Origin of the sequence: Streptomyces sp. NPDC051214 (genome assembly GCF_040682375.1) — a bacterium.
GTDB lineage: Bacteria > Actinomycetota > Actinomycetes > Streptomycetales > Streptomycetaceae > Streptomyces.
The window spans coordinates 169,813-283,883 of record NZ_JBFBAT010000009.1 but is presented as its reverse complement, the minus strand read 5'-3'; the positions used below and the strand labels follow the sequence as shown (position 1 = coordinate 283,883).

The window sequence follows — 114,071 nt, the reverse complement described above, 5'->3', positions numbered from 1 at the left end:
CGAGCCAGAGCGGGTCGTCGGCCCGTACGGAGCCGATGTTCTGTACGAACTGGTAGCCCCAGGACTGGTTCTGCGTGAACTGGAGCAGGGCGGTGAGGCAGACCGCGGCAAGCGTCATGGGCGCCGCCCGCCACCCCCGCTCGGCGATGCCGTCGCGCACGGCGGCGTACAGCGGACCCCATTCGGTGCGCGCAGGACGGGTCGGGCGGGTCGGACGTCCGGCGGCCGGGGAACTCATCGTCGTGACTCCAAATGCTTGCGGTGCAACCGCCCCCAAGTTCTCGGCTTCGCTCGAACAGAGGGGACCCCCATCGGCAGGCCCGGCGCCTCCAGGAAGCCCTCCGCGCGGGCCGACGCGAGGCCGATGCGCGGCAGGTCTCCGCTCTTCTCGAAGAGAAGGAAGCGGGGCTCCCAGATCGGGCGGTACTTCGCGTTGGCGCGGTACAGCGACTCGATTTGCCACCACCGCGAGAAGAAGGTGAGCAGGGAGCGCCACAGCCGCAGGACCGGGCCCGCGCCGAGCCGCGAGCCACGTTCGAAGACCGACCTGAACATCGCGAAGTTGAGGGAGACCTGAGTGATCTTGATCTCGGCGGCGCGTTGGAGCAGCTCGATGACCATGAACTCCATCAGGCCGTTCTCGGAGTCGCGGTCACGCCGCATCAGGTCGAGCGAGAGCCCGTTCGGCCCCCACGGCACGAAGGAGAGGACGGCCCGCAACGCGCCGTCGCCATCGGTGCATTCGAGCATCACGCACCGCCCGTCCGCGGGGTCACCGAGCCGTCCGAGCGCCATCGAGAAGCCCCGCTCGGTGGCCCCGTCGCGCCAGTCGTCGGCCCGCTTGACCAGGTACGTCATCTCGTCGGCCGGGATGTCCTCGTGGCGCCGGATCCGCACCTCGTAACCAGCCCTCTTGACCCGGTTGTAGGCCTGGCGGACCGTCCGCATGGCCCGCCCCTGGAGGGTGAACTCGGCAGTCTCGACGATGGCTTCGTCGCCCAGTTCGAGCGCGTCCAGACCGTGCCGGGCGTAGATCGTGCCGGCCTCCTCGCTCGCGCCCATCACAGCCGGGATCCAGCCGTGTTCGCGGGCGTCGGCGAGCCAGGGTTCGATGGCGCCCGGCCAGGCCTCCGGGTCCCCGATGGGGTCACCGGAGGCCAGGGACACACCGCCGACGACCCGGTAGGCGACCGCGGCCTTGCCGCTCGGCGACCACACGACGCTCTTCTCGCGGCGCAGCGCGAAGTAGCCGAGCGAGTCGCGTTCGCCGTACTTGTCGAGCAGTTCGTGCAGCCCCCGCTCGTCGTCCGCGGTGAGCGGGTCGACCGCCTTGCGCGAGCGGAACGCGGCGTACAGGACGGCCAGGAGGAGAAGCGTGCTGAGCACGTTGATGGTGACGTTGACCCAGCCGGGCGTGGCGATGCCCTCGAACCGGCGGTCGTCGGCGGCCAGCGAGACCAGGCGCATCGTGCCGTAGCGCCAGCGGTCGAGGAAGGTCGAACGGCCTTCGTCGTGCGCGTGGTTGGTGACGGTGACCAGGAGCGCGGCGATCAGCGAGGTCACGAGCAGTCCGCCGACGGCGACGGCCGCGGCGAGCTTCGGGTTGGAGCGGTCGCCCTTGGCGTAGAACGCGCGCCGCCCGACGATCAGCGAGGCGACGAAAGCGGCGGTCAGGACGAGGGAGATCCAGTTCTGCGCGTGCCGGCGGATCTCCGGGAAGACCATCGCGAACGCGAAGAGGAGCAGAAAGAGCCCGCTGAGAACGAGGTTGAGAATCCAGGCAGCACGTTTGCGGCGGCGCATCGTGATCGCCAGGAACATCGTGAACGCACCGGAGGCGAAGCCCGCGGTGAGCAGATAGGGCGTGAAGTAGTTCTCGGTGTTGTGCCGCCGCAGATCCTGCCCGAGGGAGACCCAGACCGCGCTCAGGAAGTTGATGAAGGTGACGGCGCGGAGGTACCAGACGCTGAAGGCCGCGGCGAGGCGCTGACGGCGCCCGGCAGCAGATTGCTCATCTCCCATGAAAAGGGATCATATGGGTCATGCCGGGCCGTCATCGGCTGCGCGCGGACGCGCCGCTCACTCCGCTCACTCCGCTCATCCGGCTTCGGACGCGCCGCCTACTCCGCTGCGGGGTCCCCGGCCCTGGGCGGCACCTGGGAGGCGGCACCGGTGCGAGGCTCGGGGGCATCCTCGGGCTCGGCCTCCGGCTCCGGCTCGGGCTTGTGCTCGGGCAGCTCGGCGGAGAGTGCCGCAGCGGCCCGTACAAGCGGCAGTGCGAGCAGCGCGCCCACACCCTCGCCGACCTGTACGCCCTGCTCGAGGACGGGGTCGAGCGCCATCCGGTCCAGGGCCTTGGCCTGCGCGGGCTCCCCGCTGTTGTGCCCCGCGAGCCACCAGTCGGGCGCCCGGAAGGCGACCCGCTGGGCCACGAGCGCCGCGGCCGACGCGACCACCCCGTCCAGGACGACCGGCGTGCGCCGTACCGCGCACTGCAGCAGGAACCCGGTCATCGCGGCGATGTCCGCACCGCCCACCGTCGCGAGCAGCTCGAGCTGATCCCCGAGCACGGGCCGCGCCCGCCGCAGGGAGTCCCGTACCGCCGCGCACTTGCGCATCCACGCGAGGTCGTCGATCGGCGAGCCGCCCCGCCCGGTGACCACGGAGGCGTCGGTTCCGCACAGCGCGGCGACCAGCGTGGCCGCGGGTGTCGTGCCGCCGACGCTCACGTCGCCGAGCACGACCAGGTCCGTCCCGGAGTCCGCCTCCTCGTCGGCGACGGCCATCCCGGCCCGCACCGCGGCCTCGGCCTCCTCCGTCGTCAGCGCGTCCTCGATGTCGACGCGGCCCGAGCCGCGCCGTACCCGGTGTCCCGCGACCTCCGCCGGAAGCTCGGCCGGGTCGCAGTCCAGGGCCATGTCGACGACCCGGACGGGCACATCGAGACGGCGCGCGAGGATGGAGACGGGGCTGGCGCCGGAGAGCACGGCGCGCACGAGTTCGGCCGCGCTGCCCGCGGGCCTCGCGGACACGTCGAGGCCCGCGACCCCGTGGTCACCGGCGAAGAGGATCACGCGCGGTCGCTCGATCGGCTTGACCGGCACCGACGACTGGGCCGCGGAGAGCCACTCGGCCAGCTCGTCCAGGCGGCCGAGCGCTCCGGGCGGCACGCTCTGCCGTTCCCTGCGCTCCTCGGCGTCGCGGCGGATCCCGCCGTCGGGCCGCTCGATCAGGTCGGTGAAGTCGTCGAGATTCAGCGAGCTCATTCGCCGAACAGTACCGGCAGGCCCCGGGCCCGGCTCGAACGGCCCGGCAGCAGGCGTCCCCCCGCGCGCGAGGCCGACGGGACGGACCGCCTCCACGGTGTCGTTGCACCGGCGCCAATGATCCTTTACGTACCGTTTGGGGCAGGTTGTCGCATGGAAAGCACGCGCACCGCCCGACAGAGGAGCCCGCCACGACCATGGACGCCGCCCAGGCCGCCGCCGCTCAGGCCGAGAAGATCTTCGCCGTCCCGAGTTCCGTCCGTCGCCACCGGGCACGGGCGCGCGCGATGGGCCGGTTCATCGAGCCAGAGAGCTGGCTGGACGTCGAGACCGGGCTCGGGCACTTCCCCGCCGTCGCTCAAGAAGTGCATCCGTACACCTCCTTCGACGGCCTCGACCTCACCGCGCGCGTGGAGGAGGGCCGCAGGGCGGGCCGTGTGGAGGAGGCCCACCGCGGGCTGCTCGCCGACCTGGCGCCCAAGCTCGCGGGGCGCTACGACGCGCTGAGCATGTTCCACTACCTGGAACGAAGCGCCGACCCGCGCATCGAACTCATCGCCGCCCGCACGGTGTTGCGGCCCGGCGGCCATCTGATGATCGAGGTCCCGGTGCCGCGCAGCCGGTACGCCAGGATTCTCGACACGGGATGGATCAGGCCCCAGCCCTACCACCGCATCCCGCCCGCGGCCCTGCACGCCGAGCTGGAGAGCCTCGGCTACACCGTGGTGGCCACCGACCGGCGCGAGCCGCACATCCCCTTCGACCTGACCGCACGGCTCGCCGTCACCCTCGGCCGCATCCGTGCCGCGGCCCGCATCGCGGTGCCGCTCCTGGCCGCTGCGGCCCTGGCCGACCGCATCCTCGCCCCCGTGGTGAGCCGCACCCGCTTCTCCAACGCCTACCGGATCATCGCCCGCCGCAACCCCACCACGTGAGCGGCCCGTTCAGCCGCGCAGGGTGAGCGCCTGACCCGCCACGACCATCAGCACGTGCTCGCACTCCGAGGCGAACGCCGCGTTCAGCCGGCCCAGTTCATCGCGGTAGCGGCGGCCCGACGCGGTCGCGGGGACGATGCCGGAGCCGACCTCGTTCGACACGGCGACGACCGTGCGCCGGGTCGCCCGCACCGCGTCCGTGAGCTCGGCGACCCGCTTGCGCAGCGCCCGCTCGCCGCCGCCCGCCCACTCGTCGTCGTCCCACGCGTTCACCTCGTCCATGGCGTACGTCAGCCACAGCGACAGGCAGTCGATGAGCAGGGGAGGGCCGCTCTTCGCGAGCAGCGGCACGAGGTCGCAGGTCTCGGCCGTGCTCCACGACCCGGGCCGCCGTTCCCGGTGGGCGCTCACCCGGTCCGCCCACTCGGAGTCGCCGTTCCTGGTGCCGCCCGTGGCCACGTACAGCACCTCGGGGAAGGCCTCCAGGCGGCGCTCGGCCTCCACCGACTTCCCCGACCGGGCGCCGCCGAGCACGAGGGTGCGGCGCGGCACGTCCGGTACGTCCTCATAGGCGCCGACCACCAGCGTCGCCCCGTCCGGCACCGCCCGCGCACCGGCGGCGGCCAGCCTGCGTGGTAGTTCCGCGCCCGGCGGCACCTCGTGGCCCAGGTGGACGGCGACGACGTCCGTGGTCGGCCCGATCGCCCCGGTGGCCCGCAGCCGCGCGAGCGCGTCGGGGCGCCCGACCACATCGGCGAGGACCATCTCGTACGCGGGCTGCTCCTCCGGCAGCCCGGCAGGCGCACCGCCCGGCGGTAGATACAGCAGCCGCTCCCCGTCGGGACCCACGACCTCGTACCCCGTGCCCGGGTGGTCCATCGCCACGGCGCGCACCCGGTGCCCGGTGAGCAGCGCGAGCTCCCGCCCGTCCGGCACCCGGCCCGGCTGCGGCAGGCCCGCGGGCACTTCCACCGAGGGCCCGTCGTGCGGATGGGAGAGCAGAACCTGGCGTACGCCGCCGAGCGAGTGCCCGGAGCGGGCGGCCGCGAAGGCGGCGCCAGGAGTGAGGTCGAGCAGCAGGACGCCGTCCACCAGAAGCGCGGTGGCGGCGCGCGCCGCGCTGCCGAGCGCGGTCGCGCAGGCCGCGCAGGGGCAGCCGGGGCGGGGCAGGCCTTCGGGGGCGCCGGTGCCGAGCAGAGTCAGTTCCACAGGAAGATCCTCCCGCGTCACCGCGAGCGGCGCTCGCCCGGCTAGGCTGCGAAGGGCTTCACACAGCTGTCGGACCATCGGGAGGCTGGCATGGCGGCATGGACGTGGCGGTTCGAGAAGGCGGACGGGACGGAGGTCCAGCCCGCTCTGACACCCGAGGAGTTCACGACTCAGGGGGACGCGGAGTCGTGGCTCGGCGAGTTCTGGAAGGAGCTCGCGGAAGGCGGCGCCGACCAGGTGTCGCTCTTCGAGGACGCGAACAAGATCTATGGGCCGATGAGCCTGCACGCGGAGGATGCGGCGCAGGGATGAGTGACGCCTGACCAGGAAGGGGCGCCCGCTTCGAGCGGGCGCCCCTTCCTGCGTACTGCGTCTTCCCGCGTTCTGCGTCGCGCGCCCCTACATCTCGCCCAGCGTGACGTCGGCCGTCTTCTCGGACCCGTCCCGTACGTACGTCACCTGCGCCTTGTCACCCGGCTTCTCCCCGGCGAGTGCCTCGGAGAGCGAGGTGATCGTGGTGATCTCGGAGCCGCCGAGCTTGGTGATGATGTCGCCGCCCTGCAGACCGGCCTTGGCCGCGCCACCGTCCTTCTGCGCGTCGACGACCGCGACGCCCGCGGGCTTGTAGTCGTCGCCGAGGACCGTGCGCCCGGTGATGCCGAGCGCCGCCCGGCCCGAATCGGTGACCTTGCCGTCCTTGATGATCTGGTCGGCGATGGTCTTCACCATCGAGGACGGGATCGCGAACCCGATCCCCGGCGCGGCGCTGTCGCCCATCTGCGGGTCGGTCGCGGCGAGCGTCGGGATGCCGATGACCTCGCTGTCGAGGGTGACCAGGGCGCCGCCGCTGTTGCCCGGGTTGATCGCGGCGGACGTCTGCACCATGTTCGCGATGGTGGCCCCGGCCGCGCCCTCCGTACGGGGCTCGCTGACGGTCCGTCCGGTGGCGGAGATGATGCCCTGCGTGACGCTGGACGACAGGCCCAGCGGCGAGCCCATGGCGAGCACGATCTGCCCGACCTTCGCCTTCGTCGAGTCCGCGAACTTCGCGGGCTCCAGCTTGCTCGGCGGGTTGTCGAGCTTGATGACGGCGAGATCCTGCTCGGGATAGGCGGCGACGAGCTTCGCGGTGAGGGCCTGCTCACCGGTGGCCGTCGTGACCTTGAAGGTCTCCTCCTTGCCCACGACATGGGCGTTGGTCACGACGTGGCCCTTGTCGTCGTAGACGACGCCGGAGCCGAGGCTGTCGGAGGCGTCGATCTGGACGACCGACGGCAGGACGTCCCCGATCACCTGCTGGTAGGCATCCTGCAGATCGCTCTCCGCCATGGGCGCGGCCTGAGTGGTGGACTCACCGGAGTCTCCGGAACCGGTTCCGGAGCAGCCGCTCACGAGAAGCCCGGAGGCGACGGCAACGGCGGCGGTGACGGTACGGATACGCGAGACAGTCATGCCCCGAGTGTCCCGTTCGTACCCGTATGTCGCCCTGGCTGCGGGGCAATCGGGTGGGTGGGCGGGAAACATCCGCCGCGAAGCGGCGGCTCAGTCAGCCCCGCATCAGTCCCGCACGCCGCAGACGTGCAGCAAGGCGGCCACCCGCCGATAGGGATCCGTACGCCCGGCCCGCTCCTCGGCAGCAAGCAACGCCGCCAACTCCGCATCCTCCGAAGGCGGAACCACATCATCCGCCGCGCCATCGGTGAAGACCCGCACCCCGTACCAGGCATGCAGCGGCGCCGCGATCCCCGCGAGCGAGGCCGAGACGGCGTCGAGCCGGTCGGCCCGCGCCTCGATGCCGAGCCGATTGCGGTACACGGTGGAGTCGAAGGCCGCCGTCGCCCCCGCCCAGTCCCCGGCGAGCCCCGGCCGCATGGCCAGCGCGTCCGCGTTCCGTACGAGAAGGGAGAGCAGGCCGCCGTGCGCCAGCATCCGGGCCAGGCCCGCCAGCAGCGCGTCCGGCTCCTCGACGTACATCAGGACGCCGTGGCACAGCACGACGTCGAAGCTGCCCGGCAGGAAATGCACCCCGGTCTCGCGCCCGTCGCCCTCGACGATGCGCACCCGGCCCTGGATTCCCTCGGGCTCGGCGGCGAGCGCCGCGCGCGCGGCGGCCACCATGGCCGCGTCCTGCTCGACGCCGGTCACCTTGTGGCCCGCGCGGGCGAGCCGCAGGGCCTGCGTGCCCTGGCCCATGCCCACGTCGAGCACCCGCAGCCGCTGCCCCACGGGGAAGCGCCCGGCTATCTGCTCGTCGAGCTGCCGGGTCACCAGCTCCTGGCGTACGGCGTTACGAAGGCCGCCCAGCTTCTCCAGCCACGCGGCGGCCCCGCCGGCGAATCCGCTCAGGGCCGCTCTCCACGCTTGACCTGCGGCTTCGGCAGACGCAGACGGCGCATCTGGAGCGTACGCATCAAGGCGTAGGCGACCGCGCCCTTCTTGCTCTCGCTCGGGAAGCGCTCGTTCAGGCGCTTCTTCAGGCGCACCGCCGTCGTCACCGAGTCCACGATGATCAGGACGATCACGAAGAGCCAGAGAAGCAGCGCGATGTTCTGCAGCTGCGGGACGCGGACCATGCTCAGCACGAGGATGATCACCGCGAGCGGCAGGAAGAACTCCGCGATGCAGAAGCGCGAGTCGACGAAGTCGCGCGCGAACTTGCGCACGGGCCCCTTGTCGCGGGCGGGCAGATAGCGCTCGTCACCGCTGGCGAGCGCCTGACGCTGCTTGTCCATCTGGACGCGGCGTTCATTGCGCTGCCGCTTGGCCGCCTCCTTGCGCGTCACAGGCGTGTTGGCCACGCTGCGGCGCTGGGTCTGGGCCTCACTGCGCTTGGGCGTGGGGCGGCCCTTGGGGGCCTGCGGGTCACGGGGCTGCTGGGAGTCGGTCACCGGGGCCTTGGCTACCGGGGCCTTCTCGTCCTTGGATCGGCTACGGAACACAAAACCCAAGGGTACGGGGTGCGGACGTGTGGACCCCAGCCCCACGGGGAACGATCCGGCAACACCGGGCGTCTTGATTGTGTGGCTAAGGGGACGTTCCGTGTGGTTTACAAGCGGTTTTCGGGCGGTTCCCGGGGGTGCACCTACTCCCTACGCCTGAGCCCGGCCGGACACAGTCGTCCTTGGGGATGAGCGCATCCGCACGCGAACAGTGCGGTAATGGATGCAGGGCCCGTACTGTGGGTTCTGAGCAGTACCTGGAGCTGGAAGTCCGTCAGAAGGGGGCGCGCGAAGCCCATGAGCGGTGTCATGAAGCGTATGGGGATGATCTTCCGCGCGAAGGCGAACAAGGCCCTTGACCGGGCCGAGGACCCGCGCGAAACCCTCGATTACTCGTATCAGAAGCAGCTCGAGCTGCTGCAGAAGGTGCGCCGTGGTGTCGCCGACGTGGCGACCTCGCGCAAGCGCCTGGAGCTGCAGCTCAGCCAGCTCCAGAAGCAGTCCTCCACTCTTGAGGACCAGGGCCGCAAGGCCCTCGCCCTCGGCCGTGAGGACCTGGCCCGCGAGGCGCTCTCGCGCCGCGCGGCCCTGCAGCAGCAGGTGACCGACCTGGAGACGCAGCACCAGACGCTCCAGGGCGAGGAGGAGAAGCTCACCCTCGCGGCCCAGCGCCTGCAGGCCAAGGTCGACGCCTTCCGTACGAAGAAGGAGACGATCAAGGCCACGTACACCGCCGCCCAGGCGCAGACCCGGATCGGCGAGGCCTTCTCCGGCATCTCCGAGGAGATGGGCGACGTCGGCATGGCCATCCAGCGCGCCGAGGACAAGACCGCGCAGCTCCAGGCGCGGGCGGGCGCGATCGACGAGCTCCTGGCCTCCGGTGCTCTCGACGACTCCTCCGGGCTCGCCAAGGACGACATCCAGTCCGAGCTGGATCGCCTCTCCGGTGGTACTGATGTAGAGCTGGAACTGCAGCGGATGAAGGCCGAACTGGCCGGAGGCTCGACGTCGAAGCAGGCCATCGAGCCGGGCCAGGGCCAGACCCAGGCCCAGCAGCCGCAGGACACCCCGCGCTTCGACAAGCAGTAGTTCCACCGCTCACGAGTTTCACCGCTCACGTCCGAGGAGGGCGACATGATCGTACGGATCATGGGGGAGGGGCAGGTGAAGCTGGCCGACGGCCACTTCACCGAACTGAACAAGCTGGACGACGAGTTGCTCGAGGAGATCGAGAGCGGCGACGAGTCCGGCTTCCGCCGGACGCTGGGCGCGTTGCTGGACAAGGTCCGGGAGCTGGGCGACCCCCTCCCGGACGACGCTCTCGAGCCCTCGGAACTGATCCTCCCCGGCCCGGACGCAACCCTGGACGAGGTCCGGGACATGCTGAGCGACGACGGCTTGATCCCTGGTTAGACACTGGATGCGGGGCAATCGGGTGGGTGGGCGGGAAAGATCCGGCGCCAAGCGGCGGGCCAGGACGCCCAGAGAGTCGGAGCCCAGCCATGACAAAGGGCAAGGCAAGGCGTGACCACTCTCGTGCGAGGCCGCTGCTGGGCCAAGGCGCACCCCCTGGCCGTGGACGGAACCCTCGCGGCAGCCGTCCTCGTATGCATGGTCATCGGCTCCTTCGTCGAGCCGTACGGCCATGACGGCGGCCCCTCCTGGGGCACCCGCACCCCGGGCACCCTCAGCCTCGTCCTGATGCTGCTCGGCGCCTCCGCGCTGATCTTCCGCCGCCGGGCCCCCTGGATCGTGCTCGCGGCGACCTGCACGTTCACCGTCGTCGACCTGATCACCGGCGAATTCCGCGGAAGCGTCGTCATGAGCGCGGTCATCGCCCTGTTCACTGTCGCGGCCCGCACCAACCGCCCCACCACCTGGCGCATCGGCCTGGTCACCATGACCGGGCTCACCGCGGTCGCGATGCTCGCGGGCCCCCTGCCCTGGTACGCGCAGGAGAACCTCGGCATCTTCGCCTGGACCGGCATGGCCGCGGCCGCCGGTGACGCCGTCCGCAGCCGCCGCGCCTTCGTGGACGCCATACGCGAACGCGCCGAACGCGCCGAACGCACCCGCGAGGAGGAGGCCCGGCGCCGCGTCGCCGAGGAACGGCTGCGCATCGCCCGCGACCTGCACGACGTGGTCGCCCACCACATCGCCCTCGTCAACGTCCAGGCGGGAGTCGCCGCCCACGTCATGGACAAGCGGCCCGACCAGGCCAAGGAAGCCCTCTCGCACGTACGCGACGCCAGCCGCTCCGCGCTCAACGAACTGCGCGCCACCGTCGGTCTGTTGCGGCAGACCGGCGACCCGGAGGCCCCCACCGAGCCGGCCCCGGGCCTGGCCCGCCTCGACGACCTCGTCGAGACCTTCCGTCACGCCGGCCTCCCCGTCGAGGTGACCTGCGACGACACCGTGGCGGACCTGCCCGCCGGAGTCGACCTGGCCGCCTATCGCATCATCCAGGAAGCCCTCACGAACGTGCAGAAGCACGCGGGAGCGGGCGCCAAGGCCGAGGTCAGCGTCATCCGCGTGGGGCCGAACGCCGAGGTCACGATCCTGGACGACGGCGGGGGCGAGAAGAAGGAACCGGCCGGCGAGAGCGACGGCGGCGGGCACGGCCTCCTCGGCATGCGCGAGCGCGTCAGCGCCCTGAACGGCCGCTGCACCGCCGGGCCCCGCTACGGCGGCGGCTTCCGCGTCCATGCGATCCTGCCGGTCACGGCAACGCCGGTCACCCCGGCAGAGGGAGGGACCGCGTGACGATCCGGGTGCTGCTCGCCGACGACCAGGCCTTGCTGCGCAGCGCGTTCAAGGTGCTTGTCGACTCCGAGCCCGACATGGAGGTCGTCGCCGAGGCGTCGGACGGCGCGGAGGCCGTGGAGCTCGCCAGGTCCGCGGCCGCGGACGTCGTCCTGATGGACATCCGCATGCCCGGCACGGACGGCCTCGCCGCCACCCGGCTGATCAGCGCGGATCCCGATCTCGCCCACGTACGCGTGGTCATGCTGACGACCTTCGAGGTCGACGAGTACGTGGTGCAGTCGCTGCGCGCCGGTGCCTCCGGTTTCCTCGGGAAGGGCGCGGAGCCGGACGAGCTGCTCGGCGCCATCCGGATCGCGGCCGCCGGTGACGCCCTGCTCTCCCCGGTGGCGACGAAGGGCCTGATCGCCAAGTTCCTCGCGCAGGGCGACAGTTCGGACGAGGACGGCGGGGTGCGCGGCGAGCGGCTCGACGCGCTGACCGGGCGTGAGCGTGAGGTGCTCGTCCAGGTCGCGGGCGGCCATTCGAACGACGAGATCGCCGAGCGTCTTGAGGTCAGCCCGCTCACCGTGAAGACGCACGTGAACCGTGCGATGGCGAAGCTGGGTGCACGCGACCGGGCACAACTCGTCGTGATCGCCTACGAATCGGGCCTGGTACGTCCAAGGGTGGAGTGATTGCGGGCGCGATGTACTGCACTCGCAGTATGCGCCGCGTCAGAACGGGTCCTCGGAGTGACGATTCCTGCTCTGGACATGGCAGATCGTGTAGGGGGCACCGGCCCTGCCGGTGCCGTTCCTGCGCAGTACGCCACAGAGAGAGACCACCATGTCCTGGCTGTCCCGGTTCAGCCTCGCCCAACGGGCCCTTGTCGGGCTGATATCGATCATCGCGCTCGTTTTCGGCGTCATCGCGATCCCTCAGCTCAAGCAGCAGCTGCTGCCCTCCATCGAACTGCCGATGGTGTCCGTCCTGGCCCCGTATCAGGGCGCGTCCCCCGATGTGGTGGAAAAGCAGGTCGTCGAACCCCTCGAGTCCTCGATCGACGCGGTCGACGGCATCACCGGCATCACCTCCACGGCGAGCGAGGGCAACGCCGTGATCATGGCCCAGTTCGACTACGGCAGCGGCTCCAAGCAGCTCGTCGCCGACGTCCAGCAGGCCGTGAACCGCGCCGGGGCCCAGCTCCCCGACGACGTGGACCCGCAGGTCATCGCGGGCTCCACGGACGACATCCCGACCGTGGTCCTCTCCGTCACCTCCGACAAGGACCAGCAGGCGCTCTCCGACCAGCTCGACCGGACCGTCGTGCCCTCCCTCAAGGACATCGACGGCGTCGCCCAGGTCACCGTCGACGGCGTGCGTGACCTCCAGGTCGACGTCACCCCGGACGACAAGAAGCTGGCGAAGGCGGGCCTGACCCCGGCCGCGCTCGGCCAGGCACTCCAGGCCGGCGGCGCCACGCTCCCCGCGGGCTCCTTCGACGAGGACGGCAAGAACCGCACCGTCCAGGTCGGCGGCGGCTACACCTCCCTGCAGCAGATCCAGGACCTGATGGTCGCCCCCGAGGCCAAGCCGGGGCAGCGCCCCGCCAAGCCGGTGCGCCTCGGTGCCGTCGCCACGGTGAAGCAGGCGCCCTCCGAGGCCACGTCCATCACGCGCACCAACGGCAAGCCGAGCCTCGCCCTCGCGATCACGATGGACCAGGACGGCAGCGCCGTCGCCATCTCCGACGCGGTCAAGGACAAGCTCCCCGACCTGCGCAAGGACCTGGGTGAGGGCTCCGACCTGACGGTCGCCAGCGACCAGGGCCCGGCCGTCTCCAAGTCCATCGACGGCCTCACCACCGAGGGCGCGCTCGGCCTGGTCTTCGCGGTTCTCGTCATCCTGGTCTTCCTGGCGTCGATCCGCTCGACGCTGGTCACCGCGGTCTCCATCCCGCTCTCGGTCGTGCTCGCCCTGATCGTGCTGTGGACGCGGGACCTCTCCCTCAACATGCTCACGCTCGGCGCGCTGACCATCGCCATCGGCCGCGTCGTCGACGACTCGATCGTGGTCCTGGAGAACATCAAGCGTCACCTCGGGTACGGCGAGGAGCGCGAGGCCGCGATCATCACCGCGGTCAAGGAGGTCGCGGGCGCGGTCACGTCCTCGACCCTGACGACCGTTGCGGTGTTCCTGCCGATCGGCCTGGTCGGCGGCATGGTGGGCGAGCTCTTCGGCTCCTTCTCGCTGACGGTCACGGCGGCGCTGCTTGCCTCCCTGCTCGTCTCGCTGACGGTCGTGCCCGTCCTGTCGTACTGGTTCTTGCGTCCCCCCAAGGACGTCCGCGGCGCCGACCCGGAGGAGGCCCGCCGCAAGTTCGAGGAGAAGGAGGCGAAGAGCAGGCTCCAGCGCTTCTACGTCCCGGTGCTCCGCTTCGCGACCCGGCGCCGCTTCACCAGCCTCGTCATCGCGGTCGTGGTCCTCGTGGGCACGTTCGGCATGGCACCGCTCCTGAAGACCAACTTCTTCGACCAGGGCGAGCAGGAAGTCCTGACCATCAAGCAGGAGCTGAAGCCGGGCACCAGCCTGGCGGCGTCCGACGCCTCGGCCAAGAAGGTCGAGAAGATGCTGGACGGTCTCGACGAGATCAAGGACTACCAGGTCACGGTCGGCTCCTCCGGTTTCATGGCGGCCTTCGGCGGCTCCACGGACACCAACCAGGCCTCGTACACCCTGACGCTCAAGGACAAGTCCTCGTACGACACGACGCAGGACAAGGTCGAGGAGGAGCTCGGCAAGCTCTCCGGCATCGGCCAGACGTCCATCGCGGCCGGTGACGGCTTCGGCAGCCAGGACCTGAGCGTGGTCGTCAAGGCCGCCGACGGCGACGTGCTGCGCAAGGCGTCCGACGAGGTGCGTGACGAGGTCGCGAAGCTCGACGACGTCACGGACGTGCAGAGCGACCTGTCGCAGAGCATCCCGCGGATCTCGGTCAAGGCGAACGCCAAGGCCGCCGCGGCCGGGTTCAACGACACCACCCTCGGCCAGGCCGTCGCCCAGGCGGTCCGCGGCACCGAGAGCGGCAAGGCGATCCTGGACGACACCGAGCGCGACGTCGTGGTGAAGTCGAAGCAGCCGGCCAAGACCCTCGCGGAGCTGCGGAAGCTGAACCTCGGCGCCGTCAAGCTCGGTGAGATCGCGGACGTCAAGCTGGTCGACGGACCCGTTTCCATGACCCGCATCGACGGCGCCCGCGCCGCGACGATCACCGCGAAGCCGACCGGCGAGAACACCGGCGCGGTCAGCGCCGACCTCACCAAGAAGCTCGACGCGCTGAAGCTGCCGGACGGCGCCACGGCCTCCATCGGCGGTGTCTCCGAGGACCAGGACGAGGCGTTCGCCTCGCTCGGCCTCGCGATGCTCGCCGCGATCGCGATCGTCTTCATGCTGCTCGTGGCGACGTTCCGCTCGCTCGTGCAGCCGCTGATCCTGCTGGTCTCGATCCCGTTCGCGGCCACGGGCGCCATCGGCCTGCTGATCGCCACCGACACCCCGATGGGCGTCCCGGCGATGATCGGCATGCTGATGCTGATCGGCATCGTGGTGACGAACGCGATCGTCCTGATCGACCTGATCAATCAGTACCGCGGGCAGGGTCACGGCGTGGTCGACGCGGTCATCGAGGGCGGCCGGCACCGTCTCCGCCCGATCCTGATGACGGCCCTCGCGACCATCTTCGCCCTGCTCCCGATGGCCCTCGGCATCACGGGCGAGGGCGGCTTCATCGCCCAGCCGCTCGCCGTGGTCGTCATCGGCGGCCTGATCACCTCGACGCTCCTCACCCTCCTCCTCGTCCCGACGCTGTACGCGATGGTGGAGCTCCGCAAGGAGAAGAGGCGCGCGAAGCGCGAGGCGAAGCGGGCCAAGAGGGCGGGGGGCTCGCCGCAGGCGGGTTCCGCGTCGGACGATCCGGAACCGGCCCAGGTCTGACCCTGCGGGCCGGTGGGGGCTGATCGCGCAGTTCCCCGCGCCCCTGACGGGGCGCCCCTCACACAGAGGGGCGCCCCGTCCACGTACGGCCTACGGCAGGGCCAGCATCCGCTCGAGCGCCAGCTTCGCGAACTGCTCGGTCTCGCGGTCGACCTCGATCTGGTTGACCAGCTTGCCCTCGGCAAGCGACTCCAGGGCCCAGACCAGGTGCGGCAGGTCGATCCGGTTCATGGTCGAGCAGAAACAGACCGTCTTGTCGAGGAAGACGATCTCCTTGTCCTCGGCGGCGAAACGGTTCGCCAGGCGGCGTACGAGGTTCAGCTCGGTCCCGATCGCCCACTTGGAACCGGCGGGGGCCGCCTCAAGGGTCTGGATGATGTGCTCCGTGGAGCCCACGTAGTCCGCCGCGGCCACGACCTCGTGCTTGCACTCGGGGTGCACCAGGACGTTCACGCCGGGAATCCGCGCGCGCACGTCCTCCACGGACTCCAGCGAGAAGCGCCCGTGCACCGAGCAGTGCCCGCGCCACAGGATCATCTTCGCGTCACGCAGCTGCTCGGCGGTCAGGCCGCCGTTCGGCTTGTGCGGGTTGTAGAGCACGCAGTCGTCGAGCGAGAGGCCCATGTCGCGGACCGCGGTGTTCCGGCCGAGGTGCTGGTCGGGCAGGAAGAGGACCTTCTCGCCCTGCTCGAAGGCCCACTCCAGGGCCCGTTTGGCGTTGGACGAGGTGCAGATCGTCCCGCCGTGCTTGCCGGTGAAGGCCTTGATGTCGGCCGACGAGTTCATGTACGAGACGGGCACGACCTGCTCGGATATCCCGGCCTCGGCAAGGACGTCCCAGCACTCCGCGACCTGCTCGGCGGTGGCCATGTCGGCCATCGAGCAGCCGGCGGCCAGGTCGGGCAGGACGACCTTCTGGTCGTCGGTGGTCAGGATGTCCGCGGACTCGGCCATAAAGTGCACGCCGCAGAAGACGATGTACTCCGCCTCCGGCCTGGCGGCCGCGTCCTTGGCCAGCTTGAAGGAGTCGCCGGTGACATCCGCGAACTGGATGACCTCGTCGCGCTGGTAGTGGTGGCCGAGCACGAAGACCTTGTCGCCGAGCTTCTCCTTGGCGGCACGGGCGCGTTCCACCAGGTCGGGGTCGGAGGGCGACGGCAGATCGCCGGGGCACTCCACGCCGCGCTCGCTCTTGGGGTCGGCCTCGCGGCCGAGCAGCAGCAGAGCGAGCGGTGTGGGCTGAACATCGAGTTCCACAAGGTCCACGGGGGACTGGGCGGTGGTCACGACACGCACCCTTTCTGAATGTGATGAGCGCGGCGGCAGCCGCTCCGGTGGAGCCGGTGCTTGCACCGGGGAGCCTTTTCGTCTAATTGACGTTATCTATCATAACCGCTTCACGTCAGTTTGACGATGGCCATAGTGTCGATGTGACGCGTTCGCCTCCGACGGGTCGATGCCCCGCCGGGCGGCATGTGCGAGCATGAAGGGACAGACAGCCGAGAGACAGTCGACAGACAGCCGGGAGACACCGCACTCGGCCCGGAATGAATCCGCGGCCCCGACGGTTGCAACCGTCGGCAAGCAGTCTCCGTACAACCCGGGAGAGAAGCAGATGTCCGTATCGGACGAGACCACCACCGTGAGCGACGGCATCCTCCTGTCCGACGCCGCCGCGGCCAAGGTCAAGGGCCTTCTGGAGCAGGAGGGCCGCGACGACCTGGCGCTGCGCGTCGCCGTTCAGCCCGGCGGCTGCTCAGGCCTTCGCTACCAGCTGTTCTTCGACGAGCGCTCGCTCGACGGCGACGTCATCAAGGACTTCGACGGCGTGAAGGTCGTCACCGACCGGATGAGCGCCCCGTACCTGGGCGGCGCCTCCATCGACTTCGTCGACACCATCGAGAAGCAGGGCTTCACGATCGACAACCCGAACGCCACGGGCTCCTGCGCCTGCGGCGACTCGTTCAGCTAGACCGGCACGGACCCCACCGGGTCCGTCCGCACGAAGGCGGCCCCCGAAGCACTTCGGGGGCCGCCTTCGTGTGTGTCCGCGGTGTTCTGCTTGCGCGCACGGCTACTTGCGCGGCACCGTCCCGCCGCCCTTCGCGTCCACGACCTTGCGGTCGCCGAGCGGCTGGTCCAGGGTCACGGTCTTGGTGAACTCCTTGGCCATCATCACGCAGACCTCGCCCTTCTTGTGGGTCTCGGTCACCTCCACGCGCACGCTGCTCCTGCTCTCGTCGGCCGAAGCCGAGTAGTCGCTGCAGACGCCGCCCCAGAAGTGCACCGTCAGGGACTTGCCGTCCGCGCGGTAGGACTCGACGCGCGCGGTCTCCTGCGTGCCCTTGCCCGGCTTCTCGGTGGGCGTCGGCTCGGCGGACGGCGTGCTCGGCGACGTGAGGAACTTCGGCTCCACGGCCGTGTGCGTCACCGTGAAGGTGTCCTGCGCGCCCTGCGGCTGCACGTCGAACAGCCAGGAGGGCACGAGCGCCTGGCGCCCGTCCACGAACTGCACGGCGAGCCCGAAGGTGGCCCCCTTCACCGTGACCGGCTGCGGCTTCGGAGGCGCGGAGGACGGCTCCTCGCACGGCGCCTTCGTCCCCTCCTCGACCGCGGGGCCCTGCCCCTCCGAGCTGTCCGCGGTGTCGCCCGCGGGGTTCGGCACCGCCGACGCGCAGCCGCCGATGCCGACCCGGCCGCCGGCGTCGCCGGACGCGTTGAGCTGCTCCAGGGTCTTCGCGGCGCTGATCACCGGGTAGGTGGCGCCCTTCTCCGGCGCCTTCAACTGGCCGCTCCCGCCGACCACTTGGCCGTCCGAGCCGACCTGGATGCCGGTCGACCAGCCGTACGTCGGCAGGCCGCCCACCTTCGGGTCGGCGTTCACCACCCGTACGCCGCCCATGAGTTGGCCCGCGTCCAGCTTCGCGTCGTCCTGGCCCACGGCCTTCAGGACGGGTGCCGCCGCCTTCTTCGCCGCGCTCTCGCCGACCGCGTCACCCTCGCCGTTCGGTGCTGCGGACGTCCCCGAATCCCCCGAACAGGGCTTGCCCTTCTGGCAGTTGTCGCTGCCGCCGGTCTCGTACTTCGTGAACGTCCAGGTGCCGGGCGCCTGCTTGCTCACCTGGAGCGAGGGCCCGGAACCGTCCTTCGTGGGGCCGATCTTCCAGGCGCCGTCCTGCGACGTGGGCTTGCCGGAGACACCGAGGGCCTTGGCCAGCTCGATGACCTGGTCCTGGCTGACGGTGCCCCGCGCGTGGTACACGGGCGCCTCGTCGGGGCCGCCGGGCAGCTTGCCCTCGGCACGATAGGTGGCGCCGCTCGGGTCGGGCTCTCCGGGGGCGATGCCGTTCGTGCTGCCGGTGCCGCCTTCCTGCCGGTCGCCGTCCGTGTGGCCGTCGAGGGCAAGGGGCGGGGGCGTGCCGCCGTCGGCGGCGGGAGAACTGCCGTTGCCGTCGCTGCCGCCTGAGGCGGTGGCGGCGAAGTACGCGCCGCCGCCACCGACGAGCAGCACCGTGGCCGCCACCGACGCGACGGCAAGGCGGGAACGCCGCCGGTGCTGCTCGGCCGCGTCATGGTCGGATCGCTCGGTGCTCACCGCATCGCTCCTTCGACTGCACTGCTGTCCCTGGAGGCCCAGGGGCGGGCCTCGTTCGTATCTCGCGTCCCCTTTACGGGGGACAGCGATGGGACGCAGCGGGGGAGCGCGCGGTTCCCTCGGCGCGCGCCGACGCCCCTGGCTCAGTCGCCGTACTCGGACATGCCGTCGATCAGCCGCGCGGAGGCGGACGGAACGCTGACGCCATGGATCAGCGCGGGCGACACCGGGGCGGTCGCGGCGGCCGCGGGGGTCACCCAGTGCGGGGCCATGCGGGCGCAGTCGCCGCGCAGGGTCTCCAGGGACTCGGTGGGCAGCTCGACGGGACGGGCGTTCACGACATGATTCGAGATAACGGCCATAACCGCACCGTACGCATCGCACACCTCGCGAAAAAAGACCTACTAACGGGTAGTTTGGCCTCTTCAGCGAGGGTGTACCGACCCGGTAGCGTGAAGTGTCAACCCCTCGCCTCTCCTCCACAGGAGCATGCCGTCGTGCGTATCGCAGTCACCGGCTCCATCGCCACCGACCACCTGATGACCTTCCCCGGCCGCTTCGCCGACCAACTGGTCGCGGATCAGCTGCACACGGTTTCTCTCTCTTTCCTGGTCGACGCCCTCGACGTACGCAGGGGAGGAGTGGCCGCCAACATCTGCTTCGGCATGGGCCAGCTCGGCACGAGCCCGATCCTGGCCGGCGCCGCGGGCTCGGACTTCGGCGAGTACCGCGCCTGGCTCGACCGGCACGGCGTCGACACGGCATCGGTCCGCATCTCCGAGACGCTGCACACCGCCCGCTTCGTGTGCACCACGGACGCCGACCACAACCAGATCGGCTCGTTCTACACGGGCGCGATGAGCGAGGCCCGCCTCATCGAACTGAAGACCGTGGCCGACCGCGTGGGCGGCCTCGACCTGGTCCTCATCGGTGCGGACGACCCCGAGGCGATGATGCGCCACACCGAGGAGTGCCGGACGCGCAAGATCCCCTTCGCGGCCGACTTCTCCCAGCAGATCGCGCGCATGGAGGGCGAGGAGATCCGGACCCTCCTCGACGGCGCCACGTACCTCTTCTCGAACGAGTACGAGAAGGGGCTCATCGAGTCCAAGACCGGCTGGACCGACGCGGAGATCCTCTCCAAGGTCGGCCACCGCGTGACGACCCTCGGCTCGCGCGGCGTGCGCATCGAGGCGACGGGCCAGGACCCGATCGAGGTCGGCGTCCCCGAGGAGGAGGCGAAGGTCGAGCCGACCGGCGTCGGCGACGCCTTCCGCGCGGGCTTCCTCTCGGGTCTCGCCTGGGGCGTCTCCCACGAGCGCGCGGCGCAGGTCGGCTGCATGCTCGCCACCCTGGTCATCGAGACCGTCGGCACCCAGGAGTACGAGCTGCAGCGCAGCAACTTCATGGACCGCTTCACCAAGGCGTACGGCCATGAGGCGGCGTCCGAGGTCCAGACCCACCTGGCGTAGTCAGGAACTCCGGCGGACCACATAGGCGACGCCGTGGTCCGCCGGCTCCTCGCCCACGTACTCCTGCCCCCGCATCTCGCACCAGGCAGGGATGTCCAGCCGCGCCGCCTCGTCGTCGGCGAGGACCGTCACCGTGCCGCCCACCGGCACGTCCCCGATGACCTTCGCGAGCTCGATGACGGGGAGCGGGCAGCGCTTGCCGAGCGCGTCCACCACCAGCGAGCCGGACTCCGCACGCGGGGCGACCGGGGTCACCGGTGCGCCCAGCTGCTCCCGTACGCCGGCCACCACGCCCGGCAGAACCTCCAGAAAACGCTCGACGTCAGCTTCCTGGGTCCCCCGTGGGAGTGACACCCGGACGTTGCCCTCGCTCAGTACGCCCATCGCCTTCAGGACGTGGCTCGGGGTCAGCGTCGAGCTGGTGCAGGACGAGCCGGACGAGACCGAGAAGCCCGCCCGGTCCAGCTCGTGCAGCACCGTCTCCCCGTCGACATAGAGACACGAGAACGTCACCAGGTGGGGGAGCCGCCGCTCCGGATCGCCCACCACCTCCACGTCCGGCACCAGACCCGGCACCCGCGCCCTGATCCGCTGCGTCAACTCCCGCAGCCGGGCGCCCTCCTCGGCGGCCTCGGCCTGCACGGCACGCAGCGAGGCCGCGGCGGCGACCACCGCCGGGATGTTCTCGAAGCCAGGGGCGCGCCCCGACTCGCGCTCGTCGGCCGGGCCTTGCGGGGCGAACCGCACCCCCTTGCGCACCACGAGCAGCCCCACACCCGCGGGCCCGCCCCACTTGTGGGCACTGGCGGCGAGCAGCGACCACTCCCCGCCCACAGGGCCCCACGGCAGCGACTGCGCGGCGTCCACCAGGAGCGGCACCCCGGCGGCCCGACACGCCGAAGCGACATCGGCCACCGGCTGCTCCGTGCCCACCTCGTGGTTGGCGGACTGAAGGCAGGCGAGCGCCGTGTCGGGGCGCAGTCCCGCGGTGTACGCGGCCGTGGACACCGCCCCCGACCGTTCCACCGGGATCTCCGTCACCGACCCGCCGTCGGCTTCGAGTGCCGCCGCCGCATGGAGCACCGAAGAGTGTTCGACCGCCGACACCACCAGATGGCGCCCGACACGCCGACGCCCCGCGAGGGCCCCGGCCATCCCGGAGTGCACCGCCCGCGTCCCCGAAGGGGCGAAGGAGAGCTCGTCGGGGCGGCACCCCACGGCCTCCGCGGCGGCCTCGCGCGCCGCGTCGAGCAGCAACCTGGCCCGCCGCCCCTCGCGATAGAGCCGCGCGGGATCGGCCCACCCTTCATCGAGCGAGGCCTGCAACGCCTGCCGGGCCACGGGATGCAGGGGAGCGGAGGACGCAACATCAAAGTAGGACACGCCCTAACGCTAGAACGTGCGCCCGAGGAACCACCCCAGGAGCGCCCGAAGGGGCGCGGGGCTGTGACATTTGCGGCTCCGCCGCGTGGGCGCGAGCAACCACGACACACCCGCAGTCGCGGACCGAGGAATTCCACCGCCCCGGTGGGCGCCCCGAAGCTCCGTCAGAAAGCGGCCAGCGGCGGCGCGCCCACCCTCCCGGGTGACCCGCGGCGCGTTAGGCACCCTCCCCGCGCGACCCCAAATAGCGTCCAGTAAGGTTTGGCCCGCATAAACATCCAAACCCCTGCCCGCCGCAGGGCGGCGACCGACGACCGAGAAGGCCGCACCCGACCGCGCGGGCCGAGACTCTCGGGAAGGCGCTACGTGAGTCCCAACGGCTCCGACCGCTCGTCGCGGCGCCCGATGCGGCGGAAGCTGCCGCAGGTGCTGACTGCGGGCCTGATCTTGGCAACCGCGACCGGTTGCACATACAAGGACTTTCCCCGCCTTGGTATGCCCACCCCCGTAACGGAGGAGGCTCCCCGGATCCTCTCCCTCTGGCAGGGCTCGTGGGCGGCAGCGCTCGCCACGGGCGTGCTGGTCTGGGGTCTGATCCTGTGGAGTGTCATCTTCCACCGGCGCAGCCGCACCAAGGTCGAGGTACCTCCGCAGACGCGTTACAACATGCCCATCGAGGCGCTCTACACGGTGGTGCCTCTCATCATCGTCTCGGTGCTCTTCTACTTCACGGCACGTGATGAGACGAAGCTCCTCGCTCTGGAGGACAAGCCCGCCCACACGGTCAACGTGGTCGGCTACCAGTGGAGCTGGGGCTTCAACTACATCGAGGACGTGCCGGGTTCCGACAAGGGAGACGCCAAGTCTGCCAAGGAGCTCGAAGCCATCCCGGACAAGTTCCGCAAGGCGTTCCCGTCCAACGCCGGAGGCGTCTACGACGTCGGTACGCCCGGCCAGCGGAACCCGCAGAACGGCAACCCCGGCCCGACCCTCTGGCTCCCCAAGGGCGAGAAGGTCCGGTTCGTACTGACTTCGCGTGACGTCATCCACTCCTTCTGGGTGGTGCCGTTCCTCATGAAGCAGGACGTCATCCCGGGCCACACGAACGCCTTCGAGGTGACTCCGAACAAGGAGGGCACCTTCATGGGCAAGTGCGCCGAGCTCTGCGGTGTCGACCACTCCCGGATGCTCTTCAACGTCAAGGTCGTTTCCCCCGAGCGCTACCAGAAGCACCTCGAGGACCTGGCGAAGAAGAACCAGACCGGTTACATCCCGGCCGGCATCGAGCAGACGAAGCACGAGAAGAACCGGGAGACGAACAACCTGTGAGCATCCTCAACGAACCTCAGGGTGCCGCGGCAGCAGAAGACTCGTACGAGGACGAGCTGCCGGTACGGCGCAAGCAGCCGGGCAATGTGGTGATCAAGTGGTTGACGACCACCGACCACAAGACCATCGGCACGCTCTACCTGGTCACGTCGTTCGCGTTCTTCTGCATCGGCGGCGTCATGGCGCTCTTCATGCGCGCCGAACTCGCTCGTCCCGGCTCGCAGCTCATGTCGAACGAGCAGTTCAACCAGGCGTTCACGATGCACGGCACGATCATGCTGCTGATGTTCGCGACGCCGCTGTTCGCCGGATTCGCGAACTGGATCATGCCGCTGCAGATCGGCGCGCCCGACGTGGCGTTCCCCCGGCTGAACATGTTCGCGTACTGGCTGTACCTCTTCGGCTCGCTCATCGCGGTGGCCGGCTTCCTCACCCCGCAGGGTGCGGCCGACTTCGGCTGGTTCGCCTACTCCCCGCTGTCGGACGCCGTCCGCTCGCCGGGCATCGGCGCCGACATGTGGATCATGGGTCTGGCCTTCTCCGGCTTCGGCACGATCCTCGGCTCGGTCAACTTCATCACCACGATCATCTGCATGCGTGCACCCGGCATGACGATGTTCCGGATGCCGATCTTCGTGTGGAACGTCCTGCTGACCGCGGTTCTGGTCTTGCTGGCCTTCCCGGTGCTCGCCGCCGCGCTGTTCGCCCTGGAGGCGGACCGTAAATTCGGCGCGCACATCTTCGACGCGTCCAATGGCGGTGCGTTGCTGTGGCAACACCTCTTCTGGTTCTTCGGCCATCCAGAGGTGTACATCATCGCGTTGCCATTCTTCGGAATCATTTCCGAGGTCATCCCGGTCTTCTCCCGTAAGCCGATGTTCGGCTACATGGGTCTGATCGGCGCGACGATCGCCATCGCGGGTCTCTCCGTGACCGTGTGGGCGCACCACATGTACGTCACCGGTGGCGTGCTCCTACCGTTCTTCTCCTTCATGACGTTCTTGATCGCCGTGCCAACCGGCGTGAAGTTCTTCAACTGGATCGGAACGATGTGGAAGGGCTCACTGAGTTTCGAGACACCGATGCTCTGGGCCGTCGGCTTCCTGATCACCTTCACCTTCGGTGGTCTGACCGGCGTCATCCTGGCCTCGCCGCCGATGGACTTCCACGTCTCCGACTCGTACTTCGTGGTCGCGCACTTCCACTACGTCGTCTTCGGCACCGTGGTCTTCGCGATGTTCTCCGGCTTCCACTTCTGGTGGCCGAAGTTCACCGGCAAGATGCTGGACGAGCGGCTCGGCAAGATCACCTTCTGGACGCTGTTCATCGGCTTCCACGGCACGTTCCTGGTGCAGCACTGGCTGGGTGCCGAGGGCATGCCGCGGCGTTACGCGGACTACCTCGCCGCCGACGGTTTCACCGCGCTGAACACGATCTCGACGATCTCCTCGTTCCTGCTCGGCCTGTCGATCCTGCCGTTCTTCTACAACATCTGGAAGACGGCCAAGTACGGCAAGAAGATCGAGGTCGACGACCCGTGGGGCTACGGCCGTTCGCTCGAGTGGGCGACGTCCTGCCCGCCGCCGCGGCACAACTTCCTCACCCTGCCGAGGATCCGTTCCGAATCCCCGGCGTTCGACCTGCATCACCCTGAGATCGCGGCTCTCGACCAGCTCGAGAACAGCGGCCACGGTGACAAGGCGCTCGCGGGCGGCAAGGAGGCCGGCAAGTGAAGGTCCAAGGCAAGATGTTCATCTGGCTGAGCGTCTTCGTGCTCGTCATGGCGATCGTCTACGGCTGGTGGTCCAAGGAGCCGGCGGGTACGACCGCGCTGTTCCTGGCCTTCGGCCTGTGCATCATGATCGGCTACTACCTGGCCTTCACGGCCCGGCGTGTCGACGCGGCCGCGCAGGACAACAAGGAGGCCGACGTAGCGGACGAGGCCGGCGAGGTGGGCTTCTTCAGCCCGCACAGCTGGCAGCCGCTCTCGCTGGCCATCGGTGGCGCGCTCGCCTTCATGGGTGTCGTCTTCGGCTGGTGGCTGCTGTACTTCTCGGCCCCCATCCTGATGATCGGCCTCTTCGGCTGGGTCTTCGAGTACTACCGGGGCGAGAACCAGACTCAGTGAGTCGGTGACTTCCCGCTCCACCGAAGGGCCCGGACACTCCGTCAGGAGAGTCCGGGCCCTTCGGCGTGTCGCGCTTGACACTCGTACGGGTCACTCGGCGCGCCGGAGCCGAGGAACGTCCATACCGTGTGTTCATGAGCCACTCACCGCGAATCCGCACGGTACTGAGCTGCACCATGCTGGTGGCCGCCCTCGGGGTGGGAACCACGGCGTGCGGCAGCTCCGACGGCCATCCGCTCTCGGCGAAGCCGTACGACGCGGCGGGCCAGATCGCCTTCAACGGCCCCGTGGGCAGTCAGAAGGCGGATCCGGACAAGCCCCTGGAGGTCACCGCACAGGGCGAGGACGGGCGCATCACCGATGTGACGGCCACCGACGCGCAGGGACGGTACGTGGCGGGTGAACTCGCCGCCGACGGCGCCCGTTGGCACAGCACGGAGCCCCTCGCGGCGGGCGCGCACTACACGGTGCGGGTCAGCACGGAGGACGAGGAGGGCTCACCGGGCCGCAAGGTCCTGACCTTCGACACCAACGAGGCGGCCAAGAAGAAGCGGCTCGACGTCACCTTCGGCCCCGAATCGGGCAAGTACGGGGTCGGGCAGCCGGTCACGGCCAAGCTCAGCGCCAAGGTGAAGGACAAGAAGGCCAGGGCCATCGTGGAGCGCGCCCTGAAGGTCGAGACGCAGCCCGCCACGAAGGGCGTGTGGCACTGGGTGGACAGCACGACGCTGCACTACCGCCCCAAGGACTACTGGCCCGTGGGCGCCACCGTCAACGTCCGCAGCAACCTCGCGGGCATCAAGGTCCGCGACAAGCTCTGGGGCGGCGAGGCCAAGCCGCTGCGGATGACCATCGGCGACCGCATCGAGGCCGTCACGGACGCCGGGTCGCACTGGATGACGGTCTACCGCAACGGCGAGGAGATCAACTCCATCCCGGTGACGACGGGCAAGCCCGGCTACTCCACGCGCAACGGCGTCAAGGTGGTGCTGGGCAAGGAGTACTCCGTACGAATGACCAGTGCCAGCATCGGCGCATCGGACTTCTACGACAAGATGGTCTACTACGCGACGCGGGTCACCGATTCCGGTGAGTACGTGCACGCGGCCCCCTGGTCGGTCGGCTCGCAGGGGAACGCGAACACCAGCCACGGCTGCACGGGCATGAGCACCGGCAACGCCGCCTGGTTCTACGAGACCGTCCGGCAGGGCGACATCGTGCGGGTCGTCAACAGCTACGGCGCGGACATGGACCCGTTCGGCAACGGCTTCGGCGACTGGAACGTCGACTGGAAGAACTGGCGGGACGGCAGCGCGCTCCTCGGCGGCGCCAAGGACGGCCCCACGGCGCTCGACGCGGCCCGGCTGCGGCCGCAGGTCTAGCAGCTCCGCAGAACAGCACAGAAGGCCCCGCGCCGAGGCGCGGGGCCTTCTGGCGTGGCGTCAGGCCTGGACGGCCAGCTTCTCGCGCAGGAGAGAGGCCAGGGAGTTCGCGAACTCGACCGGATCGACCGGAAGGGTCACCGCGGCCTCCGCGCGGCTCCAGGTGGCCAGCCAGGCGTCCTGCGGGCGCCCCATGAGCAGGAGCACGGGCGGGCAGCGGAAGATCTCGTCCTTGAGCTGGCGGCAGACCCCCATGCCGCCGACGGGGGTGGCCTCGCCGTCCAGGACGCAGACGTCGACGCCGCCCCGGTCGAGTTCCTTCAGCACGGCGGGCAGCGTCGCGCACTCGATGAACTCGACCGCGGGAACGTCCGCCGCCGGCCTGCGTCCGGTGGCCAACCGGACCTGCTCGCGGGTGCTCGCGTTGTCGCTGTAGACCAGCACCGTGGCGGTCGGCTGCATGGTTCCTCCGCTTCGTTGAGGGGCTCTCGGCCGGGGACCGATGCGCGGATGCTACCTCTCCGGACACCCCGTCAACAGCGGTTCGGACAGCCCTTCGATGGGCCATACGGGCAGGACACACCCCGCAGACACTCCGAACGGCACCCCCCGGGGTGAGGGCGGGATAAGCGACCGACATAATGTCGGTCGTGGCGACAGCAACGACAGTAGATACCGGGCACGCGCACCCGCCGGTCAATCGGCCGAACCTCACCAGCGTCGGAACCATCATTTGGCTGAGTTCCGAGCTGATGTTCTTCGCGGCCCTCTTCGCGATGTACTTCACCCTGCGATCGGTGACAGGACCTGAGCACTGGAAGGAAATGGCGTCCGCGCTGAACTTCCCGTTCTCGGCGACGAACACCACGATCCTGGTGCTCTCCTCTCTCACGTGTCAGCTAGGCGTGTTCGCCGCTGAGCGTGGTGACGTGAAGAAGCTCCGGATGTGGTTCATCGTCACCTTCATCATGGGTGCGGTCTTCATCGGCGGTCAGGTCTTCGAGTACACCGAGCTGGTCAAGCACGAGGGTCTCTCGCTCTCGTCCGACCCGTACGGATCGGTGTTCTACCTGACCACCGGCTTCCATGGCATGCATGTGACAGGCGGTCTCATCGCCTTCCTGCTGGTCCTCGGCAGGACGTACGCGGCCAAGAGGTTCACCCATGAGCAGGCGACCGCAGCCATCGTCGTGTCCTACTACTGGCACTTCGTCGATGTTGTCTGGATCGGTCTCTTTGCCACGATCTACATGATCAAGTAAACGGGGCCGGGCCCAGCAGGGCCCGACGTTCCGACTCATTCCAGAAGCATCGACGCAGAAGATCCTGACACCGGGGTAATCCGTGAAAAAGCTCTCCGCACGACGACGCCACCCGCTGGCGGCGGTCGTCGTCCTACTCCTCGCGCTGGCGGCCACCGGGGGGCTGTACGCCGCGTTCGCACCCGCGGACAAGGCGCAGGCCGACGACACCGCCCAGTCCCTCGCCATCGACGAGGGCAAGAAGTTGTACTCCGTGGGCTGCTCCAGCTGCCACGGAACCGGCGGTCAGGGGTCCTCCGACGGTCCTAGCCTGGTGGGCGTCGGCGCAGCCGCCGTCGACTTCCAGGTCAGCACCGGCCGTATGCCGCTGCAGCAGCCGGGCGCCCAGGCGCCGAAGAAGAAGGCCATCTACAACCAGGCCCAGATCGACCAGCTCGCGGCGTACATCGCCTCGCTGGGCGCGGGCCCGACCGTCCCCACCGAGAAGCAGTACAGCCCGGACGGGGCGGACATCGCCAAGGGTGGCGAGCTGTTCCGCACCAACTGTGCGCAGTGCCACAACTTCACCGGTGAGGGCGGCGCGTTGACGAAGGGCAAGTTCGCCCCTTCGTTGGAGGATGTCTCCCCCAAGCACATCTACGAGGCCATGCAGACCGGCCCGCAGAACATGCCGTCCTTCCCCGACACCGTGATGCCGGAGAAGAACAAGAAGGACATCATCGCGTACCTCGACGCGGTCAACGGCGAACAGACCGAGAGCCCTGGCGGTCTCAAGCTGGGCGGCCTGGGTCCGGTCAGTGAAGGCCTGTTCGGCTGGATCTTCGGTCTCGGCACGCTGATCGCGGTCGCCGTGTGGGTCGCCGCTCGGACCGCAAAGGCCAAGAAGTCATGAGTAGCCAAGAGAAATCAGAAGAGAACCTGCCCAGCGTGCAGGAGACCGAGCACGGCTCGGTGGCGGTCGCGGACGAGAACCCGTTCGCCGACCCGGGCCTTCCGCCCCATGAGCACCGTGTCCAGGACATCGACGAGCGGGCCGCCAAGCGGTCCGAGCGTGCGGTCGCCTTCCTGTTCACGTTGTCGATGCTGGCCACGATCGGCTTCATCGCCTCCTACGTGGCGTTCCCGGTCGACAAGCGCATCTACGTCTTCCCGATCGGCCACATCAGCGCGCTGAACTTCTCCCTGGGCATGACCCTGGGCGTGGCGCTCTTCTGCATCGGCGCGGGCGCGGTCCACTGGGCCCGCACCCTGATGTCCGACGTGGAGGTCGCCGACGAGCGCCACCCGATCGAGGCCGAGCCCGAGGTCAAGGCCAAGGTCATGGCCGACTTCAAGGCCGGTGCCGCGGAGTCGCAGTTCGGCCGGCGCAAGCTGATCCGCAACACGATGTTCGGTGCGCTCGCCATGGTGCCGCTCTCCGGCGTCGTCCTGCTGCGCGACCTCGGTCCGCTGCCGGAGGACAAGCTGCGGCACACCCTGTGGGCCAAGGGCAAGCTGCTCGTGAACATGAACACGAACGAGCCGCTGCGCCCGTCGGACGTCCAGGTCGGCTCGCTGACCTTCGCCAAGCCCGAGGGCCTGGAGGAGCACGATCACGACTTCCAGAAGGAGATCGCCAAGGCGGCCCTGATGATCGTCCGGATTCAGCCGGACAACATCAAGGACAAGCAGGAGCTCGAGTGGTCGCACGACGGTGTCGTCGCGTACTCGAAGATCTGCACCCACGTCGGCTGCCCGATCTCCCTGTACGAGCAGCAGACGCACCACGTCCTCTGCCCGTGCCACCAGTCCACCTTCGACCTCTCCGACGGTGCCCGAGTGATCTTCGGCCCGGCCGGTCACGCGCTGCCGCAGCTGCGCATCGGCGTGAACGAAGAGGGCTACCTCGAGGCGCTCGGCGACTTCGCTGAGCCCGTCGGTCCTGCTTTCTGGGAGCGCGGATGAGCACTTCGGCGAACGAAAACCGTAAGAAGGAGGCGCCCGCCGGAGAGCGGGTGGCCGACTGGGCCGACGGACGTCTGGGGATCTACTCCCTGGCCAAGGCCAACATGCGCAAGATCTTCCCGGACCACTGGTCCTTCATGCTCGGTGAGATCTGCCTCTACAGCTTCATCATCATCATCCTCACGGGTGTGTACCTGACCCTGTTCTTCCACCCGTCGATGAACGAGGTGGAGTACCACGGCAGCTACATCCCGCTGCAGGGCCAGCTGATGTCCGAGGCGTTCAACTCGACCATGCACATCAGCTTCGATGTGCGCGGTGGTCTGCTGATCCGGCAGATCCACCACTGGGCGGCGCTGATCTTCCTCGCGGCGATGTTCGTGCACATGATGCGCGTCTTCTTCACGGGTGCCTTCCGCAAGCCCCGCGAGGTCAACTGGGTCTTCGGGTTCCTGCTGTTCGTCCTGGGCATGTTCACCGGCTTCACCGGTTACTCGCTCCCCGACGACCTGCTCTCCGGTACCGGTGTGCGCTTCATGCAGGGCGCCGTCCTGTCCGTGCCGATCGTGGGCACGTACCTGGCGATGTTCCTGTTCGGCGGGGAGTTCCCCGGCGGCGACTTCGTGGCCCGGTTCTACTCGGTGCACATCCTGCTGCTGCCGGGCATCATGCTCGGGCTCGTGGTGGCGCACCTGATCCTGGTCTTCTACCACAAGCACACCCAGTTCGCGGGTCCCGGCAAGACGAACAAGAACGTCGTCGGCATGCCGCTGCTTCCCGTGTACATGGCGAAGGCCGGAGGCTTCTTCTTCCTGGTCTTCGGTGTGATCGCGGCCATCTCGGCGATCGCCACGATCAACCCGATCTGGGCGCTCGGTCCCTACCGTCCGGACCAGGTCTCCACCGGAGCACAGCCCGACTGGTACATGGGCTTCTCCGAAGGCCTGATCCGTGTCATGCCGGGCTGGGAGATCAACGCCTGGGGTCACACGCTCGTCCTGGGCGTGTTCATCCCGCTGGTGATCTTCCCGCTGGTCCTGGTCGCGATCGCGGTCTACCCGTTCATCGAGTCCTGGGTCACCGGCGACAAGCGCGAGCACCACATCCTGGACCGACCGCGCAACGTCCCGACCCGTACGGGCTTCGGCGTCGCGTGGATCACCTGGTACATGGTGCTGCTCATCGGTGGTGGAAACGACCTCTGGGCCACGCACTTCCACCTGTCGATCAACGCGATCACCTGGTTCGTGCGCATCGCCTTCTTCGTGGCACCGGTCCTCGCCTTCATCATCACCAAGCGGATCTGCCTGGGTCTGCAGCGGCGTGACCGGGACAAGGTCCTGCACGGCCGCGAGTCGGGCATCATCAAGCGGCTGCCGCACGGTGAGTTCATCGAGGTCCACGAGCCGCTCAACCAGGAGCAGCTGCACACGCTCACCGCGCACGAGCAGTACGCGCCGCTCGAGATCGGCCCCGCGGTCGACGAGAACGGCGTCGAGCGCAAGGTGACCGGTTCGCAGAAGCTCCGGGCCAAGCTCAGCAAGGGCTACTACGGGGAGGACAACCAGATCCCCAAGCCCACCACCGAGGAGTACAAGGAGATCACCAGCGGCCACGGCCACCACTGATCACCTGAGACTCTGACCAGGTCGCCACGGCGAGAGCCCTGTCCATGCGTTCCACTGCATGGACGGGGCTCTTTGCCGTCCCCCGGGCTGGATAAGGTGTTCCTGTCCCGTGTCTAGACGAACCCAGGAGCGGCAGATGAGCGCTGTGACCCCCGCAGGAGGCAACACCGCGGCGGCCCGTTCCTGGCCGGGTGTGCTGAACGGACTGCTCGAAGGACGTGACCAGAGCACCGAGGACACGGCCTGGGCCATGGACCGCATCATGCGGGGCGAGGCGACCGACGCGCAGATCGCGGGCTTCGTCGTCGCCCTGCGGGCCAAGGGCGAGACCGTGGAGGAGATCTCCGGCCTCGTCCGCACGATGTACGAGCACGCCAACGTGATCGAGGTGCCGGGGCAGACCGTCGACATCGTCGGCACCGGCGGTGACGGCGCCAAGACCGTCAACATCTCCACGATGTCCGCGATCGTGGCCGCGGGCGCGGGCGCGAAGGTCGTCAAGCACGGCAACCGCGCGGCCTCCAGCGCCTCCGGGGCCTCCGACGTCCTGGAGAAGCTCGGGGTGAACCTGGAGCTGCCGCTGAACCGGGTCGTCGAGGTGGCCGAGGAAGCCGGGATCACCTTCTGCTTCGCCGTGAAGTTCCACCCGGCGCTGCGGCACGCGGGAGCGGCGCGCAGCCAGTTGGGCATCCGGACCGTCTTCAACGCCCTCGGTCCGCTCACCAACCCGGCCAGGGTGCGCGCCCAGGCGGTCGGCGTCGCCGACCCGAGGATGGCGCCGATCGTGGCCGGAGTCTTCGCCGAGCGCGGCAACTCCTCCCTGGTCTTCCGCGGCGACGACGGTCTCGACGAGCTGACGACCACGGCGACGTCCCGGGTGTGGGTGGTGCGGGACGGGGCCGTGCGCGAGGAGGCCTTCGACCCGCGGGACGTGGGCATCGACCTCGTCCCCGTCGAGGCGCTGCGGGGCGCCGACGCCTCGTACAACGCCGAGGTGGCGCTGCGCCTCCTGGACGGCGAGAAGGGCCCTGTGCGGGACGCCGTCCTGCTCAACACGGCGGCGGCCCTGGTGGCCCTCTCGCCGGGCGAGGGGACCCTGGTGGAGCAGATCGGCGCCGGCATCGCGAAGGCGGCGGAGTCGATCGACTCCGGGTCGGCGAAGAAGGCCCTGGAGCTGTGGGTGGCGGCCAGCAACCGGTGAGTGTGGTGCCCACCGCGGTCCGGATGCCGGACTGCGGTGGGCACCGAGAAGATCGTGTGGCAAGATGCTGCGCAGGTCATGAGTGACAGCGATTAGGCCCCGGCTCGCTGTCCGGCAACCCTCCGTCCGTGGCGGGGTGCCCCGGGTGAAGACCAGGCCGTGGACAGCAAGGTCCATGGCAAGCGCGGACCCCTGCGAACAACCCTGGGGTCCTGGTCCTCAAGGGAGCAGTCTCGTGAGCAAGCGAATGCGATAGGGCTTTCCGGCCCCTTTTCCGCACCCCCTTTTTTCTTCGTCACTGCGGCGCCGTACGCGCGCTCTCGCAGTGAACTCGCCTGCCTTCCCACGGGAGTTCGCCATGTCTGTCACCACCGCTGCCGCCGACCAGATCGTCTGTGCCGCCCCGCTGCCCGTCCTCGGCCGTGACGTCACCGTGCCGCTCGTCACCGGCGGCGAGGTGACCTACGCGGCGCTCGACTACGCGGCCAGCGCCCCGGCCCTGCAGCGGGTGTGGGACGACGTGGCCGCCTACGCGCCGTACTACGGCAGCGTGCACCGCGGTGCCGGGTACCTCTCGCAGCTCTCCACCGACCTCTTCGAGAACAGCCGGGTCACCGTCGCGGAGTTCCTCGGCTGCCGCGAGGACGACCAGGTCGTCTTCACCCGATCGACCACCGACTCGCTCAACCTGCTCGCCGCCGCGCTGCCCGCCGACTGCCAGGTGTTCGTCTTCGAGACCGAGCACCACGCCTCCCTGCTTCCGTGGCGCGACGCCCGCGTGACGTACCTGAACGCCCCGCGCACCGCCGACCAGGCCGTCGCCACCCTGGAGCGCGCCCTCGCCGACCGCGACCCCTACGGACCGGCCCTCGTCTGCGTCACCGGCGCCTCGAACGTCACCGGCGAACTGTGGCCGGTCAAGGAGCTCGCCGCCGCCGCTCACGCCCACGGCGCCCGCATCGTCCTCGACGCCGCGCAGCTCGCGCCCCACCACCCGGTCTCCATCAGCGAGCTCGACGTCGACTGGGTCGCCTTCTCCGGCCACAAGCTGTACGCGCCCTTCGGCTCCGGCGTCCTCGCCGGCCGCTCCGACTGGCTGAAGGAAGCCGACCCCTACCTCGCCGGCGGCGGCGCGTCGCGGAAGGTCGCGCGGCGTACGGACGGCGGCGTGGACGTCGAGTGGCACGACACCGCCGCGCGGCACGAGGCCGGATCGCCCAACGTCATCGGCGTGTACTCCATCGCCGCCGCCTGCAAGGCGCTGACCGAGGCGGGCTTCGACGAGCTCGTCGCCCGTGAGCGTCACCTCATCGCGAAGGTCCGCGAGGGCCTCGCCGAGGTGCCCGCGGTGAAGGTGCTCTCGCTCTTCGGCGACGACGCGCCGCGCGTCGGCGTCATCTCCTTCGTCGTGGAGGGCTGGAACAGCTCGCACTTCGCCGCCGCGCTCTCCGCCGAGTACGGCATCGGCGTACGCGACGGCCTCTTCTGCGCCCACCCGCTGGTGCGCACCCTCCTCGGCAGCGACCCGCAGACGCAGGGCGAGTGCGGCGCCCCCGAGGCCGCGCCCGGCGAGAAGTCGCTGAACGCGATCCGCGTCAGCTTCGGCGCGGGCACCCCGGACGAGCACGTGGAGCGTTTCGTGCGCGCCGTCAAGGAGCTCGTGGCGGACGGCGCGCGCTGGAACTACCGCACGGAGGACGGGCGTTGCGTGCCGGACACCAGCGCGGCCTGAGCCTTGGTCCGTCCCTTCAGGCGTGACCCCAGGACGATCATCCGCAGGGCGCGTTCGGTCGCGTCGGTGAGGAATTCGCCGCCACGGCCGAGCGCCTCGGTGAGCGAGACCGGCGCGGGCAGGATCGCGCTGTAGGCGTCCACGCCCTCCGCCCGTACGTGATGGGCGCCCTGGCCGATGGTGCCCGCGAGGACCAGGACGGGGCGGCCGAACCGCTTGGCGCGGCGCGCCACTTCGGCGGGGACCTTGCCGCGGGGCGTCTGGTGGTCGAGGGCGCCCTCGGCGGTGACGACGAGGTCGGCGCGGGCCAGGCGGGCGTTCAGGTCCAGATGGTCCAGGAGGACGTCGAAGCGGGGGAGCAGCTGGGCGCCGAGCGCCGCGAGGCCGGCTCCCAGGCCGCCGGACGCGCCGGTGCCGGGGCCGAGGGCGAGGTCTCCCGTGGCGTGCAGGTCGCGGGTCAGGACGTGCGCCCAGTGTTCGAGGCCCGCCGCCAGCTGTTCGACCTGGGTGGGCGTCGCGCCCTTCTGGGGTCCGAAGACGCGGGCGACGCCGCGCTCGCCGGTCAGGACGTTGAAGGGGTTGCAGGCGACGCGGATCTCGGTGCCCCGCAGGCGGGGGTCGAGGCCCGAGGGGTCGATGCGGCTCAGCCGGGTCAACTCCCGTCCACCGCGTGGCAGTTCCCATCCGTCCGCGTCCAGGAGCCGGGCCCCGAGCGCCTGGAGCGCCCCCGCGCCCCCGTCCGACGTGCCGGAGTCGCCGCAGCCCACCAGGATGCGGCGGGCGCCCGCTTCGAGTGCGGCGGCGATCAGTTCGCCGACGCCGTACGTCGTCGTGGCGCCCGGGTCGCGCAGATCGCGGGGGACCAGCGAGAGCCCGGCCACGGCCGCCATCTCCACCACCGCCGTGCCGTCCGGGAGCAGCGCGAAGTGCGTGCCGATCCGCTGGCCGACGGGCCCGGTGGCGGGCAGCGCGACCAGGCGTCCGCCGCCCGAGGTGGCCAGGGCGCGCGCGGTGCCCTCGCCGCCGTCCACCAGGGGGATCAGATCGGTCTCGGCGTGCGGGACGACGCGGCGCACTCCTTCGGCGATGGCCTCGGCCGCGGACTGCGCGGTCAGGGACTCCTTGAAACCGCTGGGGGCGATGGCGAAGTGGGTCAGCACGTGGGTCTCCAGAGTGGGTTCAAGGGCGGGATCAGCGGACGGGTACGCCGAGTAGCGGCCAGAGCGCCACGGCGAAGAGCAGGACGAGGGCGGCGGTCAGCGGCGCCAGGACCGCCGAGAGGCGCAGCAGGTCGCGCGGGGTGTAGGTGGGGGTGCCCGGGATGTCGGCGAAGAGCGTGACGGGCTTCGCCGAGGCGGGCAGGGTGTGGCAGAAGCCGGCGGCCGCCGTGGAGGCGAGCGCTGCGGCGACCGGGTTGACGCCCGCGCCGACGGCCGCCGCGACGACCAGCGGGACCAGGACGGACGAGCGGGCCGAACGGGACTGCAGGATCAGGTGCGCGGCCGTGCTGACCGCCACCACGAGGGCCAGGAAGAGCCAGGGCGGCACATCGAGGGGGACCCCGCCCACCAGCCACTTCGCCGCTCCCGACTCGGCGAGCGCGACGCCCATCGCCATCGTCGCCGCCATGAAGAGCAGCAGCGCCCAGGGCACGGTCTTCAGCGCGTCCTTGAGGCGTACGGTGCCCAGGGCGGGGGACGAGGCGACGACCGCGCCGATCAACGCGACGACAGCGGGCGGTACTTGGTGCAGCGGCTCGCTGCACCACAGGGCGACGACCGTGGCGAGGAGGAGCGCGCAGCGGGTCTCGGCGGGCTCCCAGGCCCCGGTGACCGGCTGCTCGCTGTGCTCCTGGAGCTGCTCGACGGTGATGTGCACCGGCCCCTTGCGGTCCTCGCGCCGCGTCGTCGTCAACAGGACGGCCTCCGCCGCCAGATGGGACGAGGCGACGGCGAGCGGAAGACCGAGCAGCATCCACTGCGTGAAGCCGATCCGCTCCCCGGTGGCCTCCCACAGCACGGACACCGTGATCAGATGCGCGCCCGCGCCGATCAGGGTCGCGACCGCGGAGAGCAGGATCACCGTAGGGAACAGCAGGGCGAGCATCACCACGAGGCGCCTGCGGTCGGCGAAGACCTTCGCGAGCGCCAGGAAGACCGGCAGCGCGAGCGCGGCGCGGCCCGACGTGGCGGGCACCGCGAAGGCCGTCACGACCAGGGCGGCCGTCGTCAGATGCGTCAACTGCCGTACCGTGCGCGCCCCGCTGACGAGGAAGGCCGCGGCCCGGCCCGCCAGACCGCTGCGGGCGACCGCGGCCGCCAGCACGAAGGCGCAGATCAGCAGCCAGACCGTCTCGTCACCGAGGGTGCCGAAGAGGGTGTCGCTGCTGATCACCCCGGTCGCGGTGAGCGCGAGCCCGGCGCCCAGCGCGATGTACGTGTCGTCGATCGGGGTGCTGATCCACGCGCAGGTCGCCAGGGCGAACACGCCGAGGGTGATGCGTGCGTCGCCGCTCAGGCCGGGGAGGTTGCCCGGCACCAGGAGCAGCGCGCACAGGCTCAGCGCGACGCAGAGGGTGAGGGCTTGGCGGGGGTTCAGGGTCACGCACCGAGCCTCGGGTCCGGCCGTGAGTCCTCAATGAGCCGCGGATGAAGGGAATTTCACCCGGGAGGGCGCGAGGCCGGAGAGGGTGCCCTTCACCCCGGCAGGCGGTACCCCATCCCGCGTACGGTCTCCACGCGCTGCGCGCCCAGCTTCTTGCGCAGCGCCCGGACGTACACGTCCACGATGTTGGACCCGGGGTCGAAGTCGTACCCCCACACGTGCGACAGGATCTGCTCCCGCGAGAGCACCTGCCCCGGGTGGCGCAGGAAGAGTTCGAGCAGCACGAACTCACGCGCCGTCAGATCCACCGTCCGCTCACCCGAACGCGCCCGGCGCGTGCGCAGATCCAGCGTCAGGTCCCTGCCCCGCAGCACCGTCACCTCCGGGGCGCCCGCCGCCGTACGCAGCCTCAGGCGGACCCGCGCGAGGAGTTCCTCGAAGCGGAACGGCTTGGTCATCCAGTCGTCGGCGCCGCCTTCCAGGCCCGCCACGGTGTCGCGGACGGAGTCGCGCGCGGTCAGCACAATGACCGGTGTGGTCACGCGGGCCTCGCGCAACTGCCGCAGGACCGTGAAGCCGTCCTTGCCGGGCAGGCCGATGTCCAGGACGACCAGGTCGAAACCGCCGGTCAGGGCGTAGTCGTAAGCCGCGTCGCCGTCGCCGACGACGCTGGTCGTGAAGCCGTTGGCGCGCAGGCCCTTCTCGACGAAAGAGGCGATGCGCTCCTCGTCCTCGACGATGAGGATCCGGTTCATGTCAGTCCTGCTTCCTGTTCTCGCAGGTCGAGTACGAAGGTGGCGCCGCCGCCTTCCGTGGGCCGCAGCTCGACCTGGCCGCCGTGTCCTTCGGCGATCGCCCGCACGATGGCGAGGCCGAGTCCTGCGCCGGTGGCGCGGGCACCACGGCGTGCGGTGCCGCGCCGGAAGCGCTCGAAGATCACCGCGGCGTCCTGTGCCTGGACGCCGGGTCCGCTGTCGGCGACGTACAACTCGACGCGGCCCGGCGTGCTGCGTGAGCCGATGCCGATGCGCTGGCCCGGGACGGTGTGCTGGACGGCGTTCTGGGCGAGCTGCACCATCGCCTGGGTGATGCGCTGCGGGTCGAGACCGGTCTCTCCGTCGGCCACTTCGGCCAGCTGCCAGTCCCGGTCGCCGAGCGCCCGTGCCTTGACGAAGACGTCCGCGGTCAGCTCGGCGAGCTGCACCGGCCGGGGGGTGACGAAGTCGGGCCGCTCGGACTTGGCGAGAAGCAGGAGATCCTCGACGATGCGGCTCATCCGGTCGAGTTCCTCCATGACGATCCGGACCGTCTCCTCCCGCTCACCCGGGTCGTCGCCCATCAGCTCCAGGTGACCGCGCACGATGGTGATCGGCGTGCGCAGCTCGTGCCCTGCGTCGTCGACGAACTCGCGCTGCGCCGCGAACGCGCGCTCCAAGCGGTCGAGCATGCCGTTGAATGTCTCGGCGAGCGCGGCGATGTCATCCCTGCCCTGCACCGGGATGCGCCGGGTCAGATCCTGCTCGGTGAGCTGCGCGGCGGTCGTACGCACCAGGCGTACGGGCTTGAGGATGCGGCCGGCGACCGCCCAGCCGATGCCGGTCGTCATCAGGAGCGCGACCCCGGAGATGGCGAGCAGCATCGTGAACACGTCGCCCGCCTTGGCCTGTTCGCCCTCCGGGTGGAAGGCGACGACGAACGCGGCCGCCGGATGCCCGGCGCTCGCCGCGATCTCCACCTTGGCCCAGCGGACCTCGCCCCGGTCGCGGTGCAGCGTGCCGGTCGCGTCGGGGGAGTCGAAGACCGTGCGCAGCGCGGCGGGGTCCTCGGCCAGCGGATGGTCCATCCGCTGCTCGCGTGCCTGCTCCTTCTTCGCGGGCGGCTTGCCGGAGCGGCCGACGAGACCGAGCAGCTCCTCGTCGGGGTCGGCGTACTGCCGGGAGAGGAAGAGCCGCAGGAGGGGATCGGGAGCGGTGAACTTCCGGCCCGTGTGCGGGTCGACGCCCTCCCTGGCGAGGTTGGTGAACTCCCCGGTCTCCTGGGCGAGCAGCCGGTCGATGCGGTGGTCGACGTCGCGCAGCAGGACGGAACGCGTGGTGGCCGCGACCGCGGTGAGCGCGACGGCCATGACCACGAGCAGCCAGAGCAGGATGCGGACACGGGCGGATATCCAGCGGTGCGGGCGCTCAGCCGTCGTCACCGGGACCGTCGTCGTCGTTGTCGCCCTGTCCGCTGCCTTCGTTGCCGTCGTCGTCGTCATCGCCCGTGGAATTCTCGCTCACCGGCGGCGGGGACACCGTCTCGTCGCTGGGTGTCGGCCGGGGCGTGGTGGGCTTCGCGGACGGCGACGGCGAAGAGGACGACGACGGCGACGACGACGGGGAGCCGCTCTCCAGCTCCACCTTGGGCGGGGCCTTGGGCGGCTCGGGGCTGTCGGTCAGGGCGTAGCTGGTCGCGGCGATGCCGAGGGGGATCGCCACGACGGCGGCCAGAGCGGCCATGCGGTGGGAGAAGACCATGAGGGTGAGCGTGCGGGGCGTAGCGCGTCAGAAGCATGAGCCGCAGATGAAGAAACCTTCATCCGGCTCGCGCGGCCGACTGACGACGGGTGTCCGGGGCCGGACGCCTCAGGTGCCGACGCCTCAGGAGTCGAGGCCGATCGCGAACGCCGCCTCGAGGTCGTGCTGCGAGTACGTGCGGAACGCGACGTGCGTGTCCGTCCCCTCCACGCCGGGGATCTTGCTGATCTTGCCGGGGATGACGTCGGCCAGATCGTCGTGGCGCGAGACGCGCACCATGGCGATCAGGTCGTACGTGCCGGTCACGGAAAAGACCTCGCTGACGCAGTCGAGTGCGGCGATCGACTCGGCGATCTCCGGGATCCGGTCCACGCTGGTCTTGATGAGCACGATCGCGGTGATCACGGCTGACTGTCTCCCTCGGTAACCGGTGCTGGCCTCTTCACTCTAGCCGTCCTCCTATAGCGCACCCACGCGTACAGAAAGCCCAGCGAGAACCCGACCAGGTGCGCCAGATACGCGACCCCGGGACCCTCCGCGCCCTGCCAGGCCGCGAGCCACTGCAGCACCACCCAGAACGGCAGCACCACCCATGCCGGGAACCGCAGCGGCAGGAAGAAGAGGAACGGGAAGAGACTGGTGACCCGCGCCTTCGGGAAGAGGCTCAGGAAGGCGCCGAGCACCGCGGAGATCGCCCCCGACGCGCCCACCAGGGTCTGGTCGGAGCCCGCGTGGGCGACCGCGTAGGCGAACAGGGCGAGATAGCCGCAGCCGAGATAGAAGAGCGCGAACTGGACGTGCCCCATCCGTTCCTCGGCCATCGCCCCGAAGACGAAGAGGAAGAGCATGTTGCCCAGGAGATGCAGCCAGCTGCCGTGCACGAAGAGCGCGGTGGCGGGGGCCAGCAGGGGCCGCGCCGCGCCGCTGAACAGCTCGGAGGGAATCACGCCCCAGCGCTCGAAGTAGGCCTGCTGGGCGGCGAGCACCGAGTCGCCGGTTCCGTACGCGGGATTGAACCCGGAGACCGGCGAGATCACGAAGACCAGACAGCAGGCGGCGATCAGGCCGTACGTCACCGGGGCGGACTGCCCCCTGAGCATCCGGGCCGCCGTCGTACCCCATGTCCTGATCATGAACAGAGCATGACGTAAGGGCAGCAAACCGTACAGAGTGCCCCGCCGCGTGGGAGGCCGCCGCATGGAGACCCTTACAGGCCTTAGGGTTACGGGCACCACGCACCATGGAATTCCGAAGGAAAGCGAACAGCCACGATGACGGTTCCTCTGCCGACCGACACCACCAGGTGGCGCTGCCAGCTCTGCGGCAACCTCACGCGCTTCGACGTGACCCGCAGTTCGAAGGTCGTCGAATATGTGCACCTCGACCTGGCCGGTGAGTCGAACGTCGAGGAACGCGAGGTGGTCAGTGAGACCATCGAGTCGGTGCGCTGCCGTTGGTGCAACGCGGTGGACCAGGTGGAACTCGTGGACAGGCCGGGCGCCGGCTCCTGAGGGAGCGGGCCCCGCACAGCTAGTGGGGTGACGGATGGTGGAGAGCGCGAGCGGGGAGCCGGACGACGGCGCCGCTGAGGTGCTCGACCGCCCGCTGCCCGACGGAGTGCGCCGACGGGTCGTCCAGATCGTCTCGGACGGCTTCGGCGGCCTCACGGTCAGCGAACTGCCCGCACAGCTGCGGCAGTACGCCCGCTTCACGCCGACCCGGCGGACGAAGTTCGCGGGCAACGCGATGGCGGCGGCCCTGGAGGGCGACGCGCTCTTCCGGCAGCGCATCGGCGAACGTCTCAGAGAGGCGCAGCCCGAGCTCACCGGCGCCCTGGACGCGGGCTCACCGCCCCCGGCCGCGGACCCCCTCGATGTGGCGGCCGCGGCCTATGTGCTGCGTCCCACCGGCTGGGTGAAGCTGGTGACCGCCGCGGGCGAGGAGGCCCTGCGGGCGGACGCCGAGCGCGTCGACGACGAGACCCGGGCCGAGCTCGAACGGCTGCGCGAGGAACTCGCGGCGGCACGCGGCCAGACGAAGGCCGAGACCGAGCGGCTGCGCACGGAGCTCGAGTCGGCGAAGAAGGAAGCCGAATCGATGCATCGCAAGCTGCGCGGCGCCCTCAGCGACGTCAAGCGCGGCGAGGCGGCCCTGCGCAAGGCCGCAGCCGAGTACGACGCCGCGCGGGCCGACGGCCAGGCGCAGCTGTCCGCCGCCGAGAGCGAGGGCCGGCGGCTCAAGGCCCGGCTCAGCGAGACCGAGGCCGCCCTCGAGGCCAGCCGCAGGGCGGCGCGCGAGGGCCGCAGCGTCGAGGACATGCGGGTGCGGCTGCTGCTCGACACGGTGCTCGAGTCCGCCCAGGGGCTGCGCCGCGAACTGGCCCTGCCGCCCGTCTCCGTGCGGCCCGCCGAGACCGTGGACGCGGTCGAGCCGGGGCGGATGACACCGAAGGACATCGCCGCGCGGGCGCTCTCCGAGAACGACCCGGCGATCATCGACCAACTGCTCGCGCTTCCGCAGGCGCACATGGTCGTGGACGGCTACAACGTCACCAAGACCGGCTATCCGACGATGCCCCTGGAGAAGCAGCGGCTGCGCCTTCTCGGCTCGCTCTCGCAGCTCGCCGCGCAGACCGGCGCCGAGATGACCTGTGTCTTCGACGGGGCCGAACTCGCCGCGCCCGTACTGCTCGCGCCGCCGCGCGGGGTGCGGGTGCTGTTCTCCAAACCGGGCGTCACCGCGGACGAACTGATCCGCCAGCTGGTGCGCGCCGAGCCTCCGGGGCGCCCCGTGGTCGTCGTCTCGACCGACCGCGAAGTGGCCGACGGGATCGCGAAGGCGGGTGCGCGGCCCGTCGCTTCGGCCGTCCTTCTGAAGCGGCTCTCGCGAGGCTGACGCGCGCCGTTTGCGCGCGCCCGGCGTACGCCGGTTTCGCACTCCTAAAGGCGTGCACGTAACTCCTGTGCCCTATGCCCGAATTGGGGCGCCGACCACGCGACGTAGCGTCAAGAGGTCATCACCGGCTGTGCGTTATCGGTAAAATATGCCTCCCGCACCCCACTTTTTGCCGGTCAGGATTTGAACTGATCACAAGAAGGTCACTAGGGTCTCGCCTCGAACCTCCGCTCGGTTGATCACCCATCCGGGGTGACAGCGGTGGTACCCGCCGACCGGTCCTCGGTAGGCGGCTGGAGGAAGAAGGAGCCGCCTTCGTGGCGTCCCACCGTCGACCCAAGCAGCCGAGCCGCGCGCGCGTGACCGTGCTCACCGCCACCGCCGCCGCTGCCGTCGCACTCACCTCCCAGGCGGCCAACGCGACGCCGAGCGAGAAGCCGAGCAAGGACGAGGTCAAGTCCAAGGTCGACAAGCTCTACGAGGACGCGGGCCGGGCCACCGACCGGTACAACGGCGCCAAGGAGAAGCAGGAGAAGCTCGAGAAGGAGATCGGCGAGCTTCAGGACAAGGTGGCCCGCGGCCAGGAGGACCTCAACGACCTCCGCGGCGGCCTCGGTTCGATGGCCAGCGCGCAGTACCGCTCCGGCGGCATCGACCCCTCCGTCCAGCTGTTCCTCTCCTCGGACCCGGACGACTACCTCGACAAGGCGTCCGCCATGGACCAGTTGAGCGGTCAGCAGGTCGAGGCGCTCAAGAAGGTCCAGGAGAAGCAGCGGACCCTCGCGCAGGAGCGCAAGGAGGCTTCCGACAAGCTCAAGGACCTCGCCGACACGCGCAAGGAACTGGGCAAGAAGAAGAAGGAAGTCCAGAGCAAGCTCGGCGCCGCCCAGAAGCTGCTCAACACGCTGACCGCCAAGGAGAAGCAGGAGCTCGCCGCCAAGGAGCAGCGCGCTAGCCGCGACGCCGGCGACCGCGTGGACCTCGGCAAGGAGGCCCCGGCCTCGCAGCGCGGCCAGGCCGCCCTGAGCGCCGCCGCGACGCAGATCGGCAAGCCGTACGTCTCCGGCGGCAGCGGCCCCAACTCCTACGACTGCTCCGGCCTCACGCAGTGGGCGTACAACCAGGCCGGTGTGCAGATCACCCGGACCACGTACACCCAGCAGAACGACGGCCCGAAGATCGGTCGTGGCGAGCTGAAGCCCGGCGACCTGGTGTTCTTCAACAGCCTCGCGCACGTGGGTCTGTACGCGGGCAACGGTCAGGTGCTGCACGCCCCGAAGCCGGGTGCCGTGGTGCGCTACGAGTCGATGTCGACCATCGGCTCCTTCCAGTTCGGCGTCCGCATCTGAAACGACCGGAGAGCCGCCCAAACGGGCGAATTCCGGCAACTCACGCTGACCCCACGCCCCGTCGGTGACCTGCGTCTCCGGCGGGGCGTCACGTTGTGTGCACGGCGGGGTCTTTGGCCGTGACGTGATCCCACGGCTACTCTCGCGCCCATTCCCCCGACGCATCGGGGGACTTTCCCCCGGTTCGCCCGGGGGTCCGTCATGCGGAGGGAGAGCGGCTTCCCGTGGGGTCCCATCGTCGTCCCGCGCTGTCCGGTCTGGACCGGAGCACGCGCGTCACCGTCCTGTCAGCCGCCGCGGCGACCGCCGCGGCCGCCTTCGCCGCACCGGCGGGCGCCGCACCGCAGGACACCCCGGCGACCACCAAGGCCAAGGTGGACCGCCTCTTCGAGCAGGCAGAGAAGGCCACCGAGGCGTACAACAAGGCCGATGAGCGCGCGGACACCCTGCGCGAGCAGGTCGAGCGGGCCAAGGACAGCGTCGCCCGCGGCCAGGAGCGCATCAACACGATGCGCGGTGCGCTCGGTTCGCTCGCCGGGGCGCAGTACCGCTCGGGCGGCATCGACCCCTCCCTGGCCCTGATGCTCTCCTCCGACCCGGACGGCTATCTGGACAGGGCGGCCACGCTCGACCGCATCAGCGCCCGGCAGGCCGGTGAACTGACCGATCTGCAGCAGGCCCAGCGCAGCCTCGCCCAGGAGCGCACGGAGGCGGGGCACAAGCTCGCCGAGCTGGAGAAGAGCCGCACCGCCGTGGCCCGCCAGAAGCGAGCCGTCGAACACAAGCTGGCCAAGGCCCGCCGGCTCCTGAACTCGCTGTCCTCGCGGGACCGTGAGGCGTACGACAGGACATCGCGCTCGGGACGTGACGAGATGCCGGACCTCGGGAGCGCGGGGCCGGCCTCATCGCGGGCCGCGGCCGCCATCGCGGCGGCGCGGTCGGCGATCGGCCGCCCCTACGTGTGGGGCGCCAACGGCCCTTCCGGATTCGACTGCTCGGGCCTCACCCAGTGGTCGTACGCACAGGCGGGCGTCGGCCTGCCGCGCACCTCGCAGGCCCAGCGGTACGCGGGGCGCCAGGTGCCCCTGGCCCAGGCGCAGCCCGGTGACCTGGTGGCCTACCGCGACGACGCCAGTCACATCGGGATGTACATGGGCAACGGCCAGGTCGTGCACGCGCCCTACCCCGGAGCTCCCGTGCGCTACGACCCGGTCGGCATGATGCCGGTCTCGTCGGTGACGCGGATCTGACCGGCGGTCCGCGGCCCGCTGCCCTTACGATCTGAAACGTGGCTGGTCGCGGGCGTGGGTCGTGGGTCCTTGGGATGTGTGTCGCCCTGCTCGTCGGGTGCGGCGGTCCCTCGGCGCCCGATGCCGCGCCCGGCGACGTGCGCAGGCTGCTCGAACGGCGGGCGGACGCGGTGCTCGACCGGGACGCGAAGGCGTACCGCGCGACGGGCACCGACGCAGGCACCGCCGCCTACGACAACCTGCGCGAGGTCCCGCTGGAGTCCTGGCAGTACCGCCTGACCGACTTCCGGCGCAGCGGCGCGCGCGCCACCGCGACCGCCGACCTGCGGTACCGCATCAAGGGCTACGACAGCGAGCCGCTCGTCACCTCGCGCTCGCTCACGCTCCAGGAGCGCGAAGGACGGTGGTACGTCGCCGCTGAGCGGCCCGCGAGGAAGGCCACGCAGCAGCTCTGGGACCAGGGGCCCGTGACGTCCGTACGGGGCGCTCACAGCCTCGTGCTCGGCGTGGGGCGCGGCGAGCGGGAGAGGACGACGCTGCGGGAGTACGCGGCCCTCGCCGACCGGGCGGTTCCCCTGGTGCGGGACGCCTGGCAGGGCAGATGGCCGCAGCGGGTCGTCGTCATGGTGCCCAAGTCCCTCGACGGCATGGCGGGGCTGCTCGGCGCACCCGCTTCCGGCTACCAGGGGATCGCGGCGGTGACCACGGGGGAGACGGGCGGCTCCGGCGGGGCGCCCGCGGACCGGATCATCGTCAACCCCGAGGCGTACGGCGTGCTCGGCGACTTCGGCAAGCAGGTCGTGCTCACCCATGAGGCGACGCATGTCGCGACCCGCGCGGACACCTCACCGGCGACCCCCTTGTGGCTCTCCGAGGGCTTCGCCGACTGGGTGGGCTACCGCGGCACGGGCCGCACCGCCGCACAGGCCGCCCCCGAGCTGCGCCGCGCGGTGCAGGGGGAGCGACTGCCCGGCGCGCTCCCCGAGGACGACGACTTCGGCTTCAGCGGGGACGCGGGCAAGCTCGCGCAGGCGTACGAGGGGTCGTGGCTGGCCTGCCGGATGATCGCGGACCAGTGGGGCGAGGAGCGCCTGACGGACTTCTACGAAGCCGTCGGCGAGCGGAAGCTGAGGCCCGGTGCGGTGGAGGACGGGCTGCGGGACGTCCTGGACATCTCCCTGGAGGAGTTCACGGCGCAGTGGCGTACGTATCTGCGGGCCGAGCTCGGCTGACCTCGTCGGACGCCGACGCCCGTGCACGGGCCCGCGGTTCGGACACCGTCTGGCGCCACAGGTTCCGGCAGGCGAGCAGCGCCGCCGCGACGAGCAGGCCGTTGCGCACGAAGAGCAGGGTGATGCCCAGCGGGTCGCTCGCCACCACGTGCGAGAACCAGACGGGGAACTCCAGGAACGTGACGAACGTGGCCGCGAGGACCAGGCGCGCGGGCAGCTCCATGCGGCTCGCACGGAACGCCATGCACACGGCGGCGACCCCGACCAGCCACAGCAGGTACTGCGGGCTGATCACCCGGCTCGTCGTCGTGAACAGCAGTACGGCGACGAAGGCCGCGTCCGCGACCGTGCTCGCGGACCACACACGGGCCCGCAGCCGCCACGCGAGGAGCCAGCAGAAGGCGGCCACGGAGAGCCCCTGCGCCACCGAGCTGACCAGCGTGACGTAGGGGCCGAGGAACTCCACCGAGCCGTAGTTCAGCTGCACCTCGCCCTGCCAGCCGAGGTGGCGCGCGACGTGGAAGACGAGCGCGCCGAGCGACTCGACCTCGGTTCCGCGGTCGCGCTGGAAGGTCAGGAAGGCGAGCGCGCCGGGCATCGTCACCAGGAAGGCGAGGGTCAGGCCGAGTGCGGTGGCGACCGCCGCGCCCCAGGAACTCCGGGTGGCACGCGCGCGTGGCATGCCGACGAGCAGCAGGGCGGGCCACACCTTGAGCAGCGCGCCGAACCCCGCGAGCGCCCCCATCGTGCGGGGGTGCCGTGCCCCGGCGAGCAGCGCGGCGACCGCGACTGCCGTCACCATCACGTCGTAACGGGCGTAGACGGTCGGCCCGAGCAGCGCCACGCCGAGGACCCACACCCAGGCGCCGCGGAGGGACTTGCCGGGGCGGCGGCCCGCGTACAGGAGCAGTCCGCAGACGAGCGCGTCGGCGAGGAGGGCGAGCACGAAGAACGCCGACGTGTAGTCCACGAAGGGCAGCAGGGCGGGGGAGAGGACCGCGAGGGCGGCGGCGGGCGGGTACTGCCAGGTGACGTCGTCGAGGGGGAAGGTGCCGGTGCGCAGGACCTCGTACCAGCCCTGGTAGATGACGGTGACGTCGCTGGTCACGTCGGGGCCGGGGGCGGTGAGCACCTTGAAGACGCAGAGCAGCAGCACTGCCCTGGTCAGGACCCAGACGGTCAGGATCCGCGCCACGCGCACCACGCCCCTTTTCGGCTACTTCATTGTGGTTCGTGGAGTCATGATGCCGGGCGTGGCCGTGGATGGGCCGAGAGGCACGCTCTGCCGGGCTTTCGGTACTGTCGGCGACGATGCACAAGACCCTGATCGTCACGAACGACTTCCCGCCCAGGCCCGGTGGCATCCAGGCGTTCCTGCACAACATGGCGCTGCGCCTGGACCCCGAACAGCTCGTCGTCTACGCCTCCACGTGGAAGCGGGGGCCCGAGGGCGCCGAGGCGACGGCCGCCTTCGACGCGGAGCAGCCCTTCAAGGTCGTACGCGACCCCACGACGATGCTGCTCCCGACCCCGCGCGTCACGCGGCGCGCGGTCTCGCTGCTGCGTGAACACGGCTGCGAGTCGGTGTGGTTCGGGGCCGCTGCGCCGCTGGGGCTCATGTCGCCCGCGCTGCGCAAGGCGGGCGCGAGGCGGCTCGTCGCCACGACGCACGGGCACGAGGCGGGCTGGGCGCAGCTGCCCGCGTCACGCCAACTGCTGAGGCGCATCGGCGATTCGACGGACACGATCACCTATCTGGGTGAGTACACGCGCTCGCGCATCGCCGCGGCGCTCTCGCCTGCGGCGGCGGGGCGGATGGTTCAACTGCCGCCCGGTGTCGACGAGAAGACGTTCCACCCGGGCTCGGGCGGGGACGCCGTGCGGGCCCGCCTCGGCCTCACGGACCGGCCCGTCGTGGTGTGCGTCTCGCGGCTCGTGCCGCGCAAGGGGCAGGACACGTTGATCCTCGCCATGCCGCGGATTCTGGCTCGGGAGCCTGAGGCGGTGCTGCTGGTGGTGGGGGGCGGCCCTTACGAGGACGACCTGCGCAAGCTGGCCGCCGAGACCGGGGTCTCGGAGTCCGTCCGGTTCACGGGGGCCGTGCCCTGGGAGGAACTTCCCGCGCACTACGGCGCGGGCGACGTCTTCGCGATGCCGTGCAGGACCCGGCGGGGCGGGCTCGACGTGGAGGGCCTCGGGATCGTCTACCTGGAGGCTTCAGCGACGGGCCTCCCGGTCGTGGCCGGGGACTCCGGCGGGGCGCCGGACGCGGTGCTGGACGGTGAGACGGGCTGGGTCGTCCGGGGCGGCTCCCCGGAGGCGGCCGCGGACCGGATCATCCCTCTGCTCGGCGACGGGGAGTTGCGGCGGCGCATGGGGGAGCGGGGCCGGGAGTGGGTGGAGGAGCGCTGGCGCTGGGATCTCCTGGCGGAGAGGCTGCGGGATCTGCTTTGAGCGCCTGAGGGGTTGCCGCTGGGGGTTAAGGGGCGACTGACGGCCGTCATGGGCTGGCCGCGCAGTTCCCCGCGCCCCTGAAGGGGCGCGGGGAACTGCGCGAGCAACCAGCTACGACCCGCAGTCGCGAGAGAAGAGTGGCCCCCTATGGCGAGTGGGCGGATCCGCACACGCTACCCGCGGTAAATCGCCTCGATTTCGTCCGCGTAGTCCTTCGCGACAACATTCCGCTTCAGCTTCAGCGACGGCGTCAGGTGGCCCGACTCCTCCGTGAACTGCGAGGCGAGGACACGGAACTTGCGTACGGACTCCGCCTTGGAGACCGCCGCGTTGCCGTCGTCCACCGCGCTCTGGATCTCCGCGAGGAAGTCCGCGTCGTCCCGCAGGGACACCGCAGTGGAGTCCGCCGGCTTCCCGTGGTCCAGGGCCCAGCGGCCAACGAACTCGTCGTCCACCGTGACGAGCGCGCCCACGAAGGGCCGCCCGTCGCCCACGACCATGCACTCCGCGACAAGCGCGTGCGCACGGATACGGTCCTCGATCACCGCGGGAGCGACGTTCTTGCCGCCCGCCGTCACGATGATCTCCTTCTTGCGGCCGGTGATCCGGAGGTAGCCGTCCTCGTCGAGGGTGCCGATGTCACCGGTGTGGAACCAGCCGTCGGCCAGCGCCTCTTCGGTCGCGCCCTCGTTGTTCCAGTACTCCGTGAACAGGTGCTCGCCGTGAAGCAGCACCTCGCCGTCGTCGGCGATCCGGACCACCGAGCCGGGCAGCGGCTGGCCGACCGTGCCGATCTTCTGGCGGTCCCACGGGTTGAAGGCGGTGGCCGCACAGGACTCCGTCAGGCCGTAACCCTCGAGGACCGTGAAGCCGATGCCGCGGAAGAAGTGGCCCAGGCGCTCACCGAGCGGCGCGCCGCCCGAGATCGCGTACTCGCCGCGCCCGCCGAGGACGGCCCGCAGCTTGCTGTAGACCAGCTTGTCGAACGTCTTGTACTTGATCTTCAGGCCGAGCGAGGGCCCGCTCGGGGTGTCGAGCGCGCGGCTGTACGCGATCGCCGTGTCCGCGGCCTTGTCGAAGATCTTGCCCTTGCCGTCGGCCTGCGCCTTGGCGCGCGCCGAGTTGTAGACCTTCTCGAAGACGCGCGGGACGCCCAGGATCATGGTCGGCCGGAACGAGGCAAGCTCGTCCGTGAGGTTCTTGACGTCGGGCGCGTGGCCCAGCTTGATCGGCGCCATCAGCGCGGCGACCTCGACCAGGCGGCCGAAGACGTGCGCGACGGGCAGGAAGAGGAGCACCGAACACTCGCCGGTGCGGAAGAGCGGCTTGAGGCGCTCCACCACGTTGCCGCACTCCGCGAAGAAGCTGCGGTGGGTGAGCACACAGCCCTTGGGACGGCCGGTGGTGCCGGAGGTGTAGACGATGGTGGCCGGGTCGTCGGCGCCGGCGACCGCGCTGCGCTCGTCGACGGTCTCCTCCGGGACGTCGGCGCCCGCGCGGTTCAGCTCGTCGACGCCGCCGGCGTCGATCTGCCAGACGTTGACCAGGTCGGGAAGACGGTCGCGCACGGATTCGACGGCGGCGCTGTGCGCGTCGAGTTCCACGAGGATGCCCACGGCGCCGGAGTCGCCGAGGATCCACTGGATCTGCTCGGCCGAGCTCGTCTCGTACACGGGCACGGTGACCGCGCCCGCGCTCCAGATGGCGAAGTCGAGGAGCGTCCACTCGTAACGGGTGCGGGACATCAGGGCGACGCGGTCGCCGGGGCGCACTCCGGAGGCGATGAGCCCCTTCGCCGCGGCGCGCACCTCGGCGAGGAAGGTCTTGGCGTTGACGTCCTGCCAGGCGCCGTCCACCTTGCGGCCGATGACGGCGACATCCGGGTGCTGCGCGGCATTTCTGCGGACGATGTCGGTCAGATTGCCGTCCGCAGGGACCTCGTACAGGGCCGGAAGGCTGAACTCGCGCAAGACTGCTGCTCCTACATAGGGCGCCGGCGCCACGACGTTGTGCGATGCGACGGTGCGGTCCAAGATCGGGCAGGTGCTCCGGGGGAAATGGGGGGAAAGACAGCTGGAGCACTACTGGACTGCCCGGACGTTACCCATGGGTATGGCTTGTTCGGTAGGGGGTCCGGGCCAGATGTTCGGTGCGTCACACGACGTTGTGGTCTGAACCGCACAGTACGCCACGCCATTCCCGACTCGGAAGTAACCGCAGGTCCGCCCCCTTCTCAGGGCCTCTACCCTCGTTTGCCCGCTCGTTCTAGGGTGATCGGCATGCCAGGTTTCCGGGTCCATGTGGTCAGTGACGTGCACGGCAACACGAAGGATCTCGCCCGCGCGGGCGAGGGGGCCGACGCGCTCGTCTGTCTCGGTGACCTGGTCCTCTTCCTCGACTACGCCGACCACTCGCGCGGCATCTTCCCCGACCTCTTCGGCAAGGAGAACGCCGATCACCTGGTCGAGCTGCGCACCGCCCGCCGGTTCGAGGAGGCCAGGGAGTTCGGCTCCCGGCTGTGGGCGGGGATAGACCGCGGGCCCGCCATCGAGAAAGCGGTGCGCAAGCAGTACGCCGAGATGTTCGCCGCCCTTCCCACACCGACGTACGCCACCTACGGCAATGTCGACATACCGACCCTCTGGTCGGAGTACGCGGGCCCCGGCACCACCGTCGTCGACGGCGGCCGGGCCGAGATCGGCGGCCGGGTCTTCGGCTTCGTCGGCGGCGGCCTGCGCACACCCATGCGAACGCCGTACGAGATCAGCGACGAGGAGTACGCGGCCAAGATCGAGGCCGTCGGCGAGGTCGACGTGCTCTGCACGCACATCCCGCCGGACGTCCCCGAGCTGGTGTACGACACCGTCGCGCGCCGCTTCGAGCGCGGCAGCCGAGCCCTCCTGGCGGCCATTCACAAGACCCGCCCGCGGTACGCACTTTTCGGCCACGTTCACCAGCCGCTGACCCGGCGGATGCGGATCGGGGCGACGGAGTGTGTGAACGTGGGGCACTTCGCGAGCTCGGGCAGACCGTGGGCCCTGGAGTGGTGAAGGTGGGCCACTTCGTGCGCGGTAGCCTTCACGCGTCACACACGTACACACCACCCCCCGTACCGGACCGCATCTGGAGGAGCCACAGAGATGGCGGAACACACCAGCTCGAGCATCACGATCGAGGCGGCACCGGCCGAGGTGATGGGGGTGATCGCCGACTTCGCGCGCTACCCGGACTGGACGGGTGAGGTGAAGGAGGCGGAGGTGCTCGACACCGACGAGCAGGGCCGCGCCAAGCAGGTCCGCCTCGTCATGGACGCGGGCGCGATCAAGGACGACCAGACGCTCGGGTACACCTGGACCGGAGAGAACGAGGTCAGCTGGACCCTCGTCAAGTCGCAGATGCTGCGCTCGCTCGACGGCTCGTACCTCCTGAGGCCCGTGGGGACCGGCACGGAGGTCACGTACAAGCTGACCGTCGACGTCAAGATCCCCATGCTCGGGATGATCAAGCGCAAGGCGGAGAAGGTCATCACCGACCGGGCGCTCGCGGGTCTGAAGAAGCGCGTGGAGTCCGGCGCGAAGTAGCACCGACGGGGGAGATCCGCCGCGAGGCGGCGGGACTCACCTCACGTACCGTTCACTCCTATGCGCACCCTCCTCGTCACCGGCCCCGGCGGCTCGGGCCGGACCACCGTCGCCGCGGCCACCGCGCTGTCCGCGGCCCGCGAGGGGCACCGGACCCTGCTGATCTCCGCCGACCCCCTCGACGCCCTCGGCGCGGACCACGCGAACCTCACCCTGCGCGCACTGACCCCCGGCGACGCGTTCCGGGACGACCTGCTTGCCCTGCAGAACCGCGCGGGCTCCGCACTCGACCTGCTCGGCGCCGGACGCCTCGACGGCGAGGAGCTCACCCCGCTGCCCGGCAGCGACGAACTGGCCCTGCTGCGCGCCCTGCGCGACGCCGGACAGAGCACGTACGACACCGTCGTGGTGGACCTGCCCCCGGCGCCCCGCGCCCTCGCGGTCCTCGCCCTCCCCGAACAGCTGCGCCGCTATCTGCGCAGGCTGCTTCCGCCGGAGCGGCAGGCGGCCCGCGCCCTGCGCCCCATGCTCGGCCGCCTCGCCGGCGTCCCCATGCCCGCCTCCTGGCTGTACGAGACCGCGGCCCGCTGGGACACCGAACTCGCCGCCGCGCAGGCGGTGATCGAGCACCCCGGCACGACGGTCCGCCTGGTCGCCGAGCCGGGACCCGCGGGCTCCGACGCCGTGCGCGCCGCCGCCACCGGCCTCGCCCTCCAGGGTCTGCGCACCGACGCCCTGCACGCCAACCGGGTCTTCCCGGACGACACCGCCGACCTCTGGCTCTCCGGGCTCGTCGCCCAGCAGCGCAAGACGCTGGCCGAATGGGCACAGACGTACGGAGACATCCTCGGCACGCTCCCGCACCTGGGCCGCGACCCGCGGGGCGCCGACGACCTGGCCGCCCTGGGGGCGCCCGCCCCCGTCGCGGCCCCGGCCCCCGTCCCGTGGCGCGTCGTCGACGCACTGGCCGACGAAGGCGTACTGGTCTGGCACATCCCGCTCCCCGGCGCCGTACGCGAAGAGCTCGGCCTCATCCGGCGCGGGGACGAACTCGTCGTCACCTCCGGCACCCGCCGCCGCATCGTGCCCCTGCCGTCCGCCCTGCGCCGCTGCACCGTCGCCGGGGCCGGACTGCGCGACGGCGAGCTGCGGGTCAGGTTCGCGCCGGACCCCGATCTGTGGCCGCGGACACGGTGAACGCACAACCGCCGTTCGGGTAACGTCGAGGGTACGAATCCACCTGGACCGCCCTCCGCAGGAGTCTTCCGTCATGAGTGATGCCACCGAGCGCGAAGTGCCCGAACCCGAAGCGGCCGACGCCGACGCGTGGGAGAAGGCGTGCGCCGAGGATCTCGCGGCGGAGAAGGCCCGGCGCCGCGCCCAGTACGGGACGCCGCCCGGCTCGGCCGGCGAGGAGCTGCGCAAGCTCGTCGACGCCGTATCGGAGAAGCTGTCCGGACTCCAGGGCCCGTTGTTCGGCGCGGTCGCGCAGGGTGCCGTCGAGCAGACCGTGCGGCAGGTCGTCCAGCAGGCGAAGGCGGCCGTCGAGCCCGTCATCGAGCGCAACCCCGAGGTCTTCGACCACCTCGCATCCGCCGGCAGCGAACTGCTCGCCGCCTACCGCTCCGCGGTCGAGGGCCAGGAGGGCCGCTGGACCCGCGGGAGCGACGCCGCGAAGGGCCCCGACCCGCGCGACGAGGGCCCCGGTCCCGCCGAACACATCGACCTGGACTGAACACCCCTCGGGTACGGTTGCCCATAGCGGGGCTCGACCGAAACTGAGGGACACATGGGACTCACCATCGGCGTCGATATCGGCGGCACCAAAATCGCGGCCGGAGTGGTCGACGAAGAGGGCACCATTCTCGACACCCACAAGGTGCCCACGCCGCCGACCGCCGAAGGCATCGTGGACGCGATCTGTGCCGCCGTCTCCGGGGCCGGCAAGGGGAACGACGTGGAGGCCGTCGGCATCGGCGCCGCCGGTTACGTGGACGACAAGCGCGCCACCGTTCTCTTCGCACCGAACATCGACTGGCGCCACGAGCCGCTGAAGGACAAGGTCGAGCAGCGGGTCGGCCTGCCGGTCGTCGTGGAGAACGACGCGAACGCCGCGGCCTGGGGCGAGTACCGCTTCGGCGCGGGCCAGGGCCACGAGGACGTCATCGTCATCACGCTCGGCACGGGCCTGGGCGGCGGCATCATCATCGGCAACAAGCTGCGGCGCGGGCGCTTCGGCGTGGCCGCCGAGTTCGGACACATCCGGGTGGTTCCCGACGGGCTGCTGTGCGGCTGCGGGAGCCAGGGCTGCTGGGAGCAGTACGCCTCGGGGCGCGCCCTCCTGCGGTACGGACGCCAGCGCGCCAACGCGACGCCGGAGAACGCCGAGATCCTGCTCGGTCTCGGCGACGGCACCGTGGAAGGCATCGAGGGCAAGCACATCAGCGAGGCGGCCCGGCACGGCGACCCCGTCGCCGTCGACTCCTACCGCGAGCTGGCCCGCTGGGTCGGCGCGGGCCTCGCCGACCTGGCCTCGCTCTTCGACCCCTCCGCGTTCATCGTGGGCGGCGGTCTGTCCGACGAGGGCGAGCTGGTGCTCGACCCGATCCGCAAGTCGTTCCGCCGCTGGCTCATCGGCGGGCAGTGGCGTCCGCACGCGCAGGTGCTCGCCGCGCAGCTGGGCAACAAGGCGGGGCTCGTGGGCGCCGCGGACCTGGCGCGCCAGGGTTAGACCCCGCTGATCACGCAGGTCGTACGAGGCCCGCTGTCCCCCTTCCGGGGGCGGCGGGCCTCGTCGTGGCGGCACCGCGTGGCGCGTATCTTGATCCCCATGGTGACGCTGCCCAACTCCCGCACCGAAGACGACGGTTCAGCCGTGATCCGGGTGCTCAGCTACAACATCCGGTCCATGCGGGATGACACCGAGGCGCTGGCCCGGGTGATCGCCGCCTGCGCGCCCGACCTCGTGCTCGTCCAGGAGGCGCCCCGGTTCTTCCGGTGGCGCAAGAAGCTGGCGCGGCTGGCACGCGCCGCCGATCTGGTGATGCTCTCGGGCGGTGCCACCGCGTCGGGGCCCGCGCTGCTCTGCTCGCTGCGGGCCACCGTCGAGCGGACCGAGGACGTGCTGCTTCCGCTGACGCCGGGGCTGCACCGGCGCGGCTTCGCCACCGCCGTGGTGCGCTTCGGCGGGGCCCGGCTCGGCGTGCTGAGCTGCCATCTGAGCCTGCAGAGCGACGAGCGGTACGAGCAGGGCGGGATGCTGCTCGACCGGCTCGCCGGGATGGGCGTGGAGCACGCCGTCGCGGGCGGTGACCTCAACGACCGGCCCAAGGGGCGTACGTTCCAGAGGCTCGCCTCGGAGCTGCGGGACTGCTGGGCGACCGCGCCCTGGGGCGGCGAGAACACCTCGACGCCGGGGGACCCGCATCAGCGCATCGACGCCATCTTCGCCACCTCGGGCGTCGAAGTGCTCGGCTGCGGCGTGCCGTTGGATCTCGAGGGGGTGAGCGAGGCGGACCTGCGGGCGGCCACCGACCATCTGCCGGTGCTCGCCGCCCTCAGGATTCCCGCGGCCGCGAAGGCGTAGGGCCCTCAGACCACCGCGCCGCGGCCCGGGTCCTCGTTCTCCTCGTCGTCGTCGCCCTTCATCCGCGACACCAGCGTGGCGAAGCCGCCGAGGAAGCCGCCGATGCTGAGGGTGGCGAGCCACCACGTCATCTGCCAGCCGAGCAGCACCGTGAGCAGGAGCAGCAGCGGGCCGCCGAGCACCGCGAGCCAGGCGAACTTCGCCGTCACGTCCGCGGCGGGCAGCGGCGGCGGCTCCGGCGGGACGAAGTGGCCCTCGTCGTCCGCGCCCAGGTCGTCGTCCGACGCCTCGGGCGCGTCGTAGTCACGCGGGCCGCCGCCGACGCCGGGGGCGAAGGAGACGGAGCCGCCCAGGGTCTTCTTCGACCCGGAGTCGTCCGGGTCGTCGGGAGCCGTGGGGTTCTTGGTGCTCTTGCCGCCCGTCTCGCCGGCGGCGCTCTTGTCGCCGGCCGGGGTGTCGTTCGTCTCCGGCTCAAGGAGGGCCAGGTCCTCGATGGACTTGAACGGCTTGGCGCCCGGCGGGTCCGCCGGCTCCTGGCCGTACCCCGCGACGATCGCCTGCCAGGCCGCGTCCTCGTCGAGCGGCAGCCCCAGGCCTTCCGCGGGCTCCTGTCGCTTCTCGGGCTCGCGGCTCTCGCCGTCGGGTTCGATTCGGTCCTGCTCAGCCACCGGTGGCCGTCCCTTCCTTACCGACACTGGGGGCGAGCCGGCCGATGAACGCGTAGCTCTCCTCGAAGATCCGGTCCGCATCATGGTCCAACGTCGCGACGTGGTAGCTCTGTTCCAGGAGGGTCTCGGTGACGTCCGTGGACGAGACCCGGCCGAGAATCCTGGCCGAGTCGGCCGGCGGCACCACATGGTCCTGCGGGCTGTGCAGCAGCAGCAACGGCTGGGTCACCTGCGGCAGTTCGCCGTCCACCCGCTGGAAGAACCGGCGCAGGGAGTGCGCCGCGTGCAGCGGAATCCGGTGGTAGCCGACCTCCTCCGAGCCCTCCAGTGCGATGTCGCTCACGATGCCCTTCGTGGACGGCACCAGATACCGGGCGACCGGCAGCGCGTGCGCCGCGAGGCCGTGCACCTTGTTCCCCGGGTTCACCACGACGACGCCGCGCACCTCGTCGCCGTGCTTCGCCGCGAGCCGCAGCGCCAGCGCCCCGCCCATCGAGAGGCCGAACACGAAGACCTCCGTGCACCGCTCACGGAGTGCGCGCAGCTCACGCTCCACCTCCGCGTACCAGTCCTGCCAGCCGGTGACCTGGAGGTCTTCCCAGCGCGTGCCGTGCCCCGGCAGCAGCGGGAGCGAGACGGTCAGGCCGCGGGCCGCCAGGAACTCCGCCCAGGGGCGCAGGGACTGCGGGGTTCCGGTGAAGCCGTGGCAGAGGAGGACGCCGACCTCGCCGCCCTCGTGGCGGTACGGCTCGGCTCCGGGGAGGACCGGCACTTCGGTCTCCTTCGTCAGATGTTGCTGCGGGGTGGGAGTACTTCACCGTACGCGACCGGACTGACACCGACCAGGGTCGTCGGGCCCTTTGGGCTTACTGCGGGTTAAGGTCTGATCCACACTTAACAGGAGGCACTCGGTTTGATCTACGGCGCAATGAAGGTCGCCATCGGAGGGCCGCTGAAGCTCGGCTTCAGGCCCTGGGTGGAGGGCCTTGAGAACGTACCCGCCGAGGGACCGGCCATCCTGGCGAGCAACCATCTCTCCTTCTCGGACTCCTTCTTCCTGCCCGCGGTCCTCGACCGCAAGGTCACCTTCATCGCGAAGGCGGAGTACTTCACGTCCCCGGGCGTGAAGGGCAAGCTCACGGCGGCCTTCTTCAAGGGCGTGGGCCAGCTGCCCGTGGACCGCTCCGGCGGCCGGGGCGCGGGCGAGGCGGCCATCAAGAGCGGCATCGAGGTCCTGGAGCGCGGTGAGCTCTTCGGCATCTACCCGGAAGGCACCCGTTCGCCCGACGGCAGGCTCTACCGTGGCAAGCCCGGCGGCCTCGCGCGCGTGGCCCTGGCCACCGGGGCGCCCGTGCTCCCCGTGGCGATGATCGACACGGAGAAGATCCAGCCGCCCGGCAAGGTGATGCCGAAGCTGATGCGGCCCGGCATCAAGATCGGCGAGCCGCTCGACTTCAGCCGCTACCACGGCATGGAGCAGGACCGGTTCGTCCTGCGGGCGGTGACCGACGAGGTCATGTACGAGATCATGAAGCTTTCCGGCCAGGAGTACGTCGACGAGTACGCGACGGCGGCCAAGCGCCGCCTCTCGGACGCGGCGAAGGCCGAGAAGGAAGCCGAGAAGAAGGCGGAGAAAGCGGCCGCGGCGGCCGAGAAGGAACGGTCCGGCGCGTAAGCGCGTCGGTGCATGGGGGAGCGAGCGCAAGGGGTGGCCGTCGGCGACCCAAGGGGTGGGGGGACATGGCCAAGCGTGTGCGCGTCATGAGGATGTCGGTCGAGCAGCCGCTGTGGCGTGCGCTGACCGGCTACCGCGTGCTGACGATGCTGTACGCGATCGGCCTGTTCGTGGCCGCGTACGACAAGTTCGACCGCCCCTGGGTGGCCATCGCCTTCTACGCGGTGCTCGCCGGCTGGACCATCGGCACGCTCCCGAAGGTCGCGAACGCGGCGAGCTGCACCAAGCGGTTCCTGATCACCGACCTGACCATCGCCCTTGTCGGCATCCTGCTCACGCCGGTCGCCGACTCGCACCAGCGGATCGTCCACGACGGCCCGACGCTGCCGTCGATATGGACGGCGGGCGCGGTGCTCGCGTTCGCGATCAAGGGCGGCTGGCGATGGGCGGCGTTCGCCTCGGCGCTCGTCGGCGTGGCCAACATCGCGCAGCGCGGCAGGCCCACCCAGGACACGCTCCACAACGTCCTGCTCGTCTGCATCGCCTCCATCGCCATCGGGTACGTCGTCGAGGTGGCCCGCGCCTCCGAGCGCACCCTCGCCCGCGCCCTGGAGATCGAGGCCGCGACCCGCGAGCGGGAGCGTCTTGCCCGCGACATCCACGACAGCGTGCTGCAGGTCCTGGCGATGGTGCAGCGGCGCGGCACCGCGATCGGCGGCGAGGCGGCGGAGCTCGGCAGGATGGCGGGGGAGCAGGAGGTCGCGCTCCGTACGCTGGTGGCGGGCGGCCTGGTCCTGCCCTCGCACGAGTCGGAGGACGCCTCGCTGGGGGCCGTGGTTCGCGCGGTGGAGGAGCCGGACGGCGACACCGATGACGGCGACAGCTGTGACCTGCGCTCGCTGCTCTTCCCGTACGCGGGCGCGAAGGTCACCGTCTCGGAGCCGGGCGCTCCGGTCGCCCTCCCGCCGAAGGCCGCCCGGGAGCTTGCCGCCGCGGTGGGCGCCGCCCTGGACAACGTCCACCGGCACGCGGGCCCGGACGCCGGGGCCTGGATCCTGGTCGAGGACGAGCCGGACGCCGTGATCGTGACGGTGCGGGACGACGGCCCCGGTATCCCCGATGGCCGGCTCGCGGAGGCCGAGGGGGAGGGGCGGCTCGGTGTCGCCCTGTCGATCAGGGGGCGCCTGCGGGACATCGGAGGCACGGCCGAGCTGATCTCGGTGCCCGGCCAGGGCACGGAAGTCGAACTGAGAGTCCCACGGGGGAAGGCAGGAAAGGAACGATGAGCGAGCAACAGCAGCAGCACGACGGCACCGGCACCGTCAGGGTCATGGTGGTAGACGACCACCCGATGTGGCGGGACGCGGTCGCCCGCGACCTCGCGGAGGCCGGCTTCGACGTGGTCGCCACGGCGGGCGACGGCGAGCAGGCCGTGCGCCGCGCCCAGGCCGTGGAGCCCGACGTCCTCGTGCTCGACCTGAACCTGCCCCTGAAGCCGGGCGTCCAGGTCTGCAAGGAACTCGTCGCCGCCAACCCGGCCCTGCGCGTGCTCGTCCTCTCGGCGAGCGGCGAGCACGCCGACGTCCTGGAGGCGGTCAAGTCCGGCGCCACCGGCTATCTCCTGAAGTCGGCCTCCACCGCCGAGCTGACGGACGCGGTGCGCCGCACGGCCGTCGGCGACACGGTCTTCACCCCGGGGCTCGCGGGCCTCGTCCTCGGCGAGTACCGCCGCCTGGCGTCCGATCCGGCGCCCGGCGCCCCGGACGAGCCGAAGGCCCCGCAGCTGACCGACCGCGAGACCGAGGTGCTGCGGCTCGTCGCCAAGGGCCTGAGCTACAAGCAGATCGCCGAGCGCCTGGTCATCTCGCACCGCACCGTGCAGAACCACGTGCAGAACACCCTGGGCAAGCTCCAGCTGCACAACCGCGTGGAGCTCGTGCGGTACGCGATCGAGCGAGGTCTCGACGACGCGTGAGCCCTTGTGACCGCGCGGGCGACCCCTCATAAGGGTGAACTCGCGTGATCAACTCCCCCTTAACGGACAGGAATTGACCATCCGGACCGTCCCCGGGTGACCTGGATCACCATTAGCGTGACTCGCATCAGGTCACTGAGGCGAAGGGACGTTTCCATGGCGGCCAAGAAAATCGGAGTACTGACCGGAGGCGGCGACTGCCCCGGGCTCAACGCCGTCATCCGGGGCGTCGTCCGCAAGGGCGTGCAGGAGTACGGCTACGACTTCGTCGGCTTCCGGGACGGCTGGCGCGGTCCGCTGGAGGGCGACACCGTCCCGCTCGACATCCCGGCCGTGCGGGGCATCCTGCCCCGGGGCGGCACCATCCTCGGCTCCTCGCGCACCAACCCGCTCAAGGCGGAGAACGGCATCCGCCGCATCAAGGAGAACCTCGCCAAGCACGAGGTCGACTCCCTCATCGCGATCGGCGGCGAGGACACCCTGGGCGTCGCCGCCCGGCTCACCGACGAGTACGGCATCAATGTCGTCGGCGTACCGAAGACCATCGACAACGACCTCTCCGCCACGGACTACACCTTCGGCTTCGACACCGCGGTGGGCATCGCCACCGAGGCGATCGACCGGCTGCACACGACCGCCGAGTCGCACATGCGGGTCCTCGTGGTCGAGGTCATGGGGCGGCACGCGGGCTGGATCGCGCTGCACTCCGGGCTCGCGGGCGGCGCCAACGTCATCCTCATCCCCGAGCAGCGCTTCGACGTCGACCAGGTGTGCGCCTGGGTGACCTCGCGGTTCAAGGCGTCGTACGCGCCGATCGTCGTCGTCGCGGAAGGGGCCATGCCCAAGGACGGCGAGATGGTCCTCAAGGACGGCACGCAGGACTCCTTCGGACATGTGCGGCTCTCGGGCGTGGGGGAGTGGCTGGCCAAGGAGATCGAGGGACGCACGGGGAAGGAAGCGCGGACGACCGTCCTCGGGCACGTCCAGCGCGGCGGCACGCCGAGCGCCTTCGACCGTTGGCTGGCCACGCGCTTCGGGCTGCACGCGATCGAGGCCGTCCGGGACGGCGACTTCGGGAAGATGGTGGCGCTGCGGGGCACGGACATTGTGCGGGTGCCGATCGCTGACGCCACGTCGAAGCTGAAGACCGTCGACCCGGCGCTCTACTCCGAGGTGGGGGTCTTCTTCGGCTGATCTTCGGCTGATCCCGGTGGGCGGGTGCCCTGTGCCGCCGCTTCGCGGCGGATTTCTCCCACCCGCCCACCCGTTTCCCCGCAGTGCCGATCCGCCCCGTCATACCTACACTCGGCCCATGGAGATCCTCGCCTTCGGCGTGCAGGCCGACGAGAAGCCGCTGATCGAGAAGGCCTTCGCCGCGCACCACGACGTGCGCTGCCTGGACGTCTTCCTCACCGAGGACACCGCCCCCATCGCCGCCGGCTACGAGATCGTCTCGACCAGCGTCAACGCCGATCTCGGCAACCGTGTCCTGCAGACCCTCGCGGCGGGCGGGACACAGATGATCGCCCAGCGTTCGACCGGCTTCAACAACATCGATCTCCTGGTCGCCGAGCGCCTCGGATTCACCATCGCCCGCGTCTCGTACTACTCGCCGTACTCCGTCGCCGAGTTCGCCTGGACCCTGGCGATGGCCGTCAACCGCCGCATCGTCCGCGCCAGCAACCGCACCCGCGACTTCGACTTCCGGCTCGACGGATTGATGGGCAGGGACCTGCGGGGCCGCACGGTCGGCGTGCTCGGCACCGGGAAGATCGGCGAGGCGTTCACGCGGATCGCGCACGGCTTCGGGATGAGGCTGCTCGGCTGGGACGTCGCCGAGAATCCCGCCTGCGTCGAGCTCGGCATGAAGTACGTCGCGAAGGAGGAACTCCTCGCGGAGGCCGACCTGATCAGCCTGCACGTCCCGCTGCTCCCCGCCACGCAGCACATCATCGGCGCCGACGCGCTGCGGATGATGAAGGACGACGCGATCCTGGTGAACTCCAGCCGCGGCGGCCTGATCGACACCGACGCGCTCGTCTCGGAGCTGCGCATGGGCCGCTTCGCGGGCGTCGGGCTCGATGTGTACGAGGCGGAGGCGGGGCTCTTCTTCCTCGACAAGTCGCTCGAGGCCATCGAGGACGACACCCTGGCCCGCCTGGTGACGTTCCCGAACGTCGTGGTCACCTCACATCAGGCGTACTACACCGTGGACGCGGTCGGCCAGATCATCGACACCACGGTGCAGAACGTCCTGGACTACAAAGAGGGCCGCCGCAGCGAGAACGTGCTGGTCCCGGCGGCCCCCACGCTCTAGACCAGCACCCCGGAGAGCAGCTCCCGCACGATCGCCGTCCCGCGCAGCGAGAGCACCGACTCCGGGTGGAACTGGACGCCCGCGAAGCCGGGCCCCCGCAGCGCGTGCACCTCCCCGGTGGCCGCGTCCCTGCTCACCTCGATGCCGTGCGCGGCCAGCTCGAGCGCGGTCTCCTCGTCGCAGTGGGCCGCGAAGCTGTTGTAGTAGCCGACCGTCTCCGGCCGCCCGAACAGGTCGATCCGCGTCTGGGCGCCCTGGTAGGGGACCTCCTTGCGGACGATCTCCAGGCCCAGCTCGGCGGCCAGGAGCTCATGGCCGAGGCAGACACCGAGGACGCCGTGGCGGTGCTCCCGGATCACCTCGGCGGCCAGCGAGCGCAGGAAGGTCATCTTCGGGTCGTCGGGGTCCGAGGGGTTCCCCGGGCCGGGGCCGAGGATCAGCGGGCCCTCGTGGGCCAGGGCCGCCTCCCGCAGGCCCGGCTCGTCGTAGCGGCGGACGGAGACCGTGAGACCCGAGGAACGGAGCAGGTGCGCCAGCATCGACGTGAACGTGTCCTCGCCGTCGATCACCAAGGCGTGCCCGGCCAGCTCGGCGGTCTGCTCTTGCATCCGCAGCCAGAACGGCGCGAGCCCGGCCCGTCGGCTGTCGAGGGCCGCCCGCACCCGTGGGTCGTCGGCCAGGGCGGGGCGTACGCGCTCGTCGCGGGGGCGCCCGGGACGCACACCGAGCGCGGTGAGCACGCCGGCCGCCTTGGCGTGCGTCTCGGCCACCTCGCTCGCAGGGTCGGAGCCGCGCACCAGCGTCGCGCCCACCGGGACCCGCAGCTTTCCGTCCGCGGAGATGTCGGCGGTGCGGATCAGGATGGGGGAGTCGAGGGTCTGCGCGCCGCCCGCGTCCCGGCCGATGAGGGCGAGGGCGCCCGCGTAGTAGCCCCGCCCGCCCGTCTCGTGGCGCTGGATGACGCGGCAGGCGTTCTGCACGGGCGAGCCGGTGACGGTCGCCGCGAACATCGTCTCCTTCAGGACCTCGCGCGCGTCCAGGGACGACTTGCCGCGCAACTCGTACTCGGTGTGCGCGAGGTGCGCCATCTCCTTGAGCCGCGGGCCGACGACGACACCGCCCATGTCGCCGACGGTGCACATCATCTTGAGCTCCTCGTCGACGACCATCGACAGCTCCTCGGTCTCCTTGCCGTCGGCGAGGAAGCCGAGCAGATCGTCCGCCGTGGGCCCGTCGGCCGGGTAGCGGTAGGTCCCGCTGATCGGGTTCATGACGACCGTCCCGCCGGACATCCGCACATGCACCTCGGGGCTCGCCCCGACCAGGGTCCGCTCCCCGGTGTGCACGACGTACGTCCAGTAGGCGCCCCGCTCGCCCACGAGCAGCCTGCGGAAGAGGGCCAGGGCGTCCGCCCTGGAGAAGCCGGGGATCTCCCCCTCGTACGTACGCCGGATGACGAAGTTCGCGCCCTCGCCCCGCCCGATCTCCTCGCGCAGGACCCGCCCGACGATCTCCGCGTAGGCGGCGTCGTCGACGTCGAAGGCCCCGCCCTCCACGCGCACGTCATGGCCGGGCAGCGTCGACAGGGCTTCGGAGAGCGGGAGTTCGTACGTCTCGTCGGGGGTCAGGACCGTGAGCGGCGTGCCGTCGTCGCGTACGTCGAACCCGCGCTCCCTGATCTGCCGGAAGGGGATGAGGGCGAGGCCCTCGTCGGGGATGTCGGCGAGCCGGTCGTACGTGCCGACCGCACCGATCAGGACCTCGACCGTGTCGTGGTCGTGGCCGGGCGTGCGGCGGCGGAGCACGGCGAACGGGCGGTCCTCCGTCAGCAGACCGGCGAGCTGGTTCGTGATGTCCATCGGGTCTTGTTCCTTCTCACTCGGAGAGGAACGGCCCGGTCCGGAGATCCTCAGGATCATGGTCCGGAAAACACTGAAGGCCGCCCCTCGGGCGGCCTTCGCGAGTCTCGAAACGCGCAGAGTCAGTGGGCCGCCGGATGAGCGGGCCACCACCAGTTTCGGGTCGTCTGCGCGTGCATGCACCGCACCCTAGCGCATCACCGGGGCGACGCTCGGCTGTGTCGGGTCCGTCTCACTTGGTGAGCGGGTGAATGGACGGCGGACATCACCCCGTAATGTTGTGGGGGTGACCGTGAACGCTAAGACCACCCCTTCCGGTGGCAACACCTGGCGAGACCTTCCCGCGGCGCAGCAGCCCGAGTACCCCGATGCCGAGGCTCTGCGCGATGTGATCGCGGAGCTCGAGTCGTATCCGCCGCTCGTCTTCGCGGGCGAGTGCGACCAGCTGCGCGCCCGACTGGCCTCCGTCGCCAAGGGAGAGGCGTTCCTGCTTCAGGGCGGCGACTGTGCCGAGGCTTTCGACGCCGTGTCCGCCGACCAGATCCGCAACAAGCTGAAGACGCTGCTCCAGATGGGCGCCGTCCTGACGTACGCGGCCTCCGTGCCCGTCGTGAAGGTCGGCCGCATCGCCGGGCAGTACTCGAAGCCGCGCTCCAAGGGCACCGAGACCCGCGACGGCGTGACCCTGCCGACGTACCGCGGCGACTCGGTCAACGGCTTCGACTTCAACGAGAAGGCCCGCGTCCCGGACCCCGAGCGCCTGAAGCGGATGTACAACGCCTCCGCGTCCACGCTCAACCTGGTGCGCGCCTTCACCACCGGCGGTTACGCCGACCTGCGCCAGGTGCACGCCTGGAACCAGGACTTCGTGAAGTCGTCCCCCTCGGGCCAGCGGTACGAACAGCTGGCGCGCGAGATCGACAACGCGCTCAACTTCATGCGCGCCTGCGGGACGGACCCGGAGGAGTTCAAGACCGTCGAGTTCTACGCCTCGCACGAGGCGCTCCTCCTCGACTACGAGTCGGCCCTCACCCGCGTGGACTCGCGCACCGGGCGGCTCTACGACACCTCGGGTCACATGGTCTGGATCGGTGAGCGCACCCGTCAACTGGACGGCGCGCACATCGAGTTCGCCTCCAAGGTGCGCAACCCGATCGGCATCAAGCTCGGCCCGACGACGACCCCGGAGGAGGCGCTGCAGTACATCGAGCGCCTCGACCCGGACCGCGAGCCCGGCCGCCTGACCTTCATCGTCCGCATGGGCGCCGACAAGGTCCGGGACAAGCTCCCGGAGCTCGTCGAGAAGGTCACCGCCTCCGGCGCGACCGTCGCCTGGGTGACCGACCCGATGCACGGCAACACCTTCGAGGCGGCCTCCGGTCACAAGACCCGCCGCTTCGACGACGTGCTCGACGAGGTCAAGGGCTTCTTCGAGGTCCACAAGGGCCTCGGCACGCACCCCGGCGGCATCCACGTCGAGCTCACCGGTGACGACGTCACCGAGTGCGTGGGCGGCGGCGACGAGATCTTCGTCGACGACCTGCACCAGCGCTACGAGACGGCCTGCGACCCGCGCCTGAACCGCAGCCAGTCCCTGGACCTGGCGTTCCTGGTGTCGGAGATGTACCGCAGCCAGTAGGTATTCCCGCGAGACGCGACGGTGGGGCACGGATCCATGTGATCCGTGCCCCACCGGCGTATCAGGGCTTTTGTGGACCCGGGGACGTGGGTAAGGTTAGGTTAGCCTCACCGATTAAACGGGATGGCGCCGCCGATCAATCCTGCCCGGGAGGTGAACCGCGTGTACGTCTGCAACTGTTTCGGGGTCACCGAAGCGCAGGTGAAGCAGCACGCGGCGGACGGTGCCTGCACGCCCCGCCAGATAGCGTCCGCCAGCAAGGCGGGCACCGACTGCGGTTCGTGTGTACGGAGCATCCAGGCGCTCCTGGGCCGGGGCACGTGCCCCCGCAGGGAGCTGGCCGACCAGGGGCAGCCCGTACTCACCGGCGTGGACGCGGGCCTCGACACCGCCCTGGACGAGGCCGCCTAGCCCTCGCTCAGCTCTCCGGCTGCTCGATGAGCTGCGCGATGTAGAGCGGCTCGCCGAGCTTCTCGACCAGTTCGAGCTGGGTGTCGAGATAGTCGATGTGGTGCTCCTCGTCCTCCAGGATCGACTCGAAGATGTTCGCGGAAGTGATGTCTCCCTTGCCGCGCATCACCTCGATCCCGCGCTTGAGGCGGTCGATCGCCTCCGCCTCGATCTGCCGGTCGGCCTGGAACATCTCCGTGACGGTCTGGCCCACGCGTACGTGGAAGAGCCGCTGGTAGTTGGGCAGGCCGTCGAGGAAGAGAATCCGGTCGGTCAGGATCTCCGCGTGCTTCATCTCGTCGATCGACTCGGACCGGGTGTACTTCGCGAGCTTGGGCCAGCCGAAGTTCTCCTGCATCTTGGCGTGGAGAAAGTACTGGTTGATCGCCGTGAGCTCGGCGGTCAGCTGCTCGTTGAGAAATTCGATGACCTCGGGGTCGCCCTGCATCGCAGAGGCTCCTTCCACGTGGTAACTGGGCAGGTTCCGCGCATCCTTGCACCGGTACGGAAGACCGTCCAGTAAGTGCATGCTTAGTAGGAGTTGCCCCAATCAGCCTCCGACCGGCGCCGGTCGGAGGCCTCCTGGTCACGTCCACCTACCCGGGTCTGTCAGGATGGACTCATGGGTCAGTCGGCGGATCGCGCATCTCGGGGAGCAGTGGAGCCGGAGCTCCCACCGGGGCAGCGACTGCAGAGGGGCTGGCCGGTCACCCACTACGGACCGGTGCCGAAGTTCCGTCCGGAGCGCTGGGAGTTCAGGGTCTTCGGGGCCACCGCCGACGGGGGCAAACACTGCTGGACGCACGAGGAGTTCTCGGCTCTTCCGTACGCCACCGTGGTCGGCGATCTGCACTGCGTCACGAAGTTCAGCATGCTCGGCGCCGAATGGGGCGGGGTGCCCGCGCGGTCCCTGCTCGAGATCGCGCCGCCGGCGCCGGACGCCACCCATGTGATGGTCTGGGCCGAGTACGGCTTCAGCTCCAACCTGCGGATGGCCGACTTCATGGATGAGCGCACGATTTTCGCCACCCACAAAGGGGGCGAGCTGCTGACCGCGGAGCACGGGTTCCCGCTGCGGCTCGTGGTGCCTCATCTGTACGCCTGGAAGGGCCCCAAGTGGGTGCGCGGCGTGGAGTACATGACCGCCGACCGCCGCGGCTTCTGGGAGGAGCGCGGCTATCACAACGTCGGCGACCCCTGGACCGAGCAGCGCTACTCGTACCAGGAAGAGCCCGGGGACGGCCCCGAGCTCTAGTCCTGGCTCGTGTCAGTGGTGGTACTGGTGCACCACCGCGTGGCCCTTGCCGCGGCCGATCATCCACTTGTTGACCGGAACGGTGATCACGAAGGCGGCGGCCAGCGCGATCGCGAGGATGTACCAGAACATCGGGTCCCCCAGATGGGCGTCCATCGCTCCCGGCCACAGCGCGATCACGCCGTTGTCGATGAGCTCCATCACCGCGATGGACAGGGTGTCCGCGGCGAGCGCGACCCGGAACGCCGTCCTGAAGTCGACCCCCGCCTTCAGGATGCCGCGCAGGGTCAGGGCGTATCCGAAGAAGAAGGCCAGGGTGATCGCAAGGATCATCGTCTGCACGTTCCCCCAGCCCAGCGCGGTGCCGATGACCATGCCGAGGATCTCGCCGATGGCGCACCCGGTGAGGCAGTGGAGGGTGGCCTGCGCCGCCATGCGCCAGCTGACCTTGCCCAGGCCGTGCTGCCCGGCGTGCTGGTGCACGTGGTGCCCCGCGTGCTGGTGCTCGTGAGCCGCGCGCTCAGCGTGAGTGTCGTGATCGTGCTGCATGAGAATCCCCCAACGTCGGACAACGGTTCCTGCCGCCTGGCAAGAACCGTATACCCCTAGGGGGTATTCCTCAAGGGATCTCTGAGGTCGCTGAGGTCAGGTCTCTAGATGCTCCTGAGCTCCTTCAGGCGCGCCACGTCCGCGGCATGTCCTTCCTTGCCGCCGGGCGTCTCGATGATCAGCGGCACGTTCTCGGTCGCGGGGTGGGTCATCAGCTCGCGGAAGGGTTCCTCGCCGATGTGGCCGGTGCCGATGTTCTCGTGACGGTCCTTGTGGGCGCCGACCACGTCCTTGGAGTCATTGGCGTGCACCAGCTTCAGGCGGCCCTCGCCGACGGTCTCGACCAGCAGGTCCAGCGTCTCCTTCATGCCGCCGGGACCGGCCAGGTCGTGGCCCGCCGCGTAGATGTGGCAGGTGTCCAGGCAGACGCCCAGCTTCGGGTGGGCGTCCAGCGCGTCGAAGTACGGGCCGAAGTCCCAGGTGCGTGAGCAGAGCGAGAAGCCCTGGCCCGCGGTCGACTCCAGGAGGAGGAACGGGTCGTCGTCGTGCGTCAGCTCGTCGAGCAGCGGCAGCATCCGTTCGCGTACCTGGCGCAGGGCCACGGCACGGTCCCGGCCGCCGGTCGCGGAGCCGGTGTGCACGACGACCCCGAGCGCGCCGATCGCGCGGGCCCTGCGCAGCGAGTGGCGCAGGGAATCGACGGACTTCTCCACGGTCGCCTCGGTGTGCGAGCCGAAGTTGATGAGGTAGGGCGCGTGGACGTACGCGGGAATCCCCTCCGCGGCACAGGCCGCGCGGAACTCCTCATCCTGCTTCGGGTTGCCGGGCGGCGTGGCCCAGCCCCGCGGATTGGCCACGAACACCTGGACGGCCTCGGCGCCCAGGTCACGGGCGTACGAGAGCCCGACGGAGGCGAGACCGCCGGCCACGGGGACGTGGCCGCCGACGGGATTGCGGGACAGGGTGCCGTGGGGCGGGATGCTGGGGGAGTCGTTGCTGCTCACGCGTTCAAGGGTGGCACGAGCGCGTGAGCGTCCCGTCAGCGGATCTTGATGGTGATCGTGGAACCCTTGGGGGCCTTGTCGCCGCCCTCCACGGACTGGCTCTCCACCTTGTCCCCGAAGAGGCCAAGGAGGCCGCGGTCCTCGTCCACGTCGAAGCCGACGGCCTCCAGCTCCTCGGTGGCCTCGTCGACTCCCATGCCCTCGACGTCCGGGACCTCGATCATCTCGGGCCCCTTGGACAGCGTCAGCTTGACCGTGTCGCCCTCGGCGAGCCGCTTCTGGCCCTCCCTGGGTGACTGGTCGACGACCGTTCCCTTGTCCTCGTCGGAGTGGACCCGCTTCGTCGCGATCTCGACCTTCAGGCCCAGATCCTCCAGCTCGGAGGTCGCGTCGGCCTGGGAGTCGCCCGTCACGTCGGGGACCTCGACCTCGGGCCCCTTGCTGACGGTGATCGCGATGGCCGATCCGGCCTTGCGCTTGGAGCCCGCCTTCGGGTCCGTGCCGATCACGGAGCCCTTGCGGACCTCCTCGCTGAAGGCCTTGTTCGTCATCCCGGGAGCGAACCCGGCGTCCTTGAGCTCGTCCTTCGCCTTGGCCAATGGGGTGCCCGAAAGGCTCGGCACCTTCACGATCTCGGGGCCCTTCGAGATGGTCAGCGTCACCCCGTCGTTGGCACGGATGCGCTCGCCCGCCTCGGGGTCGGTGGCCATGACCGTGCCGCGCTTGTCGGTGTCGCTGTAGGCGCGCTTGACGGCGTTGACCTCGAGCCCCTCTTCGCCGAGGCGCTTCTTGGCCGCCGACTCGGTCTTCGCCAGGAGCGGCGGGACCTTCGTGAACTGGCCGGAGTTGATGTACCAGACACCGGCGCCGAGGCCGAGGGCGAGAAGCACGGCGGCGACCACCGCCAGGGTGCGACGGCGCGGATCGACGCCCCTGCGGCCGGGCGCGGCCGGCGGAGCGGGCGGCGGCGGAGGCGACGCCAGGATGCTCGTGCGGTTGAGCTGGTCCTGGCGGTCCTGGCGGTCCTGGTCGCCGTCCGTGGGAAGCGGCAGCTGTACGGGGCGCACCGCGCGCGGAATCACGTTCGTACGGTCGTCGGAGTTGTCGTGCCGCGCGCTGTCGTGCCGAGCGTTGTCGTGGTCCGCTGCGTGGGCCTGCGGCGGCACCGCGTCCAGCTGTTCGACGGAGAGCGCGGAGCGCGCCACCCTGGCCTGCCCGAGCAGCGCCACCGCGTCGTACGGGCGGACGTCGGGCGTACGGGCGGTCGCGGAGGCCACGAGCTCGTCGAGCTCGACGGCGAGACCCGGGACGGCCGCCGAAGGGGGCGGTACGTCCTCGTGGAGGTGTTGGTAGAGCACCTGGGCGGGCGACTCACCGGAGTGCGGCTTGGCGCCGGTCAGCATCTCGTAGAGCACGACGCCGCACGCGTACACATCCACACGGGTGTCGGCGGTGCCGTGTTCTATCTGCTCGGGGGCGAGATAGGAGACGGTGCCGAGGACCGTGCCGGTGGTGTTCGTGACGGTGTCCACCGCGCGCACGAGCCCGAAGTCGGCGACCTTGACCCGGCCGTCGTCTCCTATGAGGACGTTCTCCGGCTTCATGTCGCGGTGCACGAAGCCCGCGCGGTGCGCGGCGCCGAGCGCGGCCAGGACCGGCTCCAGGATGTCCAGGGCCGCGCGCGGCTGCAGGGCGCCGCGGTCGCGGAGCACGTCACGCAGGGTGCAGCCGGCGATGTACTCCATCGCGAGATAGACGTACGCGCCGTCGGCGCCCTGGTCGTACACCCCCACCACGTTCGGGTGCGAGAGCCGGGCGATCGACTTGGCCTCGCGGATGAAGCGCTCGACGAACGAGACGTCGGCGGCCAGCGTCGGGTGCATCACCTTGAGCGCGAGCACGCGGTCGAGGCGGGTGTCCACGGCCCGGTAGACCGTGGCCATCCCGCCCACCGCGATCCGCCCGTCCACGCGATAACGGCCGTCGAGCACCTGCCCGACGAGCGGGTCCTGAAGGGTCGTGTCCACGCAGGGAGTCTACGAGCCACCACCGACACCGTTGCCCGCCCGGGCATGCTCCGGCCTTGACTGCAGCCGAGCTGTGACAGGCGGGCGGCGCTCAGAAGGCGGGCCGCTCCGGGTCGAGCCGGGCCATCCCCTCCGCGGGCGACGACGCCTCGGCGAAGTGCCGCCGGGGGATGCGCCCGGCCCGGTACGCGAGCCGCCCCGCCTCGACGCCGTGCCGCATGCCCTCGGCCATCAAGGCCGGCTCCTGCGCCCGCGTCACGGCCGAGGCGAGCATCACACCCGCGCAGCCCAGCTCCATGGCGAGGGCCGCGTCGGACGCCGTCCCCGCGCCCGCGTCCAGGATCACCGGCACACCCGCGCGCTCGACGATCAGCTGGAAGTTGTGCGGGTTGCGGATGCCGAGCCCGGAGCCGATGGGGGAGCCGAGCGGCATGATCGCCGCACAGCCCACGTCCTCCAGTTTCCGGGCGAGCACCGGGTCGTCGTTCGTGTACGGGAGGACCGTGAAGCCGTCGTCGACGAGGGTCTCGGCGGCGTCGATGAGCTCGATCGGGTCGGGCAGCAGGGTGCGCTCGTCCGCGATGACCTCCAGCTTGACCAGGTCGGTGCCGAGCGCCTCCCGCGCGAGGCGGGCGGTCAGGACGGCCTCGCCCGCGGTGAAACAGCCCGCCGTGTTCGGCAGGACGCGGATGCCGAGCCGGTCGAGGACGGAGAGCACCGAGCCCTGCACCCCGGGGTCGAGGCGGCGCATCGCCACCGTCGTCAGCTCCGTGCCGGAGGCGACGAGGGAGCGTTCCAGGACGTCCAGGCTCGGCGCACCGCCCGTACCCATGATCAGGCGGGAGGAAAGGGTGAGCCCGCCGATGACGAAGGGGTCGTCTGCCATGTCGGTTCAGCCTCCTTGGACGGCGGTGAGGACCTCGACGCGGTCCCCGTCGGCGAGCGGGGTGGTGGACCACCGCGCGCGCGGGACGACGGTTTCGTTGAGCGCGGCGGCGACCCCGGACGGGGCCGCGGTCAGGGTGGCGACGAGGGCTTCGAGCGTGGTGCCCGCGGCCACGTCGCGTGCTTCTCCGTTCACGGAGACGGCGGTGACGGCTGTGTCGGACGGGAGAGTCATGCGGGCTGCTCCAGGAAGCGCTGCGTGTGGGGGTCGCGGACGAAACGCAGGGGGGTGAACCCCCGTGCCTCGTCCGGCAGTTCCCCGGTGGTCAGGGAGTGCGCGAGCACGTCGCCGGTGACGGGCGTCAGGAGGACGCCGTTGCGGTAGTGCCCGGTGGCCAGCTGCAGGCCGGGGAGCGCGGTCGGGCCGAGCAGCGGCGCGTTGTCGGGGGAGCCGGGGCGCAGGCCCGCGCGGGTCTCCGTCAGCGGCAGCTCCGTGATGCCGGGCACGAGCTCGTGGGCGTCCCGAAGCAGCTCGTACACGCCGCCGGCTGTGACCGTCGTGTCCCAGCCGAGCTCCTCGCTGGTCGCGCCGACGACGAGCTCGCCGTTCTCGCGCGGCACCAGGTAGACGTGGCTGCCGCGCACCACGGCGCGCACGGTGCGGCTCAGGAACGGCGCGAGACGCTGCGGCACCGTGAGCCGCAGCACCTGGCCCTTCACGGGGCGCACGGGCGGCAGGACGCCCTCCGGGACCCCGGCGAGGCGCCCGCTGAGGCTGCCCGCGGCGAGCACGGTCTGGCCGGCCTCCAGGGCGGTGCCGTCGGCGAGGACGACTCCGGTGGCCCGGTCACCCGTCACCGAGAGGCGCTCCGCCCACGCGTGGTGGAAGACCACGCCGGCCCGCTCACAGGCCACCAGGAGCGCCGCGGCGAGCCTGCGCGGGTCGACCTGGTGATCGCCGTCGACCCGGAGGCCGCCCCGGACGCCCGGCGCGAGCATCGGTTCGAGGCGGCGGCACTCGCGGCCGCTCAGCCACTCCGAGGCGAGCCCCGACTGCTGCTGCAGGGTGTGCAGCTCCCGCAGGTGGGCCCGGTCGTCGGAGTCAAGGGCGACGGCGAGCGTGCCGCACGCGCGGTAGCCGAGATCACGGCCGCTCGCCTCCGCCAGCTCCGCCGCGAAGTCGGGATAGCGCCGCGCGGAGGCCAGATTCAGGCCGAGCAGCGTCTGCTCCCCGTAGTGCAGCTCGGTGACGGCGGCCAGCATGCCCGCGGCGACCTGCGCCGCGCCGCCGCCGGGCTCGGGGTCCACGACCGCGACGGTCAGGCCGCGCTGCGCCGCCCGCCAAGCCGTGACCAGGCCGATGATGCCGCCCCCGACGACCAGGACGTCGGTCGTGTGCGTCGTACGGGGTGGTGTTCGTGGATGCATGGGTGTCCAGCCCCTCCCTTCGCCGGCATGACCCGGATCAGGTTCGTACGGTCGGAGGCCGTCCAGCCTCCCTCTCAGCCCGGTACGTCCGGGCTCCCGCGAGTGCTCTGCACGGCAACCCTAGCCCTTGGTGCCCCGGGCCAGGTAGGGCAGCTCCGCGGTCACGGGCAGTGACGGTGTGTCAGAGATCTCGCCGTCGCGCCCTGAGGCACGCCTCGTCCGCCGTCCTAGAGTGATCGGGTGAGTGAGCATCGGAGGCAGGAAGAGCGCCGGGTCGTCGTCGTGGGCGCGGGGATGGCCGGGGTGCAGACCGCCGTGGCCCTGCGCGAGCAGGGGTTCGCCGGCGCGGTCACCCTGATCGGCGCGGAGCCCCACCAGCCGTACGACAGACCGCCGTTGTCCAAGGCCGTGCTCCTCGGCAAGGCGGAGGGCTCCGCCTTCGACGTCGACTTCGAGGCGCTCGGCATCGAGCTGAGCCTGGGCCACGAGGTCACGGGGGTCCGCCCGGCCGACCACGAACTGGACACCGCGTCGGGGCCGGTGCCGTATGACGCACTGGTCATCGCCACCGGGGCCGAACCGATCACGCTCCCAGGGGTCTCCGGAGTCCGCGGCGTCCATCTGCTGCGCACGCTCGACGACGCCGAGCGGCTGCGCCCCGTGCTCGCCGAGCAGCACCGCATCGTGGTCGTCGGCGCGGGCTGGATCGGCGCCGAGTTCGCGACCGCGGCACGCGAGGCGGGCTGCCCGGTCACCGTCGTCGAGGCCGCGGAGCGTCCGCTCGCCGGGGCGCTGCCCGCGGAGGTCGCCGCCCCGATGACGGCCTGGTACGCCGACTCCGGAGCCGAACTGCGCACCCACGCGCGCGTGGACCGCGTCGAGCCCGGCAGCGTCCACCTGGCCGACGGCACCCGGCTGCCCGCGGACGCGGTCGTCGTCGGCATCGGCGCACGCCCCGCCACGGGATGGCTCGCGGACTCCGGCATCACCCTGGGCGCCCACCGGGAGATCCTCGCCGACGACCACCTGAGGACGTCGGAACCCGATGTGTACGCGGTCGGCGACTGCTCCTCCTTCCCCTCGGGGCGGTACGGCGAGCGTCTTCTCGTCCACCACTGGGACAACGCGCTCCAGGGCCCCCGCACGGTGGCGGCGAACATCATCGGCGAGACCCCTTCGGCGTACGACCCCGTCCCGTACTTCTGGTCGGAGCAGTTCGGCCGCTTCGTCCAGTACGCGGGCCATCACGCGTCCGCCGACGAGCTGGTGTGGCGCGGCGACCCTTCGGGCGCGGCCTGGAGCGTGTGCTGGCTGCGGCAGGGGGCTCTGGTGGCCCTTCTCGCGGTGGGCCGCCCCAGGGACCTGGCGCAGGGCCGCAAGCTGATCGAGGCGGGCGCCAGGATCTCCGCCGAGCTGGCCTCGGACCCCGCGGTTCCGCTGAAGAAGGCCCTGCTGGCGTAGCGGTGCCGCCGTCACCGGGGGCCTCTGACCGGCCGCTGTCGGTGCCCGGCGATACCCTTGTTCCCGTGACCGAGATTGACGCAAAGACTGATGCTCTCGTCCCCGAGTGGCTCCACCTTCCCGACATCGCAGAAATGCTCGACGTCGAGGTGACGCGTGTGCGCCAGCTGGTCAAGGAGGGCCAGCTGATCGCCGTACGCCGTGGTGAGAACCGCGCGCTTCAGGTGCCGGCCGCCTTCATCGACGGCGACAAGGTCGTCAAGGGCCTGACCGGCACCCTGACGCTCCTGAAGGACGACGGCTTCTCCGACGAAGAGATGCTGGAGTGGCTCTTCACTCCCGACCCGACCCTGCCCGGCACCCCCGCGCAGGCCCTGAGCGAGAATCGCGGCACGGAGGTGAAGCGCCGCGCCCAGGCGCTCGCCGTCTGACCGATACGGAAAACCGTTGCGTACGGGCCGTGGGTCCCCCGGGGACACGCGGCCCGTAGGCCACCGACGACCGGGGGGACCTTTCCATGGCCGCCAAGCCTGCCCGCGAGCAGCTCGCCGACGCACGCCTCTACCTGTGTGTGGACGCCCGCAAGCGCCAGGGAGACCTCCCCGAGTTCCTCGACGCCGTCCTCGCCGGCGGCGTCGACATCGTGCAGCTGCGCGACAAGGGCATGGAGGCGGCCGAGGAGCTCGACCACCTCCAGGTCTTCGCCGACGCGGCCCGCCGCCACGGCAAGCTCCTCGCGGTGAACGACCGCGCGGACGTCGCGCACGCCATCGGCGCCGACGTGCTGCACCTGGGCCAGGGCGACCTGCCCGTCCCCGCGGCCCGCGCCGTCCTCGGCCAGGACGTCCTCATCGGCCGCTCCACGCACGCCGACACCGAGGCGGCCGCCGCGGCGACGCAGGACGGCGTGGACTACTTCTGCACCGGGCCCTGCTGGCCGACCCCCACCAAGCCCGGCCGGCACGCCCCCGGACTCGACCTCGTCCGGTACACGGCCTCCCTGGGCACCGACCGCCCGTGGTTCGCCATCGGCGGCATCGACGGGGGCAACCTCGACGAGGTGCTCGAAGCGGGCGCCCGCCGGGTCGTCGTCGTACGCGCGATCACGGAGGCGGACGATCCGGGCGCCGCGGCCGCCGACTTCGCGAAGCGGCTGCGTACGGCCTGATCGGCGATCTTCGGCCAACCTTCGGCGACGCTGTCCGCAGGGTGGACGGGGATTGGCCGGTAGCGGTGCCCCGTAGCTAACCTGCCCGTATGGCCCTAGGCACTGCTTCCACCAGAACTGATCGCGCACGCACCGTGCGCGACATGCTCGCGACCGGCAAGACGACGTACTCGTTCGAGTTCTCGGCGCCGAAGACCCCGAAGGGCGAGCGCAACCTGTGGAACGCCCTGCGCCGGGTCGAGGCGGTGGCCCCCAGCTTCGTCTCCGTGACGTACGGAGCGGGTGGGTCCACGCGTGCGGGCACGGTCAAGGAGACGCAGCAGATCGTCGCCGACTCGACGCTCACGCCGGTCGCCCACCTCACCGCGGTCGACCACTCCGTGGCCGAGCTGCGCAACATCATCGGGCAGTACGCGGACGCGGGCATCAGGAACATGCTCGCGGTCCGCGGCGACCCGCCCGGCGACCCCCTCGCGGACTGGGTCAAGCACCCCGAGGGCCTGACGTACGCCGCCGAACTGGTCCAGCTGATCAAGGAGTCGGGTGACTTCTGCGTGGGCGTCGCGGCCTTCCCCGCGATGCACCCGCGCTCGGAGGAATGGGACACCGACGTCCGGCACTTCGTCGACAAGTGCCGCGCCGGCGCCGACTACGCGATCACACAGATGTTCTTCTACCCGGAGGAGTATCTGCGCCTGCGCGACCGGGTCGAGGCCGCGGGCTGTTCGACTCCGATCATCCCGGAGATCATGCCGGTGACGAACGTGCGCATGCTGGAGCGGCTGCCCCAGCTCAGCAACGCTTCCTTCCCCCCGGCGCTCAAAGAGCGCATCCTCACAGCCAAAGACGATCCGGCGGCTGTACGCTCCATTGGCATCGAGTTCGCGACGGAGTTCTGCGCGCGGCTCCTTGACGAGGGTGTGCCGGGGCTGCACTTCATCACGCTGAACAACTCCACGGCCACGCTGGAAATCTACGAGAATCTGGGTCTGCATCACCCGCAGACCTGACCGGTCGTACCCCTGGGGGCGGCGGCCGCGGGGAGAGGGGCGTACATGGGCTGGACGGTCCTCTACATCGCGTTCGGATGCGTCGCGCTGTGGCTGCTGGGCGAAGTGCTGCTGCAGTACAAGGCGCGCTTGCGCTGGCGGCTGCTCGCCTTCGGCGGCTTCCTCGGCGTGGTCATCGGCGTGCTGTTGCCGTCCGTGATCGTCATCGGTGCGGGCGCGATCGCCTTCGCCACGGGACAGACGTACGTGACGCTGTCCTTCAGGCGCGGCTTCTCCACCGGCTGGGCGCTCGGCGGCCGGCCCGGCCTGAGCAAGCGCCGCAAGACGACGCCGCGGGGCGGGGAGGCAATCCAGGAACCGACGCTCCAGGTCTCCGACCTGGAGTACGAGGCGGCGGGCCCGGCGGGACCGCCGCCCGAGGCCCCTCCCGGCGGCGGGGTCTACGCACCGGAGCCGATGCCCGACGACACCGGGCAGTACGGCGTCTACAGCGACGACGCGTACGCACAGCAGCAGGCCCAGCAGTCCGCCCAGCAGGACGGCGCCTACGGCTACGACACGTACGCCACCGCGGGCTACGACCCCCAGCAGCCCTACGCGTACGGCGAGACGGGGCAGCAGCAGTACGCCGCGTACTCCGACCCGTACATCGGGACGCAGTCCTACGGCGGCCAGCAGAGCTACGACGCGTACGGCGACCAGCAGCAGTACGCGCCCTACCCCGCGGCCGATCACTACGGCAGCGGCGCCGGGACCTACAACGAGACGCCGCCCGGCGGGGTCTGGGTGCCCCAGCAGCGCAACGTCGAGGACCCCTACGGGCAGTACGGCGGCGAACTCCCGCCGGAGCAGCCCTACCCCTACCAGGGCGAGCAGGCCCAGGGGAACGGCTACGACGCGGGCTACAACGAGCAGTACCGCTACTGAGCCCTCGGGCCCGCGGTCCTGCTCACTGCGAGCCCCGGAACTCCGGTCCCTCCACGATCAGTCCGGCGACCAGCGTGCCGGACATGCCCGCGTGCGGAAGACCGCCGCCGGGATGGGCCCAGCCGCCGGCCGCGAAGAGCCCGGGAAGACGCGTGCTGTTGGCCGGGTGGAGCAGCCGGCCCTCAGCCGCCGCGAGGGACGGGGGCGGGACCGCGCCGCCTTCGGCGCCGGTGGCCTCCGCGATGTCGGCGGGGGTGCGCGTCTCGTGCCACAGCAGGCGGTCCCGGAGTCCGGGCAGCACGGCCTCGGCGCGGTCGAGCAACCCCTCCACGTCCGCCGCGGTGACCTCCGTGTGCGCGGGCACGGTGACCGTCAGGGTGACCGCCTCGTGCTCCGCGTCGGGTGTGAGCGCCGGGTCGGCCGGGCGCAGCACCGTGAGGGTGGGGGCGGCGGGCAGCCCCGGTCGGTCCCCGAAGAGCCGGTCGAGCTCGTCCCCGCGGTCGGGGGTGTGCAGCACCGTGCGGTGGGGCGTGCCGTCCGGCCGCGCGCCGGTCAGCGCCAGGAAGATCATCAGGCGGCTGGGAAGACCCGAGCGAGCCTGGATCTCACCCTCCGCGCGTATGTTCACACCGGAACCGCCGGGCATGCCGGATACACCGGACAACAAGCCGTCCAGTGCGCCGGGCGCGACCCCGGCGACCACGAAGTCCGCCTCGTGCGCCGTCCCGTCGGCGAGCTCGACGCCCGCCGCGCGGCCGTCCTTCTCGATGATCCGGGTCACCGGGGAGTCGAACGCGAACTCGACGCGCCGGGCGAGACACCGCTCGTACACCGCACGGGCGAGCGCGCGCATCCCGCCGCGCACGGACCACGCGCCGAAGGTGTGCTCCATGTAGGGCAGGACGGCCGCGCTCGCGGGGGTCACCCGGGGGTCCAGGCCGTTCGCGAGGGCGTACTGCTCGAGGAGTGCCAGGAGGCGTGCGTCGCCGCCCAGTTCGAGCTCACCGACCTCGGTGAGGGTCTTCGCGCGCCGCTCGCGCCGCAGCAGGCGCTTGTACGGCACCGAGGGGTAGGGCTCGCGCTCGGCGAGCACCTGCCAGTTCGGCCACAGGGGCTCTTCCAGGAGGGGGCGCCGGGTACGGTCCCACGCCTCACGGGCGCGGTTCATGTACGCCGACCAGCGGGCGCCCGCGTCGCCGCCGAGCGCCGCGTCCAGGGCATCGCCGACGCCCGCGCGCGAGGCGTTCGGCAGATCGGCCGTCGTGCCGTCCGCGAAGACGTGCCGCACGGCGGGCTCCACCTGGGAGAGCTCGACGCACTTCTCCAGGGGTTCCTTGCCCGTCTTGACGAACAGGTCGCGATAGACGGCGGGGAGCTGCAGGAGGCCCGGACCCGTGTCGAAGGCGAAGCCGTCCCGCTCGACGCTGCCGAGCGCGCCGCCGTACGTCCCCGACCGCTCGTGGACCACCACCCGGTGGCCCGCGACGGCCAGCCGGGCGGCCGCCGTCATCGCGCCCATCCCGGCGCCGATCACCACAATCCGTGCCATGCCAGGGACTTTATCGGCCGCCACTGACAGTCACGCGGGGAGCCCTCAGTCCGGCGGCCGGCCTCCGTGCGCCGCCAACTGCCTCTCCTCGCGCCGCTGCGCCCTGCGCCGCAGGAACCGCCGGATACGCGAGATCAGGAAGTACAGCAGGATCAGGCCGAGCAGCAGCAGGGCGGCCGCGATGATCGCCGCCGCCTCCGGATGGAACATCGCGAAGGTGACGATGCCGGCCACCCCGAGATCCTCCGCCGTGCTCACGATGACGTTGCTGAACGGCTCCGGCGAGGTGTTGATCGCCATCCGCGTCCCGGCCTTCACGCAGTGGCTGGCCAGCGCCGTCGAGCCGCCCACCGCGCCCGCGGCCAAGTCGGGGAGCGAACCGCTCTGCCCGGCGAGCAGCGCGCCCACCACGGCGCCGGACACCGGCCGGATCACGGTGTGCGCCGTGTCCCACACCGAGTCGACGTAAGGGATCTTGTCGGCGACGGCCTCGCAGGCGAAGAGGACCCCGGCGACGATCAGCACATCAGGACGTTGCAGCGACTGAGGGACCTCGTCGGTGATCCCGGTCGCGCCGAAGAGACCGAGCAGCAGGACCACCGCGTACGCGTTGATCCCGCTCGCCCAGCCGCTGGTGAAGACCAGGGGGAGTACGGACACGGACGCGATCGTAACCAGTCGGGAACGACCCGGCCTGGGGTTGAGTGCCCAGGTCTGAGTATCCGTACCTAGTGATGGAGATGAGTATCAGCGCGGATGGGTCCCGACCTGCGCAGACGGAAGAGTGAGGGACACGGAGAAGGGCGCGGCGCCCGTACCGCCGACACGGGGCGGCGGAACGGCGCCACGCCCTTGGCCGCTCCTCCCACCCCGCCGAAGGTGGGAGTGAGACGCGGGGAGACGGACGGCGGCTCGGGAATGACCACCCGAGGGGCCGAACGGGGGACTGCGGGGGAACACGAGAGGCGCCGGTCCGGTGCCGTCTGGAGAACAGGAGGCACCGGACCGGCGCCTTGTCGTGCGTGCCCGACGGCCGCTCAGCGGCCGCCGCTCACCCGGCCCTGCAGCAGGCGCGAGAGCGCCGAGTGCACGTCGTCGAGGGAGCGCTCCGGCTGGAAGGCCTGCCAGTCCAAGGCCGCCACCAGGACCATCCCGACGAGCGCGGCGGCCGTCAGGGGGATGTCGATCTCCTCGCTGAGCTCGCCGTTCTCGACGCCCGCGCGAAGCACGTCCTCCACGACGGCGACCGCCTGCTGCCTGACCACCATCAGGGTGGACTGCCAGGCGCGGTTGGTGCGCCACAGCTCGGCGACGTACAGCTGGGTGAAGGCGGGGTAGCGGTCGATGAAGACCAGGCCTGCCCGGATCATCGCGTCCAGCGCGTCGACCTGGCTGCCGCCGCGCTCCGCCGCCTTCTCGGACGCCTCCTTCAGGGAGGCGGTGAGCAGGCCGACGCCGTGCCGCAGCAGCTCTTCGAAGAGCACCGACTTGCTCGCGAAGTTGTAGTAGACCGTGCCCTTCGCGACCCCGGCCCGCTCGGCGATCTCGTCGACCGTCGTGGCCGAGAAGCCCTGCTCCGCGATGAGGGTGACGGCCGCCTCGTAGAGCTTCTGCCGGGTGGCCTCACGCCGGGTGCTGGTTGCGCTGCTGTCCATGGGCCCGATTCTCACAGGTCTCGGCGCCCGGGCAGGCGCACTTGCGGGTCTCACAGGCTCAGCTCCGGGTGCAGGCGGTCCAGGGTCCACACCTGCTTCTGGCGCGCGGAGAGCGCGGTCAGCGCGAGGGCGCCCGCCGTGAAGGCCGTGAGGACCACGCACGCCTGCCAGACGGGACCGAGCCCGCCGCCCGTGATGAGCCTCCTCAGGGCGTCGACCACGTAACTCATCGGCAGGAAGGGGTGGATCGCGCCGAAGAAGGACGGACTCGTCTGGACGGGGTACGTGCCGCCCGCAGAGGTCAGCTGGAGCATCAGAACGGCGAGGACGAGGATGCGCCCGGCCGCCCCGAAGCGCGCGTTCAGCCACTGCACGATCGCCGCGAAGCAGCACGTCACCAGGCAGAGGAAGCCCACCGTCCCGGCGGCCCGCGCCATCTGCAGGCCGAGGCCCCAGTGCAGGACCGACATCAGGGCCGCGGTCTGGAGCACGCCGAGCGCGGCGACCGGCAGCCAGCCGGCGAACGCGATCCGCCAGGCGGAGGCGCCCGCCGCGAGCGCGCGCCGGTTGAGCGGCTGGATCAGCATGTACGCCACCATCGCGCCGACCCACAGGGACAGCGGGATGAAGTACGGGGCGAAACCGGTGCCGTAGTTGGGCGCCTTGTGCATCGACTGGGAGGCGAGCTGCACCGGGTCGGCCATGACGTCGGTGCGCTGGTCGCGGTCCTTCTTGTCGTAGTCGGGGATCTTCTTGACGCCGTCGTGCAGCCCGCCGGACAGCTTCTCGGAGCCGTCGGCCAGCTTGAACAGGCCGCCCTTGAGGTCGTCCGCGCCCGTCTTGAGCTTGCCGATGCCGGTGTCGAGGTCGTCGGCGCCGGTCTTGGCGGTGCCGAGGCCCGTGTGCAGCTTCTTGGCGCCCTTGGCGACCTTGCCCGCGCCCGTGTTGAGCTCGTTGATCTGGGTGACGGCCTTGTTCAGGTCCTCGTCCAGGTGCGGGGCCCGCTCGGCCAGCGCCTCGGACTTCTTCTGCAGCGCGGCCAGGTGCTTGTCGAGCTTCGTGGCGTCGCTGTCGTGGTCCTTGATCACGGTGTTCATGTCGTCCGCGATGGTCGACACGTTCTCGGCGGCCTTCTTGGCCTTCTTGAGCTGCGGGCAGGCAGGGTCGGGCACCGGGAGGTTCTCGCAGCGATCCGTGTAGAGGCCGCCGATGATTTCGGACCCCTCCTCGGCGCCCTTGGCCGCCTCGGGGGCGAGCTTGACCCAGGTGGCCAGGTTGGTGCGCAGGGCCTTGGAGGAGTCGGCGACGAGCTTGGCCGTGTCGCCGATGGTCTTGCCGTTGTCCTTGAGGAAGGGCCGCACCTCGTCCGCGGTGCCGTTCACCTTGTCGGCCAGCTTCTGGGTGCCGTCCGAGACCTTCTTCGACCCGGTCTGCAGTTCACCGGCGCCCTTGTCGAGCTTCTTGATGCCCCCGGCCAGGTCCCCGCTGCCCTTCTTGGCGTCCTTGAGGCCGGTCGCGAGCTTCTTGGAGCCCTTCTTGGCCTCGCCGATGCCGCTGTCGAGCTTGTCGGCGCCCTTGGCGGCCTTCTCGGTCGCCCCGTGGATGTCGGAGAACGAGATGAAGATCTTGTCGAGGAAGGAGCGCGAGGCCTTCGTGGAGGCCGCCGTGCGCACCTCGGAGAAGACCGTCCGGGAGATCTGCCCGACGATGTAGTTGTTGGCGTCGTTCGTGCGGACCTGCAGGGCGCTCGTCTCCGGGGAGTCGCCCGAACTCGACGCGACGCGCTTGCTGAAGTCGGACGGCATCGTCAGCGACAGGTAGTACGTCCCGTCCTCGACCCCTTCACGGGCCTCGGCGGAACTCACCTCGCGCCAGTCGAAGGTCTTGCTGTCCTTGAGCCCGTCGACGATGCCGTCACCCACCGCGAGCTTCTTGCCGGAGGCCGTGGCGCCCTTGTCGTCGTTCACGAGCGCCACGGGTATGCGGTCGAGGCGGCCGTAGGGGTCCCAGAACGAGCAGAGGTACAGCGCGCCGTACAGCAGGGGCAGCAGCAGGAGCGCGACGAGCGCGGCACGCGGCAGCTTCCCCCTGCCGAAGCGCCTGAGCTCAAGCGAGGCCAGCTTCGGCGAGCGCATCCGCCGTCTCCTTGTCGTCGTCGTTGGCGTCGTTGTCGTCGGCGCGGTCCGTGCACACGGCGATCGCGTCGTCGGGGGCTTCGTTGCACACGGCCACGACGGTGATGCCGCTCTGCGTGAGGGACCTCAACAGGTCCCAGGCCTCGCGCCGTTCGGCGTCCGACAGCTTGAGGTCGACGTCGTCGACGCCGAGCAGCCGGGGCCGCCCGATCAATGCGAGGGCCACGGAGAGCCGCAGGATCTCCAGGCGCTCCAGGTCGCGTACGGAGGTCCGCCGCCCCTTGGGCAGCGACTCCATGTCGAGCCCCGCGGCGGTCAGCGCCGAGTCGACCCGCAGCCGCGCCTCGGCCCTCCGCTCGGCGCGCGGCCTCAGCAGGCCCCGCAGGGAGCCGCCGAACCGCCGCTGCAGCAGCGCCCGTTCGTGCAGATGCTCGGCGACGGTCAGCGCCGGATCGAGGTCCGTCACGCCGGGCACGGGCCCGAGCGCGCTGATGCGGCGGACCGCCGCGAGCTGCTTGGGCAGCCGGAAGCCCCCCACCGAGGCCTCACCCTCGGTGGGGCGCATCCGCCCGGTGAGCGCGAGCAGCAGACAGGTGCGGCCCGACCCCGAAGCCCCCTGGATCGCGATGAGCGACCCGGGTGCGGCCTCGACGCCGACCCCGCGGAACGCCCAGCCCCGCGGTCCCTTGAGCCCGAACTCCCGTGCTGTGACGGCGGCTCCCCGCTCGCCGTCGTTCGGCCCGTCCACAGTTCCCCCTCGCGCCCTCTTTTTGAACTGACTGGTCAGTGCAAAAACTAACGCGAACCGCCGATCGAGGCAAAAGCGCAGGTCAGAGCCGATTGTCAGTGGCGTACTACACGATGTGCACATACGGCCACATAGCCGTTACGCGACGACAGGAGGTTCGTCATGGCCAGCACTTCCGCAGCAGCCGCACGTCGGCACCGCCCCGTCGGCCCTGCCCCCTCACTGACCGGCCCCGCGAGCGACGTGCACCCCGTCCTGCGCCGGGCCACGGCCCCGCCCGCCGCACTCGAACTGCTCGCCCAGGCCCGCGCCGGCATCGACGAGGCCGCGCACCTGCAGCCCCCGAACGAGCGCTATGCCACGGCCCACCTCGCGGCCCTGCGCACCGCGGCCGCCGTCCTCGCCGCCCGCGGCAGGCCCGAGGCGACCCCGCGCCGCAGGCAGCGCATCCGCAGCGCCTGGGAGGTGCTCCCCGAGATAGCGCCCGAACTGGCCGAGTGGAGCGCCCTGTTCGCCTCCGGAGCGCCGCGCAGGGCCCGCGCGGAGGCCGGCATACAGGGCGCGGCCACCGTCCGGGACGCGGACGATCTGCTGCGTGACGTCGGGATGTTCTTACGCCTCGTCGAGCGGATGCTGGGCCTGCAGCCCGTGCTGCCCCAGCCCAGGCGGGAGCCGCCGGACGCGAGCCGGGACGGGTGACGGGGCAGTCGTCCGAAGGCAATAAGGTGGGAGCGCCCGCACCCTCCTGACTGCCGCAAGAGCAGGCGGAGGAACCCCCTAGCTCCGCCGCGGACGTGCGGTGGACGCGCCGAGGAGTCAACTGCCGTGTCGGACCCGATGCGCCCCCGCGCTTCTCTCCGTACCGCCGTGGTCTGGGAGGTCCTCAAGGACGCCCTCGACCGCCGGGTCAAGGCCACGGGCCGGGAGTCACACTCCCTCGACGTGCTCGACACCGGAGGCGGCAGCGGGAACTTCGCCGTGCCCGTCGCCCGCCTCGGCCACCGCGTCACCGTCGTCGACCCCAGCCCGAACGCCCTCTTCGCCCTCGAGCGCCGGGCCGCCGAGGCGGGTGTCGCCGACCGCGTGCGCGGCGTCCAGGGCGACGTGCTCGGCCTCTTCGACGTCGTGGAGCGGGCCGGGTTCGACGCCGTCCTGTGCCACGGCGTCCTGGAGTACGTGGACGACCCCGCCGAGGGCGTGCGCAACGCGGTCAGCGCCCTGCGGCCCTCCGGCATTCTGAGCCTGCTCGCCGCCGGCCTCGGCGGAGCCGTGCTCGCCAGGGCGCTCGCCGGGCACTTCACCGAGGCCAGGCAGGCGCTCGACGACCCGGCGGGCCGCTGGGGCGAGGGCGACCCCGTGCCGCGGCGCTTCACCGCCGAACAGCTCACCGGTCTGGTCGAGGCCGCAGGCGTCAGGGTGGATGCCGTGCACGGTGTGCGGGTCTTCGCCGACCTGGTTCCCGGCGTCCTCGTGGACACCGAGCCCGGTGCGCTCGAGGCCCTGCTCAAGCTGGAGGCGGCCGCCGCGGAGCTCGCCGCCTTCCACTCCGTGGCCACCCAGTTGCATGTGCTCGGTGAGACCCGGGATGCCGCCGAGGCCTGATGTCCGCCATGGCCCACCCGCTGATCAGCGGCGCAGCCGCACATGGAGTACGGCACACACCCCCCGAACGGGCTACGGGCGCCGTATGATCGAGGCAGACCGTCCGGCATGCCGGATCGGCCGCTGGGGAATGAACGCTTCAGTAGGCCGGAGCGGCAGGGTGGTCCGGTTTGGCGAAGTTGGCGCAGAGGGGCGGGTTTCACGGGGGCGATTCCCTGCCTATCCTGAAGGGGACCCCCGGTCGCCCCGGCGACTGCACGATGAGGAGGACTCCGTGCCGCTCTCGGAGCACGAGCAGCGCATGCTCGAGCAGATGGAGCGAGCGCTGTACGCCGAAGATCCCAAGTTCGCGACAGCGCTCGAGGGAAGCGGGCTGCGTACGTACACCCGGCGACGGGTCTACCAAGCGGTCGCGGGCTTCCTTGTGGGTATTGCCCTTCTCATGGCGGGAATGGTCGCCCAGCAGATCTGGGTGAGTGTGGTCGGTTTCCTCGTCATGCTGGGCTGTGCGGTGCTCGCCGTCACCGGATGGCGCAAGGCGCCCAAGCCAGGTGAACAGCCCGCCGCCGGCGCGCCAGCGGCCCCGGGCAGCACCCCGGCCCGTCGGCAGACCAGGCAGCGCCGGTCGATGATGGACCGGATCGAGCAGCGTTGGCAGCGCCGCCGCGACGAACAGGGCCAATGAGTTCTTAGTTCTTCAGCAGTGCGTAAGGGGTGACCGCCCAGGCGGTCACCCCTTACGCATGCTCTCTAGCTCTCCTGCTGCGAAGGCTTCCGCAGCGCCGTCCACCGCCTGGCGATCCGCTCGGACCACCGCGCCTTGACCGCCGTCCAGCGGTCCGAGGCCGCCCACACCACCCGTGCGGCCGAACGCGGGGCAAGTGTCGCCCGCAGCCGTGCCGAGCGGTTCGACGTGGCCAGCAGACCGGCCGAGACGCGGTGCACGTCGTCGGCCAGGCCCGCCGTCAGCTGCGGCCGAGGCGCGTACAGCACCTGCTCGACCGCGGCGGCCAGCCGGTGGACGGAATCCGCGGGTGCCGCGGTGAGCTGACCGATCCGTACGATCCGGGCCGCCGCCTTGCGCGGGGTCTGTGACTCGTCCGGCGTGATCCCGTGGTCCCAGGCCGTGTCGGTCACCTCCAGCCAGGCGGCCAGGGTCCGCGCGGCCGCGTCCGCCTCCGTACGGCCCGTCGAGCCCAGACGCACCGCGCGGACGCGTCGGCGCCACACCATCGGCAGCAAGGGCAAACCGAGGACCACAAGCGCCCCCAGGGTCACCGCCACGATCGTGTCGATCGGCGGTCCGTCCCCACCCGAACCGCCCGCGATCGCCGGGGCCGTGCTCGCGCAGCCGCCCTGCCTCTGCTGGTCGGGCGGGCAGCTCGCGGAGGCGGAGGGCTCGTCGGACGGCGCCGACGACGAGGTCGGCTCGGGCGCCGCCGGGTCGCTCGAGCCGTCGGACGGGGTGTCCGGGCGGGTGTACTCCGGCACCGTGCCGCGGTTCGGGGTGGGCTCGAAGCGGGTCCAGCCCACGCCCTCGAAGTACAGCTCGGGCCAGGCGTGCGCGTCCCGCAGGCCGACCGACATGGAGCCGTCCGCCTGCGCGGCGCCGGGCGTGAAGCCCACCGCCACGCGCGCGGGGATGTCCAGCGTCCGCGCCATCGAGGCCATCGCGAACGAGAAGTGGACGCAGAAGCCTTCCTTCTGCTCCAGGAAGCGGGCGATCGCCGCCGGGCCGCTGCCCGCGCGCACCTGCGTGTTGTAGGTGAAGCCGCCCTCCGAGGCGAAGTAGTCCTGGAGCTTGACCGCTTTCTCGTAGTCGTTCGACGAGCCCTTGGTGATCTTGCGGGCCTCGGACGCCACCACGGACGGCAAGGTCTCGGGGACCTTGGTGAACTCCCGCGCGATCTGCCGCGGCGGCTCGGCGGCGTTGGCCAGCTGCTCGGCCGTGGGCTGCACGATGAGGCTCTTGACCTCGTACTGCGCGCCGCGTGTCGTCTGCCCGCGGTCACCCACCAGGGCGCGTCCCACCGGCTCGTACCGCCAGCGGCCGTTGATCTTCACCTCGCTCGCCGGGTAGGGCATCGGCAGCCAGTTCTGCGCGTAGCTGTCGGCGGCGGAGATGTTCGTCTGGATCTCGCTCCTGCGGACGTCGGGATAGAGCCCCGGCGGGTCCTCCAGGCGCGGGGGCACGTCCTCGATGCTGCGGACGGTGGTCTTCCAGGTCGTGCCGTCGAACTGGTCGAGGGAGACGATCCGCAGGTAGAGGTTCTCCGTCTCCTTGGCGTTCGTCTTGTACGAGATGACCTCGCGGTCGTCCGGTTCGTTCAGGCTGTCCTGGAGCGCGACCAGCGGGTTCACCGCGGAGATCGTGCCGCCACCACCGGAACCCGAGCCTCCGGCGCCGCCGGAACCGTCGAGGAGCCCGCCGTCCAGGGCGGGCAGTGCGAGCGGCACCACCAGGGCGATGCCCAGGGCCACCGCGCCGATGCGCCGGCCCGTGCGGACCGGCGCGATCGCACCGCTGTCGGTCTCCAGGCCCCCGGAGATCCGGCCGGGCGCGCGCGCCGCGCCCCCGAAGACCCGCCCCCACTGGGAGAGCCGGTCCCGGCCCTCGGCCAGGAGCAGCAGCAGATATCCGGCGGCGGCGAGCAGGAACCACAGCCACCCGGCCCCGTCCCCGGAGAGCCCCGCCGCGACCGAGTACAGCGCGAGCAGCGGAAGACCCGCGGGCGCCGCCGTACGGAACGTCACCGCGAGGGCGTCCACCGCGAGGCCGATCACCAGGACGCCGCCGACCAGCATCAGCCGGATGCCGTCACTGAGCGGCGCCGGGATCGCGTACTGCCCGACGTCGTTGCCGCCTGCCTCCAGGAGCAGTCCGAACTTCCGGAACACGTCGGGGCCCGGGATCACGCCGCCGATCGCCTGCTCGCGGGCGAATACCAGCGTCAGCATCAGCAGCGTCACCAGGGCCTGCACCGCGACCGTGACCGGCCGGGCCAGCGGGACCCGCCGGGTGAGCGCCCCCACGCCGCTCTGCAGCGCGAGGAGGATCGCCGCCTGGACGAACCACGTCGCCGGATCGACGAGCGGCAGCAGCGCCCCCGAGGCCATCAGCGTGGCCGCCGTGGCACAGAGCGCGAGTCGCGCGCGCCCACTCATGAACGTCCCCCTGTTGTCGTGCCCTTGGTCCCGTCTGCCGGGCCGCCGCCGGTCCGCGGCCCCCGCCTCATGCCCAGCCCCCGGTCGTCGTGCCCGCCGTGGGAGCCGGGCCCGCGCCCGCCCGCAGATGGTCCGCCTGGCGCCACAGGTCCACCAGGGCGACCCCGGGAGGCACCGCCACGGCCGTCCAGCCCGCCTCGCGCAGCATCCGGACCCGCTCGTCGCCGGGGCCCTCGGGAACGCCGCCGGTGCCCTGCGCCCAGACCGTGGCGTCCAGGACGAAGGCGACCGCGGCGCCGCTGCGCTGGCGCATCTTGGCGGCCACCGTCGCCTGTTCCTCGTCGAGGTCGCCGAAGAAGGCGATCAGCAGGCCTTCGTTGCCCCCGCGCAGCACGTCGTACGCCGGGGAGAGTCCCGTGCCGTCCGAGTGGTCGATCACCGCGAGGGTGTCCATCATCAGTCCCGCCGCGTCCGCGGACTCCTGGCTCGCGCCCGCGAAGCCGTCCGAGCCCTCGCCGGGCACGGAATTGCCGGTGTCCGTCAACAGTCGTACGGAGAAGCCCCGTTCGAGCATGTGGACCAGGGCGGACGCCGTGCCCGAGACCGCCCACTCGAAGGCCGAGTCGGGCCCGGCGCCCCGGAAGGCGCGTGCCCGGGTATCGAGCAGCACCGTGCAGCGGGCCCGCTGCGGCTGCTCCTCGCGGCGCACCATGAGCTCCCCGTAGCGGGCCGTGGAGCGCCAGTGGACGCGGCGCAGGTCGTCGCCGTGGCGGTAGCCCCGCGGGATCACGTCGTCCTCGCCCGCGAGGGCCAGCGAGCGGTTGCGCCCGTCGCCGTACCCCTTGGCCTCGCCGGTGAGCCGTACAGGCGGCAGGGCCTCCACCCGCGGGATGACCGTCAGGGTGTCGTACGTGGAGAAGGAGCGGGTCAGTTCGCACATCCCGAACGGGTCCGTCAGGCGCAGTTGCAGCGGCCCCAGCGGATAGCGCCCCCGCAGGTCCGAGCGGACGCGGTAGGACACCTCACGGCGGCCGCCCGCCTCCACCCGGTCGAGCACGAACCGGGGCCGCGGCCCCAGGACGTAGGGCACCCGGTCCTGGAGCATGAGCAGTCCCGTGGGCAGCCGCGAGACGTTGTCCATCCGCAGGTGGACCCGCGCCTCCGAACTGGCCGGCACGCGCGCGGGGGAGAGCCTGCGGCTGCCCGCGACGCGGTAACGGGTGCGGTAGAGCACCGTCGCGCACACCAGCGGGAGCACGGCGAGCAGCAGCCCGACCCGGAGCAGATCGCTCTGCCCCAGGACGTAGGCGCAGATGGCCGCGGCGACCCCGGCGGCGAGGAACGAACGCCCGCGCGTGGTCAGCCCCGCGAGCGCGGTCCGCAGTCCGCCCTTGCCCTCCTCGTCCTGCGCCGGCTGCGGCCCCCCGGCCGCCATCACAGCCTCCGCGCGCCGGGCGGCTGCTGGTTGAAGTAGCCGCTGTTCGGCTGGACGGCGGCGGGCACGGGCGTGCGCTGGAGGATCTCCAGGACGACGGACTCAGCCGTACGCCGGTTCAACTGGGCCTGGGCCGTGGGCAGCAGCCGGTGCGCGAGCACCGCCACGGCGAGGGCCTGGACGTCGTCCGGCAGGGCGAAGTCGCGGCCGCTGAGCGCCGCGGAGGCCTTGGCCGCCCGCAGCAGGTGCAGCGTCGCGCGCGGCGACGCCCCGAGTCTCAGGTCCGGGTGGTTGCGGGTGGCCGCCACCAGGTCCACGGCGTACCGCCGTACGGCCTCGGCGACGTGGACCGTGCGGACCGCGTCGATGAGCTTGACGATGTCGTGCGCGTGCGCCACCGGCTGGAGGTCGTCGAGCGGCGAGACACCGCCGTGCACGTCCAGCATCTGCAGCTCGGCCTCCGCGTTCGGATAGCCGATCGAGACGCGCGCCATGAAGCGGTCGCGCTGCGCCTCGGGGAGGGGATAGGTCCCCTCCATCTCGACGGGGTTCTGCGTCGCCACCACCATGAAGGGGCTCGGCAGTTCGTAGGTCTGCCCGTCGATGGTGACCTGGCGCTCCTCCATGGACTCCAGGAGCGCCGACTGCGTCTTGGGGGACGCGCGGTTGATCTCGTCGCCGATCACGATCTGCGCGAAGATCGCGCCGGGCTTGAACTCGAAGTCCCTGCGCTGCTGGTCGAAGATCGACACACCGGTGATGTCCGACGGCAGCAGGTCGGGCGTGAACTGGATGCGCCGCACGGAGCAGTCGATCGACCGCGCCAGCGCCTTGGCGAGCATGGTCTTGCCCACGCCCGGCACATCCTCGATCAGCAGATGCCCCTCGGCGAGGAGCACGGTCAGCGAAAGCCGTACGACCTCTGGCTTGCCCTCGATCACACCCTCGACCGACCCGCGGACACGCTCCGCTGTGGCGGTCAGATCTGTGAGGCTCGCTCGATCGTCATAGGTCGTCACCCGGCCCTCCTCGGACACGTTCTCCCGGGCCGACGCATGTGTGTGCGGCCCGGCCCACCCCGAATCACGGACACCACGCACGAAACGTTCAGCGTGGTGCCCACCCCGCATTCTTGTTGGGCATACCGGGTTGTGTCACTCGCCCGCGGATAACTGGCGACGATATGTCAGCTCTTACGGCCTTTTGCCTGCCGAGGTGTTCCGGAAAGATCCCCTCCGGACCCGGTCACGCAGGGTCGATCTCCCGCAGCAGACCGGTGGTCACATCGAAGACGAATCCCCGCACATCGTCGGTGTGCAGGAGGAACGGCGAGGTCCGCACCCGCTCCATCGACTGGCGTACGTCCTGATCGACGTCGCGGAAGGACTCCACCGCCCAGGCGGGCCGCTGGCCGACCTCGAGCTCCAGCTCGTGCCGGAACTCCTCGGTGAGGCTCTCCAGACCGCAGCTGGTGTGGTGGATCAGCACGACGCTGCGGGTGCCGAGCGCGCGCTGGCTGATCGTCAGGGAGCGCATGACGTCGTCGGTGACCACGCCGCCCGCGTTGCGGATGGTGTGGCAGTCGCCCAGTTCGAGGCCGAGCGCGGCGTGCAGGTCGATGCGGGCGTCCATGCAGGAGACGACGGCCACACCGAGGACGGGTCGTGCGTCCATGCCGGGGTCCGTGAAGTCGGATGCGTACCGCTTGTTCGCCTCGACGAGGCGGTCCGTGACGGTGTCACCGGCGGTTATGCCGCCGGTCGGCTCTGCGGGGAAGCCCGTGGGCGATGCGGAAGTCGACATGGCTATGACGGTAGTCGTCACTGATCGCCGGGGCCCGCTGTGAGAAGGGACAAAGAACGTCAATGAGTCTTGTTGTGAGCTAACCCACAGGGGTGTGCCGCCTACGCCCGAACGGGTGACGAGGCGTCTTCCGAGGCCCGCCGACGACCCGTCCGCGACGCGCAGGCCAGTTGATTGACCGGGCGACACGGTGGACTAAAGTGACGCGAAGTGGGAGCCGTGACCCTGCTCCCAGCTGGACTGTTCACCCGGAGATTTCCTGAATCCCCCCACGTGCGCCGCGCGTACGTACGGCTCGGCCTCCTCCCGCTCCCGGTCGGCTGACGCCACTTCCCCGGCGCCAGCAGGCCATTCCCCTTCTGGAGCGGGCGGGGACCCGGCCGTGCGTCACCGCGCTTCGCGCCGGACCTGAGAGGGCCCTTTGAGCCATACCCGACACGTCCCGGTGATGCTCCAGCGATGCCTGGACCTGTTGGCCCCCGCGCTGGCCGAGCCGGGCGCGGTCGTCGTCGACTGCACCCTCGGACTCGGCGGCCACAGCGAGGCGCTGCTTTCCACCTTCCCGTCGGCCCGCCTGATCGGCCTCGACCGGGACAAGGAAGCGCTGCGGCTCTCCGGAGAGCGGCTCGCCCCCTTCGGTGACCGGGCCGAGCTGGTGCACGCCGTCTACGACGAACTGCCCGAGGTGCTCGACCGCCTCGGCATCGCGAAGGTCCAGGGCGTCCTGTTCGACCTCGGCGTCTCCTCGATGCAACTCGACGAGGCCGACCGGGGCTTCGCCTACGCCCAGGACGCACCGCTGGACATGCGCATGGACCAGACGACCGGCATGAGCGCCGCCGAGGTCCTCAACACGTACGCACCGGGCGAACTGGTGCGGATCCTGCGCCAGTACGGCGAGGAGAAGCAGGCCAAGCGGATCGTGAGCGCGGTCGTCCGCGAGCGCGAGAAGGAGCCGTTCAGCAACAGCGCGCGGCTCGTCGAGCTGATCCGTGACTCCCTGCCGCAGGCCGCCAAGCGCACCGGCGGCAACCCCGCCAAGCGCACCTTCCAGGCCCTGCGCATCGAGGTCAACGGCGAGCTGAGCGTCCTGGAGGCGGCCATCCCGGCGGCCGTGAAGGCCCTCGCCGTCGGCGGCCGCATCGCCGTCCTGTCGTACCACTCGCTGGAGGACCGGCTGGTCAAGCAGGTGTTCGCGGCCGGCGCCGCGACGACCGCGCCGCCCGGCCTGCCCATCGTCCCCGAGCGCTACCAGCCCCGGCTCAAGCTGCTCACGCGCGGCGCCGAACTCCCCACCGAGGAAGAGGTCGCCGAGAACCGCCGGGCGGCCCCGGCACGGCTGCGGGGTGCGCAGCGCATCCGCGAGGAGGCCCCGTGAAGCGCGCCCGCCGGGAGGACCCGTGAACGGCGTCCCTGAGGAGGCCCCATGAGCAAGAAGCCCCAGCTGCGGGGGAGGGCCGCCCGCCTCGCGCGGCTGCTGCCGTCGGGGCCGAGCCAGGCCGCGCGCACGCCGTTCGTGCTGCTCGTCGTGCTGCTGCTCGGCGGCGGTCTGATCACGCTCCTTATCCTGAACTCCTCGCTCAACGAAGGCTCGTTCCAGCTGAGCGAGCTCAAGAAGGAGACGACGGAGCTCACCGACCAGGAGCAGGAGCTCCAGCGGGACGTGGACGCCTACGCCGCCCCCGAGGCCCTTCAGCGCCGCGCCAGTGAGCTCGGCATGGTGCCGGGCGGCGACCCGGCCTTCCTGAACCCGGACGGCACCGTGCGCGGTGTCCCCGGAGCCGCCGAGCGGTCCTCCGCGCTGAACCCGGACCCGCGCCCGCAGGAGGTGGCGTCCCCGGCGCCCTCGGTCTCCGTCCCGGTGGTTCCGTCACCCACACCGCCCCAGGCGTCCCCGGCGCCCTCCGCCCCGGCCCCGGACGCCTCGCCCACGCCCGACCCCTCCGCGACGCCCGGCCCCACGACCTCCGGCAGGTGACGTAAGTGACGGACCGCCAACCCCCGCGACGCAGGGTCCCGGGACCCGCGCGGCCCTCGCGCCCCGCCCGCCCCGGCGAACAGCGCCGCCCGGCAGGCGGGGCCCGCCCCGCCGCCCGCCGCCCGCGCCCCGCCACCCCCAGGCAGCCGCCCCGCACCATCCGCCTCGGCAGCCCGCGGCCCCGCCTGCGCATGGTGAGCCTCGGTCTGTCCCTGGTGATGCTGGCCTTCGTCGTACGCCTCCTGCAGGTGCAGGCGGTCGATGCGAGCGTCTACACCGCCAAGGCCGAGAAGAACCGCTACTTCAGCCATGTCCTGACCGCCGAGCGCGGCGGCATCACCGACCGCCGCGGCGTCGAACTGGCCGCCAGCGTGGACGCGTACGACATCACGGCCGACCCCACGATGTTCACCGCCAAAGAAATGGGCATCAAGGACGCGCCCGAGCAGGCCGCCGCGCTCCTCGCGCCGATCCTGGACAAGGACGTCGACCGGCTCACCGAACAGCTGAAGACCCCCAAGACGCGCTACGTCCTGCTCGCCCGCCGGCAGACCCCGCAGGTCTGGAAGCAGATCAAGGACCTGCGCAGCGCGCTCGCCGACAAGGCGAGCGCCGACAAGAAGAGCGCCAACATCCTGGCGGGCGTCTTCCAGGACCCCAGCAGCAAGCGCGTGTACCCGAACGCCAGTCTGGGCGCCGGGATACTGGGCTGGGTCAACGCCGAGGGCAAGGGCGCGGGCGGCCTCGAGCAGCAGCTCAACAAGGAGCTCGCGGGCAAGGACGGCAAGATCAGGTACGCCCAGTCCGGCGGCCACCAGGTGCCCACCGCGGGCAGCACCGAGACGCCCGCCGTGCCCGGCTCGGACGTCGAGCTCACCATCGACCGCGACATCCAGTGGGCCGCGCAGAGCGCCATCACCAGGCAGGTGGAGAAGTCCCGGGCGGACCGCGGCTACGTGATAGTGCAGGACAACAAGACCGGCGAGATCCTCGCGATGGCCAACTCCCCGGGCTTCGACCCGAACGACCTCTCGCAGGCCGACGGGACGGCCCTGGGCAACGCCTCGCTCCAGGACGCCTTCGAGCCGGGCTCCACCGCCAAGGTCATGTCGATGGCGGCCGTCCTGGAGGAGGAAGCGGCCACGCCCGCCACCCATGTGACGGTGCCCAACCGGCTGCACCGCGGCGACCGGCTCTTCCAGGACGACATCGACCACCCGACCTGGCACCTCACGCTCAACGGCGTGCTCGCCAAGTCCAGCAACATCGGCACGATCCTGGCCACCGGCGAGCTGGGCAAGACCCAGAAGGAAGCCAACCGGTCGCTCTACTCCTACCTGCGCAAGTTCGGCATCGGCAGGGAGACCGGGCTCGGTTTCCCGGGCGAGACGTCCGGCATCTTCGCGCCCGCCGACAAGTGGTCCACCTCGCAGCAGTACACGATCCCGTTCGGCCAGGGCTTCTCCATCAACGCGATGCAGGCGGCCTCCGTCTACTCGACCATCGCCAACGACGGCGTACGCATCGAGCCCTCGCTGGTGCGCGGCACCAAGGGGCCCGACGGCCGCTTCACGCCCGCGCCCAAGCCCAAGAAGACCCGCGTGGTGAGCGCGAAGACCGCCAAGACGGTGTCGCGGATGCTCGAATCCGTCGTCGACGACGAAGAGGGCACAGGAACCAAGGCCCGCATCCCCGGCTACCGGGTCGCGGGCAAGACGGGTACGGCCAACCGGGTCGACCCCGAGACCGGCAAGTACAAGGGCTACACCTCGTCGTTCGCCGGGTTCGCGCCCGCCGACAAGCCGCGCGTCACCGTCTACTGCGCGATCCAGAACGCCACCAAGGGCAGCTACTTCGGCGGCCAGATCTGCGGTCCCATCTACAAGGAAGTCATGCAGTTCGCCCTCAAGACGCTCCAGGTCCCGCCCACCGGCAAGAGCGCGGCCCGGCTCCCCGTCACCTTCGAACCCTGAGCCCCACCAGGACAAACCCGTGACAACGATCACCCCGCGGCCGGGGAACCAGCCCCCGCCACACCGCCCGCTTCGCCCTGAGCCCGGTGCGCCCGGTACGCTCACCGCCGTGCCACACGCTGATCAGTCCCAAACCACCCAGAAGGGCGTTCCCGTGACATATCCGGGACCGCCGCGGCCGGTCCAGGTCTCCGCGACGCCGCTCGCCAGGATCGCCGATCAGCTGGGCGTCGCCGCCCCGGGCACCGGGGAGGTCAGCGGCATCACGCACGACTCCCGCGCGGTCCGCCCCGGCGACATCTACGCCGCGCTGCCCGGCGCCCGGCTGCACGGCGCCGACTTCGTCGCCCAGGCCGCCGACCTCGGCGCCGCCGCGATCCTCACCGACCCGACGGGCGCCGAGCGCGCCGCCGTCACGGGCCTGCCGGTCCTGGTCGTGGAGAATCCGCGCGGCTCCATGGGGGAGCTCGCGGCCACGGTCTACGGCCACCCGGGCCGCGATCTGCTGCAGATCGGCATCACCGGCACGTCCGGCAAGACCACCACGGCGTACCTCGTCGAAGGCGGTCTCAAGGGCGTGAAGTCGACCGGCCTCATCGGCACGGTCGAGATGCGCATCGGCGACGAGCGGATCAAGTCCGAACGCACCACCCCTGAGGCGACCGACCTCCAGGCGCTGTTCGCGGTGATGCGCGAGCGCGGCGTCGAGGCCGTCGCCATGGAGGTCTCCAGTCACGCCCTCGTGCTCGGCCGGGTGGACGGCTGCGTCTTCGACGTCGCGGTCTTCAACAACCTCAGCCCGGAGCACATGGAGTTCCACTCCGACATGGAGGACTACTTCCAGGCCAAGGCGCAGCTGTTCACCAAGCTGCGTTCCAAGGTCGGCGTGGTCAACTTCGACGACGAGTACGGGCGTCGGCTCATCGACGAGTCCGAGGTGCCCGTCACCACGTTCTCCGCCGAGGGCCACCCCGACGCCGACTGGCGCGCGGAAGGCGTCGAGGTCACGCCGTTCGACTCCACGTTCGTCGTGGTCGGCCCGCAGGGCGAGCGGATCACCGCCAAGTCCCCGCTGGCCGGGCCCTTCAACGTCGCCAACACGCTCTCCGCGATCGTCTCGCTGGCCGTCGCCGGGATCGACCCGCAGCAGGCCGCCGACGGCATCGGCGCCGTGGCCGGCGTCCCGGGCCGCCTGGAGCGCATCGACGCGGGCCAGCCCTACCTCGCGGTCGTCGACTACGCCCACAAGACGGACGCCGTCGAATCGGTTTTGCGCGCCCTGCGCAAGGTCACCGAGAACAAGCTGCACATCGTGCTCGGCTGCGGCGGCGACCGGGACAAGACCAAGCGGATGCCGATGGGCGCCGCGGCGGCCCGGCTCGCCGACACCGCCGTACTGACCTCCGACAACCCCCGTGGCGAGGACCCCCTCGCGATCCTGGCCACGATGCTCGCCGGCGCCGCCGACGTGCCGTCCCACGAACGCGGTGACGTCGCCGTCTTCGAGGACCGCGCCGCCGCCATCCGCGCGGCCGTCGCACGGGCCGAGCCGGGCGACACGGTGCTCGTCGCGGGCAAGGGCCACGAGCAGGGACAGGACATCGCCGGGGTGGTGCGTCCCTTCGACGACCGCCAGGTACTTCGCGAAGCAATCCAGCAAACCCAGGGATGAATCTGTGATCGCCCTCTCCCTCGCCGAGATCGCCAATGTCGTCGGCGGGCAGACGTACGACATACCGGATCCGTCCGTCCAGGTCACCGGACCGGTCGTCAGGGACTCCCGTGAAGTGGAGCCCGGCAGCCTCTTCGTCGCCTTCGCGGGCGAGCGCGTCGACGGCCACGACTACGCCTCCGCGGTGATCGAGGCGGGCGCCGCCGCCGTCCTGGCGGCGCGCCCCGTCGGCGTACCCGCCATCGTCGTGGACGACGTGCAGGTGGCGATCGGCGCCCTCGCGCGGCACGTCGTGGAGCGGCTCGGCGCCACGCTCGTGGCGCTCACCGGCTCCGTCGGCAAGACGAGCTCCAAGGACCTGCTCGCCCAGGTCCTGCGGAGCAAGGCACCCACGGTCTTCACGCCGGGCTCGCTCAACAACGAGATCGGCCTGCCGCTCACCGCCCTCAGCGCCACCGACGAGACGCGGTTCCTCGTCCTGGAGATGGGCGCCCGCGGCATCGGCCACATCCGCTACCTCACCGGCCTCACCCCGCCGAAGATCGGCCTCGTGCTCAACGTCGGCACCGCCCACATCGGAGAGTTCGGCGGACGCGAGCAGATCGCAGTGGCGAAGGGTGAACTCGTCGAGAGCCTGCCCGCCGACGGCACCGCCGTCCTCAACGCCGACGACCCGCTGGTGCGCGCCATGGCTTCGCGCACGAAGGCGCGCGTCCTGCTCTTCGGAGAGGCCGCCGACGCCGACGTACGTGCCGAGAATGTCCGGCTCACGGAGATCGGGCAGCCCGCCTTCACGCTGCACACACCCTCCGGGTGCAGCGACGTGACCTTGCGGCTGTACGGTGAGCACCACGTGTCGAACGCGCTTGCCGCGGCCGCCGTCGCCCATGAGCTGGGCATGTCCGCAGACGAGATCGCCCGCGCGCTCTCCGAGGCGGGCACGCTGTCCCGCTGGCGGATGGAGGTCACCGAGCGCCCGGACGGCGTGACGGTCGTCAACGACGCCTACAACGCGAACCCCGAGTCCATGCGAGCCGCCCTGCGCGCGCTCGCGTCCATGGCCAAGGGACGTCGTACGTGGGCGGTGCTCGGTCATATGGCCGAGCTCGGTGACGAGGGGCTCGCCGAACACGACGCGGTCGGACGGCTCGCTGTCCGGCTGAACGTGAGCAAGCTCGTGGCAGTCGGGGGCAGGGAAGCGTCCTGGCTCCAACTGGGCGCATACAACGAGGGTTCGTGGGGTGAGGAGTCGGTGCACGTGTCCGACGCACAGGCGGCGATCGACCTGCTGCGCAGCGAGCTGCGCCCGGGAGACGTCGTGCTGGTGAAGGCTTCCAGATCGGTCGGTCTCGAGCGGGTCGCCATGGCGCTGCTCGATGACTCCGCGTCGTCCGAGGGGCAGGTCGCCGGCCGATGAGGCAGATCCTCTTCGCGGGTGTGATCGGGCTCTTCCTGACCCTGGTCGGAACCCCGCTCCTTATCAAGTTCCTGGCCCGCAAGGGCTATGGGCAGTTCATCCGGGACGACGGCCCGCGCGAGCACCACAGCAAGCGCGGTACGCCGACCATGGGTGGCATCGCCTTCATCCTCGCGACGCTCATCGCGTACTTCCTCACGAAGATCATCACGGGTACGGAGACCACGCTCTCCGGTCTCCTCGTGCTCTTCCTGATGGCGGGCATGGGCCTCGTCGGCTTCCTCGACGACTACATCAAGATCGTCAAGCAGCGCTCGCTCGGCCTGCGCGCCAAGGCGAAGATGGCCGGACAGCTGATCGTCGGCATCGGCTTCGCCGTGCTCGCGCTGAACTGGCCGGACAACCGCAACCAGACCCCGGCCTCCACCAAGCTGTCGTTCGTCACGGACTTCGGCTGGTCGATCGGCCCGGTGCTCTTCGTGGTCTGGGCGCTGTTCATGATCCTCGCGATGTCGAACGGCGTGAACCTCACCGACGGCCTCGACGGCCTCGCCACGGGCGCCTCGGTGATGGTCTTCGGCGCGTACACCTTCATCGGTGTCTGGCAGTACCAGGAGTCCTGCGCCAACGCGGTCACGCTGACCAACCCACAGGCGTGCTTCGAGGTCAGAGACCCACTCGACCTGGCCGTGGTGGCCTCCGCCCTGATGGGTGCCTGCTTCGGCTTCCTGTGGTGGAACACCTCGCCCGCCAAGATCTTCATGGGTGACACCGGCTCGCTCGCCCTCGGCGGCGCGCTCGCCGGACTCGCGATCTGCTCGCGCACCGAGATGCTCCTCGCCCTGCTCGGCGGCCTCTTCGTGCTGATCACGATGTCGGTCGTCATCCAGGTCGGCTCCTTCCGCATGACCGGCAAGCGCGTCTTCCGCATGGCGCCACTGCAGCACCACTTCGAACTCAAGGGGTGGTCCGAGGTCCTTGTGGTGGTCCGCTTCTGGATCATCCAGGGCATGTGCGTGATCGTCGGACTCGGCCTCTTCTACGCAGGATGGGCAGCCAAGAAGTGACCAGCTGGCAGGGGAAGAACGTCACCGTCGCCGGGCTCGGCGTCTCCGGGATCCCGGCGGCCCGCGTGCTGCACGGCCTGGGCGCCCTCGTCACGGTCGTCAACGACGGCGACGACGAGCGCTCCCGTACGCAGGCCGACGAGCTGAGGGCCGAGGGCATCTCCGTCCGCCTCGGCGACGGGGCCACCCTGCCCGAAGGCACCGAACTCGTCGTCACCACGCCCGGCTGGCAGCCGGACAAGCCGCTCTTCGCGGCAGCGGCCGCCGCCGGTGTCGAGGTGTGGGGCGACGTCGAGCTCGCCTGGCGCCTGCGTGGCCCCGACGCCGCTCCCTGGCTCGCGGTCACCGGCACGAACGGCAAGACCACGACCGTACGGATGCTGGCCTCGATCCTGGAGGCGGCCGGTCTGCGCACCGCCGCCGTCGGCAACATCGGGGTCTCGCTCCTCGACGTCGTCACCGGCGAGGACACCTACGACGTCCTCGCCGTCGAGCTCTCCAGCTACCAGCTGCACTGGGCGCCCTCGCTGCGCGCCCACTCCGCGGCCGTCCTGAACCTCGCGCCCGACCACCTGGACTGGCACGGCTCCATGGAGGCGTACGCCGCCGACAAGGGCCGTGTGTACGAGGGCAATCAGGTCGCCTGCGTCTACAACGTCGCCGACAAAGCGACGGAGGACCTCGTGCGCGAGGCCGACGTCGAAGAGGGCTGCCGCGCCATCGGTTTCACGCTGAATGCGCCCGCGCCCTCGCAACTGGGCGTCGTGGACGGCATTCTGGTCGACCGTGCGTTCGTGCCGGACCGTCAGAAGCAGGCGCAGGAGCTCGCCGAGATCTCCGACGTGCAGCCGCCCGCGCCGCACAACATCGCCAACGCCCTGGCCGCGGCGGCACTCGCGCGCGCCTACGGCGTGCCCGCGACGGCCGTGCGCGACGGTCTGCGCGCCTTCCGTCCCGACGCCCACCGCATCGAACACGTCGCCGACGTGGCCGAGGTGGCGTACGTCGACGACTCCAAGGCCACCAACACCCACGCCGCGGAAGCCTCGTTGGCGGCGTACGAATCGATCGTCTGGATCGCGGGCGGGCTCGCCAAGGGCGCCACCTTCGACGAGCTGGTCACCAAGTCGGCCAAGCGGCTTCGCGGTGTCGTCCTGATCGGCGCGGACCGCGCGCTGATCCGCGAAGCCCTCGCGCGACACGCGCCCGAGGTCCCGGTCGTCGACCTCGACCGGACCGACACTGGGGCGATGTCCGAGGCGGTACGGCAGGCGGCACGGCTCGCCGAGCCGGGGGACACCGTACTGATGGCTCCGGCCTGTGCGTCGATGGACATGTTCACCAATTACAACAAGCGTGGTGACGCGTTCGCGGACGCGGTCCGCGAACTCGGCGCGAGCGCCTGACGCGGGCCCCGTGGTCCGGGGCGCCCGGCACCCTGAGGAGGGCACGTGGCAGCGTCTTGGCGGCGGGGCGGGGGTCCTGATGGCCGGCAGTAGCGGGCGCGCGCCCACGCGCCTTGCCAGGCGGCCCGCGCCGGTCCGCTCCCCGCGGGCTCCGCGCCCGCCGAGCGAGAACGCGGTGCGGCGGTTCGTCACCCGGGTCAAGCGCGCCTGGGACCGGCCGCTGACGGCCTACTACCTCATCTTCGGCAGCAGCCTGCTGATCACCGTGCTGGGCCTGGTGATGGTCTACTCGGCGTCGATGATCCAGGCGCTGCAGCTCGACCTGCCCGCCGCGTACTTCTTCCGCAAGCAGTTCGTCGCCGCCGTACTGGGCTCGATCCTGCTGCTCGTGGCCATGCGGATGCCCGTCAAGCTGCACCGGGCGCTCGCCTATCCCATCCTCGCCGTGACCGTCTTCCTGATGGTGCTCGTGCAGGTCCCCGGGATAGGGCGCAGCGTCAACGGAAACCAGAACTGGATCTATCTGGGCGGCCCCTTCCAGCTCCAGCCCAGTGAGTTCGCCAAGCTCGCCCTCGTCCTGTGGGGCGCCGATCTGCTCGCCCGCAAACACGACAAGCGCCTGCTCACCCAGTGGAAACACATGCTGGTGCCGCTCGTCCCGGTCGCCTTCATGCTGCTCGGTCTGATCATGCTGGGCGGCGACATGGGCACCGCGATCATCCTCACGGCGATCCTTTTCGGCCTGCTCTGGCTCGCGGGGGCGCCCACACGGCTCTTCGCGGGAGTGCTCTCGATCGCGGCCCTGCTCGGCGTGATCCTCATCAAGACCAGCCCCAACCGCATGGCGAGGCTCGCCTGCATCGGCGCCACCGATCCGGGCCCCGGCGACCAGTGCTGGCAGGCCGTGCACGGGATCTACGCCCTGGCCTCCGGCGGATTCTTCGGTTCCGGCCTCGGCGCGAGTGTGGAAAAATGGGGTCAACTGCCGGAACCGCACACCGACTTCATCTTCGCCATCACCGGGGAGGAACTCGGCCTTGCGGGGACGCTGTCGGTGCTCGCCCTGTTCGCGGCTCTAGGCTATGCGGGTATCCGCGTGGCCGGACGCACGGAGGACCCCTTCGTACGGTATGCCGCGGGAGGCGTGACCACCTGGATCACGGCGCAGGCCGTGATCAACGTCGGTGCGGTGCTCGGTCTGCTGCCGATCGCCGGTGTCCCGCTCCCGCTGTTCTCCTACGGGGGTTCGGCCCTGCTGCCGACCATGTTCGCCATCGGACTCCTCATCGCCTTCGCGCGGGAGGACCCGGCGGCAAAGGCGGCCCTGGCCATGCGGCAACCTCGGGTGAGATGGAACACGATGAGACGGCGCGTCAAGGCGCGTTCGTCCGGAGAGCGGTGAATTTCGGTGCATGTCGTACTCGCCGGTGGGGGGACCGCCGGCCACATCGAGCCCGCGCTCGCCCTCGCGGACGCCCTGCGGAGGCAGGACCCGACCGTGGGCATCACGGCCCTGGGCACGGAGCGTGGACTCGAGACCCGACTCGTACCCGAGCGGGGCTACGAACTCGCGCTGATCCCGGCCGTTCCGCTGCCGCGCAAGCCCACTCCTGAGCTGATCACCGTCCCGGGACGGCTGCGCGGCACGATCAAGGCGGCCGAGCAGATCCTGGAACGCACGAAGGCGGACTGCGTCGTCGGCTTCGGCGGCTACGTCGCGCTGCCGGGGTACCTCGCGGCCAAGCGGACCGGCACGCCGATCGTCGTGCACGAGGCCAACGCGCGCCCCGGCCTCGCCAACAAGATCGGATCGCGGTACGCCGCCGGGGTGGCCGTCGCCACGCCCGACAGCAAGCTGCGCAACTCCCGCTACATCGGCATCCCGCTGCGCCACACCATCGCCACGCTCGACCGGGCCCGGGTCCGCCCGGAGGCGCGCGCCGCCTTCGGCCTCGACCCGAACCTGCCGACGCTGCTCGTCTCCGGTGGCTCGCAGGGCGCACGGCGGCTCAACGAGGTCGTCCAGCAGGTCGCTCCGGTGCTTCAGCGCGCCGGAATCCAGATCCTGCACGCGGTCGGCCCGAAGAACGAAATGCCGTACGTCGAGAACATGCCCGGTATGCCGCCCTACATCCCGGTACCGTACGTGGACCGGATGGACCTCGCGTACGCCGCGGCGGACATGATGCTCTGCCGTGCGGGCGCGATGACCGTCGCCGAACTCTCCGCCGTCGGGCTTCCGGCCGCCTACGTCCCGCTGCCCATCGGCAACGGCGAACAGCGGCTGAACGCCCAGCCGGTGGTCAAGGCGGGCGGTGGACTCCTCGTGGACGACGCCGAACTGACGCCCGAGTGGGTGCAGGGCAACGTGCTCCCGGTGCTCGCCGATCCGCACCGGCTGTACGAGATGTCCCGTGCGGCCTCGGAGTTCGGCCGCAGGGACGCCGACGACCTCCTCGTCGGCATGGTGTACGAGGCGATCGCCTCACGCCGCAACGGGTGAGACGGCACTAGCAGCACGAGAAGGCAGGGGACCGTGGCCGGACCGACCACCGCCGAACGGCAGAAGCCCGCTTCTGGTGGGTCCCGCCCGCCCCGCCCTCCGCGCTCCCGGAGGCCTCGCGTACGCATGCCGCGGCCGCGCACCCTGATCCTCTCGCTGATCGCACTCGTGCTGGTCGGGGCGGGAGGAGTCTGGCTGTTCTACGGCTCGCAGTGGCTGCGCGTGGAGCGCGTGACGACGTCGGGGACCCGGGTCCTGACGCCCCAGGAGGTGCTGGACGCGGCCGCGGCCCCGGTCGGGTCACCCCTGATCTCGGTCGACACCGAGACCATCGAGGACCGGCTGCGGAAGAGACTTCCGCGTATCGACTCGGTCGAGGTCGACCGATCCTGGCCGCACACAATCGGTCTGAAAGTGACCGAACGCAAGCCGGTTCTGCTGATCGAAAAGGGCGGAAAGTTCGTCGAAGTGGACGCCAAGGGAGTGCGATTCGCCACGAGCGGACGAGCGCCCAAGGGAGTTCCGCTCCTGGAATTGAGGCCGGATCAGGAGAACGCGGAGGCGAGTCTGCGCCGTTTTGACTCGCACCGGCTGCGGCGAGAGGCGGTGCGGGTCGCGGGTGCGCTGCCCGCCCCGGTCGCCCGCGACACACGGGCCGTCAAGGTCCGTTCGTACGACTCCATCTCGTTGGAGTTGAGCGGCGGACGCACCGTGGAATGGGGCAGCAGCGAGAAGGGACGGACGAAGGCAAGCACACTCTCCGCCCTGATGAAAGCCGCCCCCAAGGCAGGGCACTTCGATGTGAGTGTCCCCACCGCCCCCGCCTCGTCGGCGAGTTGACGCATATCGTCGCAGGCCAGCACCCTGGTTCGGCAGCGCTACGGCTGATCACATAGGGTGAAAAGAAAAACGGGAGGTTCGGCGTGTTCGTTGAACGTGCGCCACTTGTCGACTTAGTGTCCTGTTCGGAAGAGTCCAAGGAACAGACACACTGGTAACCCTAAACTTCAGCGTTAGGGTTCGGGTCGGCGTTCGGACCGTCCCATTCGGCATCAGTCGTCGCGGCGCTTGACCGCGAGGCGGCGACACGTAACTCGAGGCGAGAGGCCTTCGACGTGGCAGCACCGCAGAACTACCTCGCAGTCATCAAAGTCATCGGTGTCGGCGGCGGTGGTGTCAATGCCATCAACCGGATGATCGAGGTCGGTCTCAAGGGCGTCGAGTTCATCGCCATCAACACCGACGCGCAAGCCCTGTTGATGAGCGACGCCGACGTCAAGCTCGACGTAGGCCGGGAACTCACCCGTGGCCTCGGCGCCGGAGCCAACCCGGCAGTCGGCCGCAAGGCGGCCGAGGACCACCGCGAGGAGATCGAGGAGGTCCTCAAGGGGGCCGACATGGTCTTCGTCACCGCCGGCGAAGGCGGTGGCACCGGCACCGGCGGCGCACCTGTCGTCGCCAACATCGCTCGCTCCCTGGGCGCCCTGACCATCGGCGTCGTGACCCGGCCGTTCACCTTCGAGGGCCGTCGTCGCGCCAACCAGGCCGAGGACGGGATCGCGGAGCTGCGCGAAGAGGTCGACACCCTCATCGTCATCCCCAACGACCGGCTCCTGTCCATCTCGGACCGCCAGGTCAGCGTTCTGGACGCCTTCAAGTCGGCGGACCAGGTCCTGCTCTCCGGTGTCCAGGGCATCACCGACCTCATCACGACCCCGGGTCTGATCAACCTCGACTTCGCCGACGTCAAGTCGGTCATGTCCGAGGCCGGTTCGGCCCTCATGGGCATCGGCTCGGCCCGCGGCGACGACCGCGCGGTGGCCGCCGCCGAGATGGCGATCTCCTCGCCACTCCTGGAGGCGTCCATCGACGGAGCGCGGGGCGTCCTGCTCTCCATCTCCGGCGGCTCCGACCTCGGCCTCTTCGAGATCAACGAAGCGGCCCAACTGGTCAGCGAGGCGGCCCACCCCGAGGCCAACATCATCTTCGGCGCCGTCATCGACGACGCCCTGGGCGACGAGGTCCGGGTCACCGTCATCGCGGCGGGCTTCGACGGCGGGCAGCCGCCGTCCAAGCGCGACACCGTCCTCGGCTCGGCGTCCTCGTCGGGCAAGCAGCGTGACGAGCAGCCGGCGGCCACGAGCCGTCCGGCCGAGTCCCGTTCGCCGTACGGCGGCCTGGGCAGCGTCACGTCGCACGAGGAGCCCTCGGCCCCGGAGCCGGTCGAGGTGACCCCGGTCAACGAAACCCCGTCCGCGCCCGTGGCCCCGCCGCAGGTGCCGCCGGCCCGTCCCTACTCGGACAGCCAGGCCGAAGAGCTGGACGTGCCGGACTTCCTGAAGTGATAAGCCGGCACAGCACCGTGAGCGGCGCGCACTTCGCCTTCACCGACAGGTGGGGCGGGGTGAGCGCCGTTCCGTACGAAGAGCTCAATCTCGGCGGCGCGGTCGGCGACGACCCCGAGGCCGTGCGCACGAACCGTGCGCTGGCCGCCACGTCGCTGGGCATCGAGCCGGGGCGCGTGGTCTGGATGAACCAGGTGCACGGCCCCGACGTCGTCGTGGTCGACGGGCCCTGGGGCTCCGACGCCGAGATCCCGGCGGTCGACGCCGTGGTGACCGCCCGCCGGGGCCTGGCCCTGGCCGTCCTCACCGCGGACTGCACGCCCGTCCTGCTCGCCGACCCGGTGGCCAAGGTGGCCGCGGCGGCGCACGCGGGCAGGCCCGGCATGATCGCCGGGGTCGTGCCCGCGGCCCTCGAGGCGATGATGAAGCTCGGCGCGGACCCGGCCCGCGTGGTCGCCCGCACCGGACCCGCCGTCTGCGGCCGCTGCTACGAGGTGCCGAAGGAGATGCGCGCCGATGTCGCCGCGATCGAGCCCGCGGCGTACGCCGAGACGAGCTGGGGCACGCCCGCGGTCGACGTGACCGCGGGGGTGCACGCCCAGCTGGAGCGGCTCGGGGTGCGCGACCGGGAGCAGTCGCCGGTGTGCACCCTGGAATCCGGTGACCACTTCTCGTACCGCCGCGACCGGACCACCGGTCGTCTCGCGGGCTATGTCTGGCTGGACTGATAGGGCATGACGGACCGTAAGACTCAACTCACCGCAAATCTGGCGCAGGTCGAGGAGCGCATCGCCGCGGCGTGCGCGGCGGCGGGGCGCAAGCGGGAGGAGGTGACCCTGATCGTGGTCACCAAGACCTATCCCGCGAGCGATGTGCGGATCCTCTCGGAACTCGGCGTGCGTCATGTCGCCGAGAACCGTGACCAGGACGCGGCCCCCAAGGCCGCCGACTGCTCGGATCTGCCCCTCGACTGGCACTTCGTGGGTCAATTGCAGACCAACAAGGTCCGTTCTGTGGTCGGTTATGCCGATGTGGTCCAGTCCGTGGACCGCCCCAAGCTCGTCACCGCCCTGTCGGCCGGTGCCGTGCGGGCCGGGCGCGAGATCGGCTGTCTGATCCAGGTCGCCCTCGACGCCGAGGAGAACGGCCGGGGCGAGCGCGGGGGCGTGGGCCCCGGCGGGATCGAGGAGTTGGCCGGGCTCGTGGCCGAGGCGCCGGGGCTGCGGCTCGACGGTCTGATGACCGTGGCGCCGCTCACCGGTCCGTACGCGGGGCGGCAACAGGCGGCGTTCGAGCGGCTGATGGAATTCTCAACCCTCATGCGCGCGACTCATCCGGCTGCGAACATGGTGTCGGCAGGGATGAGTGCGGACCTCGAACAGGCCGTGGCGGCCGGAGCGACACATGTGCGCGTCGGTACGGCGGTACTCGGAGTCCGACCCGGGCTCGGGTAACGTCGCCAAGAAGTCGGACCACAGCAGAAAATATGGTCATTCTCGCTGTTGGGCGGGGAGGCCTCGTGGATCGCGGGCAGTTGGTGACGACAGCCGATCCACCACAGAGCGGAGGACTCAGAGCATGGCCGGCGCGATGCGCAAGATGGCGGTCTACCTCGGCCTCGTGGAGGACGATGGGTACGACGGTCCGGGGTTCGACCCCGATGACGAGTTCGAACCCGAGCCGGAGCCCGAGCGGGACCGCAGGCGGCACGAGCCGCCGCACCAGTCCCATCAGTCCCGTCAGGCACACGTGCCCGAAAGGGACGAATCGGTACGAGTGGTGCAGCCCCCCGCACAGCGTGAGCCGGTCGCCCATTCCGCTTCGTCAGTCGCGGAATCCGGACGTCCGGCACGTATCGCCCCCGTGGCATCCATCACACCTGAACGTCAGAGCCTGGAGAAGAACGCACCGGTGATCATGCCCAAGGTCGTGTCCGAGCGGGAGCCCTACCGCATCACCACGCTGCACCCGCGGACCTACAACGAGGCCCGTACCATCGGGGAACACTTCCGCGAGGGCACTCCGGTGATCATGAATCTGACCGAGATGGACGACACGGATGCGAAGCGACTTGTCGACTTTGCCGCCGGTCTGGTGTTCGGTCTCCATGGCAGCATTGAGCGGGTGACGCAGAAGGTGTTCCTGTTGTCGCCTGCTAACGTCGATGTAACGGCGGAGGACAAGGCTCGCATCGCAGAGGGCGGGTTCTTCAACCAGAGCTGAGACGTAAGTGAAGCAGTAACGCAGAACCGGCGAACGCAGTACGAGTAACAGGGGAGAGGGAACCGCGAACATGGGCGTGGTCTGGCAAGTGCTTTACATCGCGCTGATGTGCTTCCTCATCGTGCTGATCTTCCGGTTGGTCATGGACTACGTCTTCCAGTTCGCCCGCTCATGGCAACCCGGCAAGGCGATGGTGGTCATTTTGGAGGCCACCTACACTGTCACTGATCCACCGCTCAAGCTTCTGCGGCGGTTCATCCCGCCGCTGCGTCTCGGGGGCGTGGCGCTCGACCTGTCCTTCTTCGTACTGATGATCATCGTCTACATCCTGATCACCGTCGTCAGGTCGGTGTCTGTGTGAACGATACGGTCTTGCCGAATGCCGACGACTACGTTGAGGTGAAGAGATGCCGTTGACCCCCGAGGACGTGCGGAACAAGCAGTTCACGACCGTCCGCCTCCGAGAAGGCTATGACGAGGACGAGGTCGATGCCTTCCTCGATGAGGTCGAAGCCGAACTGACTCGCTTGCTCCGCGAGAACGAGGACTTGCGCGCCAAACTGGCCGCTGCCACCCGCGCCGCTGCGCAGAACCAGCAGCAGGGCGGCATGCGCAAGCCTCCGGAACCGCAGGACCAGCGCGGTCCGGGCGCCCCGGTGCCCGCCGCAATATCAGGACCGCAGCCGGTGCCGCCGCAGCAGCAGCACCCGCAGCACCAGCAGATGGGCGGCCCGCCGCAGCTGCCCGGTGGTGCGCCGCAGCTGCCCGCCGGTCCCAGTGGGCACGGCCCGCAGGGCGGTCCGCAGGGTCCCGGCCCGATGGGTCAGGGTCCGATGGGCGGCCCCATGGGTGGTCCCATGGGCGGCCACGGTCCGCAGATGCCCCAGCCCGGTCAGGGCCCCGGCGGCGACAGTGCCGCGCGCGTGCTCTCCCTCGCCCAGCAGACCGCTGACCAGGCGATCGCGGAGGCCCGTTCCGAGGCCAACAAGATCGTCGGCGAGGCTCGTTCGCGCGCCGAGGGCCTCGAGCGTGACGCCCGTGCCAAGGCTGACGCCCTGGAGCGGGACGCGCAGGAGAAGCACCGCGTCGCGATGGGCTCCCTGGAGTCCGCCCGCGCCACGCTGGAGCGCAAGGTCGAGGACCTGCGCGGCTTCGAGCGCGAGTACCGCACGCGTCTGAAGTCCTACCTGGAGTCGCAGCTCCGTCAGCTGGAGACCCAGGCCGACGACTCGCTGGCCCCGCCGCGGACCCCGGCGACGGCTTCCCTTCCGCCGTCCCCGGCGCCTTCCATGGCACCGGCCGGCGCGGGCGCCCCGTCGTACGGCGGCAACCAGTCGATGGGCGGCAACCAGCCCACCGCCGGTCCGTCCTACGGCGGCCAGCAGCAGATGTCGCCGGCGATGACCCAGCCGATGGCGCCGGTACGGCCGCAGGCCCCGCAGCCCATGCAGCAGGCTCCGTCGCCGATGCGTGGCTTCCTCATCGACGAGGACGACAACTGACGGCCGTTTCCGCGCCTTAGGCGTCGGCAGCGTTCAGGGCGAGGCCCCCAGTTCTTCTGGGGGCCTCGCCCTTTTGCGTGTGCCTTTGCGTACGCGCGTACGTGAGCACACAACGCCGAAGGCCCGGTCCCGCCGTCACTGGCGGGACCGGGCCTTCGCTGCTCCTCGGTGAGACTACGCCTTGCGCAGGCGGAACGTGAGCGACAGTGACTCGTCCGTGAACGTCTCGCCGTACGCCTCGTCGGCCTCGCCCTGCGCGCTGTGCTCATTCAAGAAGGCCGTGGCGAGGACCTCGTCCGCGATGAGCTCGGCGTGGTCGGCCAGGGCCGTGAGCACGACCGGGTCCGTGGAGGTCCAGCGCAGGGCGATCCGGTCCGCGACGTCCAGGCCGCTGTTCTTGCGGGCCTCCTGGATCAGGCGGATCGCGTCACGGGCCAGGCCGGCCCTGCGCAGCTCCTCCGTGATCTCCAGGTCGAGGGCGACCGTGGCGCCGGAGTCGGACGCCACCGACCAGCCCTCGCGCGGGGTCTCCGTGATGATGACCTCGTCCGGGGCCAGCGTGATCTTCTCGCCGTCCACCTCGACCGACGCCGTGCCCTCGCGCAGGGCCAGGGACAGCGCGGCCGCGTCGGCGTCGGCGACGGCCTTGGCGACCGCCTGGACGCCCTTGCCGAAGCGCTTGCCGAGGGCGCGGAAGTTGGCCTTCGCGGTCGTGTCGACCAGTGAGCCGCCGACCTCGGAGAGCGACGCGAGCGAGGAGACGTTGAGCTCCTCGGTGATCTGGGCGTGCAGCTCCGGGTTGAGCGAGTCGAAGCCCGTGGCCGCCACCAGGGCGCGGGAGAGCGGCTGACGGGTCTTGACGCCCGACTCCGCGCGCGTGGCGCGGCCCAGCTCCACCAGGCGGCGCACGAGCACCATCTGCTTCGACAGCTCCGGGTCGATCGCCGACAGGTCGGCCTCGGGCCAGGACGTCAGGTGGACCGACTCCGGGGCGTCCGGAGTGACCGGCACCACCAGGTCCTGCCAGACCCGCTCGGTGATGAACGGCGTCAGCGGGGCCATCAGGCGCGTGACCGTCTCCAGGACCTCGTGCAGGGTGCGCAGGGCCGCCTTGTCGCCCTGCCAGAAGCGGCGGCGGGAACGGCGTACGTACCAGTTCGAGAGGTTGTCGACGAACGTGGACAGGAGCTTGCCCGCGCGCTGGGTGTCGTAGCCCTCAAGGGCCTGCGTGACCTGGTCGGTGAGCGCGTGCAGCTCGCTGAGCAGCCAGCGGTCCAGGAGCGGGCGCTGCGCGGGCGCCGGGTCGGCGTCGCTGGGGGCCCACTTCGACGTACGGGCGTACAGGGCCTGGAAGGCGACCGTGTTCCAGTACGTGAGGAGCGTCTTGCGGACGACCTCCTGGATGGTGCCGTGGCCCACGCGACGGGCCGCCCACGGGGAGCCGCCGGCCGCCATGAACCAGCGCACGGCGTCGGCGCCGTGCTGGTCCATGAGCGGGATCGGCTGGAGGATGTTGCCCAGGTGCTTGGACATCTTGCGGCCGTCCTCGGCCAGGATGTGGCCCAGGCAGACCACGTTCTCGTAACTCGACTTGTCGAAGACGAGCGTGCCCACCGCCATCAGCGTGTAGAACCAGCCGCGCGTCTGGTCGATGGCCTCCGAGATGAACTGCGCCGGGTACCGGCTCTCGAAGAGCTCCTTGTTCTTGTACGGGTATCCCCACTGCGCGAAGGGCATCGAACCCGAGTCGTACCAGGCGTCGATGACCTCGGGGACGCGCGTCGCGGTCTCCTGGCAGGTCGGGCAGGGGAAGGTGACCGCGTCGATGTACGGGCGGTGCGGGTCGAGCTCCGACTGGTCGGTGCCCGTCAGGTCGGAGAGCTCGGCGCGCGAGCCCACGCACGTCAAGTGGCCTTCCTCGCAGCGCCAGATGGGCAGCGGGGTGCCCCAGTAGCGGTTGCGGGACAGTGCCCAGTCGACGTTGTTGTTCAGCCAGTCGCCGAAGCGGCCGTGCTTGACCGAGTCGGGGAACCAGTTGGTCTTCTCGTTCTCCTGGAGGAGACGGTCCTTGATGGCCGTGGTGCGGATGTACCAGGACGGCTGCGCGTAGTAGAGGAGCGCGGTGTGGCAGCGCCAGCAGTGCGGATAGCTGTGCTCGTACGGGATGTGCCGGAAGAGCAGGCCGCGGTCCTGGAGGTCCGCGGTGAGCTTTTCGTCGGCCTTCTTGAAGAAGACGCCGCCCACGAGCGGGACGTCCTCCTCGAAGGTGCCGTCGGGGCGCACCGGGTTCACGACCGGGAGGCCGTACGCGCGGCAGACCTTGAGGTCGTCCTCACCGAAGGCGGGGGACTGGTGGACCAGACCCGTGCCGTCCTCGGTGGTCACGTAGTCGGCGTTGACCACGAAGTGCGCGGGCGCCGGGAACTCGACCAGCTCGAAGGGGCGCTGGTAGGTCCAGCGCTCCATCTCGGCGCCGGTGAAGGTCTGGCCCGTGGTCTCCCAGCCCTCGCCGAGGGCCTTCTCGACGAGCGGCTCGGCGACGACGAGCTTCTCCTCGCCGTTCGTCGCCACGACGTACGTGACGTCGGGGTGCGCGGCGACCGCGGTGTTGGAGACGAGGGTCCACGGAGTGGTCGTCCACACCAGGAGGGCCGCCTCGCCCGCCAGCGGGCCGCCGGTGAGCGGGAAGCGGACGAAGACGGAGGGGTCGACGACCGTCTCGTACCCCTGCGCCAGCTCGTGGTCGGAGAGGCCCGTGCCGCAGCGCGGGCACCAGGGGGCGACGCGGTGGTCCTGGACCAGGAGGTCCTTGTTGAAGATCTCCTTCAGGGACCACCAGACGGAGTCGACGTACTCGGGGTTCATCGTCCGGTACGCGTCGTCCAGGTCGACCCAGTAGCCCATGCGGGTCGTGAGGTCGGCGAAGGCGTCGGTGTGCCGGGTCACGGACTCGCGGCACTTGGCGTTGAACTCGGCGATGCCGTACGCCTCGATGTCCTTCTTGCCGTTGAACCCGAGCTCCTTCTCGACCGCGAGCTCGACCGGGAGGCCGTGGCAGTCCCAGCCGGCCTTGCGGGCGACGTGATAGCCCCGCATGGTGCGGAAGCGCGGGAAGACGTCCTTGAAGACGCGGGCCTCGATGTGGTGGGCGCCCGGCATGCCGTTGGCGGTGGGCGGTCCTTCGTAGAACACCCACTCGGGGCGGCCCTCGGACTGCTCCAGGCTCTTGGCGAAGATCTTCTGCTCGCGCCAGAAGTCGAGCACGGCGTGCTCGAGGGCGGGCAGGTCGACCTGGGCGGGCACCTGGCGGTACTGCGGCTGCGAATGCAACGGCTGCGTGTTCAACGCGCTTCCTCCGGCGGACGATTCCGTTCCGTCGGAGGGACGAGAGCCCTTGTCGTGCTCCCGCGGTACCACCCTCCTTGGCCTTCCCTGCGCGGGTGGCGCACGGAAAAGCCCCCTCATTGGGGTCGCGATGCCGGGTCTACTGGCCTGCGGCGGACCCGGGGGTCCACTGCCGGCGGTTCTTCCGGCGGCTCCGGGGTGATCTTCGCGTCGCGCCTGCCCCCGGGCTCACACCGTCCCCGGGTCGCTCATGGCCGCGTACGCCGCTACTCGTCCCCATCCACGCTTCTCGCTCCGCCCAGTGTACGGGCCCCGGGCGAACGCGGCCGACCGGTTTTCGCGGGGGCTCCTGGGCGGGGCGGGGGCTTCAGGCGTGCTGGGGGACTTCGTCCCTGAGGGATTCGCGGACCATCCTGCGCAGCTCCGCGCTGTCGGTGTGGCCGTGCACCGACACGGCGTGCTCACTGGCGGCGCGGACCACTTCCTCCTCCTCGCCGGAGATGGCGAGGGTGCAGTTGGTCTCGCTCGGGAATTCTCTGCAGTCGGCTGTTTTCCGCATGGCGCACCTTCTTCGGTTATGCACCATTTTATTCCCGTTCCGGCCTTTTTCCGCCGTCGATACGAGCTGCGGCCCGATGCCG

General features: G+C 70.6%; 106 protein-coding genes and 2 riboswitches (1 of these 108 running past the window's edge). Of the genes, 63 read left to right on the top strand and 43 right to left on the bottom strand.

The window, feature by feature from the left end:
- From AB0M70_RS24955 to cobT, 3 genes are all read right to left on the bottom strand, one after another.
- Positions 1–238 carry the beginning of a hypothetical protein gene (locus AB0M70_RS24955; protein ID WP_365822875.1) on the bottom strand. Its footprint begins 482 nt before the window's first position, so only the first 238 of its 720 coding nucleotides appear in the window; its start codon is at positions 236–238; its stop codon lies off the left edge, out of view.
- Positions 235–2,022, bottom strand: a complete 1,788-nt coding sequence (locus AB0M70_RS24950; RefSeq protein ID WP_365822873.1) for a phosphatidylglycerol lysyltransferase domain-containing protein — start codon at positions 2,020–2,022, stop codon at positions 235–237. Before AB0M70_RS24950 ends, AB0M70_RS24955 begins: the two co-directional genes overlap by 4 nt.
- A gap of 98 nt (positions 2,023–2,120) precedes the next feature.
- A complete protein-coding gene (cobT, locus tag AB0M70_RS24945) occupies positions 2,121–3,266 on the bottom strand; it encodes a nicotinate-nucleotide--dimethylbenzimidazole phosphoribosyltransferase (RefSeq protein ID WP_365822871.1) in 1,146 nt (381 codons plus the stop codon).
- A 197-nt stretch (positions 3,267–3,463) separates the two neighbouring features.
- On the opposite strand from cobT, the gene AB0M70_RS24940 reads away from it, so the two are divergent.
- Positions 3,464–4,201, top strand: coding sequence for a class I SAM-dependent methyltransferase (locus AB0M70_RS24940; protein WP_365822869.1), 738 nt, complete (start codon positions 3,464–3,466; stop codon positions 4,199–4,201).
- Positions 4,202–4,210: 9 nt separating this feature from the next.
- On the opposite strand, the gene AB0M70_RS24935 is transcribed toward AB0M70_RS24940, so the two are convergent.
- Positions 4,211–5,410: a bifunctional adenosylcobinamide kinase/adenosylcobinamide-phosphate guanylyltransferase gene (locus AB0M70_RS24935; protein ID WP_365822867.1), complete on the bottom strand. Its 1,200-nt coding sequence runs from the start codon at positions 5,408–5,410 to the stop codon at positions 4,211–4,213.
- 90 nt (positions 5,411–5,500) lie between these two features.
- On the opposite strand from AB0M70_RS24935, the gene AB0M70_RS24930 reads away from it, so the two are divergent.
- Complete coding sequence (locus AB0M70_RS24930; RefSeq protein ID WP_363208308.1) at positions 5,501–5,722, top strand: hypothetical protein; 222 nt, start codon at positions 5,501–5,503, stop codon at positions 5,720–5,722.
- 87 nt (positions 5,723–5,809) lie between these two features.
- Here the strand turns inward: AB0M70_RS24930 and AB0M70_RS24925 are convergent, their stop codons facing one another.
- The 3 genes from AB0M70_RS24925 to AB0M70_RS24915 all read right to left on the bottom strand — a co-directional run bounded on the left by AB0M70_RS24925 (position 5,810) and on the right by AB0M70_RS24915 (position 8,427).
- On the bottom strand, positions 5,810–6,862 hold the full coding sequence (locus tag AB0M70_RS24925; RefSeq protein ID WP_365822865.1) for a trypsin-like peptidase domain-containing protein: 1,053 nt from the start codon (positions 6,860–6,862) through the stop codon (positions 5,810–5,812).
- A gap of 105 nt (positions 6,863–6,967) precedes the next feature.
- Positions 6,968–7,678 (bottom strand): methyltransferase domain-containing protein, encoded by a 711-nt coding sequence (locus AB0M70_RS24920; protein ID WP_365822863.1) that lies wholly within the window; start codon positions 7,676–7,678, stop codon positions 6,968–6,970.
- A gap of 74 nt (positions 7,679–7,752) precedes the next feature.
- Positions 7,753–8,427, bottom strand: a complete 675-nt coding sequence (locus AB0M70_RS24915; RefSeq protein WP_365823187.1) for a DUF3043 domain-containing protein — start codon at positions 8,425–8,427, stop codon at positions 7,753–7,755.
- A gap of 219 nt (positions 8,428–8,646) precedes the next feature.
- Here AB0M70_RS24915 and AB0M70_RS24910 point away from each other — a divergent pair, with 219 nt between their 5' ends.
- The 5 genes from AB0M70_RS24910 (at position 8,647) to AB0M70_RS24890 (ending at position 15,087) form a co-directional block, all read left to right on the top strand.
- Positions 8,647–9,438 carry a PspA/IM30 family protein gene (locus AB0M70_RS24910; protein ID WP_365822861.1) on the top strand — a complete coding sequence of 264 codons (792 nt, stop codon included), beginning with the start codon at positions 8,647–8,649 and terminating at the stop codon, positions 9,436–9,438.
- A 45-nt stretch (positions 9,439–9,483) separates the two neighbouring features.
- Entirely contained in the window at positions 9,484–9,762 is a 279-nt protein-coding gene (locus tag AB0M70_RS24905) for a hypothetical protein (RefSeq protein ID WP_365822859.1), read from the top strand.
- A 111-nt stretch (positions 9,763–9,873) separates the two neighbouring features.
- Entirely contained in the window at positions 9,874–11,112 is a 1,239-nt protein-coding gene (locus AB0M70_RS24900; protein WP_365822857.1) for a sensor histidine kinase, read from the top strand.
- Positions 11,109–11,789, top strand: coding sequence for a response regulator transcription factor (locus AB0M70_RS24895; protein WP_365822855.1), 681 nt, complete (start codon positions 11,109–11,111; stop codon positions 11,787–11,789). Before AB0M70_RS24900 ends, AB0M70_RS24895 begins: the two co-directional genes overlap by 4 nt.
- 151 nt (positions 11,790–11,940) lie before the next feature.
- A complete protein-coding gene (locus AB0M70_RS24890) occupies positions 11,941–15,087 on the top strand; it encodes an efflux RND transporter permease subunit (RefSeq protein WP_365822853.1) in 3,147 nt (1,048 codons plus the stop codon).
- 90 nt (positions 15,088–15,177) lie between these two features.
- On the opposite strand, the gene nadA is transcribed toward AB0M70_RS24890, so the two are convergent.
- A complete protein-coding gene (nadA, locus tag AB0M70_RS24885; RefSeq protein WP_365822851.1) occupies positions 15,178–16,374 on the bottom strand; it encodes a quinolinate synthase NadA in 1,197 nt (398 codons plus the stop codon).
- Between the two features lie 328 nt (positions 16,375–16,702).
- Here nadA and AB0M70_RS24880 point away from each other — a divergent pair, with 328 nt between their 5' ends.
- On the top strand, positions 16,703–17,059 hold the full coding sequence (locus tag AB0M70_RS24880) for an iron-sulfur cluster assembly accessory protein (protein ID WP_365822849.1): 357 nt from the start codon (positions 16,703–16,705) through the stop codon (positions 17,057–17,059).
- Between the two features lie 102 nt (positions 17,060–17,161).
- Here the strand turns inward: AB0M70_RS24880 and AB0M70_RS24875 are convergent, their stop codons facing one another.
- Together AB0M70_RS24875 and AB0M70_RS24870 are read right to left on the bottom strand one after the other, a co-directional pair.
- Entirely contained in the window at positions 17,162–18,682 is a 1,521-nt protein-coding gene (locus tag AB0M70_RS24875) for a hypothetical protein (RefSeq protein WP_365822847.1), read from the bottom strand.
- Between the two features lie 143 nt (positions 18,683–18,825).
- Positions 18,826–19,044 carry a hypothetical protein gene (locus tag AB0M70_RS24870; protein ID WP_365822845.1) on the bottom strand — a complete coding sequence of 73 codons (219 nt, stop codon included), beginning with the start codon at positions 19,042–19,044 and terminating at the stop codon, positions 18,826–18,828.
- Positions 19,045–19,179: 135 nt separating this feature from the next.
- Here AB0M70_RS24870 and AB0M70_RS24865 point away from each other — a divergent pair, with 135 nt between their 5' ends.
- A complete protein-coding gene (locus AB0M70_RS24865) occupies positions 19,180–20,154 on the top strand; it encodes a carbohydrate kinase family protein (RefSeq protein ID WP_365822843.1) in 975 nt (324 codons plus the stop codon).
- Here AB0M70_RS24865 and AB0M70_RS24860 read toward each other — a convergent pair whose 3' ends face one another.
- The gene (locus tag AB0M70_RS24860) at positions 20,155–21,537 is read right to left on the bottom strand and encodes an aminotransferase class V-fold PLP-dependent enzyme (protein ID WP_365822841.1); all 1,383 of its coding nucleotides are present in this window, start codon (positions 21,535–21,537) and stop codon (positions 20,155–20,157) included. It abuts the gene before it with no gap.
- A 366-nt stretch (positions 21,538–21,903) separates the two neighbouring features.
- On the opposite strand from AB0M70_RS24860, the gene coxB reads away from it, so the two are divergent.
- The 4 genes from coxB to AB0M70_RS24840 all read left to right on the top strand — a co-directional run bounded on the left by coxB (position 21,904) and on the right by AB0M70_RS24840 (position 26,376).
- Entirely contained in the window at positions 21,904–22,866 is a 963-nt protein-coding gene (gene coxB / locus AB0M70_RS24855; protein WP_363208296.1) for a cytochrome c oxidase subunit II, read from the top strand.
- Positions 22,863–24,599 carry a cytochrome c oxidase subunit I gene (gene ctaD, locus AB0M70_RS24850; protein ID WP_365822839.1) on the top strand — a complete coding sequence of 579 codons (1,737 nt, stop codon included), beginning with the start codon at positions 22,863–22,865 and terminating at the stop codon, positions 24,597–24,599. The genes coxB and ctaD overlap by 4 nt, the downstream gene beginning before the upstream one ends.
- A complete protein-coding gene (locus AB0M70_RS24845; RefSeq protein ID WP_363208294.1) occupies positions 24,596–24,994 on the top strand; it encodes a cytochrome c oxidase subunit 4 in 399 nt (132 codons plus the stop codon). The genes ctaD and AB0M70_RS24845 overlap by 4 nt, the downstream gene beginning before the upstream one ends.
- A 134-nt stretch (positions 24,995–25,128) precedes the next feature.
- Positions 25,129–26,376, top strand: coding sequence for an Ig-like domain-containing protein (locus AB0M70_RS24840; RefSeq protein WP_365822837.1), 1,248 nt, complete (start codon positions 25,129–25,131; stop codon positions 26,374–26,376).
- 60 nt (positions 26,377–26,436) lie between these two features.
- Here AB0M70_RS24840 and AB0M70_RS24835 read toward each other — a convergent pair whose 3' ends face one another.
- Positions 26,437–26,838 carry a hypothetical protein gene (locus tag AB0M70_RS24835; RefSeq protein WP_365822835.1) on the bottom strand — a complete coding sequence of 134 codons (402 nt, stop codon included), beginning with the start codon at positions 26,836–26,838 and terminating at the stop codon, positions 26,437–26,439.
- A 179-nt stretch (positions 26,839–27,017) separates the two neighbouring features.
- Between AB0M70_RS24835 and AB0M70_RS24830 the strand changes: the two genes are divergently transcribed.
- From AB0M70_RS24830 to AB0M70_RS24805, 6 genes are all read left to right on the top strand, one after another.
- Positions 27,018–27,638 carry a heme-copper oxidase subunit III gene (locus AB0M70_RS24830; protein WP_363208291.1) on the top strand — a complete coding sequence of 207 codons (621 nt, stop codon included), beginning with the start codon at positions 27,018–27,020 and terminating at the stop codon, positions 27,636–27,638.
- An 82-nt stretch (positions 27,639–27,720) separates the two neighbouring features.
- Positions 27,721–28,530 (top strand): c-type cytochrome, encoded by an 810-nt coding sequence (locus AB0M70_RS24825; protein ID WP_363208290.1) that lies wholly within the window; start codon positions 27,721–27,723, stop codon positions 28,528–28,530.
- Positions 28,527–29,582: a Rieske 2Fe-2S domain-containing protein gene (locus AB0M70_RS24820; protein WP_365822832.1), complete on the top strand. Its 1,056-nt coding sequence runs from the start codon at positions 28,527–28,529 to the stop codon at positions 29,580–29,582. Before AB0M70_RS24825 ends, AB0M70_RS24820 begins: the two co-directional genes overlap by 4 nt.
- On the top strand, positions 29,579–31,210 hold the full coding sequence (locus AB0M70_RS24815; protein ID WP_365822830.1) for a cytochrome bc complex cytochrome b subunit: 1,632 nt from the start codon (positions 29,579–29,581) through the stop codon (positions 31,208–31,210). Before AB0M70_RS24820 ends, AB0M70_RS24815 begins: the two co-directional genes overlap by 4 nt.
- 136 nt (positions 31,211–31,346) lie before the next feature.
- Positions 31,347–32,411, top strand: a complete 1,065-nt coding sequence (trpD, locus tag AB0M70_RS24810) for an anthranilate phosphoribosyltransferase (RefSeq protein WP_365822828.1) — start codon at positions 31,347–31,349, stop codon at positions 32,409–32,411.
- A 74-nt stretch (positions 32,412–32,485) separates the two neighbouring features.
- A riboswitch (SAM riboswitch) is annotated at positions 32,486–32,602 on the top strand.
- Positions 32,603–32,769: 167 nt separating this feature from the next.
- Positions 32,770–34,143 carry an aminotransferase class V-fold PLP-dependent enzyme gene (locus AB0M70_RS24805; RefSeq protein ID WP_365822826.1) on the top strand — a complete coding sequence of 458 codons (1,374 nt, stop codon included), beginning with the start codon at positions 32,770–32,772 and terminating at the stop codon, positions 34,141–34,143.
- Here AB0M70_RS24805 and AB0M70_RS24800 read toward each other — a convergent pair.
- The 7 genes from AB0M70_RS24800 to AB0M70_RS24770 form a co-directional block, all read right to left on the bottom strand.
- Entirely contained in the window at positions 34,095–35,303 is a 1,209-nt protein-coding gene (locus AB0M70_RS24800) for a glycerate kinase (protein ID WP_365822824.1), read from the bottom strand. The two genes, AB0M70_RS24805 and AB0M70_RS24800, sit on opposite strands and share 49 nt — an antisense overlap.
- A 31-nt stretch (positions 35,304–35,334) precedes the next feature.
- Positions 35,335–36,747: an SLC13 family permease gene (locus AB0M70_RS24795; protein WP_365822822.1), complete on the bottom strand. Its 1,413-nt coding sequence runs from the start codon at positions 36,745–36,747 to the stop codon at positions 35,335–35,337.
- A 92-nt stretch (positions 36,748–36,839) separates the two neighbouring features.
- Positions 36,840–37,502 (bottom strand): response regulator transcription factor, encoded by a 663-nt coding sequence (locus AB0M70_RS24790; RefSeq protein WP_365822820.1) that lies wholly within the window; start codon positions 37,500–37,502, stop codon positions 36,840–36,842.
- Entirely contained in the window at positions 37,499–38,944 is a 1,446-nt protein-coding gene (locus AB0M70_RS24785; protein WP_365822818.1) for a HAMP domain-containing sensor histidine kinase, read from the bottom strand. The genes AB0M70_RS24790 and AB0M70_RS24785 overlap by 4 nt, the downstream gene beginning before the upstream one ends.
- A complete protein-coding gene (locus AB0M70_RS24780) occupies positions 38,931–39,263 on the bottom strand; it encodes a small secreted hydrophilic protein (RefSeq protein WP_365822816.1) in 333 nt (110 codons plus the stop codon). Before AB0M70_RS24780 ends, AB0M70_RS24785 begins: the two co-directional genes overlap by 14 nt.
- Positions 39,264–39,386: 123 nt before the next feature.
- Complete coding sequence (locus AB0M70_RS24775) at positions 39,387–39,668, bottom strand: Lrp/AsnC ligand binding domain-containing protein (protein ID WP_363208281.1); 282 nt, start codon at positions 39,666–39,668, stop codon at positions 39,387–39,389.
- Entirely contained in the window at positions 39,665–40,396 is a 732-nt protein-coding gene (locus AB0M70_RS24770) for a rhomboid family intramembrane serine protease (protein WP_365822814.1), read from the bottom strand. Before AB0M70_RS24770 ends, AB0M70_RS24775 begins: the two co-directional genes overlap by 4 nt.
- Positions 40,397–40,534: 138 nt before the next feature.
- Here AB0M70_RS24770 and AB0M70_RS24765 point away from each other — a divergent pair, with 138 nt between their 5' ends.
- The 5 genes from AB0M70_RS24765 (at position 40,535) to AB0M70_RS24745 (ending at position 45,989) form a co-directional block, all read left to right on the top strand.
- A complete protein-coding gene (locus tag AB0M70_RS24765) occupies positions 40,535–40,774 on the top strand; it encodes a hypothetical protein (protein WP_160504588.1) in 240 nt (79 codons plus the stop codon).
- Between the two features lie 34 nt (positions 40,775–40,808).
- On the top strand, positions 40,809–42,158 hold the full coding sequence (locus tag AB0M70_RS24760; protein ID WP_365822812.1) for an NYN domain-containing protein: 1,350 nt from the start codon (positions 40,809–40,811) through the stop codon (positions 42,156–42,158).
- A 317-nt stretch (positions 42,159–42,475) separates the two neighbouring features.
- Positions 42,476–43,507, top strand: a complete 1,032-nt coding sequence (locus AB0M70_RS24755; RefSeq protein ID WP_365822810.1) for an NlpC/P60 family protein — start codon at positions 42,476–42,478, stop codon at positions 43,505–43,507.
- Between the two features lie 224 nt (positions 43,508–43,731).
- Complete coding sequence (locus tag AB0M70_RS24750) at positions 43,732–44,757, top strand: NlpC/P60 family protein (RefSeq protein WP_365822808.1); 1,026 nt, start codon at positions 43,732–43,734, stop codon at positions 44,755–44,757.
- A gap of 38 nt (positions 44,758–44,795) precedes the next feature.
- The gene (locus tag AB0M70_RS24745) at positions 44,796–45,989 is read left to right on the top strand and encodes a hypothetical protein (protein ID WP_365822806.1); all 1,194 of its coding nucleotides are present in this window, start codon (positions 44,796–44,798) and stop codon (positions 45,987–45,989) included.
- Here AB0M70_RS24745 and AB0M70_RS24740 read toward each other — a convergent pair.
- Positions 45,946–47,190: a glycosyltransferase family 87 protein gene (locus AB0M70_RS24740; RefSeq protein ID WP_365822804.1), complete on the bottom strand. Its 1,245-nt coding sequence runs from the start codon at positions 47,188–47,190 to the stop codon at positions 45,946–45,948. The genes AB0M70_RS24745 and AB0M70_RS24740 overlap by 44 nt on opposite strands.
- Before the next feature lie 110 nt (positions 47,191–47,300).
- Between AB0M70_RS24740 and AB0M70_RS24735 the strand changes: the two genes are divergently transcribed.
- Positions 47,301–48,443: a glycosyltransferase family 4 protein gene (locus tag AB0M70_RS24735; protein ID WP_365822802.1), complete on the top strand. Its 1,143-nt coding sequence runs from the start codon at positions 47,301–47,303 to the stop codon at positions 48,441–48,443.
- A gap of 173 nt (positions 48,444–48,616) precedes the next feature.
- Here AB0M70_RS24735 and AB0M70_RS24730 read toward each other — a convergent pair whose 3' ends face one another.
- The gene (locus AB0M70_RS24730; RefSeq protein WP_365822800.1) at positions 48,617–50,413 is read right to left on the bottom strand and encodes an AMP-dependent synthetase/ligase; all 1,797 of its coding nucleotides are present in this window, start codon (positions 50,411–50,413) and stop codon (positions 48,617–48,619) included.
- Between the two features lie 309 nt (positions 50,414–50,722).
- Between AB0M70_RS24730 and AB0M70_RS24725 the strand changes: the two genes are divergently transcribed.
- The 6 genes from AB0M70_RS24725 to AB0M70_RS24700 all read left to right on the top strand — a co-directional run bounded on the left by AB0M70_RS24725 (position 50,723) and on the right by AB0M70_RS24700 (position 55,610).
- Complete coding sequence (locus AB0M70_RS24725) at positions 50,723–51,493, top strand: metallophosphoesterase (RefSeq protein WP_365822798.1); 771 nt, start codon at positions 50,723–50,725, stop codon at positions 51,491–51,493.
- A 90-nt stretch (positions 51,494–51,583) separates the two neighbouring features.
- Positions 51,584–52,024: an SRPBCC family protein gene (locus AB0M70_RS24720; protein ID WP_365822796.1), complete on the top strand. Its 441-nt coding sequence runs from the start codon at positions 51,584–51,586 to the stop codon at positions 52,022–52,024.
- 60 nt (positions 52,025–52,084) lie between these two features.
- Entirely contained in the window at positions 52,085–53,221 is a 1,137-nt protein-coding gene (locus AB0M70_RS24715) for an ArsA-related P-loop ATPase (protein ID WP_365822794.1), read from the top strand.
- 73 nt (positions 53,222–53,294) lie between these two features.
- Positions 53,295–53,759 carry a DUF5304 domain-containing protein gene (locus tag AB0M70_RS24710; protein WP_365822792.1) on the top strand — a complete coding sequence of 155 codons (465 nt, stop codon included), beginning with the start codon at positions 53,295–53,297 and terminating at the stop codon, positions 53,757–53,759.
- Positions 53,760–53,813: 54 nt separating this feature from the next.
- Entirely contained in the window at positions 53,814–54,755 is a 942-nt protein-coding gene (locus AB0M70_RS24705; protein ID WP_363208268.1) for an ROK family glucokinase, read from the top strand.
- Positions 54,756–54,854: 99 nt separating this feature from the next.
- Positions 54,855–55,610: an endonuclease/exonuclease/phosphatase family protein gene (locus tag AB0M70_RS24700; protein WP_365822789.1), complete on the top strand. Its 756-nt coding sequence runs from the start codon at positions 54,855–54,857 to the stop codon at positions 55,608–55,610.
- A gap of 5 nt (positions 55,611–55,615) precedes the next feature.
- On the opposite strand, the gene AB0M70_RS24695 is transcribed toward AB0M70_RS24700, so the two are convergent.
- Complete coding sequence (locus AB0M70_RS24695) at positions 55,616–56,278, bottom strand: hypothetical protein (protein WP_365822787.1); 663 nt, start codon at positions 56,276–56,278, stop codon at positions 55,616–55,618.
- Positions 56,271–57,050, bottom strand: coding sequence for an alpha/beta fold hydrolase (locus AB0M70_RS24690; RefSeq protein ID WP_365822785.1), 780 nt, complete (start codon positions 57,048–57,050; stop codon positions 56,271–56,273). Before AB0M70_RS24690 ends, AB0M70_RS24695 begins: the two co-directional genes overlap by 8 nt.
- A 156-nt stretch (positions 57,051–57,206) precedes the next feature.
- Between AB0M70_RS24690 and AB0M70_RS24685 the strand changes: the two genes are divergently transcribed.
- From AB0M70_RS24685 to AB0M70_RS24665, 5 genes are all read left to right on the top strand, one after another.
- Positions 57,207–57,953 (top strand): lysophospholipid acyltransferase family protein, encoded by a 747-nt coding sequence (locus AB0M70_RS24685; protein WP_365823185.1) that lies wholly within the window; start codon positions 57,207–57,209, stop codon positions 57,951–57,953.
- Positions 57,954–58,018: 65 nt separating this feature from the next.
- On the top strand, positions 58,019–59,239 hold the full coding sequence (locus AB0M70_RS24680) for a DUF5931 domain-containing protein (RefSeq protein WP_365822783.1): 1,221 nt from the start codon (positions 58,019–58,021) through the stop codon (positions 59,237–59,239).
- Positions 59,236–59,928 carry a response regulator transcription factor gene (locus AB0M70_RS24675; protein ID WP_365822781.1) on the top strand — a complete coding sequence of 231 codons (693 nt, stop codon included), beginning with the start codon at positions 59,236–59,238 and terminating at the stop codon, positions 59,926–59,928. The genes AB0M70_RS24680 and AB0M70_RS24675 overlap by 4 nt, the downstream gene beginning before the upstream one ends.
- A gap of 156 nt (positions 59,929–60,084) precedes the next feature.
- Positions 60,085–61,122, top strand: a complete 1,038-nt coding sequence (locus tag AB0M70_RS24670) for a 6-phosphofructokinase (protein ID WP_365822779.1) — start codon at positions 60,085–60,087, stop codon at positions 61,120–61,122.
- Between the two features lie 118 nt (positions 61,123–61,240).
- Complete coding sequence (locus AB0M70_RS24665; RefSeq protein ID WP_365822777.1) at positions 61,241–62,245, top strand: 2-hydroxyacid dehydrogenase; 1,005 nt, start codon at positions 61,241–61,243, stop codon at positions 62,243–62,245.
- On the opposite strand, the gene AB0M70_RS24660 is transcribed toward AB0M70_RS24665, so the two are convergent.
- Both AB0M70_RS24660 and AB0M70_RS24655 read right to left on the bottom strand, forming a co-directional pair.
- Positions 62,242–64,104, bottom strand: a complete 1,863-nt coding sequence (locus AB0M70_RS24660; RefSeq protein WP_365822775.1) for an anthranilate synthase family protein — start codon at positions 64,102–64,104, stop codon at positions 62,242–62,244. The genes AB0M70_RS24665 and AB0M70_RS24660 overlap by 4 nt on opposite strands.
- A 122-nt stretch (positions 64,105–64,226) precedes the next feature.
- Positions 64,227–64,283, bottom strand: coding sequence for a trp operon leader peptide (locus AB0M70_RS24655; RefSeq protein ID WP_351162541.1), 57 nt, complete (start codon positions 64,281–64,283; stop codon positions 64,227–64,229).
- Between the two features lie 107 nt (positions 64,284–64,390).
- Here AB0M70_RS24655 and AB0M70_RS24650 point away from each other — a divergent pair, with 107 nt between their 5' ends.
- Both AB0M70_RS24650 and AB0M70_RS24645 read left to right on the top strand, forming a co-directional pair.
- Positions 64,391–65,743, top strand: coding sequence for a class II 3-deoxy-7-phosphoheptulonate synthase (locus AB0M70_RS24650; RefSeq protein ID WP_365822773.1), 1,353 nt, complete (start codon positions 64,391–64,393; stop codon positions 65,741–65,743).
- A 153-nt stretch (positions 65,744–65,896) separates the two neighbouring features.
- On the top strand, positions 65,897–66,154 hold the full coding sequence (locus AB0M70_RS24645) for a (2Fe-2S)-binding protein (RefSeq protein WP_365823183.1): 258 nt from the start codon (positions 65,897–65,899) through the stop codon (positions 66,152–66,154).
- A gap of 7 nt (positions 66,155–66,161) precedes the next feature.
- Here the strand turns inward: AB0M70_RS24645 and bfr are convergent, their stop codons facing one another.
- Positions 66,162–66,641, bottom strand: coding sequence for a bacterioferritin (gene bfr / locus AB0M70_RS24640; protein ID WP_363208257.1), 480 nt, complete (start codon positions 66,639–66,641; stop codon positions 66,162–66,164).
- Between the two features lie 174 nt (positions 66,642–66,815).
- On the opposite strand from bfr, the gene AB0M70_RS24635 reads away from it, so the two are divergent.
- A complete protein-coding gene (locus tag AB0M70_RS24635) occupies positions 66,816–67,448 on the top strand; it encodes a sulfite oxidase-like oxidoreductase (protein ID WP_365822770.1) in 633 nt (210 codons plus the stop codon).
- Between the two features lie 12 nt (positions 67,449–67,460).
- On the opposite strand, the gene AB0M70_RS24630 is transcribed toward AB0M70_RS24635, so the two are convergent.
- The 6 genes from AB0M70_RS24630 to thiO form a co-directional block, all read right to left on the bottom strand.
- Positions 67,461–67,997, bottom strand: coding sequence for a DUF4396 domain-containing protein (locus AB0M70_RS24630; RefSeq protein ID WP_365822768.1), 537 nt, complete (start codon positions 67,995–67,997; stop codon positions 67,461–67,463).
- 104 nt (positions 67,998–68,101) lie between these two features.
- Positions 68,102–69,001 carry a deoxyribonuclease IV gene (locus AB0M70_RS24625; protein WP_365822766.1) on the bottom strand — a complete coding sequence of 300 codons (900 nt, stop codon included), beginning with the start codon at positions 68,999–69,001 and terminating at the stop codon, positions 68,102–68,104.
- A 35-nt stretch (positions 69,002–69,036) separates the two neighbouring features.
- Positions 69,037–71,028 carry a Stk1 family PASTA domain-containing Ser/Thr kinase gene (gene pknB / locus AB0M70_RS24620; RefSeq protein WP_365822764.1) on the bottom strand — a complete coding sequence of 664 codons (1,992 nt, stop codon included), beginning with the start codon at positions 71,026–71,028 and terminating at the stop codon, positions 69,037–69,039.
- 91 nt (positions 71,029–71,119) lie between these two features.
- Entirely contained in the window at positions 71,120–71,914 is a 795-nt protein-coding gene (locus AB0M70_RS24615; protein ID WP_365822762.1) for a thiazole synthase, read from the bottom strand.
- Positions 71,915–71,920: 6 nt separating this feature from the next.
- The gene (thiS, locus tag AB0M70_RS24610) at positions 71,921–72,148 is read right to left on the bottom strand and encodes a sulfur carrier protein ThiS (protein ID WP_365822760.1); all 228 of its coding nucleotides are present in this window, start codon (positions 72,146–72,148) and stop codon (positions 71,921–71,923) included.
- Positions 72,145–73,341: a glycine oxidase ThiO gene (gene thiO, locus AB0M70_RS24605; protein WP_365822758.1), complete on the bottom strand. Its 1,197-nt coding sequence runs from the start codon at positions 73,339–73,341 to the stop codon at positions 72,145–72,147. The genes thiS and thiO overlap by 4 nt, the downstream gene beginning before the upstream one ends.
- A riboswitch (TPP riboswitch) is annotated at positions 73,339–73,451 on the bottom strand. (Overlaps the previous gene by 3 nt.)
- A gap of 184 nt (positions 73,452–73,635) precedes the next feature.
- Between thiO and AB0M70_RS24600 the strand changes: the two genes are divergently transcribed.
- From AB0M70_RS24600 to AB0M70_RS24580, 5 genes are all read left to right on the top strand, one after another.
- Entirely contained in the window at positions 73,636–74,802 is a 1,167-nt protein-coding gene (locus AB0M70_RS24600) for an FAD-dependent oxidoreductase (RefSeq protein ID WP_365823181.1), read from the top strand.
- Between the two features lie 65 nt (positions 74,803–74,867).
- Positions 74,868–75,233: an Rv2175c family DNA-binding protein gene (locus tag AB0M70_RS24595; RefSeq protein ID WP_363208251.1), complete on the top strand. Its 366-nt coding sequence runs from the start codon at positions 74,868–74,870 to the stop codon at positions 75,231–75,233.
- An 86-nt stretch (positions 75,234–75,319) separates the two neighbouring features.
- Complete coding sequence (gene thiE / locus AB0M70_RS24590) at positions 75,320–75,970, top strand: thiamine phosphate synthase (RefSeq protein ID WP_365822755.1); 651 nt, start codon at positions 75,320–75,322, stop codon at positions 75,968–75,970.
- A gap of 89 nt (positions 75,971–76,059) precedes the next feature.
- Positions 76,060–76,980 carry a methylenetetrahydrofolate reductase [NAD(P)H] gene (gene metF, locus AB0M70_RS24585; RefSeq protein ID WP_365822753.1) on the top strand — a complete coding sequence of 307 codons (921 nt, stop codon included), beginning with the start codon at positions 76,060–76,062 and terminating at the stop codon, positions 76,978–76,980.
- A 45-nt stretch (positions 76,981–77,025) separates the two neighbouring features.
- Entirely contained in the window at positions 77,026–77,907 is an 882-nt protein-coding gene (locus tag AB0M70_RS24580; protein ID WP_365822751.1) for a hypothetical protein, read from the top strand.
- A 22-nt stretch (positions 77,908–77,929) separates the two neighbouring features.
- On the opposite strand, the gene AB0M70_RS24575 is transcribed toward AB0M70_RS24580, so the two are convergent.
- The 5 genes from AB0M70_RS24575 to AB0M70_RS24555 form a co-directional block, all read right to left on the bottom strand.
- Positions 77,930–79,456 carry an NAD(P)/FAD-dependent oxidoreductase gene (locus AB0M70_RS24575; protein ID WP_365822749.1) on the bottom strand — a complete coding sequence of 509 codons (1,527 nt, stop codon included), beginning with the start codon at positions 79,454–79,456 and terminating at the stop codon, positions 77,930–77,932.
- A 45-nt stretch (positions 79,457–79,501) separates the two neighbouring features.
- Positions 79,502–80,116 carry a DUF4126 domain-containing protein gene (locus tag AB0M70_RS24570; protein WP_365822747.1) on the bottom strand — a complete coding sequence of 205 codons (615 nt, stop codon included), beginning with the start codon at positions 80,114–80,116 and terminating at the stop codon, positions 79,502–79,504.
- A gap of 377 nt (positions 80,117–80,493) precedes the next feature.
- Entirely contained in the window at positions 80,494–81,111 is a 618-nt protein-coding gene (locus AB0M70_RS24565; protein WP_363208246.1) for a TetR/AcrR family transcriptional regulator, read from the bottom strand.
- Between the two features lie 50 nt (positions 81,112–81,161).
- Complete coding sequence (locus tag AB0M70_RS24560; protein ID WP_365822744.1) at positions 81,162–83,246, bottom strand: YhgE/Pip domain-containing protein; 2,085 nt, start codon at positions 83,244–83,246, stop codon at positions 81,162–81,164.
- On the bottom strand, positions 83,218–83,994 hold the full coding sequence (locus AB0M70_RS24555) for an ATP-binding cassette domain-containing protein (protein WP_365822742.1): 777 nt from the start codon (positions 83,992–83,994) through the stop codon (positions 83,218–83,220). The genes AB0M70_RS24560 and AB0M70_RS24555 overlap by 29 nt, the downstream gene beginning before the upstream one ends.
- A gap of 162 nt (positions 83,995–84,156) precedes the next feature.
- Here AB0M70_RS24555 and AB0M70_RS24550 point away from each other — a divergent pair, with 162 nt between their 5' ends.
- The 3 genes from AB0M70_RS24550 to AB0M70_RS24540 all read left to right on the top strand — a co-directional run bounded on the left by AB0M70_RS24550 (position 84,157) and on the right by AB0M70_RS24540 (position 86,281).
- Positions 84,157–84,693 carry an SAV_6107 family HEPN domain-containing protein gene (locus AB0M70_RS24550; protein ID WP_365822740.1) on the top strand — a complete coding sequence of 179 codons (537 nt, stop codon included), beginning with the start codon at positions 84,157–84,159 and terminating at the stop codon, positions 84,691–84,693.
- A 126-nt stretch (positions 84,694–84,819) separates the two neighbouring features.
- Complete coding sequence (locus AB0M70_RS24545; protein WP_365822737.1) at positions 84,820–85,596, top strand: methyltransferase; 777 nt, start codon at positions 84,820–84,822, stop codon at positions 85,594–85,596.
- A gap of 274 nt (positions 85,597–85,870) precedes the next feature.
- The gene (locus AB0M70_RS24540; RefSeq protein ID WP_365822735.1) at positions 85,871–86,281 is read left to right on the top strand and encodes a DUF3040 domain-containing protein; all 411 of its coding nucleotides are present in this window, start codon (positions 85,871–85,873) and stop codon (positions 86,279–86,281) included.
- A gap of 65 nt (positions 86,282–86,346) precedes the next feature.
- On the opposite strand, the gene AB0M70_RS24535 is transcribed toward AB0M70_RS24540, so the two are convergent.
- The 4 genes from AB0M70_RS24535 to AB0M70_RS24520 all read right to left on the bottom strand — a co-directional run bounded on the left by AB0M70_RS24535 (position 86,347) and on the right by AB0M70_RS24520 (position 92,062).
- Positions 86,347–88,761: a DUF3488 and transglutaminase-like domain-containing protein gene (locus AB0M70_RS24535; protein WP_365822732.1), complete on the bottom strand. Its 2,415-nt coding sequence runs from the start codon at positions 88,759–88,761 to the stop codon at positions 86,347–86,349.
- A 67-nt stretch (positions 88,762–88,828) separates the two neighbouring features.
- Positions 88,829–90,196, bottom strand: coding sequence for a DUF58 domain-containing protein (locus AB0M70_RS24530; protein ID WP_365822730.1), 1,368 nt, complete (start codon positions 90,194–90,196; stop codon positions 88,829–88,831).
- Positions 90,196–91,215: a MoxR family ATPase gene (locus AB0M70_RS24525; RefSeq protein WP_363208238.1), complete on the bottom strand. Its 1,020-nt coding sequence runs from the start codon at positions 91,213–91,215 to the stop codon at positions 90,196–90,198. The genes AB0M70_RS24530 and AB0M70_RS24525 overlap by 1 nt, the downstream gene beginning before the upstream one ends.
- A 226-nt stretch (positions 91,216–91,441) precedes the next feature.
- Positions 91,442–92,062 carry a carbonic anhydrase gene (locus AB0M70_RS24520; protein ID WP_365822727.1) on the bottom strand — a complete coding sequence of 207 codons (621 nt, stop codon included), beginning with the start codon at positions 92,060–92,062 and terminating at the stop codon, positions 91,442–91,444.
- A gap of 358 nt (positions 92,063–92,420) precedes the next feature.
- Here AB0M70_RS24520 and rsmH point away from each other — a divergent pair, with 358 nt between their 5' ends.
- From rsmH to AB0M70_RS24440, 16 genes are all read left to right on the top strand, one after another.
- A complete protein-coding gene (rsmH, locus tag AB0M70_RS24515; RefSeq protein ID WP_365822725.1) occupies positions 92,421–93,377 on the top strand; it encodes a 16S rRNA (cytosine(1402)-N(4))-methyltransferase RsmH in 957 nt (318 codons plus the stop codon).
- Between the two features lie 48 nt (positions 93,378–93,425).
- Positions 93,426–93,977 carry a cell division protein FtsL gene (locus AB0M70_RS24510; RefSeq protein WP_365822723.1) on the top strand — a complete coding sequence of 184 codons (552 nt, stop codon included), beginning with the start codon at positions 93,426–93,428 and terminating at the stop codon, positions 93,975–93,977.
- A 5-nt stretch (positions 93,978–93,982) separates the two neighbouring features.
- Complete coding sequence (locus AB0M70_RS24505) at positions 93,983–95,950, top strand: penicillin-binding protein 2 (RefSeq protein WP_365822721.1); 1,968 nt, start codon at positions 93,983–93,985, stop codon at positions 95,948–95,950.
- Positions 95,951–95,969: 19 nt separating this feature from the next.
- Positions 95,970–97,622, top strand: a complete 1,653-nt coding sequence (locus AB0M70_RS24500; protein ID WP_365822719.1) for a UDP-N-acetylmuramoyl-L-alanyl-D-glutamate--2,6-diaminopimelate ligase — start codon at positions 95,970–95,972, stop codon at positions 97,620–97,622.
- A gap of 4 nt (positions 97,623–97,626) precedes the next feature.
- Positions 97,627–99,039, top strand: coding sequence for a UDP-N-acetylmuramoyl-tripeptide--D-alanyl-D-alanine ligase (gene murF, locus AB0M70_RS24495; protein ID WP_365822717.1), 1,413 nt, complete (start codon positions 97,627–97,629; stop codon positions 99,037–99,039).
- Positions 99,036–100,106, top strand: a complete 1,071-nt coding sequence (mraY, locus tag AB0M70_RS24490; protein WP_160504534.1) for a phospho-N-acetylmuramoyl-pentapeptide-transferase — start codon at positions 99,036–99,038, stop codon at positions 100,104–100,106. The genes murF and mraY overlap by 4 nt, the downstream gene beginning before the upstream one ends.
- Positions 100,088–101,512: a UDP-N-acetylmuramoyl-L-alanine--D-glutamate ligase gene (murD, locus tag AB0M70_RS24485; RefSeq protein WP_365822714.1), complete on the top strand. Its 1,425-nt coding sequence runs from the start codon at positions 100,088–100,090 to the stop codon at positions 101,510–101,512. The genes mraY and murD overlap by 19 nt, the downstream gene beginning before the upstream one ends.
- A gap of 79 nt (positions 101,513–101,591) precedes the next feature.
- Positions 101,592–102,914 (top strand): putative lipid II flippase FtsW, encoded by a 1,323-nt coding sequence (gene ftsW, locus AB0M70_RS24480; RefSeq protein WP_361826884.1) that lies wholly within the window; start codon positions 101,592–101,594, stop codon positions 102,912–102,914.
- A 6-nt stretch (positions 102,915–102,920) separates the two neighbouring features.
- Complete coding sequence (gene murG, locus AB0M70_RS24475; RefSeq protein WP_361188817.1) at positions 102,921–104,015, top strand: undecaprenyldiphospho-muramoylpentapeptide beta-N-acetylglucosaminyltransferase; 1,095 nt, start codon at positions 102,921–102,923, stop codon at positions 104,013–104,015.
- 33 nt (positions 104,016–104,048) lie between these two features.
- Positions 104,049–104,855 carry an FtsQ-type POTRA domain-containing protein gene (locus tag AB0M70_RS24470; protein WP_365822711.1) on the top strand — a complete coding sequence of 269 codons (807 nt, stop codon included), beginning with the start codon at positions 104,049–104,051 and terminating at the stop codon, positions 104,853–104,855.
- Positions 104,856–105,130: 275 nt separating this feature from the next.
- On the top strand, positions 105,131–106,360 hold the full coding sequence (ftsZ, locus tag AB0M70_RS24465; RefSeq protein WP_365822709.1) for a cell division protein FtsZ: 1,230 nt from the start codon (positions 105,131–105,133) through the stop codon (positions 106,358–106,360).
- Positions 106,357–107,088, top strand: a complete 732-nt coding sequence (pgeF, locus tag AB0M70_RS24460; protein WP_365822707.1) for a peptidoglycan editing factor PgeF — start codon at positions 106,357–106,359, stop codon at positions 107,086–107,088. The genes ftsZ and pgeF overlap by 4 nt, the downstream gene beginning before the upstream one ends.
- A gap of 6 nt (positions 107,089–107,094) precedes the next feature.
- The gene (locus tag AB0M70_RS24455; RefSeq protein WP_365822705.1) at positions 107,095–107,814 is read left to right on the top strand and encodes a YggS family pyridoxal phosphate-dependent enzyme; all 720 of its coding nucleotides are present in this window, start codon (positions 107,095–107,097) and stop codon (positions 107,812–107,814) included.
- Between the two features lie 124 nt (positions 107,815–107,938).
- A complete protein-coding gene (sepF, locus tag AB0M70_RS24450; protein ID WP_365822704.1) occupies positions 107,939–108,583 on the top strand; it encodes a cell division protein SepF in 645 nt (214 codons plus the stop codon).
- A 70-nt stretch (positions 108,584–108,653) separates the two neighbouring features.
- Complete coding sequence (locus AB0M70_RS24445) at positions 108,654–108,944, top strand: YggT family protein (RefSeq protein ID WP_363208224.1); 291 nt, start codon at positions 108,654–108,656, stop codon at positions 108,942–108,944.
- A 46-nt stretch (positions 108,945–108,990) separates the two neighbouring features.
- Positions 108,991–110,085 (top strand): DivIVA domain-containing protein, encoded by a 1,095-nt coding sequence (locus AB0M70_RS24440; RefSeq protein ID WP_365822703.1) that lies wholly within the window; start codon positions 108,991–108,993, stop codon positions 110,083–110,085.
- A 174-nt stretch (positions 110,086–110,259) separates the two neighbouring features.
- On the opposite strand, the gene ileS is transcribed toward AB0M70_RS24440, so the two are convergent.
- Complete coding sequence (gene ileS / locus AB0M70_RS24435) at positions 110,260–113,415, bottom strand: isoleucine--tRNA ligase (RefSeq protein WP_365823179.1); 3,156 nt, start codon at positions 113,413–113,415, stop codon at positions 110,260–110,262.
- Between the two features lie 382 nt (positions 113,416–113,797).
- Positions 113,798–113,989: a DUF1059 domain-containing protein gene (locus tag AB0M70_RS24430; RefSeq protein ID WP_365822702.1), complete on the bottom strand. Its 192-nt coding sequence runs from the start codon at positions 113,987–113,989 to the stop codon at positions 113,798–113,800.
- Between the last annotated feature and the right edge of the window lie 82 nt (positions 113,990–114,071).

Excerpts from the sequence above, each read along its gene's own strand:
- murD (WP_365822714.1), top strand. The coding sequence starts at position 100,088 with ATGGGCAGCCAAGAAGTGACCAGCTGGCAGGGGAAGAACGTCACCGTC.
- AB0M70_RS24890 (WP_365822853.1), top strand. The coding sequence starts at position 11,941 with ATGTCCTGGCTGTCCCGGTTCAGCCTCGCCCAACGGGCCCTTGTCGGG.
- metF (WP_365822753.1), top strand. The coding sequence starts at position 76,060 with ATGGCCCTAGGCACTGCTTCCACCAGAACTGATCGCGCACGCACCGTG.
- trpD (WP_365822828.1), top strand. The coding sequence starts at position 31,347 with ATGAGCGCTGTGACCCCCGCAGGAGGCAACACCGCGGCGGCCCGTTCC.
- AB0M70_RS24725 (WP_365822798.1), top strand. The coding sequence starts at position 50,723 with ATGCCAGGTTTCCGGGTCCATGTGGTCAGTGACGTGCACGGCAACACG.
- mraY (WP_160504534.1), top strand. The coding sequence starts at position 99,036 with ATGAGGCAGATCCTCTTCGCGGGTGTGATCGGGCTCTTCCTGACCCTG.
- AB0M70_RS24630 (WP_365822768.1), bottom strand. The coding sequence starts at position 67,997 with ATGCAGCACGATCACGACACTCACGCTGAGCGCGCGGCTCACGAGCAC.
- AB0M70_RS24560 (WP_365822744.1), bottom strand. The coding sequence starts at position 83,246 with ATGCGCTCGCCGAAGCTGGCCTCGCTTGAGCTCAGGCGCTTCGGCAGG.
- AB0M70_RS24705 (WP_363208268.1), top strand. The coding sequence starts at position 53,814 with ATGGGACTCACCATCGGCGTCGATATCGGCGGCACCAAAATCGCGGCC.
- AB0M70_RS24820 (WP_365822832.1), top strand. The coding sequence starts at position 28,527 with ATGAGTAGCCAAGAGAAATCAGAAGAGAACCTGCCCAGCGTGCAGGAG.
- AB0M70_RS24815 (WP_365822830.1), top strand. The coding sequence starts at position 29,579 with ATGAGCACTTCGGCGAACGAAAACCGTAAGAAGGAGGCGCCCGCCGGA.
- AB0M70_RS24950 (WP_365822873.1), bottom strand. The coding sequence starts at position 2,022 with ATGGGAGATGAGCAATCTGCTGCCGGGCGCCGTCAGCGCCTCGCCGCG.
- AB0M70_RS24930 (WP_363208308.1), top strand. The coding sequence starts at position 5,501 with ATGGCGGCATGGACGTGGCGGTTCGAGAAGGCGGACGGGACGGAGGTC.
- AB0M70_RS24440 (WP_365822703.1), top strand. The coding sequence starts at position 108,991 with ATGCCGTTGACCCCCGAGGACGTGCGGAACAAGCAGTTCACGACCGTC.
- AB0M70_RS24880 (WP_365822849.1), top strand. The coding sequence starts at position 16,703 with ATGTCCGTATCGGACGAGACCACCACCGTGAGCGACGGCATCCTCCTG.
- AB0M70_RS24940 (WP_365822869.1), top strand. The coding sequence starts at position 3,464 with ATGGACGCCGCCCAGGCCGCCGCCGCTCAGGCCGAGAAGATCTTCGCC.
- AB0M70_RS24720 (WP_365822796.1), top strand. The coding sequence starts at position 51,584 with ATGGCGGAACACACCAGCTCGAGCATCACGATCGAGGCGGCACCGGCC.
- sepF (WP_365822704.1), top strand. The coding sequence starts at position 107,939 with ATGGCCGGCGCGATGCGCAAGATGGCGGTCTACCTCGGCCTCGTGGAG.
- AB0M70_RS24905 (WP_365822859.1), top strand. The coding sequence starts at position 9,484 with ATGATCGTACGGATCATGGGGGAGGGGCAGGTGAAGCTGGCCGACGGC.
- AB0M70_RS24770 (WP_365822814.1), bottom strand. The coding sequence starts at position 40,396 with ATGATCAGGACATGGGGTACGACGGCGGCCCGGATGCTCAGGGGGCAG.
- AB0M70_RS24835 (WP_365822835.1), bottom strand. The coding sequence starts at position 26,838 with ATGCAGCCGACCGCCACGGTGCTGGTCTACAGCGACAACGCGAGCACC.
- AB0M70_RS24790 (WP_365822820.1), bottom strand. The coding sequence starts at position 37,502 with ATGAACCGGATCCTCATCGTCGAGGACGAGGAGCGCATCGCCTCTTTC.
- ftsW (WP_361826884.1), top strand. The coding sequence starts at position 101,592 with ATGGCCGGCAGTAGCGGGCGCGCGCCCACGCGCCTTGCCAGGCGGCCC.
- AB0M70_RS24685 (WP_365823185.1), top strand. The coding sequence starts at position 57,207 with ATGAAGGTCGCCATCGGAGGGCCGCTGAAGCTCGGCTTCAGGCCCTGG.
- AB0M70_RS24530 (WP_365822730.1), bottom strand. The coding sequence starts at position 90,196 with ATGGCGGCCGGGGGGCCGCAGCCGGCGCAGGACGAGGAGGGCAAGGGC.
- thiS (WP_365822760.1), bottom strand. The coding sequence starts at position 72,148 with ATGACTCTCCCGTCCGACACAGCCGTCACCGCCGTCTCCGTGAACGGA.
- AB0M70_RS24700 (WP_365822789.1), top strand. The coding sequence starts at position 54,855 with ATGGTGACGCTGCCCAACTCCCGCACCGAAGACGACGGTTCAGCCGTG.
- AB0M70_RS24910 (WP_365822861.1), top strand. The coding sequence starts at position 8,647 with ATGAGCGGTGTCATGAAGCGTATGGGGATGATCTTCCGCGCGAAGGCG.
- AB0M70_RS24840 (WP_365822837.1), top strand. The coding sequence starts at position 25,129 with ATGAGCCACTCACCGCGAATCCGCACGGTACTGAGCTGCACCATGCTG.
- cobT (WP_365822871.1), bottom strand. The coding sequence starts at position 3,266 with ATGAGCTCGCTGAATCTCGACGACTTCACCGACCTGATCGAGCGGCCC.
- AB0M70_RS24445 (WP_363208224.1), top strand. The coding sequence starts at position 108,654 with ATGGGCGTGGTCTGGCAAGTGCTTTACATCGCGCTGATGTGCTTCCTC.
- AB0M70_RS24680 (WP_365822783.1), top strand. The coding sequence starts at position 58,019 with ATGGCCAAGCGTGTGCGCGTCATGAGGATGTCGGTCGAGCAGCCGCTG.
- AB0M70_RS24615 (WP_365822762.1), bottom strand. The coding sequence starts at position 71,914 with ATGGCAGACGACCCCTTCGTCATCGGCGGGCTCACCCTTTCCTCCCGC.
- AB0M70_RS24600 (WP_365823181.1), top strand. The coding sequence starts at position 73,636 with ATGGCCGGGGTGCAGACCGCCGTGGCCCTGCGCGAGCAGGGGTTCGCC.
- AB0M70_RS24510 (WP_365822723.1), top strand. The coding sequence starts at position 93,426 with ATGAGCAAGAAGCCCCAGCTGCGGGGGAGGGCCGCCCGCCTCGCGCGG.
- AB0M70_RS24735 (WP_365822802.1), top strand. The coding sequence starts at position 47,301 with ATGCACAAGACCCTGATCGTCACGAACGACTTCCCGCCCAGGCCCGGT.
- AB0M70_RS24575 (WP_365822749.1), bottom strand. The coding sequence starts at position 79,456 with ATGGCACGGATTGTGGTGATCGGCGCCGGGATGGGCGCGATGACGGCG.
- AB0M70_RS24455 (WP_365822705.1), top strand. The coding sequence starts at position 107,095 with ATGACGGACCGTAAGACTCAACTCACCGCAAATCTGGCGCAGGTCGAG.
- thiE (WP_365822755.1), top strand. The coding sequence starts at position 75,320 with ATGGCCGCCAAGCCTGCCCGCGAGCAGCTCGCCGACGCACGCCTCTAC.
- AB0M70_RS24670 (WP_365822779.1), top strand. The coding sequence starts at position 60,085 with ATGGCGGCCAAGAAAATCGGAGTACTGACCGGAGGCGGCGACTGCCCC.
- thiO (WP_365822758.1), bottom strand. The coding sequence starts at position 73,341 with ATGCATCCACGAACACCACCCCGTACGACGCACACGACCGACGTCCTG.
- AB0M70_RS24805 (WP_365822826.1), top strand. The coding sequence starts at position 32,770 with ATGTCTGTCACCACCGCTGCCGCCGACCAGATCGTCTGTGCCGCCCCG.
- AB0M70_RS24565 (WP_363208246.1), bottom strand. The coding sequence starts at position 81,111 with ATGGACAGCAGCGCAACCAGCACCCGGCGTGAGGCCACCCGGCAGAAG.
- AB0M70_RS24710 (WP_365822792.1), top strand. The coding sequence starts at position 53,295 with ATGAGTGATGCCACCGAGCGCGAAGTGCCCGAACCCGAAGCGGCCGAC.
- AB0M70_RS24580 (WP_365822751.1), top strand. The coding sequence starts at position 77,026 with ATGGGCTGGACGGTCCTCTACATCGCGTTCGGATGCGTCGCGCTGTGG.
- AB0M70_RS24760 (WP_365822812.1), top strand. The coding sequence starts at position 40,809 with ATGGTGGAGAGCGCGAGCGGGGAGCCGGACGACGGCGCCGCTGAGGTG.
- bfr (WP_363208257.1), bottom strand. The coding sequence starts at position 66,641 with ATGCAGGGCGACCCCGAGGTCATCGAATTTCTCAACGAGCAGCTGACC.
- AB0M70_RS24765 (WP_160504588.1), top strand. The coding sequence starts at position 40,535 with ATGACGGTTCCTCTGCCGACCGACACCACCAGGTGGCGCTGCCAGCTC.
- AB0M70_RS24660 (WP_365822775.1), bottom strand. The coding sequence starts at position 64,104 with ATGGACATCACGAACCAGCTCGCCGGTCTGCTGACGGAGGACCGCCCG.
- AB0M70_RS24715 (WP_365822794.1), top strand. The coding sequence starts at position 52,085 with ATGCGCACCCTCCTCGTCACCGGCCCCGGCGGCTCGGGCCGGACCACC.
- AB0M70_RS24830 (WP_363208291.1), top strand. The coding sequence starts at position 27,018 with ATGTCGGTCGTGGCGACAGCAACGACAGTAGATACCGGGCACGCGCAC.
- AB0M70_RS24780 (WP_365822816.1), bottom strand. The coding sequence starts at position 39,263 with ATGGTCTTCTCCCACCGCATGGCCGCTCTGGCCGCCGTCGTGGCGATC.
- AB0M70_RS24665 (WP_365822777.1), top strand. The coding sequence starts at position 61,241 with ATGGAGATCCTCGCCTTCGGCGTGCAGGCCGACGAGAAGCCGCTGATC.
- AB0M70_RS24870 (WP_365822845.1), bottom strand. The coding sequence starts at position 19,044 with ATGGCCGTTATCTCGAATCATGTCGTGAACGCCCGTCCCGTCGAGCTG.
- AB0M70_RS24430 (WP_365822702.1), bottom strand. The coding sequence starts at position 113,989 with ATGCGGAAAACAGCCGACTGCAGAGAATTCCCGAGCGAGACCAACTGC.
- AB0M70_RS24675 (WP_365822781.1), top strand. The coding sequence starts at position 59,236 with ATGAGCGAGCAACAGCAGCAGCACGACGGCACCGGCACCGTCAGGGTC.
- AB0M70_RS24550 (WP_365822740.1), top strand. The coding sequence starts at position 84,157 with ATGGCCAGCACTTCCGCAGCAGCCGCACGTCGGCACCGCCCCGTCGGC.
- AB0M70_RS24535 (WP_365822732.1), bottom strand. The coding sequence starts at position 88,761 with ATGAGTGGGCGCGCGCGACTCGCGCTCTGTGCCACGGCGGCCACGCTG.
- AB0M70_RS24925 (WP_365822865.1), bottom strand. The coding sequence starts at position 6,862 with ATGACTGTCTCGCGTATCCGTACCGTCACCGCCGCCGTTGCCGTCGCC.
- AB0M70_RS24635 (WP_365822770.1), top strand. The coding sequence starts at position 66,816 with ATGGGTCAGTCGGCGGATCGCGCATCTCGGGGAGCAGTGGAGCCGGAG.